Below are 115,343 nucleotides of genomic sequence, written 5' to 3' on the forward strand. Positions count from 1 at the left end.
GTGTGTCGTCTCGTCTGGTGGTCGCGGGCGGAGCATCGCCTGAACCGGTGCGGCGTGGATCAGTGCAACGGGGTCGTCTCGCCCCTGCCATCCTCACGGAACCCTACCCCCGAGGGGTATGCATGGCAACCGCGCGAACGGCGAGGCGGCGCGGCCCTGGCCTGCGAACGTGCAGCATAGGCCCAGGGGGTATCCCGCACTATCGGGTGACGCTTGATCGCGACGCTCGTACTACGAGATGTACTACCAGGTCGTCATGGCTGAAATTCCCGTTCGCACGTTGAATCAGGACACCGCAGGCGTGCTGGCGCGGGTCAAGCGCGGCGAGGCCTTGGACGTCACCGAGCGCGGAACGGTGATCGCGCGCATAGTTCCTGCCCTCGCGTCACGGTATGAGGATCTTCTCGCGCTGGGGAGGCTGCGTGCTCCTCGTCTCGCCGGCCCTATCCCGCTGCCGCCCGGGCCGGTACAAGGTGATTTCGAAGCAGGTGAACTCATCGGCTCACTCCGTGACGAAGAGCGCTACTGATGATCTACCTGGATACCGCGGCTCTGGTCAAGCTCATTCATCGCGAGCAGGAGAGCGCGGATCTCACGGCGTGGCTTTCCGAGAGGCAGGGCGATGTCTTGGTCTCGTCGGCTCTCGCCGAGATCGAAATCCCACGAGCACTGCTGCGACGTGCGCCGCAACTGCTGAGTTCGGTTCCAGCGGTCCTCGGAAGGATCGCCGTGTATGAGATCGACGAAGTCGTTCGGGCAACGGCCGCCGCGTATTCGGACCCGGGACTCCGATCTCTGGCTGCGATCCATCTGGCGACGGCGCAGGCCGTCTTCGGCGACCGACTCACGGCCTTCGTCACCTACGATCGACGGCTGCTCGGCTCGGCGACATTGGCAGGCCTCCCCATCGCGCACCCCGGCATGGCCGCGCCGCGCTGAACAGGCCGGCATTCTCGGCTTCTCCAGCGGCCCCCGGCTCCCCGCGCAGCATCCGACCTCGGCTGCCGCCGGGTCCGTGGACGCCGTGCATCACCGGGCAGGATGGACCCATGAGGATGACCGAGAGAGCGTCTGCGGAGCGGGCCGAGTCGTGACCGTGGACAAGGTGGCCTGGGTTCGGCTGACGGACCGGCGGATTCTCAGCGCCAGGACCAGGGGCCGGGACGTCTTTTACTTCCCCGGCGGCAAACGCGAGCCCGGCGAGTCCGACGTCGAGACCCTCATTCGCGAGGTCCGGGAGGAGCTGGCCGTCGAGATCGTGCCGGACACCGCCCGACGCCTCGGCACCTTCGAGGCGCAGGCACACGGCAAGCCTGCCGGAGTGCTGGTGCGGCTCACCTGCTACACGGCCGAGGCGGTCGGCACGCCGACGGCGTCCATGGAGATCGAGGAGATCGCGCTGCTGTCCTACGCCGACCGCGAGCGGGTCTCGGCCGTGGACAAGATCGTCTTCGACCACCTGTACGAGCAGGGCCTGCTGGCCTGAGGCAGGCCGGGCCGTGGACCGTCGGCGGTTGATCGTCGCGTCGAGCCGAGATCGCCGAGGAGGAGAGGTCCGGTGGACGAGACGGCGGAGGTGACGGAGGTGTCGCGAGCATCTCCGATTCGGCCGGGCCGGTCTGTGGAGACCGGGGCCGATCCTCGGAAGAGACTGCCCGGAGTGGACCGAGCACCCTGCGGGCGTCGACGCCTCGGGCGGTCCTGCATCGAGGCACCCAGAGAAGTAAAGGGGGGCGGGGCCCGGCGTCCTGGTTCGCCGGGCCCCGCCGTCGTGGTCAGCGGTACTCAGGCACAGGCGTCCCCGTTGAGCGTGAACGCTCCGGGGGTGCCGTTGGTGCCGCTGAACGAGCCGTTGAAGCCGAAGGTCACCGATCGGCCGGGGGCGATCGTGGCGTTCCAGCCGATGTCGGCGGCCGAGACCGCCGCGCCGCGCTGGACGAGCTGGGTGTTCCAGGAGTGCGTCACCCGCTGGTCGCCGTCGAAGGTCCAGTCCAGTGCCCAGCCCTGCACCGGCTCGTCGCCGGTGTTGGTGATGGAGACCTGGGTGGTGAATCCGTTGTTCCACTGGCTCTGCACCAGGTAGGACACGTCGCAGGTCCCGGCGGGCGGCTCGGTGGGCGGGCCGTCGGCGCCCGCCACGTCGGCGGTGAACGCCGCCACCCAGGCGAGCGGGGCGTTCCAGTTGATGGTCACCTCGTTGGTCGACCACGACTCGATGTCGTCGATGTAGCAGAACGCGGGCGCGCAGCCCGCCAGCGCCTCGGCGGCCACCGGGTCGTCCAGGCTCACGTTCGGACCACCCGCCACCGAGCCCGCGGGCGGGTTGGGCAGCGACGGGTCGAGCTGGTTCGCCCAGAACCGGTGGTGCTGATTGCGGGCGTCGTACTCGCCGTAACCGGTCACGTAAGAGACGTTCAGCGGGTTGCCGCCGAGCAGGTAGTCCCAGCCCGTCAGGACCGCGTCGCGGAACTCGGCGTCGCCGGTGAGGTCGTAGGCGACCCCGAGCACCACCATGTTGTTGAGCACCTGGCTGTTGGAGCCCCACACGTAGGCGTGATCCTCCGGGGCGTACGGCAGGCCGTAGACCTCGTTCGCCGCCGTCTCGGCGTAGCGGCTCGCGCCGTCGACGACGGCCGCACGCACGAGGGCGAGCTGGTCGGCGGGCAGATCACTCGGCACGGTGGCCAGGTTGAGCAGTCCCAGCGGGCCGGTCACCGCCCAGCCGAAGCCCCAGTCGGTGAAGGCCTGCGCGCCGTGGTGCTCCGAGGAGGTGACCGCGTCGAGGTAGTCCGCCGCGCCGGTGGTCAGGTACAGCTCGGCCGCCGCCCAGTAGAACTCGTCGGTGACGTCGCTGTCGCTGTAGGCGCCGCCGCCGATCCCGTCGAGCGGGTCGGCGTAGTGGATCGGGTGGGCGTTGGCCGCGTCCCAGGCCGTCTCGGCCGAGGCGAGGCAGCGATCCGCGAAGGCCTGATCGAACTCGGCGAACAGTCGGGCGCACTGGGCGCCCGCCGCCGCCAGATTGAGGGTGGCGGCGGTGGAGACGGGATGCAGCTCGCGGGTCTGCGGGTCGCGGTGCGGCAGCAGCGGCAGTCCGGTCCAGGCCGCGTCGTGGATCTTGTGGTGGACCAGGCCCGCCTGTTCCTCACCCGCCGGGACCTGCATGCTCAGCAGGAACTCCAGCTGCCAGCGCGCCTCGTCCAGTACGTCGGGCACGCCGTTGGCCTGCTCGGGGATCGACAGGGTGCCGTCGGCGACGGCCTCGGTGTCGCCCTCGACCAGCGCCCGCTCGTAGACGCCCATCACCTGCGCCGCCGAGATGCCGCCGTTGACCACGTACTTGCCGTGGTCGCCCGCGTCGTACCAGCCGCCGCTGACGTCCAGTGTGTAGTCGCAGACTCCCGGCTGGCACGGCACCTCGATGTCGCCGAGGTTCGGGGCGACGCCCAGATGTCCCGCCGGGCGGGCGTAGTCCTCGCCGACGTGCTCCGCCTCGATCTCGATGCCGCTGCGCTGGTGATAGAAGAACGCCAGTGCGTCGGTCCGCAACGTGTCGTACAGGCCCGCGTCGATGTCGAAGGGATGGCTGGTCTCGCCGTCGGCGCTCAGCGTCAGGCCGGTGGCCTCCGCCGTGACCTCGCTGAAGTCGATTCCGTGGGTGGCCTCATCGGAGCTGGGATCGACGCCCTGCGGGACGGTCTGCCCCTCGGCGACCACCGCTCCGGCCGCGTCGGTCAGCTCCCACGGCAGTGCCTCGGCGGCATCGGTCACGACCGTGGCCTGCTTGGGTCCCGACGGCAGGTAGCCGACCTGATTCACCCGGACCCTCGGCCCGGTGTCCGGCTCATACGGCGGCGGAGCCTCACCGCCGCGCAGCGACACGTCGTCCAGGCAGAAGGTCCACGGCTCGGCGGCCCCGCCCAGCTGGAAGGCGACCTGCGCGTTCTCGGTGTCGGCGCCGGAGGTGAAGGCGTAGGAGAACTCGACGGGTTCGGCGCCCAGCGTGGTCCGTTCGCTCAGCTCCTGGGTGTAGGGCTCGACGGAGAGCTGGACGTTGGTGTTGATGATGACGGGAGCCGATGCGGAGGCGGTGAAGGACAGGGCGTAGGACTCGCCCGGCTGGAGGTGGATTCCGCTGTGGCCGACGATGGCGTCCCACGGATTGATCGTGTCGCCCTCGACCTCCGCACACAGCGCGCCGTCGACGACGGCGGCGGGCGCGGTGGGAGTCCACCACCAGGGGGCTGTTCCCTCGGCGAAGTCGCCGTTGCTGATCTGCTCTGTCTCTTCCTGAGCTGCTGCCTGCGGCACGGCCGTCCCGAGTAACGGGATCGTCACGGCGGCGACGAGAAGCGGGACACCACGGCGTCTGACTGGTCGGCGCACTAGCTCGTTCCTTCCTCGCGGGGAGGTACTCCGGCGACGCGCTCGGCCCTCGTCATCGAATCGATCGGCGCTGACCGAATTCCGGGAGCGCTCCCATTTTCGAGCGCTCGCGGCTAGGGAGATGGTTGCGCCCACGTTGCCCCGGTGTCAATATCGAGTTGTGACTCCCATCTCACCGTTCGGCGTCGATGCTGGTGACAGCGTTTCGACGTCGAATCGAGACGAGCGTAGATCATTGTCTGACGGGGGCGACGACGTCGGTGGCGTCGGACGACGGGAGGGTGCGGTGTTGATGTGGGAGCGCTCCCGGCTGATCGTGCAGGTCATCACCCCTGGTGAGGCCAGTGGGCGCCGGTCGGTGTCGGGCGGGCGTGGCGTGCCGGGGTCCGCGCGGCCGTGGTCCGTCCAGCGGTGTCGCCGTCCTGAGCTGGTCGAACGGCCGGGGCTCGCCGCGTCGACGACGACGATCGTCGCGGTTGACAGTGCGGCGCGTCTTCTCCTACCTTCGGCAAGCGCTTTCCGAGGGATCGGGCACCGCCCGCTCCGTCCAGGTGAGGTCGATGATGTCCATGCAGGCAACGCCCGCCGAGGCGAGCACCGAGATCGAGCTGTGGCTCGGCGCCGATCCGGTCGTCCGCTCCGTGGTGTCCGACCCGAGCCTGCGCACGACCCAGGGGCCTCGGCCGTATCTGCACCCCGTGCGCACCGCCGCAGGCGTCGTGGTGACCGACTCGGCGCCCGAGGATCACCCGTGGCACCTGGGGGTCTCGGTGGCCCTGCAGGACGTCGCGAAGACGAACTTCTGGGGCGGCCGGACCTTCCTCCGCGAGGGCGGTCCGACCTGGCAGGCCGATCACGGCCGCATCGACCGCAGTCGACTGCTGGCCGCCAGGCCCGATCTCCGACGCCCCGAGGAGATCGAGGAAGAGCTGCACTGGCGGAGCCCGACCGGCGGACTCCAGCTCGTCGAGCGGCGGCGGATCGCCGTCCGGCCTGCGGACACGTCGAACGCCTGGGTGCTCGACTTCGCCTTCACACTGACCAACGCCACCGAGGCCGAGATCGAACTCGGCAGTCCCGCGACCAACGGCAAGGCAGGCGGCGGCTACGGCGGCTTCTTCTGGCGGCTGCCCGCCTCGACCATCGCTCCCACGGTGTTCACCGCCGAGGCGTCGGGGGAGAACGGCGTGCACGAGTCGACGGCCGACTGGCTGGCGGTGCACGGACACGGACTCCACGGTGCGGGCTACACGCTGGTCTTCCTGGCGGGCGACGCCCGCACCGCCGCCGATCCCTGGTTCGTCCGGATCGCCGACTACCCGGGGATCGGCTCCTCACTGGCCGTCGACGAACCGATTCGACTGGCCCCCGCCGACACGCTCGCGCGCCGACTGCTGATCGTCGTCTCCGACGGGCATCTCGACACCGACGGTGCGGCGCAGGCGGCGGCTGCCGCAGTGTCCTGCCTGGGCTGACTCCTGCTGCTCCATCGCTGATTCACATCTTGACGGTCGGGTTCCGATCTGCGAACTTCGGAATCCCGATCATTCTATAAGCAGAACGATGATGAGCCGATGCTGACTTGAGGGTGTAATCGAAGCGCTTCGACATCGGAATTCGATGAATTCTCGCGAATTGTTCGACGCCATATTCGATGGGCGATCGACCGATCGTCGAACGGGTCTCGGATAGTCGCCCCGGCGTCTGTCGGCGAATGAGGAGGTCCGTCCGTGAGCCCGGATCAGCCCGACGACTCGACCGAAGGCAGGCCAGCCGCTCCACCTCACCTCGACCCCGCGCTGCCCCCCGATCGCCGCATCGCCGCACTGCTGTCGCTGCTGGATCTCGACACGAGACTGCTCATGCTCCACCAGTTCCAGCCCGCCGTGCCCTCGGCGGGACTGGCGTCCTTCCACACGGGGATGGAGGCCCTGCACGGCCTGGCCTGGGTCGGCCCGGCGACGGTCTTCCCGCAGGCCGTCGGGCTGGGTGCCACCTGGAATCCCGAGTTGCTGCGTCGGGTCGGTTCCGCGACCGGCGACGAGGTCCGGGGCTTCCATCACCGGGACCCGGTCAACGGCGGCCTCAACGTGTGGGCGCCGGTGGTCAACCTGCTGCGCGATCCGCGCTGGGGACGCAACGAGGAGGGCTACGCAGAAGACCCGCTGCTCACCGGCGTCCTCTCGGTGGCCTACGCGAGCGGACTGCGCGGCGATCATCCGCGTTATCTGAAGACCGCCCCGACGCTGAAGCACTTCCTCGGCTACAACAACGAGACCGATCGGGACACCACCTCCTCCGACCTGCGCGCCCGGGTACTGCACGAATACGAGCTGCCCGCGTTCCGGGCCGCGATCGCCTCGGGAGCCGCCGTCGGCGTGATGCCGTCCTACAACCTGGTCAACGGCAGGCCCGCGCACACCGACGGCGAGTTGCTCGGGATGCTGCGCAGCTGGGCCGACGACGAGATCGTGGTGTGCAGTGACGCGCACGCGCCGTCGAACATCGCCGGTGTCCAGGGCTATCACCCCGATCAGCCCACCGGCCACGCGGCGGCGCTGCTCGCCGGGGTGGACAGCTTCACCGACCATGACACCGACTCCGAGTTCACCGCCGGGCAGCTGCGCGAGGCGCTGCGGCGCGGGCTCATCACCGAGGCCGACGTGGACCGGGCCTTGCGCCGCCTGCTGCTGCTGCGGCTGCGGCTCGGCGAGTTCGATCCGGCACCGGCGGCGGTGACGACGGGATCGGACTCTTCCGCCGGGGGAGGTGCCGGGGCGGCCGACGCGATCAACCCCTATGCCCTGATCACCGATGCGGTGATCGACTCGCCCGCGCATCGGGAGCTGGCGAGGGAGGCGGCCAGGGAGGCCGTCGTCCTGCTGCGCAACGAGAACGAGCTGCTTCCGCTGCGCCGGGCCGACATCCGCCGGATCGCGGTGATCGGCACGCACGCCGACGTGCTCTACGAGGACTGGTACAGCGGAACCCTGCCCTATCAGGTCACGCCCGCAGGCGGGCTGGCCGCCGCCTCGGATGCCGACGTGGTCGCCGACGAGGGCGTCGACCGCATCAGCCTGGTCTCGGCCGACGGCAGGCTGGTCGGCGCGGGCCCGGCCGCCGAGGGCGGTGCGCTGCGGCTTCTCGACGCGGTCGAGGCGACCGGCGTCGACGGCGACCGTTGTCGCTTCGATCTGATCGACTGGGGCGAGGGGGTGCAGACCCTCCGGTCGGCGGCCAACGCGCGGTACGTCTCGGCCCGCGCGGACGGCAGCCTGGTCAACGACCGCGTGATGCCCGGCGAATGGGTGGTGCACGAGACCTTCGAGATCCAGCAGGCCGGCTCGGGACGGGTCCGGCTGTTCAACCGAGCGCTCGCCCGCTGGGTGCGGGTCGACGCCGACGGGGTGCTGCGGGCCGACGTCGCCGAGGGTCACTCGGACACCGAGGACCGGAAGAGCGCAGGCGACCAGCAGACCACCGGGACGGCGTTCACGATCCACGTCGACCGGCGCGGCGTCGAGACGGCCGTGGAGACGGCCTCGGGAGCCGACGTCGCGGTGATCGTCATCGGCAACGATCCGCACATCAACGGTCGGGAGACCGAGGATCGGGTTCGGCTGGAGCTGCCCGCCGCGCAGGAGGAGCTGGTGCGCCGGGTCGGCGCCGCGAATCCCCGCACCGTGCTGGTGATCGTCAGCAGCTATCCGGTGGCGATTCCCTGGGCGGATCGGAATCTGGCCGCCGTGCTCTGGACCGCCCACGGCGGCCAGGAGGCGGGCACGGCGCTGGCGGAGGTGCTCTTCGGGGACTACTCGCCCGCCGGTCGGCTGCCCCAGACCTGGTATCGGGCCACGACCGACCTGCCCGACCTACTCGACTACGACATCATCAGCTCGGGCAGCACGTATCTCTACTACCGGGGCAGGCCGCTCTATCCCTTCGGGCACGGGCTGAGCTACACCGAGTTCCACTACGGACCGCTGGAACTCGACGCGGCACAGGCCTGCCCGGACGACACGGTCACCGCCAGGGTCACGGTGACCAATGTGGGCCGTCGGTCGGGGGACGAGGTCGTCCAGCTCTACTCCCGACAGGAGGAGTCCCGCGCCGTGCAGCCCGTGCTGGCGCTGCGGGCGTTCCAGCGGCTCCACCTGGCGACGGGCGAGAGCGAGACGGTCGAGTTCCCCGTGTCCGTCCGCGACCTGGCACTCTTCGACGTCACCAGCTCCCGGATGGTGGTGGAGACCTCCCGACATCGACTCTCCGTCGGCGCCTCCTCCGCCGACCTGCGCTCGCACGCCGAACTGGACGTGCTCGGCGAGGTCGTCGGGCCGCTGATCCTCGCGGGCCGTCGGGTGCGGGCCGTCGACTTCGACGCCGTGCACGGCATCCGCCTCGTCGACGAGACCAGGACCGAGGGCACGGCCGTGCACGCCGCCGAGTCCGGTGCCTGGGCCGCGTTCCACCGGGTGGTGCTGCCGGTGGGGCCGCTGCGCTGCACGGTGTCCGCCGCCAGGGACGACACGAAGTCCTCGGTGATCCAACTGCGGATCGGCGATCCGGTGGGCGGCGCGGTGCTCGCCGAGCTCGTCGTGACGGGCGAGGGAGACCGTCGGGTCTTCCGCGACGTCGTCGCCGACGCGGAATGGCCGGTGCGCGGCCCGCAGCCCGTCGCCGCCGGGGCGACCGGCCTCGGGGCCGCCGCCGTGATCGCCGAGCTGCCGTCCCGGCGGCTCGCGGGTCAGGGCCGACACCCCGGCAGAGAACCCGACTCCGCACCGCCGGAGCCCGTCGATCTGTACCTGGTCCTCGTCGACGAGGGCACGACGGTGACCGGTCTGCGCATCGAACCGCTGGAGCGACCCATCGACTAATCGGGCGAGCGGGCCACACCGACCGGGCGGGGAGACCGCCCGGTCGGTGCGCTGTGTCGTGCCTGGTCAACGGCGGTTTAGCGGATGATTGTCTGCGGCTGAACGGCGTATTGCCCGGTGTCGAATCGCGGGCGTAACGTCCTGGCAATCGAACCGTTTCGCGTGACGTAACTCACGACAAGAGTCAGGGGTCCACCGTGGTCACCATCGCTGACGTCGCCCGCCACGCCGGAGTGGCTCCCAGCACGGTGTCCTACGTCCTCACCGGACGGCGGGCCATCTCGGCGGGCACCCGGTCGCGGGTTCAGGACAGCATCCGGGCGCTCGGTTATCACCCGCACGCCGGGGCCAGAGCACTGGCGAGCAACCGGACCAACGTGATCGCGCTCGTCCTGCCGCTGCGCACCGGGGTGAACGTCCCCGTCGTCATGCAGTTCGTGCTGTCGGTGGTGACCTCGGCGCGCGAACACGATCAGGACGTCCTGTTGGTGACGGCGGATCAGGGCGCCAAGGGCATCAGTCGCGTCGCGGGCAGCGCCATGGCCGACGCGTTGATCGTGATGGACGTCGAGATGCACGACGAGCGGGTGCCGCTGCTGCGCGAGCTGAACCAGCCCTCGGTGCTCATCGGCTTCCCCGCCGACTCCACCGGACTGACCTGTGTGGACCTGGACTTCGTCGCGGCGGGGGCGCTCTGCGTCGATCACCTCGCCGACCTGGGCCATACCGAGGTCGCGCTGCTGGGCGCGCCGAAGGTCGTCTACGAGAGAGACACCGGCTACGCGCACCGCACCATGGCCGGGTTCACCAGCGCCGCCCTGCGTCGGGGCGTCGCCAGCACGACGCGGTCCTGCGAGCTCGACCGTGACTCCGTCGCCGCCACCGTCGGCGAGCTGTTCGCCGAGCAGCCGGGACTGACCGGCCTCGTGGTGCACAACGAATCGGCCTTAGGACCGCTGCTCGACGTGCTGCGCAGGCTCGACCGCCGGGTTCCCGAGGACGTGTCGGTGGTGGCGATCTGCCCCGACGAGGCCGCCGAACTGCCGTTCCCGCCGCTGACCTCGGTGCAGATCCCCTCGGCAGACGTCGGACGGCACGCCGTGGAACTGCTGATGACCAAGACCGCGGGCGACCGGGCGCCTGCCGTCACCCTGCTGCCGCCTCGACTCACCGGGCGGCGCAGCACCGGTCGGCCGCGCGTCGACTGACACCCCGGACCTCACCGAGCACCGATGGACGGTGCGACCCCGCCGTATGCGAAGGACCCGCATGCGCCGTCGGTCGAATCGCTTCGACAACCGATCGCGACACGATGGAGGAGAGCCGCGTGAGCGAGTTTCGCGAGATCCCGGACGGCCTGGAGTGGCGTGGTGACCACCAGGTGGTGCGGATCGAGCCGTGGGGTGCGGACAGCGTCCGCGTGCGGGTCGGCCACACGGTGCTGCACTCCGATCTGCCCGGCGCGCTCGGTGAACGGCCGACCGCCGAGACGGAGTGCAAGATCGACGCCGAGGGCGCGAGCCTGATCAACGGCGGCATCCGGGTCGACGTCGACGTCAAGGGCAGGCTTCGATTCCTGCGCACCGACACCGAGGAGGAGCTGCTCGCCGAGGAGCCGATCCACTTCTGGTGGCCGGGGCCTCGGCTCTTCGCAGGCGTCGGCAACGGCTACCACCGCATCGAGCAGAACTTCCGTGCCTACCAGGGCGAACGGCTCTTCGGCCTCGGCCAGCACCAGCACGGCCTGCTGGATCAGAAGGGCGCCGTCGTCGAGCTGATCCAGCGCAACTCCGAGGTCACCATCCCGTTCCTGCTGTCCGATCGGGGTTACGGGCTGCTGTGGAACAACCCGGCCGTCGGACGGGTCGAGCTCGGCGTCACCGGCACGCGCTGGGTGGCGGACTCCGCGCGGCAGATCGACTACTGGATCACCACCGGGCCCGGCCCCGCCGACGTGCTCCGCAACTACGCGGCGGCCACCGGCAGGTCACCCATGCTGCCGGACTGGGCCGCCGGATTCTGGCAGAGCAAGCTGCGTTATCGCAGCCAGGAGGAGCTGCTCACGATCGCGAGGGAGTACCACACGCGGGGCCTGCCGCTCTCGGTGATCGTCTGCGACTTCTTCCACTGGACCCACCTCGGCGAGTGGCGCTTCGATCCGGTGGAGTGGCCGGACCCCGCCGCCGCCGTCCGCGAGCTGTCCGAACTCGGCGTCAAGCTGATGGTGTCCATCTGGCCGTCGGTGAGTCCGCTGGCCGAGAACTACCCGGAGATGCTCGACAAGGGCCTGTTCATCGCCACCGACCAGGGGCCGCCGGTGCATGCGGACTGGCCGGACAAGGGCGTGGAGTCCCCCGTCGGCATCGGGGTGTCGTTCTACGACTCCACCAACCCCGAGGCCAGGGAGTACGTGTGGAACCGGGTGCGGGAGAACTACTACGAGCACGGCATCCGGGTCTGGTGGCTGGACGCCTGTGAACCGGAGATCAAGCCCGGCACGCCCGGTAACCTGCGCCTGCACGCCGGGCCGGGCCTCGAGGTGCTCAACAGCTATCCGACCGAGAACGCCAGGGCCTTCTACGAGGGCATGCGGGCCGAGGGCGAGACCGAGATCGTCTCGCTGTGTCGGTCGGCCTGGGCAGGCAGCCAGCGGTACGGCGCCGCACTCTGGTCCGGCGACATCGCGGCGACCTTCGAGTCCCTCGGTGAGCAGATCCGGGCGGGGTTGAACGTCGCGGTCAGCGGCATCCCGTGGTGGACCACCGACATCGGCGGCTTCCACGGCGGCGACCCCGAGTCGGAGTACTTCCGGGAGCTGGTGGTCCGCTGGTTCCAGTACGGCGTCTTCTGCCCGCTGTTCCGCCTGCACGGCGACCGCGCGCCGAGGATGGGCCTCGGTCCGACCATGAGCGGCGGTCCCAACGAGGTGTGGAGCTTCGGCGACGAGGCCTACGAACTCATCAAGACGTCGTTGGACCTGCGGGAGCGCCTGCGGCCCTACGTGCTCGACCAGATGCGCGTCGCCCACGAGACCGGGCTGCCCCCGATGCGCCCGGTGTTCGTCGACTTCCCCGACGACCCGGCCGCCTGGTCGGTGGACGACCAGTTCCTCTTCGGCCCCGACGTCCTGGTGGCCCCGGTCTACGCGCTCGGCGAGCGGGCCAGGCCGGTCTACCTCCCGGCGGGCGATACCTGGACCGACGCCTGGACGGGCGAGGTTCATGAGGGCGGGCAGACCCTGACTGCCGACGCCCCGCTGCACCGCATCCCGGTGTATCTGCGCGCGGGCGCGCAGGTGCCGATTCACGGGTGATCTCGGCGTCATCCGGCGCAGGCGGCCCGCGAGCTGCCTGCGCCTCCGCCCCGCCGCCACACGAGAGAGAGATTCCGTGAACGCCTTCAGCGAAGCCAGGATCAGTCGGAGAACCTTGTTGTCCGCCCTCGGCGCGGGCGCCGCCGTCACCGCGGCGGGTCCGTTGTTGAGCGCCTGCTCCTCGGGCGGCGGCGGGTCGACCTCCGGCGGCTCGGTCACCAGCGAGGACCGGCTGACCGCACTGCTGCCCTCGTACTCGCCGATCGAGTACGCCGCGCCCGACCTGCCCGGCGTGCAGGGCTCGGTCCCCGGTTACACCAGCTATCCGGGCGAGTTGATCCGGGCGGTCACCGAGACGCCGGGCACGGGCGGCGAGGTGACGGCGATGACCCCGGCCTACTGGCCGCTGGCGCCGTCGGACAACGCCTACTACCGGGCGGTCAACGAGCGACTCGGCGCCGAGGTGAACTTCAGCGTCGTCAACGGCAGCGACTACGCGGCCCGGCTCAACGCGCAGCTGGCGGGCGGCGAGATGCCCGAGCTGACCGTGATCCCGGACTGGGACGTGCCCGCGCGGTTCGGTGAGGCGGTCGGCGGTTCCTTCACCGACCTCACCGAGTACCTCCAGGGCGATGCGGTCGCCGCGTACCCGCGGCTGGCCAATCTGCCGACCCGTTCCTGGGCGTACTGCGTCTGGAACGAGGGACTGCGCGCGGTCCCGACTCCGGCGGGTCTGTTCCCGCTGGCCCTCTATCACCGCCACGACCTCTTCCAGCAGGCCGGACTGGCGCCGCCGCAGAGCGCCGACGACCTCTACCGGCTGTGCACCGAGATCACCGATCCCGACGCGGGGCGGTGGGCCTGCGGCAACATCTTCTTAGAGGTCAAGCGCATGTTCAGCGTCCCGGCCGAGTGGAGCCGGGACTCGGCGGGCAACCTCGTCAACGAGGCCGAGACCGAGGCCTTCGCCGAGGCGGTCGCCTTCATGGCCCGGCTCTTCGAGGAGGGCCACGTGCACCCCACCGTCGCGGGGAGCACCACCGGACAGGAGAAGGAGCTGTTCGAGAGCGGTGCGCTGTGGCTGTTCAGCGACGGCATGGGCGCCTGGCAGGAGGCGCTGGCCCGGCAGCTTCCCGCCAATCCGAACTTCGACATGCGGCCGTTCCCGGCGTTCTCCCACGACGGCAGCGAACCCGTCTACTACACCCAGGAGGCGGCCAACCTGATGACCTTCATCCGGTCCGACCTTCCTCGGGAGCGGGTGGAGGAGCTGCTGCGCATCCTCGACTTCTGTGCCGCGCCGATCGGCTCGGAGGAGAACTACCTGGTCAACTACGGCATCGAGGGCGAACACAGCGAACGCGGCGCCGACGGTGCACCCGCGCTCACCGACCTCGGCTCCCGCGAGATCACCATCACCTACGGCTTCCTGGCCAAGCCGCCCTACATCGTCGACCAGTCGCAGTACCCCGGCTACGTCGAGGCGATGCACGCCTGGGAGGCCGAAGTCGCTCCGTTCCAGGTGGACAAGCTCACCGACGGGCTGCGCATCGAAGAGCCGCCGCGCCTGACCGGACTGGTCCAGCAGCTCGACGACCAGCTCCAGGACCTGCTGCGCGGGCGCAGGCCGGTGAGCGAACTCCCCTCGGTCATCGAGGGCTGGCGGCGCGACGGCGGCGACGAGATGCGCGAGTTCTACGCCCAGGCGCTCGACGACGCCGGACGCTGAGAACGGCGCCTCGATGACCCTCCACGCCGCAGAACCCGCTGCGGGGGCCTCCACGCAGGCAGGCCCCCGCGAGCCCGTCCCACCGTCTCGTGCCGCGCTGCGCCGGGCGGACCGGCGTCGTCGATTCCGCCGCGACTGGCCGTTGCTGCTGATGGTCGCACCGACGATCCTGGTGCTGGGCGCGTTCCACTACCTTCCGCTGCTCGGCAACGTGATCGCCTTCCAGGACTACTCGCCGTTCGTGGGCATCCTGGAGAGTCCGTTCGTCGGCTTCGCCAATTTCGAGCGGCTGTTCGGCGACCCGGATTTCTGGCGGGCGACGGCGAACACGCTGGGCATCACCGCGTTCCAGCTCGTCTTCTTCTTCCCGGTGCCGATCGTGCTGGCGCTGCTGATCAACAGCCTGCTCAGCGCCCGGCTGAAGCTGTTCATCCAGAGCGTGGTGTACCTGCCGCACTTCTTCTCCTGGGTACTGGTCATCACGCTGTTCCAGCAGATGCTCGGCGGCGCCGGGGTGGTGAACAACTTCCTGCGGCGCAACGACCTCGGCGTCATCGACCTGATGACCAATCCGGACACCTTCATCCTGCTGGTCACCGCCGAGGGGATCTGGAAGGACGCGGGCTGGGGAATGATCATCTTCCTGGCCGCGCTGAGCACGGTGAACGCCGATCTGTACGAGGCGGCGGCCGTGGACGGGGCGAACCGCTGGCGCAGGCTGTGGCACGTCACGCTGCCCGCGCTGGTACCGGTGATCGTGCTGCTGTTGATCATGCGCCTCGGCGATGCGCTGTCGGTCGGCTTCGAACAGTTCCTGCTGCAACGCGGCGCCGTCGGGGTCAATGCCTCGGAGGTGCTCGACACCTACGTCTACTACGAGGGCGTGGTCAACGTCGACTTCGCCTACGCGGGCGCGGCGGGCCTGTTCAAGGGAGTCGTCGGCCTGCTGCTGGTCCTCGGGGCGAACAAGGCCGCGCATCTGCTCGGTCAGCAGGGGGTGTATTCGCGCTCATGACCACGATGGCCGAGAGACCAGAGACGACCACGCCGCGTCGTCGCCGCCATCCGCTGCGGCCTGCCTGGGAGGAGGAGCCCACGCCGCTGGGGCGGACGGCGAAGGCCGTGGTGATCACCCTCGTGGTGCTCGCCGTGGCGTTCCCGCTGTACGTCGTCGTGCTGACCAGCCTCTCGCCGCAGGAGGCGATCACGCGGGCGGGCGGGCTGGTGGCGGTGCCCGACGGCTTCACCTTCGCCGCGTACGAGGAGATCCTCTCCGGGGGAGTGGTGACCAGATCGGTGCTGGTCAGCACCGGACTGACCCTCTTCGGCACGCTGTTCAGCACCACGCTGACGGTGCTGGCGGCCTATGGGCTGTCGCGGCGCGGCTCCTTCGCCCATCGACCGCTGCTGTTCGCCGTGCTGCTGACCTTCCTGTTCGGCCCCGGACTCATCCCGACCTATCTGACGGTGCAGACCTTCGGACTGCTCGACACCTACGCCTCTCTGGTGCTGCCCACCGCCGTCGCCGCGTTCAACCTGGTGGTGATGCGCTCGTTCTTCATGAGCATCCCGCAGGAGCTGACCGACAGCGCCCGCATCGACGGGGCTGGCGAGTTCCGCATTCTGGTCTCGCTGGTGCTGCCGCTGTCCAAGGCGGTCACGGCGGTGATCGCCCTGTTCTACGGCGTCGGCTACTGGAACGCGTTCTTCAACGCCTTCCTGTATCTCAGCGACAACGACAAGTGGCCCTTGCAGCTGGTGCTGCGGACCTATGTCCTGGAGGGAATTCCTATTCCGGGCGCCGGGCCGATCGATTCGGTGGCAGGCGGGCCGCTGCCGACGCTGGCGGTGAAGATGGCCGTCGTCGTGCTGGCTGTGCTGCCGGTGTTGTTCGTCTATCCCTTCGTGCAGCGGCACTTCACCAAGGGCGTCATCATCGGCGCGGTCAAGGGGTGAGACGGGGCCGGTATGTCGAGGTGCCCGCGACTGGGTGGGAGAAGCGCGTCTGCTCGGGATCTCGGTGTGGTGCATGGGGTTCGCGTGCGGCGGCGACGCGGAGCGGGTCCGCCGCAGAGCGGTGCCGACCGGCCTGGAACGCGGGGTCGACGTGGGATTGAGGGACGCCGCCCCGTCGGTTGCCCGATCGACGGCGAGCCGCCGGTCGACGGCGCGGCGACGTGACAGGCGTCCGAAAGGGACGCCCGTGGCGGCTTACTCCGATCGAGGAAATCCGTTGCTGAGACTGAGGTTTTCATCGTGGTGAATCCTTTCCTGATCGTCCTGAACGGGCTAACGACATCACCCGGTATCGCCTTGACGGCGAAGTCCGGCTGCCCATTGACTGGACAGGTGAGGTCCGCGTCGTACGCGGGCCTCTCTTCCTGTTCGTCGTGAACCATGTCAGCCGAGGAGTACCTCTTGTCTCTGCCCACCGAGCCGATCGGCAGCATCCCGCGTCCCGACTATCTGTTGCGTGGAAGAGGTGATCTGGCCGCCGGGACGATCGACCAGGCTGAATTCGACGCGCTGGCCGATCGCGCGGTCCGGGAGACCGTCGAGCGCCTCGCCGCCATCGGCTCGCCCGTGGTGACCGACGGAGAGCAGACCAAGTCCAGCTTCATGACGTACCCGCTGGACGGCGTCGACGGACTCGCGCCCGACGGCGTGGTGATCCCCTTCGCCGACGGTCACGTGCGGATGCTGCCTCGGCTGACCACGGGCCCGTTCCGCTACGGCGTCCACGCCGTGCGGTACCTCCAGGCGGCGCGGAAGGTCGCCTCGGTGCCGGTCAAGCAGTCGTTGATCGCGCCGTCCGCGCTGAGCCTGCTCTACCCGGCCGACGGCATCGACGGCTACCCGCGCGAGCAGTTCCTCGCCGACCTCGCGGACGAGGCCGAGCGCGACATCCGTCAGTGCCTCGACGCGGGCGCGGACTCCGTGCAGCTGGACTTCACCGAGGGCAGGCTCTCGCTCAAACTCGATCCGTCCGGCGGGGTGCTGCGCGACTTCGTGGCGCTGAACAACACGGTGCTCGACCGGTTCACTCCCGAGGAACGGGCCAGGATCGGCGTGCACACCTCTCCCGGCGGCGACCAGGACTCCACGCACAGCCTCGACGTCGACTACGCCGAGCTGCTGCCGCAGTTGTTCTCGCTGCGTGCGGGCCGCTTCTACCTCCAGCTGGCGAGCGAGCCGGACCCGGATCGGGTGCTCGCCGCGGTCGCCGAGGCATCGTCACCGGATCAGCGCGTGTTCGTCGGTGTCGTCGACCCGATCGACCCTCGGGTGGAGACGGCGGAGGAGGTGCGTGATCGAGTGTTGCGCGCCGCGCAGTACATCTCACCCGACCGGCTCGGCACGTGCGACGACTGCGGGTTCGCGCCGTACGCCGACGATGTCTCGACCTCGCGAGACACGGCGTTCGCCAAGATCGAGGCGCGGGTGTCGGGCACTCAGAAGGCGGCCGCCGAACTCGGCTGCTGAACCCGCTGCCTGCCGCACCGATCGCAGCAGACCGGGGCGCCGCGAACGGGCCGACGACCAGGCGGCGGACGGACAGCAGCGGGCACGGGTCGAATCCAGCCTCTCGACCACGAGGTCCGAGACGCCGGGCCGGTCGCGCTTCGGGCGGTGACGCCGCCGGGGCGCGGCCGGTGGCCGGGCTCCACCCGGCTGCGGGCGCCGACCATGCGGCTCCCGGCCGAGACCGACGGTGCGACGAGAGGGAGTGCGTGGCATGAGCGACATCGCGGACGTGACCCGGGGACGCCTGGTCTTCGGGGGCGACTACAACCCGGAGCAGTGGCCGCGCGAGGTGTGGCGCGAGGACGTCGAGCTGATGCGCCGGGCCGGCGTGAATCTGGTGACGGTGGGCGTCTTCTCCTGGGCCAGGCTGGAACCGACGCCGGGCGCGCGGGACTTCGGCTGGCTCGACGAGGTGTTGGACCTGCTGCACGCGGGCGGGATCGCGGTGGACCTGGCCACGCCGACCGCGAGCCCGCCGCCCTGGCTCGGCCATCGACATCCGGAGACGCTGCCGGTCGACGCCGACGGCCGACGGCTGCTGTACGGCTCCCGCAACCAGTTCTGCCCGTCCTCGCCGATCTACCGCAGGCATGCCCTGTCACTGGCGACCGACCTCGCCGAGCGGTACGGTGGCCATCCGGCGCTGGCGATGTGGCATGTGGACAACGAGCTGTGCGAGGTCTGCCACTGCGACGTCAGCGCAGCACATTTCCGGCACTGGCTGCGCAGTCGCTACGGCGATGACCTGGCCGCGCTCAACGAGGCCTGGCACACGGTGTTCTGGAGCCAGCGCTATTCGGACTGGGCGGAGATCATGCCGCCGCGACGGGCGCCGTACCTGATCAATCCGGCCCAGCAGCTGGACTTCCGCCGTTTCTCCTCCGCCGCGCTGCTGGAGTGCTTCGAGGTGCAGCGCGACGTGCTGCGCGCCGCGACGCCGGACATCCCGATCACCACGAACTTCCTCGGCCTGGACGCCCCGCTGGACTACCGGGCGCTGGCCGAGCGGGAGGACGTCGTCTCTCACGACTGGTACCCGGACCCGACCAATCCGGCCGCGCACGAGATGTCGGGACTGGGCTTCGACCTGATGCGCTCCCTGGCGGGCGGCCCGTGGTTCCTGATGGAGGGTGCGACCAGCGCGGTCAACTGGCGGCGCCGCAACGCCGCCAAGGCGCCGGGACAGCTGCGGGCCGAGTCGCTGCACGCGGTGGCCAGGGGCGCCGACGCCGTCTGCTTCTTCCAGTGGCGGGCCTCCCGCGCCGGGGCGGAGAAGTACCACTCGGGGATGGTTCCCCATGCGGGCCCCGACAGTCGGATCTTCCGCGAGGTCTGCGAGCTGGGGGCCGAGCTGGCGGAGCTGCACGAGGTGGTGGACGCCGAGGTCGAGTGCGAGGCGGCCCTGGTGCTGGACTGGGACAGCTGGTGGGCGGTGCGGCTCGACGCCCACCCGACGGCCGACATCGACGTGCTCGGCCGACTCCGAGGCTTCCACGCGGCGCTGACCCGGCTCGGCGTCGCGGTGGACGTGGTGGCCCCCGACGCCGACCTGTCCGCTTATCGGCTGGTGATCGCGCCGAGCCTCTACCTGGTCACCGACGACGCGGCGGCGAACCTGACGTCCTTCGTGGCGCGCGGCGGCACCCTGGTCCTCGGGTACTTCTCCGGCATCGTCGACGAACACGACCACATCCGCCTCGGCGGTTATCCCGCGCCGTTCCGGGAGGCGCTGGGGCTGCGGATCGAGGAGTTTGATCCGCTTCCCGAGGGCGAGACGGTGCGGTGCTCCTCGACGCTGCTCGGCGGATTCGAGGCCCGCGACTGGCTGGAGGAGCTACGACCGGAGGGCGCCGAGGTGGTGGCCGAGGTCGCGGAGGGACGCCGGGCGGGCAGGCCGGTGGTGCTGCGCCACGAGTTCGGCACGGGCACGGCCTGGTATGTGGCGACGGAGCCCGATCCCACCGCCTTGGCCGCGTTGACCCGGCAGGTGTGCACCGATGCGGGGGTGACCGGAGTCCTGGACGGGTTGCCCGCCGGGGTGACGGCGACCCGCCGCGGCCGGGTGCTGTTCGTGATCAACCACGGTCCGGACCCCGTATCGGTGGAGTTGCCTGCCTGCGTCGATCTGTTGCGCGGCGGGCGGTGTGCGGGTCGGACGGAGCTGGCGGGGTTCGGGGTGCTGGCGTTGGTGGGGGAGTAGGGGGCAGGTAGGCAGTCGGCGGGCGAATCCGGTCGAGCGAGGAGCATCCGTTGATGCGGGTGCACGGCGAAGACTTCTGCGCAGATTTGGTGCTTTGCCTGCGGCGATACACTCGACGACAGCGCCACCATCGGTGCGTCCACCCCGCCGATGTCTCGACTTCAAGGGAATTGAAGGAGCCTGACGTGGACGTTCAGGACGCGCTGATCGGTCATCGCATTCGTGAGGTGCGGCGTTGGCGACGGCTCAACCTCACCGTGACCGCCGAACTGGCAGGGATGTCCGCCGGGTATCTCTCTCGCCTGGAGCGGGGCGAGCGGACGGTGAATCGCCGGTCGATCCTGGAGGCGTTGGCTCAAGCCTTGCGTGTATCGCCCACCGATCTCACGGGACAGCCGTACGAGCCGACGGACCCCGTCAGCTCAGAGGCGCATGCAGCGCTCGCCAGGATGGAGATCGTGCTCGGAGAACTGGATCTGGGTACCGATCCGGGAGTTCGAGCCCGTCCATGGGCTCAGATCGAGAAGTCTGTCGATCATCTGAACACGGTGTTGCGGCGCGACGCCGACTATGCAGGCCAGGGGCAACTCGTTCCCGGGCTGCTGACGGAGTTGCACGCTGCCTACGTGCAACAACCAGAGCATCGTGGTGACATTCTCGTCGGACTGCTGCACGCTTACCACTCGGCTGCGGTGCTGACGAAGAATCTCGGTGTGCGGGGCCTGCCGATACTGGCCGCGAGGCTGGCCGAGGGCTGTGCCCGCGAGCTGGGAAGACCGGAGTGGACCGCTTTCGCGAGCTGGCTGCGAAGCCATGCGGCGGGCTCGCTGGGGAGGGCTCGCCAGTACGAGATGAGCGTGCGGGCGGTCGACGCGGTGGTGGTCAGAGATGCGAACGCCGTGCAGATCTCGGGAATGCTGCACCTCAACGCCGCCTTGGCGGCCGCCGCGCAGCAGAAGGCCGATGTCGTCTCGACGCATCTCGATGAGGCTGCCGCGTTGGCAGGTCGACTCCCTGAGGGAGCGGAGAACTTCGGTTTCCTGTACTTCGGGTCCGACAACGTCGGGATCTGGCGGGTGTCGCTGATGACCGAGCTCGGGGCAGGCGGGAAGGTCGCCGAACTGGCTCGGGGGGTGCATCCGGCGGCGCTGCCCGCCAGAGCACGTCAGTGCATGTACTGGACCGACCTGGGACGAGCGCTGATCACGGAACGGGCCACCCGCGACGAGGGGATCCGCGCGCTGCGACGGGCCGAGGAGATCGCGCCGCAGCGGGTGCGCAACAACCCGTTCGTCCGCGAGGCGGTAAGCGGCCTGCTCCGATCTTCCCGGAGCGAAGCAGGCCGCCGGGAACTACGTGGTCTGGCGTGGCGGATGGGAGTCGCGCCCACTCAGTGATTCTCATTCGGGTGAACGGGATATGTTTTGCCTTCTTGGCAAAATCGCGCGTGTCGTCACCCGTAACGTCGCCTCCAATGACAGAGGTGCTGCGTCGAGGCGATGGCATCAAGTGGGCATCGCCCATCCCATTGACGATCGCGTGACAGCGACATGGCCATACGGATGCCTTCCTTGTCGCACCCGAGTGGAGGAGAAGGAAGAATGTCGATCACAACCGACTCGGATTTGCTGATGCCTGATCTGTTGCCCGCTTCTCGGCTCCGTCCTCCGGTATCGCAGGACACGCCGTCGGAAGGCGCCCTGCGGCCGTTCGGCCTGGCGTGCTCCACTGTCGTGCTGGACGAGGAGATCACCGTCGTGGAGAACCACCGCTACGACCAGGACCGCCAGATGGCCGTGCTCTCCGACGGCAGCCTGCTCGTGGACTCCCCGTTGACCGCAACGACGAACAACACCACGATCACCAAGGTAGACAATCAGGAATTCACTGACGTCGAGCCCGTCGATTGATTGAAAGTGGCAATACCGTGCCGGTTATGGTGATCAGTCGCGAGTTCGACGTGACCGTGGATCTCGTGCTTCGTGAGTTGGACCGGCGTCGCGAGCTCGCTTTTCGATTCGATCTCGCAGACTTCCCGGAGTCGCTGTCCCTCGATGCGCGTCTCGTCGACGGCCGGTGGGACGGACGGTTACGAACGGGCGGAGGGGTCTGTGACCTTGATGCGGTGCGTGGTGTCTGGTACCGCAAGCCGAGTCGCTTCGCACCGCACAAGGGGATGACCGATACCGAGCAGCAGTGGGCGGTCGTCGAGTCCCGCATGGGGTTCGGCGGCCTGCTCGCAGCGCTGCCGTGCCGCTGGATCAATCACCCGCATCGCAACGCAGTCGCCGGGGTGAAGCCCGGTCAGCTCGTCGTGGCGGCGGCGCTCGGGCTGACCGTGCCGGAATCGCTGGTGACCAATGATCCGAACGAGGCTCGTGAGTTCGTCGCGGCCCAGCCTGACGGGGCCGTCTACAAATCGTTTCACGGAGGCACCGGGACCGAGTCAGGCCGCATGACCGCCCTTTACACGACGCCTGTCAACGCCGCGGAGATCACCGACGGCGTCCAGCGGGCCGCTCATCTGTTCCAGGCCCGGGTGCCCAAGGCGTTCGAGGTACGGGTGACCGTGGTCGGCGATCGGCTGTTCGCGGTGCGGATCGACGTGGACTCCGAGATCGGTCGGCAGGACTGGCGGGCCGATCACGCCGGACATACCTACACGGTGATCACCCCGCCAGGGGACGTCACTACGCGGATACATGAGCTGATGCAGCACTTCGACCTGATCTTCGGCGCACTGGATTTCGTGGTCACCCCTGCCGATGAGTGGGTGTTCCTCGAAATCAATCCGAACGGCCAGTGGGGCTGGTTGCATACCGCCCTCGGCCTTCCTATCCCGTCGGCCCTGGCCGATGCACTCACCATGGGAGACCCACCGTGACGACCGCCCCGCCCGCCGATGCCACGACGCTGCGCAGGCAGCTCACCGCCGAGCTGGTCAGTCGAGAGAGGCTGTCCTCTCCGCGATGGGTTGCCGCTTTCGAAGCCGTTCCCCGCCATGAATTCGTTCAGCGGTTCACCTTGCCCGGTTCCGCGACCGTCCACTATGTGCTCGACGCCGATCCCGAGGGAGCCGCTTTGCGGCTCGCCTACTCCGATGCCTCACTGCTCACCCAGCACGACGACGGCGGGACCCCGACCTCGTCCAGCAGCGTGCCCTCGTTGATGGCGTTGATGCTCGAAGCTCTCGACGCCCATCCCGGCCACCGAGTACTCGAGATCGGCACCGGCACCGGCTACAACGCCGCCCTGCTCAGCCATGCACTGGGCGAGGACGCCGTGACCACGATCGACATCGACCCCGGACTCATCGCGGGCGCCCGGCAAGCACTGGACACGGCAGGATTTCGCCCCACGGTGCTCTGTGGGGACGGTGCAGCAGGCGCACCCGACCACGCGCCCTTCGATCGGCTGATCACGACCTGCGGGCTGCACCGCATCCCACCGCCCTGGCTCGATCAGGTCCGCGCAGGCGGCCTCATACTCGCGAACCTCGGTCTCGGCCTGATCCTGCTCCGCCTCGACGAGCAGCACACCGCCACTGGTCGGGTTCTCGACTACGCAGCCTTCATGCACATCCGCCCTGCTGCGGACCACACCGCACCGACAGCCCGCGACCTCGTCGCCTCGGCGACGCCCGACCGTCCCGGTCATCCTGGTCGCTTCACCCGCGACCTCGACGAACGCCCCGTCGACCTTCTTGTATCGGTTGTCCTGCCCGGCGTGCAGAAGGTCGTTCAGCACCGCCGGGACGGCGACCGCCTCCTTCTTGGCCACACCGCATCCGGCTCGTGGGCCCGTGTCTCGCCCAGCCCTGACAGGCAGACCGCCGACGTCGTCGAGCACGGCCCCCGCTCCCTGTGGACCGAACACCTCGACGTCGTCGACTGGTGGAACCGCCACGGCCGACCCGAGATCACCCGACTCGGCTTCACCGTCACGCCCACGGCACACACGCTGTGGCTCGACGATCCCGACGGCTCGGCCCTCCTTCGCCTGTCTGACTGATCAGGCGTGTCGATCGGCCGGGCGCCCCGGGAGGTGTGGTGCGGGCTGACGGGCGGATGCGAGCTGCCGTGGCGATTCCGCGATCACGCCGCACCCGTCCGCATCGCTCACCGCCCCCGCGCCGCCGTCTCGCGGGGGAGCTGGCTGGCGTAGATGGTCGCCTGGACCGGCGTCGCCACGCCCTGTTCCCTGCCGTGTCGGACCACCGCGCCGTTCTGGTCGGCCAGTTCCGAGGGCAGGCCCGATGCGAGATCGCGCTGCATGGAGGCCGTGGTCTCCGGGGAGAACACGTGCAGGTAGGTGTGCAGGATGTCGGCGAGATCGGTGTCCGTCAGCGCCACGCCGAGACTCTGCGCCACGGCGAACGCCTCGCGCATCGCCGTCGTCACCAGTTCGCGGGACTCCGGCACGGCCCGGGTCTCGCCTGCGGTGGCGCCGCTGATCGCGCCGACGCCGCCGTAGGAGGAGATCAGCGCCAGCTTCTTCCACAGTGCCCGTCGGATGTCCTCGGTCCAGCCCGCCGTGATCCCCGCCTGGGTGAGCGCGGCGATCGTCTGCCGCGCGGGCTGGTCGGCCTCGCCGCCTGCGAGGTAGCCGAGGGTCATGGTCGCGTCCGAGCCGACGTACTCGACGGTGGAGGCGTCCAGCCGTTGCGCGATCACCACGCAGGTGCCCGCGATGACGTTGTCCTCGCCGACGTGGGCTCCGGCGTGCGCGGGCGAGTCGACGCCGTTCTGCGTCGTGATCACCCGGCCGCCCGAGGCCAGCACGGGCGCGATCTCGTGGGCTGCCTCGTCGACCTGCCAGGCCTTGACCGCCAGGATCACCGCGTCGAAGCTCTCCTCGGATTCGAGGCGGTCGACGACCCGCACGGCGGGCGCCACGGCGACACCTGATCCGTGGCGGATCGTGATCGGCGTCCGCCGCACGGCGGCGACGGTGGCGGTGCGGCCCTTGAGCGTGACCGGGATGCCCGCGAGGGACAGCCGAGCCGCGAAGTACAGACCGATTCCGCCCGCCCCGTACACCAGTACCCGCACCGCGACACCTCAGATCTTCCTGGACAGGCGCCTCGCCTGTCTGCGAACAACGGACCCTCGCCGACGCCGACGCTGCGCCGTCGCACCGACCGATGGACTCGTCGGCCGGTGCACCACGTCGTGCACCTCGGCGCCCCCGAACTCCCGGTGCGTCGAACAGCGCGCCAGGGCGCCCGGACTCGACGACGCCGAGCGCACCCTCCAGGAGCGCTCGGCGGGGACCGCCATGCCTGGGCATCGCGCCCGCACCGGCGAACCCGGAGACGACGCCGATGATCTACCGTCGCACGGTCAACTCGACTGGTAAAGACCCGCGATCTCCTCCATCGCGCCCCATGCCGCGTCGGTGGGTTCGCCTGCCATGATCAGTTCCAGCGCGTCGAGCATGACGTGCCAGCCCACGGCGAAGTCCGCGGCGGGTTCACGGAGCACCTCGCTGTGGACGAGGGTCAGCACGCTTCCCTCGCCTGCGTCGCCTGCCGCCACCGTCCAGCGCACCGTCGAGTCCGGAACACCCTCCCACACCCAGGTGTGGGTGAGGCCGCCCTCGGCTCCTGGCGGGGTGACCTCCAGGACCGTGCCGGTCGCGGCGCCCTCCTCGCCGAAGTCGAAGTGCACCTCGCCGCCCACCACCGGGTCGATCCGACAGCCGGGCAGCCAGCGGGCGAGCCGATCCGGGTCGACGATCCACTCCCAGACCAGGGCGGGGGCGTACGGGAGCCGCCGTTCGAGGTGGATGCGGAAGGTGCCGTCCTCGCTGATGCCGAGGGTGCCGCGTCGGGCGGTGTGTCGAGTGGTCATGTCTCGGTCCCTCCTGGGGTTCGGTGTTCGGCGTCCATGGCCTCTTCCATGGCCTCCTCCAGCGAGTCGAGGGCCCGTTCCCAGCGTTCTCGCTGGTCGTCGAGCCAGTTCTCGACTTCGTCGAGGGAGGTCGGGTCGAGCGAGTAGACCCGCTGTCTCCCTTGAGCGGTCACGGTGAGGACGCCGGTCTCGGCCAGCACCCGGAGGTGTTGGGAGACGGCGGGCCTGCTGATCGAGAAGTGCGCGGCGATCTCGCCCGCGCTGCGGGCCTGCGCGGCGACGAGTTCGACGATGCGGCGTCGGTTGGGCTCGCCGAGTGCCTCGAATCGATCCACGGGGAGATATGTAAGCAGAGACTTACGCGTTGAGCAAGTCGGAGAGGCTCGCTGCTCGGCCCATGCCCGCGTGTTGCCCGGCCCCGTTCCGTGCAGCCCCCGAAGCCCCACCGGGTCCCGGTGCCTGCCTGCCGATGTCAGGTGCGCTGAGCCGACGTGTCACCGCAGGGCGACGGCTGACACAAGAGGACGTCGTCGGCGATGCGCGGTCGATTACGAGGCGAGCAGGCAGCGGGTGCAGGGGGCGCCCGCCCCCGGTGCGAGCTGTTCGAGTGCGTCGCCGAGGTGGAAGACGGCGCCGCACAGGGCGGTCATGGTGACGGCGGTCAGGCCTGCGGCGTCGACGAGGTGGACGTCCACGGTGCCGACTCGGCGGATGCACAGCCGTTGCCGGACGTCCACCGGGCGCGCGTCGGGCTTGTTCCAGATGATCGCCTGGCAGTCCGCGCAGTCCACGACCTCGGCAGGCACGCCCGGCAGCATCTCCTGCGGCGCGGGGCCGAGAGTGAGCGGAACCCCGCAGAGCGCGAGGGCTCGTGCGCCCTCGGCCGGGACCGGTTCGCCCGCGTTGACGAACACGGCGTGCCGCTGGCAGATCAGGCCCACGGTCGGCAGCGTGATCTGCTCGATGAGCATCGGCTCGGTGGCGCGGGCGGGGCAGGCCTCGTGGTGCTGCGTCGGAGGCCGGGAGGGTGTGGGGCCTGCTGCGTCTGCCGAGTTCGGCGAGGTCGCGGGGTGCTCGGGGCTGTCGGGCTGTTCTGGGGCGTCGGGCGGCTCTGGGGTCTCGGTCAAGCTCGGTCTCCGAACGGACGAGTCGGGGCGGAACCCCCGGTGACGGCGAGGACATACGGCCGCACCCGCGCCGCGCGCCGGGCGGGCCACGAGGTGATGAGGCGGAGCCGGCTTCGACTGCGCCGCAGGCTCGCGGCGGTCATGGCGCGGCCGCCGACCGCAGCCCGCGCACGTCGATCAGGGCCAGGCAGCGACGACATTCCTGGTCGTCGTAGTAGCACTGGCGGATCGGGATCGAGTTGAGCGCCGCGAAGCTCCGCTCGCCGCAGGCGGGCCGCACCAGGATCGAGCCGACTCGGTATTCGACCTGCCCGTGATGGGTGTCGCCTTGACAGACCGAGCGGACGAACCACTCCACCGGCCCGGTAGAGAGGGGGACGAGGCGGTTCGCCGGTCGGCCGGGTCGGCGGGGGCGCAGCTGCGTCACCGAGGCGAGCGGGCCGCCGGTCATGAGGCCACCGCCTCGGTCAGCGCGGCGCGCACCAGCTCGGCGAGGTCGGCGACGCGGGCCGCGTCCACCAGCCAACGGCCGAGCAGATCGTGGAAGTCCAGGATGGACAGCTCGACGATCTCGGCGGCGTGCAGCACGCGGACCTGCCGAGACTCGCCGTAGTGCATCGCCGACAGCGAGACGTCGTGACCGCCGTCCAACGCCGCGAGCAGACTGCGCGCGTCGGCGCGGCTGAGCTCCGCCGTGACTGAGGGCCGGTCGCCTCGATCGCCCGTCAGCAGGAGGAAACGGCCCGCCGGGGACACCGTCAGGAACGTCGACTGGCGGACGCAGTGGACGATCCACTGCGCGGCCACCGACCGTGAGCCGATCACCGCCCGACTCCCAGAGCGGGAGAGGCCCACCCCGGACGAAACCCCGAGGCCAGCTGCGCCGAGGCCGCCTCCGCCGCGCACCGCGCGAGGATGCTGGCGGCCGAGACCCCGCCGGTCCGGGTGCGTTCAGCGGAATGGGCCGGTCGCGGGCTGGTGCGAGCGGGGCGATGTCCGAACCACGTCAGCGCGGCACCCGCCGCCACCAACACCGATCCGAGGACGAGCAGCGCGATCACGACGCACCGCCGAGATTCCGCTGCGATGCCGAGGCGCGGCGAACCGTCTCCGCGCCGCACGCCGCCACGCGTACGGGGACTGCGGATCGCGACGGCCCGCCACGGCGTGCCGCGCGCAGCACCTGCCGTGTTCCGAGCGGCGGAGCCGGATCACGACGGGACTCGGCCACGGCCCAGCGGAACGCGACGAGGACGGCACCGATCAGGAGTGGGCCGATGATCATGAAGAGATGGGGCATGGGTACGCCTTTCATCTAACCGAAGTTGCGCTGATTCAGCATGGTTGCGCAGAACCAAGTGAGTCAATGGCTCGATCGGGTGTACCCGTGCGGCGGCACTCGTGATCTAGCCTGTGCTGCATGAACCGCAGCAGGCAGGCCGCGAAGTCTCCTCGGGCTCGCGCGCTCGGATCGGCACTTGCCGAAGCGCGGAAAGCTGCTGACCTCACACAACGGGCCACGGCAATCCGCCTTGGCGTTCACCACACGCGAATCGCACGAGCCGAGACCGGCGCACAGCCGCCGAGCGTCGAGGACACTGCGGGGATCCTGGGTGTCCTCCAAGTGACGGGTGAACGACGCAGCGAGATCCTCGCGATGGCACGCGACGTGCATCGTGGTACGTGGACGGTTACTGGAGCAGGGGTTCCGAAGCAGCTCACAACGTTGGTCGATTACGAGGCCGATGCGTGCTCGATGACCGTGGTGACGCCGCTCCTGATTCCCGGCCTGCTTCAGACGCGCCCCTACGCACACGCAATCATGAGCGCCGCAGGCGGGCTCCTCGACGACACTGTTATCGGTGCGCGGGTCATGTACCGCATGGGACGCCAGGACATACTTCGATCAGCCGAGCCGCCGACGTTCACATCCGTCCTCACAGAATGGGCGCTGCAGAGTCCTGTCGGGGGTCATGCCACGATGGCCGAGCAGTTGGCTCGCCTGACCGAGTGGATGAGGCATGATCACATTGACGTGCGCGTCGTGCCCGCTGCGATCGGGGCATCGCTCAGCTCTGCTGGGAATTTCTCGATCTACGAGTTCTCTAAGGCCACGCCCGTGGTGCACCTCGAACACATCTCAGCCAGCGTCTTCGTCGATGATGTGCGCGAAGTCGCTGACTTCGTCGCCGCGCGCGAAACGATCTTGAGTGAAACGCGGAGTTCGGCTGAATCTGCGGCTCTCATCGAGCACTACCTGTCCTATCACCGGAAGGCGACCAGATGACGGCACAACTCAACGGCTGGCGGAAGTCCAGCCGTAGCGCTGTTCAGACCGACTGCGTCGAGATCGGCTACGCCCCCGGGTTAGTCGGCATCCGGGACACGAAGAACCGTGGGGGCGGGACGCTGGTGGTAGACCGTGCTGCCTTCGACGCCTTCCTGGCCAGGGCGAAGGGCAACCGGACGAGCTGAACCGCCGCAGATGGCGGGTTCAGCGTGTTCCTTGGCGGACTGCCTTCGGCGTTCCGCTCAGCCAGAGCCGTGGATCGTCGATCGACCCCCTGCTTTCCCCGTGTCTCGCCTCTGCGGCACCATAGGGACAGTCACGAAGAGTAGGGGGTCGATTCGTGTCCGTCACCGACGTGGTCGCACAGCTCCGGCAAGCCCATGCCTTACTCACTGCGGCCCGCCTTGCCACCGCCCAGGCCGATGCCGCGATCGTCGACGGCGCCATGATCTTCGCCGCCGCCACCGCCAGCTCGACCCAATCCGAGGTCGCAGGCATCGCCGACCTCGCCCGACTGTCCAGCGAGGACGTCCGCACGGCCGACGCCCTCTTCGCCCAGACCCAGGCCCTCATCGATACGTACTGCCACGACATCGCCGGGGTCGGGGCAGAGCCTGTCGTTGGCGGAGGAGACCTCGCGACAGCAGGTGAGTCATTGCGTCCGGGAGCGTCGATGGGCCCTGCGTTGTCGGTGGCCAAGCCTGAGTCTGAATCGGGAGAAAGCCCCGGACCGGAGGTTCGCTACGCGGGCTGGATCGCGGAACTCCGTCGAGCCAAGGCAAAAGTCAGCCCAGATAAGATACTCAGAATGACTCGGCATCGGAACGGTCATCTCGTCTGGCTGGAAGCCGGCTCCGAACGCGCTGGTCTTCGTCATATTCTCCGGCCGAAGCGTGAAGGAAACTTTGAGGACAAAGGTATTTCTGCGGATTGCATCGTCGACCTGATATTTGCAGGAATCGATCGTGGAACCCTGGTAGGCTACATTGGTGAAGATCGAGAAGTATACGACGTGGAATTCGATGGGCGTGTTCAGCGCGTGGCGGTAGCCATTGCTGACAATGGCTTCATCATCACGGCTCATCCAATGCATGACTATCAGAAGGTTCGACCGACGATCGCCAGGGAGTTCTGAGGAAATGACCGTTGACGTTGCGCTTCTCGCGGGCTTCTACGAAGGGCCGTTCTATTACCATGTGAGGAAAGGTGCGGGAACGAACTGGTCTGTTGAGGAAGCGGCTGAACATCTACGGCTGGGTCCCGGTCTTGTCGCAGACCTCATCGCATGGGACAACGAGTATCAGGCCATCCTCGACAGGTCCTACCCGCCCGATTCAAAGTTTCCGACTCCTGAAGCCGAGCGGGCTTGGATCGAGCGGGGCAAGGAGTTGGCCGCGCGGATCAAGCGGGAGTCGCCGCTGGTGGCCAGTGTGGATTACCAGGCTGACGGCTGCTACAAGGACGGCACGTGTGTGTTCTAGGGCGTCGATCCCCCTCGGTGCGAGACGATGACGAGAAACGATGTCAGTCGCACCAAGGCGCCCAATCCGCGCCTAGCCCGACTCCTGGTAGCGGAATCGAAATTCGGAGACGCCGCCCGCCTCCCCGTCCTCGGCGACACGATGTCGGATTCCGCATCGCCGCCGACCTGCGCCAGCCGAATGCCGCCCTAGGCATTCCGGCGCAGGTCCCGCACGTCGGGGAGCGGACGAAAGCCTGCCGAGCGGTAGGTGGCGACGCCGCCGACGTTGGCAGTCGCCGTGCACACGGTCGCGCTCGACGAGCCCAGCTCCCGCAGCGCGGCCGCCGAGGCCACGGTGATCGCCCTGCCGTAGCCGTGCCCCCGATGGTCACGGTGCACGCCCATCGGCTCGAGCAGACCCGGCCTTCCCGCACCGGCCGACCACACCGTTGCGGTGGCCACCGCGACGCCGTGATCGTCGTACGCGATGAGGCAGCGGGCGTCGGCGTACGGCGGTCCGGTGGTCATCGCGTGCCATCGCTCTGAGGTGAACGTCGATCTGCTGAACGCCGCGCGCTGCACGGCGGCCCGCACCGAGGCCTGCTCCGGGCCGGTCGTCTCGATGCGCACGCCGCAGTCCGCCACCGGCTCCGCGAGGTCACGCACGAGCGGTGTCCACGGCTTGCTGAGTTCCCACCCGCCGTCGAGCAGCAGCTCGTGGAACACGCCTCGCCAGCGCGCCTCGACGGAGGCGGTTCCCTGCGGCAGGACACCGCGCTCGGGCTGCGACACGTCGGCGGCCAGCCTGCGGGCCAGGTCCTCGTCGCCTGCTGCGCCCGGTGCGATCCCCAACCGCGCCAGACCGGAACCGTCCAGCAGCCCGAGGGCGCGAATCCGCCCGTCGCGACGCCAGATTCGGACCGCCTTGGCCGTCGCCTCCGCTCCGAATCGCCAGTACCAGCCCAGGTCGCCGGGATGCAACGGCACCGACGCCCCGTCGTGCTGCCACTCGCGCAGCACACGAACGGCCTCGGCCAGCTCGTCGGATTCCGGAGTGCTCAGAACGATCGACACAGCGTGATTCAAACACTGCCGTGCCGGCCGGCCCAACGGTTTCTCGGCCGGCCCGCATGCTCAGTCGCAGATCGCGATCATTCAGCGCTCCGGCCTGCTCGGTCTGTCACCCTCCCCCTGCGGCGCCGCAGGCTCACCCGGACGAGGGTGGCTACCGATTACACTCTGTCCGTGAATCACCGCCGGCGTGCCCTGGAATCCTGGCGCAGCCTCGACGTCTCGGTTCGGGATCTCCCGCTGGGACTACTGTTCCTCGCCACGTCGTTCGTGCCCTCCTTCCACAACCACGGCACCCAGCTCGGCGGAATGCCCGACCGACCCTTCGACGCGCTGGCCGTCGTGGCGATCGCCCTTCAGTGCCTTCCGCTCGCGATTCGTCGGAAGCGGCCCGCAGTCTGCCTGCTGTTGGTGTCGGCGGGCTTCGCCGTCGATCAGCTCGGCGGCTACCACACGCTTGCGGGCACCGCGTTCGCCATCGCGGTGCTGAGCACGGGCGTCCACCTGGAACGACGACGCCGCGCCACCGCGCTCCTCTTCTCGGTGGCGGGGTATCTGCCGCTGGCGATCGTGCTCTCCCAGCTCGGAACCGGGGAGTCGGTGGCCGGGTTCGTGACGTTCTACCTGGCGCTGGTCTTCGTCTGGTGTATCGGGGCGTGGCTGCGCTCCACCCGCGCCATGGAGGCCGAGCGGCGGCGCCGTGTCGCCGAGGACACCCGCACCGCCGAACGCACCCGCATCGCTCGCGAACTCCACGACGTCGTGACCCATCACGTGACGGCGATGGTCGTGCAGGCCGAGGCGGCGCGGTATCTGACCGCCGCGCCGGATCGCCTCGACGAGTCCCTGACCGCTGTCACCGACACCGGCCGCCGCGCCATCACGGATCTGCGGCACCTGCTCGACCTGCTCAATCCCGACCACGGCCCCGAGACCAGGGCGCCTGCCGTCGGCCGAGTCCTCACTCTCGTGGAGCAGACGCGCCGGGCCGGGCAGCCGGTGGAGTTCTTCGAGCAGGGCACGCCGCCCGTCTCGACCGGCAGTGCCGACCTCGTCGCCTATCGGGTCGTGCAGGAGGCCCTCACCAACGCCCTCAAGTACGCCCACGGCAGCCGGACCTCCGTCCAGCTGCACCACGGAGAAGGCGAGATCACCGTGGAGGTCGGCACGGACGGTTCCGGCTCGCAGGCCGGGTCCCCCGGCGGGAGCGGGCGGGGTCTGGCGGGTCTCCGCGACCGGGTCGACGTCCTCGGCGGCGACTTCCATGCGGAGCCGCAGACCGGGGGCGGCTTCCTCGTGCGGGCCCGCATCCCCGCCGGGAGCCCGTCGTGACCGCCCCGATCCGGGTCCTGGTCTGCGACGACCAGGTGTTGATCCGCACCGGGCTGGTGACGATCATCGACGCGCAGCCGGATCTGGAGATCGTGGGCGAGTGCGGGGACGGGCAGGCCGCGGTCGAACTGGCGAACCGGCTTCACCCGGACGTCGTCGTGATGGACGTGCGGATGCCGGTGCTCGACGGCATTGCGGCGACCCGCCTACTGGCCGGTGCCGGTGTGGAGCGACCGGCCAAGGTGCTCGTGGTGACGACCTTCAACCTCGACGAGTACGTCTACGAGGCGCTGCGCAGCGGGGCGAGCGGGTTCCTGCTCAAGGACGCGCCGCCTGCGCAACTGCTGCACGGCATCCGCACCGTGGCGACGGGCGCGGCGCTGCTGGACCCGGAGGTGACTCGACAACTCGTCGGCCGGTACGCCGCGCGCATCCGCCCCGTCGACGACACCTCGTCCGACATCCCGTTGACGCCCCGCGAACAGGAGGTCCTGCGCCTCATCGCCGACGGACTCTCCAACGGCGAGGTCGCCGCGACGCTGGTGATCAGCCAGGAGACCGTCAAGACCTTCGTCTCCCGCATCCTCGCTAAACTCGGACTTCGAGACCGGGTCCAGGCGGTCGTCTACGCCTACCGCCACGGCATGGTCGCCTGACGCGGCAGCACTGTCCGGCCGACGAAGCCTGCGTGTCGGGCGGATTCCTGCCTGCGGCCGTCTCCGCACCACCGCTGCCGCCTGCAAGCCCCGTCTCTCGGCTGCCTTCCCGTCGAGGCTGTCGGTCTGCGGGCGTCGCTCGGCTTCGCGGAACCCGGCCTGCTCCAGACGCCTGTCCGCTGCGTGGGCGAGGACCGCATCCGATCGACCGCGCTCGACACCCGCCACGGATGTCCGTCGCGGACACCCTGCCACGACGAAAGGGACGGCGGCGCCGGATCGAACCCGGCGCCGCCGTCCGCATCCCCCGTCCGGTGCGGACCCCCTCTTCGTGCTGATCGTCCGTGCGTGGCTCAGCGCTGCCCGGCGGCCTCGACCACCCGCCGGATCGCCTCGACGGCGACCTCGGGCTCGTCGAGATAGATCTCGTGCCCGCTGTTCTCGGCCGTGCTCAGGGTGCTGTTGCTGGAGACGGCGAGCCACTTCTCCTGGCCCTCGGCCCAGGCCTGCTCCATGGCCGCCCCGTACTCGGGCACCTCCTCCAGATACGGCACGCCGTGCTGGACGACCTCCACCGGGATGTCCCCTGCGGACCGGACGTCTGCGTCGGGGAACGCGAGCATCTCCGGGTTCTCGCCGTCGATGACGGCCAAGGTCTGGTCGCGAAGGTCGGCGGCCGGTCCGCCGGCGGATTCGGGGACGTCCCTGGCGAGGTCGGCTGCCTGGGTCGGCGAGGTGGCGTCCATCAGGACGAGGCCGGCGACCCGGTCCTGGTGATCGGGCGCGTACCTGGCGGAAAGCAGCCCGCCCAGTGAATGTCCGGCCAGCACGACGGGCGCGTCGCCTGCGACCTCGTCGAGCACGCCGGTCAGGACCACGCCGCTGCTCTCGATGGTCTGTGGCTCGCTCGGTGCATCGCTCGCACCCGCGCCGAGCCGGTCGTAGGAGCAGGCTCGGTCGGTCTCGCCGAGGGTGTCCTGGAGATCGGCCAGCATGTCCAGCGAGTGACCGCCCCCGTGCAGCAGGACGATGACCGGCCTGCCGTCGGTCGGGGTGCCGGAACAGGACACGTTCACCGAACTGCCGTCGACGTCGATCTGCTGGACGCCGGTGAACGGGGCCGCGTCGTCGGCCTGCTCCGTGGTGTCCGAACTGGACGAGTTCGTGGCGGGCGCGGCTTCCTCGGGAGCGGAGTCTCCGCAGCCGGCCAGTCCTACCCCGGCCACGGCGAACAGCGCGATCAGAGCGGAGGCCCTGCCATTGCGGATCATCAAGCCACTCCTGAGAAGAGAGAACGGAGAATCAGGCGGTATCCCGGTGAATTCCGGTACCGCACTGCTAGTGATGAAAACGGTACGGATTCCGGGGCCCGGAATCGTCACCATCCGGAGGACACCTGCGCGTAGCTCTCTCGGGGGACAGGCCCTCGCCCGGCGACTCGGTGTCAGGCGGGACGCAGCGGCGCCAGCCGTCTGCTGAGCAGGCGGACGTCCTTGATCAGTCGCTGGTCGGTGCTCCTGCGCGCGGGCGGGACGGGGCGAGATCGAGACCCGATCAGCAGGCCGGTCCGGCCGGCCAGGGACGCGTCGGTGGCGGCGAAGACGGACGATCTCGACGCCTCGGATGCAGGCCCGGAGGTGGAGCGCTCGAAGACCCGCCGGACCAGCGGCCACATCAGACGCAGTCCCGGAGAGACGATCTCGGGGGAGAGCAGGGTGCCGTCGGTCATCTCGGTGGCGGCGCCGCCGGGGTCGGCCGCGAACACCGAGACTCCGGTGCCGCGCAGGCGTTCGGCCAGTTCCCAGGTGTAGGCGAGATTGGCGAGCTTCGCCCGGCCGTACCAGTGGAAGGCGTAGTAGGCGCCGGGCGGCTCGACGGCGTCGAAGACGGGCTTGGCGGCCTGGATGGCGCCGGAGCTGACGTTCACGATCCGGCTCGGTCCGCCGGCGTGCAGTGGCTCCAGCAGGAGTTCGGTCAACAGGTATGGGGAGAGGTGGTTGACGGCGAACGAGGCCTCGATGCCGTCGACGGTCTGCCGATGGTCGGTGAACATCCCGCCGACATTGTTGACCAGCAGCGTTAAGGGACCTGCTGCCGCGAGCCGGGCGGCCAGCGCTCGGACGTCGTCGAGCGAGGCGAGGTCGGTCGTTTCGAAGCGAGGCTTCGCCGAGGTGGCGACCGAGCCGATCCGCTCCAGCGCGAGAGCACCGCGTCTGGCGTCTCGGCCGACCACGGTGACGGCGTGCCCGGCTGCCGCCAGGCCCATCGCGGTCTCGAGACCGATTCCTCCGGTGCCTGCCGTCACTACTGCCCGTCCTCGGTCCATGGTGTCGCCTTCCGTCGCACGCCTGTCCGGATAGTTATCCGGTTACGGTCGCCGACGGTAGCACAATCGGATATCTATCCGCTTATGGTCGAGTGTCCGGGTCTCGGAACGAGGCCGCCGCGTCAGCGCGGGGGACGCAGGCCCTCGAGCAGGACGTCGAGGTAGAGCTCGGCGTGCCGGGGATCGCCGCCGCCGGAACGCACGGCATGGTCGACGCCGCACACCAGTCGTCGCACGTCGTCCGCCTCGATGTCGTGCCGCACGGCGCCGACGCGGCGGGCGCGATCGAGCAGTTCCGTGACCGCGCGGTCCAGCTCGGCCTTCATCGCCGAGGTCTGCGGATCGACGTCGTCGGCGGATTCGAGCACGGCCGCGAAGCCGGGGTTCGTGGGGAGACGGCCGAGCGTGAACCGCAGCAGGCGGTGCAGGCCCGCGACGGCATCCGCCTCGGCCGCCGCAGCCTGCGCCTCGGCCACCAGCTCGTGGAATCGCTCCGCCGACAGCGCCTCCACCAGGGCGTGCCGGTCGGAGAAGTGCCGATAGACGGTTCCGACGCCGACTCCGGCGAGCCGGGCGATGGTGTTCAGCTGGAGGGAGTCGTCGCCTGCGGCCAACTGCTCCCTGGCGACCTGCAACACCCGAGCGCGATTGCGCGCGGCATCGGCCCGCAGTGCGTGTGCTCGGTCGGCTGGTGATGTCACGAAGTCAGCATAATGACGAGCGCCCGCGATCACGGCGCGCGGTTCTCGCGGGCAGAGTCGCTGGTGGGGCGGTGCCTCACGGCCGGTCGCCGACCGCGTCTCGGCTCGCGATCGAGTCGACGAGCCGAGACGGCGGAGGAGACGACACTGCCGCGCCACAGGCGGCCCGGGCTCAACCGCTCACGTACGCCGCGAGGTGCTCGCCGGTGAGGGTGGAGCGGTCGGCGACGAGGTCGGCGGGCGTGCCCTCGAAGACGATCCGCCCGCCGTCGTGGCCCGCGCCGGGGCCGAGGTCGATGATCCAGTCGGCGTGCGCCATGACCGCCTGGTGATGCTCGATGACGATGACCGACTTGCCCGCGTCGACCAGCCGATCCAGCAGGGCGAGCAGCTGCTCGACGTCGGCCAGGTGCAGGCCGGTGGTCGGCTCGTCCAGGACGTAGACGCCGCCCTTCTCGGTCAGTCGGGTGGCCAGCTTGAGCCGCTGCCGTTCGCCACCGGACAGCGTGGTCAGCGGCTGGCCGAGCCGGAGGTAGCCCAGCCCGACATCGACCAGCCGCGTCAGGATGCGGTGCGCGGCAGGAATGCTCGCCTCCCCGGAGCCGAAGAACTCCTCGGCCTCGGTGACCGGCATCGCCAGGACCTCGCTGATGTCCCGCCCGCCGAAGTGGTACTCCAGCACCGACGCCTGGAACCGCTTCCCGCCGCACTCCTCGCAGGTGGTGGCGACGCCCGCCATCATCCCCAGATCCAGGTAGATCACGCCCGCGCCGTTGCAGTTCGGGCAGGCGCCCTCGGAGTTGGCGCTGAACAGTGCGGGCTTGACGTCGTTGGCCTTCGCGAAGGCCTTGCGAATCGGGTCGAGCAGTCCGGTGTAGGTCGCCGGATTGCTGCGCCGAGAGCCCCGGATCGGGCTCTGGTCGATCGACACCACCTCCGCGCCGTCCGGGCCTGCCGTCCTCGGCAGCGACCCGTGCACCAGCGAACTCTTGCCGGAACCCGCGACGCCGGTGATGACCACCAGGACGCCGAGCGGGATGTCCACGTCGACGTCACGCAGGTTGTTCGCCGTCGCGCCTCGAATCTCCAGGGCGCCGGTGGGGGTGCGGACGGTCTCCTTGAGCGCGGCCCGGTCGTCGAGATGGCGGCCGGTGACGGTGTCGGACGCCCGCAGGTCCTCGACGGTGCCCTCGAAACAGATGGTGCCGCCCGCCGTGCCCGCGCCGGGGCCGAGATCGACGACGTGATCGGCGATCGCGATCGTCTCCGGCTTGTGCTCCACGACGAGCACCGTGTTGCCCTTGTCGCGCAGCCGCAGCAGCAGGTCGTTCATCCGCTGGATGTCATGCGGGTGCAGGCCGATGGTGGGCTCGTCGAAGACGTAGGTCACGTCGGTCAGTGCGGAGCCGAGGTGTCGGATCATCTTCACGCGCTGCGACTCGCCGCCCGAGAGCGTGCCCGCCGGTCGATCGAGCGAGAGATAGCCCAGTCCGATCTCCACGAACGAATCGAGCGTCTCGCCCAGCGTCACGAGCAGCGGCGCCACCGACGGCTCGTCGAGGTCCCGGACCCAGTCGGCCAGGTCGCTGATCTGCATCGCGCACAGCTCGGCGATGTCGACGCCCTTGATCTTCGACGATCGGGCGATCGCGGTGAGCCGGGTGCCGTCGCACTCGGGGCAGGTGGTGAAGGTGACGGCCCGCTCCACGAACGCCCTGATGTGCGGCTGCATCGCCTCCTTGTCCTTGGACAGGAAGGACTTCTGGATCTTGGGGATCAGGCCCTCGAAGGTGAGGTTCGTGCCCTCGACCTTCACCTTGGTCGGCTCCCGGTAGAGGAAGTCGGCCAGCTCCTTCTTCGTGTACTCCCGGATCGGCTTGTCCGGATCGAGCAGCCCCGACTCGGCATAGGTCCGCACGGTCCACCAGCTGTCCGACTTCCAGCCGGGGATGGTGAACGCGCCCTCGGAGATCGACTTCGAGTCGTCGTACAGCTCGGTGAGGTCGATGTCGGACACCGTGCCCCGGCCCTCGCAGCGCGGACACATGCCGCCCAGGACGCTGAACTCCCGCCGTTCCTTGACGGTCCTGCCGCCGCGCTCGAAGGAGACCGCTCCCGCGCCGCTGACCGAGGCGACGTTGAAGGAGAACGCTTGCGGCGAGCCGATGTGCGGCTGACCGAGCCTGCTGAAGAGGATGCGCAGCATCGCACCCGTGTCGGTGGCGGTGCCGACCGTGGAGCGGGGGTCGGCGCCCATCCGCTGCTGATCCACGATGATCGCGGTGGTCAGACCCTCGAGGACGTCGACGTCGGGCCGGGCCAGCGTCGGCATGAAGCCCTGGACGAAGCTGCTGTAGGTCTCGTTGATCATCCGCTGCGACTCCGCGGCGATCGTGTTGAACACCAGCGAGCTCTTGCCGGAGCCGGACACGCCGGTGAACACCGTCAGCCTGCGCTTCGGGATCTCGACGCTGATGTCGGCGAGGTTGTTCTCCCGCGCGCCGTGCACCCGGATCTCCTCGTGGGTGTCGGCGACGTGCAGCGCAGACTGCGCCGTCGCCCGCTTGGCCGTGCTCATCGTGTCTCCTTCTCTGCGCCTGCCGCCGCCGGGACGGTGCAGGTCGTGGCCGCGATCCTCGGCAGGCTCACCGCCGCTGCTGGATGCGGATCAGGTTTCCCGCCGGGTCGCGGACGGCGCAGTCACGCACGCCGTAGGGCTGTTCGGTCGGCTCCTGGACGACGTCGGCGTCGTTCTCCTGCAACCGGGTGAAGGTCGCGTCGAGGTCGGCGGTGGCCAACAGGATGCCCGCGTAGGTGCCCTTGGCCATCATCTCGGTGATGGTGCGGCGCTCCTCCTCGGTGATGCCGGGGTCGACCGCGGGCGGCGTCAGCACGATGGACGTGTCGGGCTGGTCGGCGGGGCCGACGGTGAGCCAGCGCATCCCGGCGTAGCCGACGTCGTTGCGCACCTCGAAGCCGAGGAGGTCGCGGTAGAAGCCCAGCGCGGCCTCCGCGTCGTCGTGCGGGAGGAAGCTTGCGTGAATGGTGACGTTCATGGTGGTCAGGCTAGGTGCGGCTCGGTGACGGCGCTTCTCGATTCCTGACCGGCCTGGTCACCTGCCGCACCACGCACGACGGCATTCCCGCCGTCGCGCGCGCCGCGTGGAGGCGGTAGGCGCTGGGCGGCATGCCGACCAGTTCGGTGAATCGACTGCTGAACGTGCCCAGCGAGGAGCAGCCGACCTCGAAACAGACCTCGGTGACGCTGCGGTCGCCCCGCCGCAGCAGCGCCATGGCGCGTTCGATGCGCCGCGTCATGAGGTAGCCGTACGGCGACTCCCCGTAGGCGAGCCGGAACCGGCGGCTCAGGTGCCCCGCCGACATGTGCACGCCTCGGGCGAGCGCCTCGACGTCCAGCGGCTGCGCGTACTCCCGGTCGATCCGGTCGCGGACACGGCGGAGGCGGGCGAGTTCGCGCAGGTGCCGCGCGGTGGCGGGTGTGCTGCTCACACTCGGGATGGTGCCACAGCGCACCGTCGGTTCCGGGGCGAACGCCCGTCGGGCCGCCTCGTCGTGACGCGGCAGGCGGCGCGCGCTCAACGGAACTCGTGGACCACCTGAACGTCACCCACGAAGTGGGCGTTGAACTCGTCGAGCTCCTCGGCGGGAACCCACAGTTCGAGGATCGTCTCCCCGCCGACCTGCTGAACGGGGTAGCGGGTCAGACACGGTGCCCTGGTACGTCCCGACCGGGCCCGCGCCGCCCGCCGTGTAGCACCTCGTTGGTGGGATTGATGCTCCAGTCCGGAAGTCCGGATTCGGCACCGTGTGCAGCCACAGATCATCGGCGACGTGGGCCGTTCCGGCTCGCCGAGTAATTCCAGCCGCCGGTCACCGACCGAATCTCCGCGAGCCGAATCGGCAGCCCACGCCCGATCGGCCCCGTGCTGCGGCCCCGCCCCGGCCTGCGGCCCGCTTCAGCCCGGCCGGGACGTCGCCCGCTCACTCCGGCGTCAGCCACACCACCCCGGAGGCCGGCAGGTGCAGCACCGCCGAGGCTGGTCTGCCCTGCCAGGGAATCGGCTCGGCCGTCACCGCGCCCCGGTTGCCCGTGCCCGCGCCGCCGAACTCGCGGGCGTCGGTGTTCAGCCGCTCCCGCCAGATCCCGGCGGCGGGCAGGCCCACCCGATGCTCGCGATGCGCCACGCCCGCCAGGTTCGCCACACACGCCAGCGTCGAGCCGTCGGCGCCGTGGCGGAGGAAGGCGAGCACGTTGCTCACCGCGTCGGTCGCGTCCAGCCAGCTGAAGCCTGCCCCCGCGTCCTCCCCGGTGTAGAGGGCGGGCAGCGCCCGGTACAGCCGGTTGCACTCGGCGACCAGCCGCCGCAGCCCCTCGTGCCTCGGGTCGTCGAGCAGCTCCCAGTCCAGACCCGCCGCCTCCGACCACTCGCGGACCTGGCCGAACTCGCCGCCCATGAAGAGCAGCTTGCGGCCGGGGTGCGCCCACATCAGGCCGAACAGCGCCCGCACGCCCGCCGCCTTCGCCGCGTCGTCGCCGGGCATCCTCGACCACAGCGAGCCCTTGCCGTGCACCACCTCGTCATGCGAGAGCGGCAACAGGAAGTTCTCGGTGTCGGCATAGCTCAACGAGAAGGCCAGCCTGCCGTGCTGCGCGGCCCGTTCCACCGGATCGAGGCCGAGATAGTCCAGGGTGTCGTGCATCCAGCCGAGATTCCACTTCAGCCCGAACCCCAGCCCGCCCTCGTCGGTGCGGCGGGTGACACCCGGCCAGGTGGTGGAGTCCTCGGCGGCGAGCAGCACGTCGGGATGGGCCCGGCCCATCCGCTCGGTCAGCTCCCGCAGCAGTGCCACCGCCTCCAGATTCTCCCGCCCACCGTGCACGTTGGGCTCCCATTCGCCGTCCTCGCGGGAGAAGTCCAGGTGCAGCAGGGAGGCCACCGCGTCGACGCGGAGCCCGTCGACGTGGAACTCCTCCACCCAGTACAGGGCGTTGGCGACGAGGAAGTTCCGCACCTGCGGCCGCCCGTGGTCGAAGATGAGCGTTCCCCAGTCCGGATGCTCGCCGCGCCGGGGATCGGCGTGCTCGTACAGCGGTGTGCCGTCGAAACCGGCCAGCGCCCACTCGTCGCGGGGGAAGTGGGCGGGCACCCAGTCCAGCAGCACGCCGATGCCTCGGGAGTGCAGGTGGTCGACGAACCAGCGGAAGTCGTCCGGGCCGCCGAAGCGGGCAGTGGGGGCGTAGTAGGAGGTGACCTGATAGCCCCACGAGCCGCCGTACGGGTGTTCGGCGATCGGCAGCAGTTCGACGTGGGTGAAGCCCAGCTCGGTGACATGGTCGGCGAGCCGGGCGGCCAGCTCGCGATAGCCCAGCCCCGGCCGCCACGAGCCCAGATGCACCTCGTAGACGCTCAGCGGCTGCTGCCACCACGGCCTGCTCGCCCGCCGGGCCAGCCACTCGTCGTCCGACCAGGTGAAGCGCGACCGATGCACCACCGAGGTCGTCCCCGGCGGGGGCGCGGCCGAGAAGGCCAGCGGGTCGGCCTTGGCCCGCCAGACCCCGTCGGCGCCCAGCACCTCGAAGTCGTAGCCCGCGCCCTCGGCCACACCGGGCACGAACAGCTCCCAGACGCCCGAGCCGTCCAGCGCCCGCATTGGCGTCGCCCGGCCTGCGCAGCGGTCGACGTCGCCGCGCACCCGGATGCCTCGGGCGCCGGGCGCCCACACCGCAAACGACGTGCCCGGCACGGATCGATCGCCGACGACGCGGGCCTGCGGGTGCGCGCCGAGCACCCGCCACAGGCCCTCGTGACTGCCCTCGCTGATCAGGTGCAGATCGAACGCGCCGATGCCGGTGTCGAACAGGTACGGCTCCTCGCGCAGCTCCGTGCGACCGGCCCGGCGGACCTCGATCCGATAGTCCGGCGGCCCGCTGCCGAAGCCGCCCCGTCGCAGGCCGGGGAAGAACCCGGCCGGGACGACCCCGGAGAACAGGCCCGCCGGATGCGCCATCGCCAGGACGGTCCGCCTGCCGTCGGCGCCGACCACCGTCACCTCCTCGGCACCCGGCTGCCAGCTGCGCACCAGCGTGCCGTCCGGCCGAGGATGCGCGCCCAGCAGCAGCCGGGGATCACGCAGCGTCCCGGCGAGCAGCTCATCGAGCCGATCCGCATTCGGGACGCCCGCGTCGAGCAGCGCGTCTCGGGGGGTCGGGCAGTCGGTCATCGAGCCCTCGATCACCGCGGCGCCTCGATCAGCCCGGTCAGCTCGCGGACCGCCCGCAACGGGATGTCCAGCCAGTCCGGCCTGCTCCGCGTCTCGTACACCGCCTCGTAGACGGCCTTCTCCAACTCGTAGGCGGTGAGCAGCACATGCTGATCGATCGGATCGAAGCCCGCGACGTCCGCGTAGCCCCGACAGAACGCCGCGCGATTGTGCGCGGCCCACTCGGCGGCCCGATCGCGCAACGCCTCGATCGACGTGCCCGGCTGTGGGGTCGCCGACCGCAGGTGATGCTGGGCGGCGTAGTCGAAGGACCGCATCATGCCCGCGACGTCCCGCAGCGGAGAGTGCGTCTCCGTCCGCTGCGCGATGGACGCCGACGGCTCGCCCTCGAAGTCGATGAGCAGCCAGCGCGTCGGTGCCCGCAGCACCTGCCCGAGATGCAGATCGCCGTGCACCCGCTGCACCTGCACGCCCCCGGGCAGGTCGGCGACCTCGGCGAACCGGCGGCGCAGCAGGGCCGCATAGGGCGCCAGCGCGGGCACCTGCGGCAACGCCGCCGCCAGCCGTGTCGACATGCCCTCGCTCAGCGCACGCAGCTCGGCGCCGCGCAGGGTGGTGGTGCCGAACGCCGTCGCCAGATCGGCGTGCACCTCGGCCACAGCGGCGCCCAGTCGGAACGCCTCCGGGGTGAAGTCGCCGCCCGCGGCGGGCGGGGCGCACGGCTGCACGGCGAGCAGGTCCCGCACGCTGGCCGTGGCCATCGACCAGCCCTCCGCCGAGTTCGCCGCGAAGGTCTGCAACATCGCATAGGTCACCGGCCTGCCCCCGATCGAGCCCTCGATCGAGCCGAGCAGTGTCGCGAGGTGTGAGGACCGGACCTGCCGCAGCGCCCGATGCAGCTCCAGATCGGGATTGACGCCTTCGGCGAGCCTGCGGAACACCTTGAGGATGTAGCGATCGGCGAAGACCACCGAGGTGTTGGACTGTTCCGAGGTCATCCGCCGGGCGGTCAGGCCGCTGCGGTTCGCGGCGCTGAACCCGGCGATCGGCTCGGCGACGAAGCGCACCCCCGCCACCTCGGCGCCCCGACCGATCAGCGTCAGCAGCACCCGGCACAGACTCGCGTCGTCCAGCGCGTCATAGACGACGACGTCGTCGAGCGCGGCGATCACCGAGGACTCCAGCTCGGCGGGCAGACTCCGCCGGATGCCCAGCGGCACCTGATACAGCTCCGGCGCCTCGGCGTCGACGAAGTGGACGGCCGCGACCAGCAGCAGACCGCGCGGACCGCCCTCGTCGAGATCGTCGACCAGCTCCACACAGCTCGCCACCGAGATCCGCTCGATCGGCGTGCCCTTGCTCGCGAACCACCGCTGCCAGGGCAGCCAGCCCGCCAACGCCTGCTCCAGGTGCTGCGGCCACGGCGTACTCGTGGTCTCGCTCATCGCGACGCCTCCGTCCGGTGCAGGGCGAACCAGTAGAAACCGTGGCCCGGCAGCGTGAGCATGTAGGGCAGCTCACCCACCGTCGGGAACGTCACCCCGCCGGTCAACTCGATCGGCTGCGCCCCCGCGTACTCCGACAGATCGAGTTCCACCGGCTGCGGGAAGCGGGAGAGGTTGTTGACGCACACCAACAGATCCTCGGTGCCGTCGGCGGCCACCGCACGACGCCGATACGCCAACACGGTGGGATTCGAGCAGCTCAACTCGGTGAAGTCACCCACGCCGAACGCCGGATGCGCCTTGCGCACCGCGATGACGTGTCGCGTCCAGTGCAGCAGCGAGGAGGGCGTCTTCTGCTGCGCCTCGACGTTGACGGCCTGGTAGCCGTACACCGGGTCGGCGATCGTGGGCAGATACAGCCGGGCCGGATCGGAGGTGGAGAAGGCCGCATTGCGGTCCGGCGCCCACTGCATCGGCGTGCGCACCGCGTCCCGGTCGCCGAGCCAGATGTTGTCGCCCATGCCGATCTCGTCGCCGTAGTAGAGGACGGGGGAGCCGGGCAGGGAGAGGAGCATGGCGGTGAAGAGCTCGAGCTGGTTGCGGTCGTTGTCGAGCAGCGGGGCCAGCCTGCGGCGGATGCCGATGTTGGCCTTCATCCGAGGATCGGTGGCGTACTCGGCGTACATGTAGTCGCGTTCCTCGTCGCTGACCATCTCCAGGGTCAGCTCGTCATGATTGCGCAGGAAGATCCCCCATTGCGCTCCCTCGGGAATCGGGGGCGTCTGCGCCAGGATCTCGGAGATGGGGAAGCGGCTCTCGCGGCGGACGGCCATGAAGATGCGGGGCATGAGGGGGAAGTGGAAGGCCATGTGGCATTCGTCCCCGCCCACGTCGGGGTCGCCGAAGTACTCGACGACGTCGCTGGGCCACTGGTTCGCCTCGGCCAGTAACACCCGGCCCGGGTATTCGTCGTCGACGACCTTGCGGCAGCGGCGGAGGAAGTCGTGCGTCTCCGGCAGGTTCTCGCCGTTGGTCCCGTCCCGCTCGAACAGATACGGCACCGCGTCGAGTCGGAATCCGTCGATGCCCAGATCCAACCAGAACCGCAGCACGTCGAGCATCGCCTCGGCGACGGCGGGGTTGTCGTAGTTGAGGTCGGGCTGGTGGTGGAAGAAGCGGTGCCAGTAGTACTGGCCTCGGACCGGGTCGTAGGTCCAGTTCGAGGCCTCGGTGTCGACGAAGATGACCCGCGCGTCCGGGTATCGCTGATCGTCGTCATTCCACACGTAGAAGTCCCCGTACGGCCCGTCGGGATCGCGGCGGGACTCCTGGAACCACGGATGCTGGTCGGAGGTGTGGTTCATGACCAGGTCGGTGATCACCCGGATCCCTCGGCGGTGGGCCTCGTCCAGGAGATGGACGAAGTCCTCCACGGTCCCGAATTCGGGGAGCACCGCGCGGAAGTCGCTGATGTCGTAGCCGCCGTCGCGCAGCGGTGAGGCGTAGAACGGGGGGAGCCAGAGGCAGTCCACCCCGAGCCATTCCAGGTAGTCGAGCCGGTCGGCCAGACCGCGCAGGTCGCCGGTGCCGTCACCGTCGGAGTCCGAGAACGCCCGGACCAGGACCTCGTAGAACACGGCCCGCTTGTGCCAGTCCGGCTCGACCGTCAGCACTCGCGCCGAGGCGAAGTCGTCCGCGCTCGGCTCGGTGATGATGCGTGGTGCCACTCGGGTGCTCATCGGTCCCCCACAGACAGGATGTGCGCGACGCCGCGAGGCGGGTCGAGCGTGACGAAGTTGGTCGTGCCCCAGTCGAAGACCTCGCCGCTCACCTCGTCGTGACAGGTGAACCGGGTCTCCTCGGCGGCGCCCGCAGCCAGACCCAGCGCCGCGAGGTCGAGCCGGACCGTGCCCTTCTGGGCTGCGGTCGGATCGAGGTTGACCACGACGATGACCGTGTCCCCACTGGCCGGGTCACGCTTGGAGAAGGCGATCAGGTCGTCGTTGTCGACCTCGTGGAAATGCAGGGTGCGCAGGCTGCCCAGTGCCGGATGCGCCCGTCGGATCTCGTTGAGCCTTGTCAGCCACGGCTCTAGCGAGCGGCCCCGCTCGACGGCCGCCGCATGGTCGCGTGGCCGGAGCTCGAACTTCTCGGAGTCCAGGTACTCCTCGGCGCCTGGCCGCAGCGGCTCGTGCTCGTACAGCTCGTAGCCTGCGTAGAGGCCCCAGCTGGGGCCGAGCGTCGCCGCCAGCGCGGCCCGCAGCGCGAACATCGCGGGCTCACCACTCTGCAGGGCCGCAGGCAGGATGTCGGGGGTGTTGACGAAGAGGTTGGGGCGCGCCTCGTCGGCGTGGGCGGTCATGGTGGTGCCGAATTCGGTGAGTTCGTGTTTGGTGGTGCGCCAGGTGAAGTAGGTGTAGTGCTGGGTGAAGCCGAGTCGGGAGAGTCCGTACATGCGGGCGGGTCTGGTGAAGGCTTCGGAGAGGAACAGGACGTCCGGGTGTCTGGTCTTGAGGTCGGTGATGAGGCGGTGCCAGAACTCGGGCGGCTTGGTGTGGGGGTTGTCCACCCGGAAGATGCGGATGCCGTGGTCGATCCAGTGGATGACGACGCGACGGATCTCCTGGTATAGCCCGGTGGGGTCGTTGTCGAAGTTGAGGGGGTAGATGTCCTGGTATTTCTTGGGTGGGTTCTCGGCGTAGGCGATGGTGCCGTCGGGTCGGGTGGTGAACCATTCGGGGTGGTCGCGGACCCAGGGGTGGTCGGGGGCGCATTGGAGGGCGAGGTCGAGGGCGACCTCGAGGTTCAATTCGGTGGCGCGGGCCACGAACTGATCGAAGTCCGCGAGGGTCCCCAGGTCCGGGTGGACGGCGTCGTGTCCGCCGTCGGGTGATCCGATGGCCCACGGCGATCCGACGTCGTCGGGTCCCGGGGTGAGGGTGTTGTTGCGTCCTTTGCGGTGTACGTGGCCGATGGGGTGGATCGGCGGCAGATAGACGACGTCGAAGCCCATGGCCGCGATGCGGTCGAGTTCGGTGGTCGCGGTCTGCCAGGTCCCGTGGACGGGCCTGCCCTCGGCATCGTGCCCGCCGGTCGACCGAGGGAAGAACTCGTACCAGGAACCCACTGCCGCGCGCGGTCGGTCCACCCAGATGTGGTGCACGCGGCCCGAGGTCACCAGGTCCCGCACGGGCTGTTCCGTCATCACCCGCACCACCGCATCCGACAGCGCGAGCGCGATCCGCTCCTCGGGCGAGGCCCCGCTCTGTCGCAGCCGGATCGCCGCGGCCCGCAGGACCACGCGATCCGCCGCGCTGTCCGGCCGCCGAGCCGCTCGATCCACCAGCCGCGCGCCGATCTCCAGGTCATTGGCCAGTTCCTCGGCGGACTGCCCGGCGGCCAGCTTCGCCTCGATCCCCGCGCGCCAGGTCGACCACGGATCAGACCAGCCCTCCACCCGGAAGCTCCACCGGCCCGGCTCGTCGGGGACGACGGTCCCGCTCCAGCGGTCCTCGCCCGCGTTGGCCAGCCGCATGCGCGTGCGGCGGGACAGCCGATCGCCCTGGCGGCCCCAGACGATGGTCGCGGCGGCGGCGTCGTGCCCTTCGCGCCACACCGTCGCGTGCACCGGAATGTGTTCGCCGACCACTCCCTTACTCGGATGACGGCCTTCGTCGATCGCCGGTGACACGTCTTCTACGACAATTCTTCCGCTCACGACCATCCTTTCCTTGCGGCCGATGTACTGTTCTTCAATGGTGACCTGATACGGTCTGAACAGGCCAATAGTCGGTTTCCATTAAGCCGACTTGACGAAGCGGTCGGCGGCTTGTCGGCGGTTTCTCCGCACCGTCGATCTGGTAGGTCGCCCAGCTCGGATCGGGCGACGCCGAGCGCCGAGGCGACTCGGGATCGAGCGAGACGGCGACGGTGTGATTCGCCCGCGCGGGCGGCTCGGCGATGCCTCGCGCGCATGGCAACAGGTCTTGGACCGCAGCGGATCGCCGATGCAAGCCTGGGCCGATCACCTGCCGCGATCGACGGGCCCGTCGTGGCGCGCGCAGTCGAGGACGACCGAGCAGCCGGAGGCCGCGATGACCGGACGACCGATGTGGACCCTGCCCCTGACCCTGCTGCTCGCGGCGGGAACGCTCGCGGGCTGCACGGGCGCCACCGACGCCGCGCCCGACCGAGGCGGCTCAGCGGAGTCGGGGCCGGGTGACGCTAGTGAATCCCCCGATGACGGCGCCGCGGCCGACGTGGCCGCGCCCGCCGCCGCGTATGTCACGGCGGTGGCCGAGGGCGACCTGGACGGGCTCGTCGACGCCTTCGACCCGGACGGCGAGGTGATCGACGTGACTCGGCGCATCGCCGGTCACGACGCCATCCGGGCCTGGGCGGACCGGGAGGTGATCGGCGGCAGCCTCGCGGTTCTGGAGGTCACGCCCACCTCCGACGGCCAGGAGCTCCTGGTGCACTGGGCGCCCGCTGGCTCCGACGGCTGGCAGGCGCGGTACCGCTTCACCTTCGAGAGCGACCGGATCGCGGTGGCCGACCTCCAGTACGCCTGACACCGCTGTACCGGGCCGAGGGCGGCGCGGCCGGGGCCTGCCGCCGCCCTGGACGACGGCCCAGACCGCCTGCCCGACGGGCGCGACCTCAGTGACAGCGCGACCTCAGCGGGCGACGACCATGTCTCTGGTCAGCGCGTTGTCCGGTCCGAGCAGCTCCAGGGCCAGATCCTGCGGCGTACGTCCGAGGTGGTCGGTCTGGCCCGGCCGGGCGCCCTGGCGGAGCAGAGCCTGGCCCGCGTCGGGGTTGCCGTGTCGGACGGCGATGTGCAGCGGCGTCTGCCCGGTGGTGGCCACGACCGCGTCGAGCACCGCCCCGGACCGCAGCAGCTCGCGGACCACGTCGGCGTCGCCGTGCTCGGCGGCGCGATGCAGCGCCGTCTGGCCGACCGGGTCGGTGGCCAGCACGTCGGCACCGCCCGCCAGCAGCGCGCGGACGACCGTCAGATCGCCCTGACCCGCCGCGATCATCAAGGGCGACAGGCCTCGGTCGTCTCGGATGCCGGTGTCGCCCCCGAACCGCAACAGCTCGCCGACGAGGGCCACATCGCGGTCCCGCACGGCCTGGACGAGCCGGGCCTCCCGGTCGGCGTTGAATGCCGCGACCTCGCCGTTGGCATCGAAGTAGACCTTCCAACTGCTGATCAGCCCGGCGTCGTTGACCACGAGCCGGTGCATGTCCTCGATCTCGAACAGCACCTTGGTCCTGGTGTGGCGGGCCTTGGTGTACACCACGGCGCAGGCGGTGTCGCCGTCGACGAACAGACCGCGCAGGCCGTAGTCGAGCACCTCCGTGGTCTCGGCCCGAATGCGGAAGGCCTCGGCGACCTCCTGCCGTCCGACGTGGACGCCCAGATAGGGCACCACCGCGTTCCACTGATCCAGCGGCAGTTCCAGAACGATCGACGGCGACAGTCCCGCCATGATTCGATCGGTGTCGCCCGCCCCGATGGCCGAATACCAGTCGGTGACGATCTCGCGTACTCGACGAGTGTCCATTCACGGTCCTCTCAACTGATCTCGACGATGCGCTCGAATGCGCAGATATCGCGATTCCTCCTCATCAAGAATGGCAGCCGGAGAAGCGTGAGACCACTGATTCGAGGCGACTGCGTGTACTGCGAGAATCAGCTCAGAAAAGAGAATGCGCACCTGCCGACTCGGCGACTCGCGGGTGTCGTCGGCTCGACGCGACGGGAGACGTCGCCGCGGCGGAGCGTGTCCCGGCCGGTGCTCGGGCGATCATTCGATCGGAACCCGGGGGGCGAGCAGACGGACGCGGGGCGAGGGAAGCCCTCGCCCCGCGTCCGCCGATTCCTCAGTGCGCTGCGGACTCGAAGTCCAGCAGGGAGGGGCCCGATGCGAGCCCCTTCGGCGCCAGCCCGTCCAGCTCGGCCAGCTCGGCCGCACTCAGGCTGACGTGCGCGGCGCCCAGGTTGTCGTCGATGTGGTGGGGCTTGGTCGTGCCGGGGATCGGGACGACGTCCTCGCCCTGGGCGAGCAGCCAGGCCAGCGCGAGCTGCGCCCGGCTGATCCCCTTGCGCTCGGCGAAGGCCGCCAACGGCGCGAACCGGTCGCGGTTCGCCGTGAGGTTGTCCTGGGCGAACCTCGGCGCGTTGTTGCGGAAGTCGCCCGCGCCGATGGTGTCCGCGCTGCCCGCGAGGAAGCCGGTGCCCAGCGGGCCCCACGGCACGATGCCGACGCCCAGTTCCCGTGCCACCGGGATCAGATCGGCCTCGACGTCGCGGGTCCACAGCGACCACTCGACCTGCACGGCGGCGATCGGGTGCACGGCGTGGGCGGCCCTGAGCTGCTCGCCGGTCACGTTGCACAGCCCCAGATGCGCGGCCTTGCCCGCCGTGACCTGCTCCGCCATCGCGGCCACGGTCTCCACCACCGGCACGCCGGGGTCCGGGAAGTGCAGGTACCAGAGATCGACGGCGTCGATGCCGAGCCTGCGCAGGCTGGCGTCGATCGCCGCGCCCGCCCGCTCGGGCCGGGCGTCCACCGTGATGGAGTTGGCGTAAGTGGCCGTGACCTTGTTCGCGGTGGCGGAGGGCTCGTAGACGATCCCCCACTTGGTGCCGACGACGGCCCGGTCCCGCCTGCCCGCCAGGGCCAGCCCGAGGACCTGTTCGTTCTCGCCGTTCGCCCCGTAGGCGTCGGCGGTGTCGAGGAGCACCGGCCCGTCCTGGTCCAGCACGTGCGCGAGCACCTTCGCGGAGTTCGCGTCGTCGTTGGTCCCGTACATGCCGTCCAGCAGGACCATGGCCCCGTATCCGATGGGGGACACGGCGGGCCCGTCGGTGCCCAGTCTGCGCTGCTGTGTCACTGAACTCTCCTGTCGTCGATCAGAGATGTCGATCAGAGGTAACGGCCGACGACGTCCTGGATCAGGCCGTCGCGGACGAGATAGGCGTAGGTGAAGGACTCCCGGCCGCCTCGGCCGGTCTCGAAGTCGTAGTGGACGACGTGCCGATCGCCCTCCCAGCGGGTCTCGACGACCTCGTAGCTGCCGCCGACGTCGAGCACCTCGGGGACCAGGAACCTGTCCATGATGTCGGCACGCGAGGGGTAGATCCGCCCCACGCTGTCGAATCGGGCGTCCTCGGCGAAGACCTCGGCCACGGCCTCCTCGTCACCGGCGTTCGCGGCGTCGAGGAATCGCACGGCCACCTCCTCGGCTTCGGCGCGTTCCTCCGCCGTGGGCGGCGGGCCGTCGGCCCCGGCGGAGGCGCCGGCCGAGTCCGCTCGGTCGGGGGGCGTCTCGGCGGTCTGATCCGTGGCGGAGCAGGCCGACAGGGTGAGCAGGATTGTCGCGACGAGCGCGATCCGGTGTCTCGTTCGCATGATGTCTCCTGTGGCGGGTCGGCGGGGCTGTCGCGGAGTCGGGGCGTCCTGCGGGCTGGTCGGTTCGGTCGGTTGCGTCGGCCCGTTCGTCGTCGCCGGGAACACGCCCTGGGGCCCGGAGACCCTGGGGGCGGTCTCCGGGCGACGGGGCCGGCGGCGGCGCCTGGGGTACGCCGGGCCGAGCAGGCGGGGAAGCCGGGGGCGCGGGAGTGGTCCCGGCCTCCCCACCGGGGGGTGAGTAGTCAGTTCGTGGTGGTCTCCTCTCCCGATCGGGTGGCGCGGGAGCCGGAGCGCTCACCGCGAAGCAGGACGGCGACCAGCACGGCGCCGAACACCAGCAGGCCCATGGCGACCAGATAGCCGACGTGGTAGCCGCCGAGCACGGATTCGGGATCGGTGCCGGGACTCAGCACGGAGGCGGCGGTGACCAGCAACGCGACGCCGATGCTGCCGCCGAGTTGCTGGGCGGTGACGTTGAAGCCGCCCGCGACGCCGTGCTGGTGCTGGGGCACGCCGGTCAGCGAACCCGCCGTCAGGGCGGCGAAGGCGGTGCCCTGGCCGATGCTCATCACGGCGACCGCCGGGAACACGTCGAGCCAGTAGCCGCCGTCCAGCGGCGTGCGTGCCCACAGGACCATGCCGACGGCCAACAGCAGCAGGCCGGTGATCATCAGGTTCCGTTGGCCGACCCGGACCATCAACCGGCCGGAGATGTTGGTGGAGATGATCACCAGGATGCCCATCGGCAGGATCGCCAGACCGGACTGCATCGGCGTGTAGCCGAGCAGGCCCTGGAGATAGAGCGGGGCGAAGAACAGCACGCCGAGGACGGCGGTGAAGAACACGACGGCGGTCACCGTCGCGGCCCGCACCGCGGGCACGCGCAGCAGGTCCATCGGCAGCAGCGGCTGGGCGATCCGCCGTTCCCAGATCACGAAGCCGACCAGCATCACCGCAGCGGCCGCGAGTGCGCCGAGGGTGAGCCCGTCCCAACCCTCCTCGCTCGCCCTGGTCAGACCGAAGACGGCGAACAGCAGGCCGAGCGTCACGGCCGCCGCACCGGGCACGTCGAGGGAGAGCCGCCGCCGGGTGCCCTTCGGCAGCACCGACCGCACCGCGGCGAGGACCGCGACGCCGATCAGCAGGTTGAAGACGAACACCGAGCGCCAGTTGAAGACGTCGGTCAGCACGCCGCCGATGACGACGCCCGCGCTGAAGCTCGACGCGCCGACGGAGGTGTAGACGGCGAGCGCCTTGTAGCGCTCCGGCCCGGCGGGGAAGAGCTGGGTGACCAGCGCCAACGAGGCGGGTCCTGACAGCGCGGCTCCGATGCCCTGGAGGCCTCGGGCCACCATGAGCAGTTCCGCGTTCGGGGCGAGCGCCGCTCCGACGGCGGCGATGCAGAAGATCGCGACGCCGAGTGCGAACACGTACCGCCTGCCGAGCACGTCGGCCGCTCGGCCGCCGAACAGCAGGAAGCCCGCGAAGGTCAGCGCATACGACGTCATCATCCACTGGAGAGTCGTGTCGGTGATGGACAGATCCGCGCCGATGGCGGGCAGCGCCGCGTTGACCACGGCGACGCCGCCCGAGTCCAGGGCGAGGGCGGCGGCGAGCACGACGACGGCGAGCCACCGACGGCGGTCGGAGATCGGCGTGGCGTCGGCACCGGGTTCCGGCTCTGGCCCGGCGCGACGATCGGGATCGATGGAGACGGTCATGATGACTCCTGAAGACTCGGGCGATCCGGCGCGCGGTGCGCTGCTGCTCGGATCGGTGTGGAAGGGGTGCTCACGCGGCGTCTATCGCGGTCGTCCTGGCCAGCGGGCCCCACTCGTCGAGTTCGGCGAGGAGCCGACGATGGCGCGGCGCGAGGAGGTCGACGGCATCGCCGCCGAGGGCCAGCCGCAGCGGCGGGCGCTCGGCGTCGAGCGCGGTGCGGATCACGGCGGCCGCCTTCACCGGATCACCCGGTTGGGCGCCGTGGAAGTTCTTGAGCAGGGTGCGCGCCGGACCGGTGATGTCGGTGTAGGCGGGCAGCGGGCGGCTCTCGCGCAGGGCGGCGCCCGCGAAGGCGGTGCGGAAGGCACCCGGCTCGACGATGAGCACTCGGATGCCGAAGGGCGCGACCTCGGCCGCGAGCGCCTCGGAGTAGCCCTCCAGGGCGAACTTCGCGGCACAGTAGGCCGAGAATCCGGAGTAGCCGAGCTGTCCGACGAAGCTCGACATCTGCACGATCGCGCCACCGCCTGCGATGCGCATCGAGGGCAGGACGGCGCGCACGAGCGCGGCCGGGCCGTGCAGGTGCACGTCCAACAGGTCGCGCAGCTCCGCGTCGGTGGTCTCCTCGGCGGCGCCGACGTGGCCGAAACCCGCGTTGTTCACCAGGACGTCGATCCGGCCGAACCGGGCGAGCGCGGCACTGACGGCGTCGTCCACCTGCTCGGGATCGGTGACGTCCAGCGGCAGCGCCGTGACCCGCTCGGCGGCCCCGGCGACGAGACCCGCGAGGGACTCGGGGCGACGGGCGGTCGCCACGACGAAGTCACCGGCGGCCACGGCGGCCTCGGCCAGCGCCAGGCCGAAGCCGGACGCCGCGCCGGTGATGAACCACACCCGAGACGGGCGAGGCTCGCCCGGTCGAGATATGGCGTTGGCGGTCATTGGTCCTCCAGGACTAGACCCGTTGCTCTGCGTGATCCAGGAGACCGCGCCGCCCCCGGCGGCGTCCAAGACTCGTGGCCATAACCTTTGGACATAGATCACCGAGGGGAAGGTGGACATGGACGTCGACACTCGCGTCCTGCGGTATTTCGTGGCGGTGGCCGAGCACCTCAACTTCACCAGGGCCGCCGAACAGCTCTTCATCTCGCAACCGGCGCTGAGCAGGCAGATCAGGCAGCTGGAGACGGAACTGCGCACGCCGTTGCTCGAACGCACGAGCCGCGAGGTGCGCCTCACGCCGGCGGGGGAGGAACTGCTGCCCGCCGCCCGCCGACTCATCACCGACTGGCAGACCGCGCAGCGGGCCGCCAGGACGGTGGCCGCGGCCGCCTCCCAGGTGCTGCGGATCGGCTTCGTCGCCACCGGTGCCGGGCCGCTGACCACCAGGGCCAGGACCCTGTTCGCAGGCAGGCATCCCGAGGTCACCGTCGAGCCCAAACGGTTCGACTGGGGCGGCGAGGTGGCCGCGTTGCGAGACGGGCTGGTCGACGTCGCCTTCCTGTGGCTGCCCGCCGACACGACGGGGCTGCGCGTCGAGGTCATCGCGGAGGAGCGGCGGATGGTCGCCCTGGCCCGAGACCATCGACTGGCCGCGCAGCCCGACGTCTCGATCCTCGACCTGAACCCCGAACCGCTCGGCTGGACCAGACGCGCGCCTCGGCCTTGGGTGGACTGGTGGGCCGTCAATCCGCGTCCGGACGGCACCGAACCGCTGTGGGGGCCGGAGAACGACAACGTCGAGGAGATGCTGGAGCACGTCGCCGCCGAGGCCGCCATCTCCATCGGCTCGGAGTCGATGGCCGCCTACTACGCCCGACCCGACCTGGTGTGGCGGCCGATCCGAGACGTGCCGCCGCTGCGGATCGGCCTCGGCACCACGCCGGGGCCGATGAGTCCGCTGGTGGCGGGCTTCGTCGAGGTGGTCCGGCTGCTGGTCGGTTCGGCGACGGACGACGGGCCCGTCGGCGGCGCGGAGTCGGCGTGACGGCGGCCGCCTGGTGAGCGCACGTCTGCCTGCTGCGAGCCTTCGACCGGTCCGAGGGCGACGCGGCCTGCGGCGCCCGGGCGTCGGTCGCCGCCCCGGCCTGCCGGGCTGACCGACCGCGCCCTCGCCCTCGCCCCGCCGACGACCGATCGAGCCGCACCCGGCGACTCCCGGCCCGCCCGGCCACGACTTCCTTCGCGGTCTCCGACGTCGTCGACTTCAAGCAGTAGTCGTCGCGCGCCGCGAAATGCTTGTCCTGTCCCGTCGATCGCTGTTGAATCCTAATCGAGCGCCGTTGCCGGTGGATCGGGCAGTTCAAGCCAGTTAGCTGGCGCTTTCGATTCGACAGTTTACTCGTACTGACGTCGTGAGACGGCCCGCTCGCTCGTCGTCCCTCGGCGACGGCGGGCCGACGTGTCTTGTGCAGGACGGAATTCGAACAGCGAGGGAGAATTCGACGTGCCGAACAACACCGCCGACGGTGCGACGACCGCCGAGGTCGCGCTCCGTTGGTTCAATGCGCTGAGCAGCGGTGACATCGACGCGGCCCTGGAGCTGGCCGCCGACGACATCGAGTTCGTCAACTACACGCCGGTGCCGGGATACAACACCGACATGCCCTGGATCGGCACTCATCTCGGCCGGGACGCCGTACGCCGATCCTTTGAGGAATTCGGCCGGGTGGTGGCCGTCGATTATGCGGAGCTCATCCGCATCGCCGTCGACCGCAATTCTGCGGCCGGGGTGATTCGCGAGATATCGACGGTTCGGGAGACCGGCCTGAAGTTCGAGATCGAATTCGTCCAGTGGCTCACCGTGCAGGACGGCAAGATCGTCTACTGGAAGTCCTACACCGACCCGTCGGAGATCCTGCGCGCGCTGCGTGGGCCGGTCCTGGAACGCGAGGTCTCGGCATGACTCCCACCCTGGACACCCTGCTGCTCAACGCCGTCCGCAGGCGCGGCACCGAAGAGGTTCGCGACCTGCTCCGCGACGGCGCGAACCCCGGCACTCGGGACGCCTCGGGGCTGACCGCGCTGATGATCGCGGCGGGCAACGGCGACGCCGAGACCGTCGGGGTGCTGATCGGAGCGGGCGCCGACGTCTACACCACCGACACCGGGGCGGGCGGCACCGCGCTGCACAAGGCGGTGCAACGCGGCGACCTGGCGACGGTCCGAATGCTGGTGGAGGCGGGCGCCTTCATCGACGCCGTCTGCATCACCACCGGACACACGCCGCTGCTGGACGCGTTCTGGTACAAGTGGCCGGACATCGTCGGCTACCTGCTGGATCGTGGTGCCGGGACCGACATCGCCACGCATTACGGCTTCTCGATGCGCGACCACTTCCAGTACGCGATGAACGTCAACCCGGTGGGCCGGGAGAAGCTGGTCGCCGCCGACGCCCTGCTGCGCAGGCGGCTCGACGCCGACCAGCGGGCCGTCGCCGACCAACCGCTGATGGCCGCGGTCGTCGCGGGCGACGTCGACGAGGTCCGCAGGCTGCTGGCCGCAGGCGCCGAGGTCGACGCCCGGCATCCCGTGCTCAACGGCTTCAACGACGTGCACACCCCGCTGCTGGTCGCCGCCCGCGACGGACACACCGAGATCGTCCGCCTCCTGTTGGCGGCGGGTGCCGACGTGAACGCCGTCGAGCCGACCTTCGGCGCGGTCCCCGTGCACAAGGCCGTCTACAACGGACATGCCGAGATCACCCGCATCCTGGTCGAGACCCCCGGCGTCGACATCGACTTCCAGGGCTCCACCAACGGCTACACCCCGCTGCACGACGCGCTGTGGCACGGCTTCGAGGACTGTGCCCGCATCGTGCTCGACGCCGGTGCCCGGCTCGACCTGCTCGGCCATGACGGCAAGACCCCGTACGAGCTGGCCGCAGAGGTCTTCGGCCCGGACCACGACCTCGCCAGGACGATCCGCGCGGCCGCCCGGCCGTCAACGGCGACCTCTCGGGGCTGAGGGCTCGCCGAGCCCGCGACGGACGGCCTGCTCCTCGGGGCGCCTCCTGTCGACATCGCGCTGACCGAGACCAGCGGGCCTGCCGCTCGCAACGCCGTCGACCGGCCCGAATCCGAGAACACATGCACCAACCAGGAAGGAGCCACCCATGCTGTTCTTCTGCCAGATGCGCTGGAATCACGAGGGGCGGATCAGCCTCGACGAACTGTGGGAGATCGAAGAGGAGGAGACCCGGCACGCCCAGGAGACCGTGGACTCCGGCTACTGCGTCGGAATCTGGAAGGTCGCGGGCCAGAAGCGCGTCCTGGCGGTCGTCGACGCCGAGTCGGCCGACGATCTGGACCGCTCGGTGTTCCAGCTACCGATGCGCGAGTACCTGGAGTTCGAGGCCATCTGGCCGTTGCGCGACTACGTGAGCTTCGCCGGAGACGTCGAGAACCGCTACCGCCCCGTCGGACAGGAGAAGACCCCGTGATCCACCAGCTGATCTTCGCCTACCCCCGTCCCGGCATGACCGAGGAGGAGTTCCACCGCTACTGGGTCGAGGAGCACGCGGTCCGCTACGCGAGCAAGATCCCGCAGGTCAAGCAGTACAGCGTCGACACGAGGGTCACGGTGCCCGGCGAGCAGTCCGATCCGCTGTGGAGCGGCGTCGCCGAGATCTGGCTGGAGAACGAGGAGGAGCAGCTCGCCTCCCTCCAGACCCCGGAGTTCCTCAACGGCGCGCGGCTCGACGAGCCTCGCTGGGCCGCCTTCTGGCGGAGCCTGGTGCTCGACACCGACGCCCACGTGGTGATCCCCGGCGACGAGCAGCGGGCCGATCGGCCGGGGACCAAGCAGTTCATCCTGGTCAAGCGGAAGGAGGGAATGCCGCTGGAGGAGTTCCGCCAGTACAGCCGGGACGCGCACGCGTCGTTGGTCGCCAAGATCCCCGGACTGCGACGTTACTACCAGAACTTCACCCGCGACGGCGCCTACGGCGTCGGCGAGGCGGTGCTGGACTGCGCCTATCAGCTCTGGTTCGACGACGCGGAGGAGCTGCGCCGGGCCACGGCGACCGAGGAGTACCGCCGCGCGATGGCCGACCTGCACACCTTCACCGAGCCCCGTTACGTGCACACCCTCGCCGTGCGGGAGAACTGGATCATCGGGCCGCAGGCCGGGTGACGCTGTCGCGAGCTCGGTCCGGGTCACCCGGTGGCGGGCTCGGCTGTGTGAATTCTGCGGGCTCGGCCCGCGGGTGCATCAGCCTGCGGGTTCGCCCGCACGCATCTCTCGGCGACGGTCGGCGTGGGCCGTCCCCGAGTTCATCCGCCCACCTGTTGCTCTGCGGCTGACAGGAGCGGGTCCGGCTGCGGCCGACGCCTCGTCGACTCGACAACCGGTCTCGTCCGGCGACCACGCCACCCCCCAGACCGGCTGTCGATCCGCTGCCTCCCGGCGGATCGACAGCCGGTCTTCGTCGTGCCGTCAGGCGCCCCACGACTTGCTCGGCCGGGGAGGTCCGGGCTCGGGCCGTCGCCTGCGGAACCGGCAGCCTGCACCAGAAGTCGGTTCCACCTCGGTCACCGAGGGCGGGATGCCGTCGAGACCATCTGGTCAAGTCCGTTCTATCGTCGCCGCGAAATGCGATTCCCTTGCCGGTGGTTACGTCACCGCGTTTAATTCTGGTTGTCCCCGACGACGCAGCCGGGTCGACCTCCCGAGAAATCACGGAATTACTCATGGGAGCAGCGGCCGCCGGGCACCGACTCAGGTCGGGACATTCCTTGTTTCACACCGTGACGAAAGGACAACCATGACCAAGCGCATGTTGGTCGTGCTCTCCGAGTACGGATACTGGGGAGAGGAGTTGGTCGGACCGGTCGAGGCATTCGACGCGGCGGGTTATCGCACCACCTTCCTCACGCCGACGGGTCAGCGTCCCCACGCCCTCCCGCCGAGCGTCGACCCCGACTACATCGATCCGCCGCTCGGCCGGTCGGTCACCACGTCCGACATGGCGCGTCGAGTCCGCGAGCTCGACGAGTCGCCCCGGTTGGACAACCCGCTCAGCCTCGCCGACCTGCTCCCCGAGCGGCCGTACTACAGCGCCATCAACCACCTGCGGGACCTGGAGGAGTACAACCGCAGGAACGCCTCGGCCGTGGCCGACCTGGTCACCAGCTTCGACGCCCTGGTCATCGTCGGCGGCAGCGGTCCTATCGTCGACCTCGCGAACAACGAGCGCCTGCACGAGCTGGTCCTGGGCTTCGTCGGCGTGGACAAGCCGATCCTCGCCGAGTGCTACGGCGTCGCGGTGCTGGCCTTCGCCAGGGATCTCGAGACGCGGCAGAGCATCATCGCGGGCAGGCACGTGACCGGTCACCCCAAGGAGTACGACTACAAGGACGGCACCGGCTTCTTCGGGGTCGACTTCAACATGGGCCCGCCCCCGTACCCGCTGGAGTACATCCTGCGGGATGCGACCGGCCCCGGCGGTCGATTCCACGGAAACGTCGGCCAGGAGACCTCGGTCGTCGTCGACTACCCGTTCGTCACCGCCCGGTCGACCCCCGACTCGGTGCCCTCGGGTGATCTGCTCGTGCAGGTTCTGGAAAACGGCCTGCGCCGCCACGGCTGGTAATCGACAAGGAGGAAATGATGGAAAGCAGACCAGGAAAGGTCGCTGTCTTCGAGCAGTTCGCGGCCGACGGAATGAAATACATGTTCGGCAATCCGGGCACCGTGGAACAGGGGCTGTTGGACGCCGGTCGAGAATTCGATCTCGACTACATCCTCGCCCTGCAGGAGAGCGTCGCGGTCGGCATGGCCGACGGCTATGCGCGGGCCACGCAGCGACCGGCCCTGGTCCAGCTCCACACCGGGGTCGGGCTCGGGAACGGGATCGGGATGCTCTACCAGGCGCTGCGCGGCGGATCTCCGCTCGTCGTGATCGCCGGGGACGCGGGCATCCGTTACGACGCGATGGACGCCCAGATGGCGGTCGACCTGGTGGCGATGGCGGAGCCGGTGACGAAGTTCGCCACCCGCGTCGTCGACCCGGGGTCGGTGCTGCGGGTGCTCCGTCGGGCGGTGAAGATCGCCATGACGCCGCCGAGGGGCCCGGTGTTCGTCGGGCTGCCCGCCGACGTCCTCGACGAGCTGACCGCCGAACCGGTGGTGCCGAGCTCGATCCCGTCCACTCGAGTGCTTCCCGAGCCCTCCCTGGTGGCCGCCGCGGCCACGCGGCTGCTCGCAGGCCCGCGCCGACTGATCCTGATGGGCGACGGGGTCGCCCTCAGCGGTGCGCAGCGGGAGCTGACCTCGGTGGCCGAGGCGCTGGGCGCCGAGGTCTGGGGCGTCAACTCCTCCGAGGTCAACTTCGACACCACGCATCCGCTCTACGGCGGCGGACTCGGGCACATGTTCGGCGCGGCGAGCGCGCGGGTGGTCCAGGAGGCGGACTCGGTGCTGATCGTGGGCACCTACGTCTTCCCCGAGGTCTTCCCGAGCCTGGCGAGCCCGTTCAAGCCGGGTGCGCAGCTCGTCCACATCGACCTCGACTCCTACGAGATCGCGAAGAACTTCCCCGTCGACCTGGGCATCGTCGCCGACCCCAAGCTCACCCTCGGCGCCATCGCCAAGGAACTCCAGCGGCGGCTCCCCGCGGTGCCCGCCCCGGCGGGCACGGTGACCGCCGTCCCTGCCGTCGCCGAGCCCCCGAGCTCCGACATCGACGACTCGGTGCTGGAGCGCTTCGTCCGGCGGCTGGGGGAGCGCGCCCCGGAGGATCTGGTCCTGTTCGACGAGGCGCTGACCGCCTCGCCGCCGCTGGCCCGGCATCTGCCGCCGAGGCATCCCGGCCGGTTCTTCCAGACCAGGGGCGGCTCCCTCGGCGTCGGCATCCCCGGCGCGCTGGGCATCAAGCTGGCCAGGCCGGAGCTGCCGGTCGTCGCCTTCACCGGTGACGGCGGAAGCATGTACACCATCCAGGCGTTGTGGACCGCCGCCCGCTACGGGATCGGCGCCAAGTTCGTCATCTGCAACAACCGGCGCTACCGACTCCTGGATCAGAACATCGATCAGTACTGGTCCGAGCTGGACATTCCCCGGCACCAGTACCCGGATGCCTTCGACCTGTCCTCGCCGGACATCGGCTTCACCGAGCTGGCAGGCGCCCTCGGCGTCCCCGGCAGACGGGTCACGCGACTGTACGAAGTGGACGGTGCGATCGAGGCCATGCTCGCGCACGACGGCCCGTTCCTGGTGGATCTGGTCATCGAATGACGTCGAGCACGCCTGAGTTCGCATCGCTGACGAGAACGGAGGTCGACCGACCATGACGGTGGCAAGCGTCGACACGGTGCTCACCGACACTGCGGTCCGACGACTGGTGCACGACTGGTTCGAGGCGCGCGATCGCCACGACCACGTCGACAACCTGCTGAGACTGCTGACGGGCGCGGGCCTGGTGCTGCACTTCCCGCAGCACACCCTCCGCAGCCACGACGACGTCCGAAGCTGGTACGAGGACGAGATCCTGAGCACCTACTTCGACGAGGTGCACGAGATCGCCGACATCGGCGTCCAGCTCACCTCGCCCCTGCACGCCGAGGTGTCGATCCGGGTCAACTGGCAGTCCAGGGTCTGGCGGTCGCCGAAGGCGTCGAGCACCTGGCTCGGCTTCGACTCCCTGGAGCACTGGTCGGTGGTGCTCCAGGACGGAATGCCACGAATCCGCACCTACACCGTGCGCGACTTCACCCCCATGCCGGGATCGGCCTCGCTGCGGGCAGACGACTGACGTCGCACCGCGCAGGCCCTCCCGGCCGAAGGGCCCGACGTCAGGCACGTCGGGCCCCCCACCGGGCCGGCCCGGTGGGCGGACGGGCGGCAGGCATCGCGGGGACCGATGCCTGCCGCCCGCCACATCCGAACCCCGGCCGCCGCCTGCCCCGAGTCACTGTCTGCCCGGCATCGAGGCAGGCCCGAATCGCCGCAGGCCCAGCAGGGCGACACCCACACCACCAGACGCGGCGCCGCCCGACGGCGCGTCGCGAGAACGGATCGAGGCACCATGGACGTACAGACGCCGTTCGTACCCGGCAGGCTCGCAGGCAGGCGCATCGGACTCCTGATGGAGAGCGACTACGTCGAGAACGAGATCGCCTACTACCGGATGCGCTTCGCCGAGGAGGGCGCCGAGGTCAGCCTGCTGACCAGGCTGTGGGGCAACAGCTCCCTGACCTTCACCGGCCACGAGCAGCGCGCGCCGATCGAGGTCGACGGCGACCTGGAACAGCTCGACTACGACGCCCTGTCGTCGTTGTCCGCGCTGATCGTGCCCTCGGGCATGGTCGCCGACCGGCTGCGCTACACCGAGAACGTCGACCAGGCCGCGCCCGCCGTCGAGGTCATGCGCCGGGCCTTCCGACTGCCCAACCTGATCAAGGGCTTCTCCTGCCACGGCCTGCTGCTGCTCTCGACCGCACCCGACCTGGTGCGCGGTCGCTCGGTCACCTGCCACAACAACCTCGTCGGCGACGTCAGGAACATGGGCGCCGTCTACTCGGGTCAGGACGTGGTCGTCGATCGAGACCTGGTCACCTCGCGGACCGTCGACCAATGCCACCTGCTGGCCAGGACGATCATCGAGATGCTCGCAGGCCAGCAGCGCTGAGGCTCGACGGGACGACCGTCCCCTCTCGGCGCGCGTGGGCGACCAGTCTCCTCGCCGACGCCGCCGAGCCGATATCTGATGAGACTGGAGGCATCAGGTGGCCGCTGAACGGGCCTACACCTTCTCTGACACCACTGCCGGCTACCTGGAGGACTACCAGGACGGTCGCATCCGGTTACGCACCCTCGACGGCAGGCGCATCGCTTTGCAGCTGACCGAGAGCAGTTCCGGGCAGCTGCTGCGCAATCTCGGCGGGCCGCCGGTGGACGTCACCGGCAGCCTCGCCGATCACCTGCGGCCGGGCAGGCTGCTCTTCGCCTACGGCCCGGTGTACCCCGAGGCCGACGGCCTTCGCTACCAGGTGAGCAGCCTGCTGTTCGTCGAGTCCGGGACCGCCGGCGACGACTTCGTCTTCGAGACCCCCGAGTGGTGGACCGACCAGCTGCGCGCACTGGCCGGGTTCTACCGCCGGGCCCAGTTCGGCGCCGGGGAGGTCGACTTCGCCGACTACCGCACCGAGCTGCGGCTGGGCGGCGACAAGAACGGCCGACACGTCCAGGAGACCGACACGATCTCGCGGTTGGTCTACGGGATGTCCTCGGCCTATCTGCTCACCGGCGAGGAGGACTTCCTCACCGTGGCCGACCGGGGCTCGGCGTATCTGCGGGAGCACATGCGCTTCGTCGACACCGAGCAGGACGTCACCTACTGGTACCACGGCATCGACGTCGACGGGATGCACGAGCGCAAGCTCTTCACCTCGGAGTTCGACGACGACTACCACGCGATCCCGGCGTACGAGCAGATCTATGCCCTCGTCGGCCTGGTGCAGACCTACCGGGTCACCGGCGATCCCGCCATCCGACGCGACATCGAGGGCACGATCCGGCTCTTCCGTCGCTTCTTCGCCGACCCCAGACGGGGCGGATACTTCTCGCACATCGACCCCGTGCGCCTGAGCCCGCACGAGGAGTCGCTCGGCCGCAACCGGTCCAGGAAGAACTGGAACTCGGTCGGTGATCACGCCCCCGCCTACCTGTTCAACCTGTACCTGGCGACCGGCGATCCGGCCTACCGGGACATGCTCGAGCACACCTTCGACATGATCGTCTCGCACTTCCCGGACCGAGGTCCCGGCGGCAGCCCCTTCGTGCAGGAGCGATTCCACGAGGACTGGTCGCCCGACCGGGAGTGGGGCTGGCAGCAGGATCGCGCGGTGGTCGGACACAACCTCAAGATCGCCTGGAACCTGACCAGGATGAACGCCGCGGTCCCCAAGTTCGAGTATCAGCAGCTCGCCAGGCGCCTCGCCGAGACGATGCCCGCCATCGGCCGGGACCCGCAGCGCGGCGGCTGGTACGACGTCCTGGAACGGCAGCCGCGCGATGGCCGCCACGACTTCGTCTGGCACGACCGGAAGGCCTGGTGGCAGCAGGAACAGGCGATCCTGGCCTACCTGGTCCTCGCAGGCCACACCGGCGACGCCGATCACCTGCGGCACGCTCGCGAGGCCGAGGCGTTCTACAACGCCTTCTTCCTCGACCACGACGAGGGCGGCGTCTACTTCACGGTGCTCGCCGAGGGCCTGCCCTACCTGCTCGGCACCGAGCGGCTGAAGGGCAGCCACTCGATGAGCATGTACCACGCGGCCGAGCTGTGTTACCTGGCCACCGTCTACAGCAGACTCCTGGTGCGTCGCGAGCCGCTGGACCTGTGGTTCCGGCCGGGCCCCGACGCGGACTTCCCCGACGGACTGCTGCGGGTGGCACCGGACGTGCTGCCGCCCGGCCGGACCGTGCTGGACCGGGTGCTGGTGGACGGCGAGCCGTTCACCGACTTCGACCCCGACGCGATGGCCGTCCGGCTGCCGCGCAGCGCGAGTCCGCTCACCGTCCAGGCCCGGCTGCGCCCAGTGGAGGAACGGTGACCAGGACGACGACCTCCGCCGTCGGCGCGGGCTCGGGAGCTGCCGCCTCCCGGACACAGCAGGCGGGCAGGGGCGGCGCCCTGGTCGTCGGCTCCGACGTGCCCGCCGTCGCCTCGGGCGGGCGGCCTGCCGCTGGAGCGGATGAGCGGCTCGCCGCTGGAGCCGACGGGCGGCCCGAGATCTCCGCCGTCCGCTGGGTCGACGGCTTCCGCATCGTCCGAGGCAGACCGCTGCCCCTCGGCGCGACGGCGACGGCGACGGGCATCAACTTCGCGGTCGCCTCGGCGACCGCGACCAGGATGATCCTGGTGCTGCTCGACCCGGAACGCGGCTCCGTACTGGGCGAGATCCCGTTTCCCGACGACTATCGGGTGGGCGACGTCTTCGCCATGACGGTGCTCGGTCTCGACCCGGACCTGGTGCACTACGCACTGCGGGTCGACGGTCCGGCCCATGCGCCGGGCGCCCGATTCGATCCCGACGCACTGCTGCTCGATCCCCATGCCCGGCTGCTGGCAGGCGGCGAGCGATGGGGCGAGCGGCCCCGGTACCGAGGCAAGGTCCTCGGCGCCGCCGGATCGGACTTCGACTGGGGCGAGGACCGCAGGCCCCGGTTGCCCGCCGCCGACCTGGTGATCTACGAACTGCACGTCCGAGGCTTCACCCGAGACGACTCCGCCGGAGTCGAGGCACCGGGAACCTATGCCGGACTGCGGGAGAAGATCCCCTATCTGCGGGAACTCGGCGTGAACTGCGTCGAGCTGCTGCCGGTGTTCGAGTTCGACGAGACCGAGAACACCCACCGTGACCCGACCACCGGCGCGCCCCTGCTCAACAGCTGGGGCTACAGCCCGATCGGCTTCTTCTCGCCGAAGACCGGCTATGCCGCCGACCCGGCCGAGGACGGCGCGGCCAGGGAGCTGAAGGAACTGGTCAAGGCGCTGCATGCGGCCGGGCTCGAGGTGATCCTCGACGTCGTGTTCAACCACACCGGCGAGGGCGATCATCGGGGTCCGACGCTGTCCTTCCGAGGCATCGACAACGCCACCTACTATCTGCTGACCCCGGAGGGCTACTACCAGAACTACAGCGGCACCGGGAACACCCTGAACTGCAACCATCCGGTCGTGCGGAGCTTCATCGCCGACTGCCTGCGGTACTGGGCGGTGGAGTACCACATCGACGGCTTCCGCTTCGACCTCGCCTCGATCCTGTCGCGGGGCACCGACGGGTCGCCGATGGAGAATCCGCCGTTGCTGGAGGAGCTGGCCCATGATCCGGTGCTGGCCGACTGCAGGCTCATCGCCGAGGCCTGGGACGCGGCAGGCCTCTATCAGGTCGGCAGCTTCCCCGCCTACGGGCGTTGGATGGAGTGGAACGGCCGCTATCGGGACACGCTGCGGCGCTTCCTGGTGGGCAGACCGGACAGCGCGGGCGAACTGGCCGCCCGGCTGGTCGGCTCGCCCGATCTCTACGCGGGGCGGGGCACTGGGGCCTCGGTCAACTTCGTCACCTGCCACGACGGCTTCACCCTCGCGGACTGGGTCTCCTACGACCACAAGCACAACGAGGCCAACGGCGAGGACGGCCGCGACGGCGGCGAGGACGACGCGAGCTGGAACCACGGACACGAGGGCCCGACCGACGATCCGGAGATCCGCGCGCTCCGGGGCAGGCAGACCCGCAATGCGCTGCTTCTGCTGCTGATGAGCAACGGCGTGCCCATGCTGCTCGCAGGCGACGAGTTCGGCCGGACTCAGCAGGGCAACAACAACGCCTATGGCCAGGACAACGAGATCACCTGGGTGGACTGGGCCGCGGCGGCCGGTCACACCGACCTGATCCGCTTCGTCCGGCGCTGCATCGACTTCCGGCTGGCGCACCCGGTGCTGCGGCGTGCCGCGCATCCGCAGGGGCAGACCCCGCCGGGATGGCAGTACCCGGAGGTGAGCTGGCACGGCGCCAGGCCGTGGGAGCCGGACTGGTCACCGGGATCGAGTCTGGTGGCGATGATGCTGCACGAGAAGGCAGACGACGGGCGCACCGACACCGTGTTCGTGGCGGCCAACGCCCATGCGGAGCAGCGGATCGTCACGCCCCCGGCCGCGCCTGCGGGAACCGGCTGGCATCTCTTCGCCGACACCGGCCGAGCTCAGGCCGCCGCCGAGGCGGGGGAGGAACCCGCCTGGGCAGGGCCGGAGCTGACGTTGACGGCGAGATCGGCGGTCGTGCTGGTGGCACGACCCGACGGAAGTGAGGACACATGAGCTTCGAGGCGTATCTCGGATTCACCGAGGGGACGGCCACGATCCACCTCGCGGGCGAGCTGGGCGAGAGTTCGACACCGGTCTTCCGGTCGCTGGTGGACCAGGCGGGCACTCGACCATTAGAGCGCCTGGTGCTGCAGATGAGCGCGTTGCGGTCGATCTCCTCGGCAGGCGTCCGTGCCCTGGTATGGGCGCACCAGATGATGGGACCGCGCGTGGAGATCATTCTCGTCGGTGCCCGTGCGGAGGTGCGGGAGACGATCCGATTGGCTGGATTCGATCACTCCATCACGATCGCGACGGCAGGTAGCAGCGCCTGAACCTGCCCGCGCGAGTTGATTTCCTCCGGGGGAGCATGGCCCATTCGGCCGACGGCCGAATGGGCGCCGTCGGAGGCTGTCGACCTATGTCGAGGCATTCGTGAGCACCAGCCCTGTCGGGGCCGATGTCGGGGCGCCCGGACCGCCGGCCCGCCGGCCGCAGACTGTTGACCATCGATCACTGTCCGTCCATACGCGGCGGGGCTGAATCAATTCGGCCCCGCCGCGTCGCTCGTGGTGCGGGCCGGGTTCGATGAACTATTTCTCATTGGCTGTTCTTCTTTCTTGGCCGGCGATTTGTCGGCTGATCGCCGGGTCGCATTCACCGGTTCGCCTGTCGTGGTGGTCCTTGGCCGTTTGGCCCGCTTACCCGTCGGTAGCAATCGGGAGCCGGCTGAGATGTGGCCCACAGCGGGTGCTTCCCTGTGGCGGGCACCCGAGACAGTTGGTTGCACAGGCAACAATTGCCGTGTGCGGAGAGTATGCGAACCACTACGACGATCGGGGGCCGCACTCCTCCTCGTGCGGGCTTGATCGGGCGGTGAACGGCGCCCTGACGTGTGCGGATCGTGATCGTCTGGGGCTTATGAAACCATGTTGATGTCGACGGCAAATCGCTCTGCCCATGCATGATTGCGACACCAGGGTGACGACTCAACAGGCTATATTACGGAGAGTGATAATAGATTCCGCCGCTCGGCGGAGTCTTTCAACTTCCGGGCTAGGAAGCGGCCCGGACAGATCAAGGCGACTTCGTGAGGTGTAGCTTGCCGTAGTGCTTACTCTTACGGAGTATTAAACCGAGCTGCTCGTGCTTGTAAGACTGGGGTGAGGATGACCGGATACAGTTTGAAGTCTTCTCTTTCGCTGGCCAGAAGTGACGACGTCTCGCGATTCGCTGCGCAGGCCTTCAGTTCGCTCCCGCGGGCTGACCAGCGACGTTGGGCTGAAGTGTACCTGCGTGGGCTGCTGCTGGGAAAGGGTAGGAAGTCCGTCAAGCGGATGGCTGAGGAAGTGCTCGCGATGCCTGCTGCGCAGTCGCTTCAGCAGTTCATCAACCAGAGTCCGTGGGACTGGACGGCAGTCCGTCGATGGCTGGCCAAGGAGGCCGCCGCGCAACTCTCGCCACGTGCCTGGGTGATCGAGAACACGGTGATACCCAAGCGTGGCACGCATTCTGTCGGCGTGGAACGCAGATTCGTTCCCAGTGAGGGAAAGGCGGTCAATTGTCAGGTCGGGATGGGCTTGTTCCTGGCCTCCGAGTATGCCAGCGTCCCGGTTGACTGGCGTATCGTGCTGTCGCCGAGATGGACCGAGGACGCTACCAGAAGGAATCGAGCTTATATTCCCGAATCGGTACACTCGAAGGACGAGTGGGAGTATGTGCTCGACATGATCGACGAGGTCGGGTTGGACTGGGAGTCCGCTGCGGCACCGGTACTGGCCGATCTCCGGGGAATGGGAGATCCGGGCCGACTCATCGCGGGCCTCGGGGAACGTGGTGTCAATTTCGTGGTGCGAGTCAGCGCCACCCAAGAAGTGATCGGCGGGCCCCATCTGGCCGCCGTGCGGCCCACTGACGTGCCGCGCCAGGAACGACGTGTGACAGCGCAGGAGTACCTGCGGACCATGGACTCCCGCCATCGCCAGGTGATCGACTGGTGGGGCGGAGAGCCGGGCCGACCGCGTCGAGCGCGACTCACCTCCGTGCCGGTACGACTGCCCTCGCTGGGGGCGGGGCGGTCGCCGAGCGTCGTCGAGAGATCGGCCCTGCGTCTGGTGGGTGTCCGGCCGACGGACGGCATGAGTCAGGGCAGCGTTTGGCTGACCAATCTGACCGAACAGCGGACGTCCGAGGTGATGTCGCTGACCAGGCTTCAGCATCGGGCCCGGGCGGACCTGCACACCCTGCAGGACGAGTTCGGGCTGCGTGACTTCGAGGGCCGCTCGTATCGGGGCTGGCACCATCACGTCACGCTCGTCTCCGCCGCGTTCGCGCACTCCCGTTTCGCCAAGGGCGCGGACCTGCACGTTCGGCAGTCCTCCTGACGTCTTCTGCTGACGTCTCGCACCACCGCTGACCACTGGTCGGTCACCGAATGTCGACGGCGACGCTCGGTGGGCGACCGCCTTGCCTGCCGTGGCGAGGTCGTCGGACGGGCGTTGCCCGATCGACGACTTCGCCACCGGCGTCCCGGCGGACGCCCCCTTTCTGATCGCGGCGCCCTGCGGGTCCCGGTCGCCTCCGTCTCGCCATTCGGCGCGGCTCCGCCGTCGTCCCTGGTCAACGGCATGTCTGCGCGTCGCAGCGACTGCTTTTGCTCAACTGTGCTAACTTCTGCTCATGCAAGCAAAGTCTGATTCGGGCGAGCTGACCGTGACCGAACGCGCCCGGCGGACCCAGATCATCGCCGCCGCGATCGAGACCGTCGCAGAGCTGGGGTACTCGCGCGCCACCTATCGGCAGATCGCGGCGCGGGCGGGGCTGAGCAGTACCGGCCTGATCTCCTACCACTTCGCCAACCGCGCGGAGCTGGTCACGGAGGTCGTTCGCGACGTGCTCGCCCGGTTCGGTGCCTTCGTGGTGGAGCGGCTCGACGAGCACGAGACCGCGCCCGAGCAGCTGCGGGCGTTCCTCACCGCGCAGATCGACTTCTCCCGTGGCAACCGCGCCTCGATGCTGGCGCTGCGGCGTATCCAGGCCGACACCGAGATCACCGACTCGCAGACTCGGACGTTCGCCGAGCTGGTCGAGTCCGACCACGCCGCCCTCGCCGAGCTGCTGCGCCAGGGCATCCGGCGCGGGGAGTTCCGCGACTTCGACCCTGATGCGATGGCGCTCTTCGTCTTCGCGCTGCGCGACGGGGTGCTGTCGCGGCTGCACGACGCGGCGCCCGCCGAACTCGACGTCATCAGACAGGAGCTCGCGACCATGATCGATCTCGCCACCAGGAGGTGACCATGACGCACCCGCGACCGATCCGCTGGGCAGCGGCGGCAGCAGGTGCCCTGCTGCTCACCGGATGCGCGAACCACACCGCCGTCGACGCGAGTCAGGAGACACCGATGAGCGATGACCTGGTCACCGTCGACACCGGCCCGATCCGAGGCGTGGTGGCCGATGACCACCGACGCTTCCAGGGCATCCCGTATGCCGCCGCGTCCACGGGCGAGAATCGATGGGCGCCGCCGCGGCCCGCGCCGTCCTGGTCGGAGGTGCGTGACGCCACCGAACCGGGCTCGCCGTGCCCGCAGATCGGCGCCTCCTACGCCGACACCGGGAGCACCGACGAGGACTGTCTGGTCCTCAACGTGACCACGCCGATGGGCGACGCCGAGCCCCGGCCGGTCATGGTGTGGCTGCACGGTGACGGCGCGGTCGGCTCCGGAGACCTGTTTGACGGCACTCGGCTCGCCGTGGACGGCGACGTCGTGGTCGTGACGGTGAACTACCGGCTCGGCCTCTTCGGCGGCTTCGGGCTGCCCGGCCTGGCGGACTCCGGCACCTTCGGTCTCCAGGACCAGCGCGCGGCCCTGGAATGGGTGCAGCGCAACGCGGCGGCCTTCGGCGGCGACCCCGACAACGTCACCCTCTTCGGGGTCTCCTACGGCGCCACCGCCACCAGCGCTCACCTGGTTTCCCCGGACTCGCAGGGCCTGTTCCATCGTGCGATCCTGCAGAGCGGCTTCCCGCTGATGGACGCGCCTGCCGGCTCGGTCTTCCCCGGCGTGCCCGCCTTGCCCTGGTTCGGCTGGACCAGCTCCGAACAGGCCGAGGCGCTCGGCTCGATGCTGGCTGGGGAACTGGGCTGTGCCGACCCGGCGGCTGCGCTGGAGTGTCTGCGGGCGTTGCCGGTCGAGACACTGCTCGACTATCCCCAGGTGATGAACATGTTCCAGCAGATGGCCTATGACAACGACGTCCTGCCCGGCGTACCGGGCGATCTGCTGGCCGCAGGCGACTTCGCGGCGGTGCCGGTGCTCTCCGGCGCGACCCGCGACGAACACCGCACCTTCGTCGGCACCTTCCGTGACCTGATCGGGCAGCCGGTGACGGCGGAGCAGTACCCGGACCTGCTGGTGGAGGCCTTCGGTACCGACGCGGCACTCGTGGCGGCCGAGTACCCGCTGTCCGACTACGCATCGCCGAGTCTGGCGTTCGCGACGGTGCTGACCGACCGGATGTGGGCCCTCTCGACCTTCCGGCACAACGGCATGTTCGCGGCGAAGGTGCCGACCTATGCCTACGAGTTCGCCGACTCCGACGTTCCCAGCGAGATCCCCTTCCCGGCGGACCTGCCATCGGGGGCGTTCCACAGCGCCGAGACGAGCTACCTGTTTCGCTCCGCGGATTTCGTGGAGCTGCTCACCCCGGCGCAGCTCGTGCTCTCCGACCAGATGATCTCCTACTGGACGAACTTCGCCCGGTCCGGTGACCCCAATGGCGTAGGCCTGCCCGACTGGGCGCCGTTCGACGAGGCGGACAACGTCTTGTCGCTGGCCCCCGGCGACGCCGGGATCGCGCCGGTCGACTACGTCGCCGAACATCGGCTCGACTTCTGGCGCGACATCGCCTGAGGCTGAGCCGGGCGCGACGATGCGGGCGGCGTGACGGTGCGTCGCCCGCGTCGTCGGCGGTCCCGGCCGTACGCCTACGGTCTGCGGACATGGACGAGTTCAGTGCGCTGCGTGCGCGGCAGAGGGCCTTCGTCGAGGCGCGAGGGTGGCAGGAGTTCCACACCCCGAAGAACCTCGCGCTGGCGTTGACCGGCGAGGTCGGGGAGCTGGTATCGGAGGTCCAGTGGCTTGCGGCGGAGGAGATCCCGGCGGCCCTGGCCGAGGGGCCGCTACGGGGCAGGATCGCGGACGAGGCTGCCGACGTCCTGCTCTATCTGCTGCGCTTCGCCGACTCCTGCGGCATCGATCTCCTCGCCGCCGCGAACGCCAAGATCGACCGCAACGAACAGCGCTTTCCCGTCGAACTGCAACGCGGTTCGATCGTCCGGGTCGACCCCCGAAGTGATCCGGTGTCGACCACGCAGCCGGACGGGGCCGAGTCGAGGTGAGAGCGGCCTGCCCCCGGGATGCGCACCGGAGGGTCGCGTCGTGCCCGGGGGAGCGGAGCGGCGATCGCCTAGCGGCCGAGCCTGCGCCGCACGGCGATCGTCGCGACGGCACCGACGCCGAGCACCGCCGCGCCGACGAGCAGCGATCGTGCCGAGCGCGGCTGTCGCCGGTGCTCGGCAGCAGACCAGTCGGTCGTCGAGGCGTCCTCCCGACGGTCGCTCGACTCGTCCCGGCCTGCCGCAGCCTGCTCGGTGACAGCCGCGCCGCCGTCGGCTCCGGCGTCCTCGGGTGTCGTGGCGGTCGCCTGCTCGGTGCTGACGGCGGGGTCGGCGTCGTTGGTGGGGGTCACGGGGGCGTGCCCGGAGACGGCCGAGTCGCTCGCGGTCGCCGAGTCCGCTGGGCGGCTCGTCTCCGCCCACCCCGGATCAGCCTGCGCCCCCGCAGCACCGGAACGCTCGACGTCCCGAGAACCCGCTGCCTGCGCCTCGTCCGCCTGGCTCGACCGGTCGGCTTCGGTGAACCACGCCGACACGGTGGGCGCGACCGGTGCCTCGGCGTGGTCCTGCCCTGCGGTCGCCCGGTCGAGACCGGCGGGCTCGGTCGGGTCCGCCGCCGGGGTCTCCGCGCCGTGGCCGATGCCGTCCGGCGCGGTGGAGTCCGGCGCTGCGGAGTCCGCGTCCGGGGCGTCCGCCGCAGCAGCGCCTGCCGGGGCGACGGTCGCCGCGACGGCAGCAGGCTCGCTCGACCCGGCTGAGCCGCCCGCGACCGCTGCGGCCTCGGCGTCTCCCGCGCCCTCCGAGACCTCGGTGACGTCCGCGACGATCACCGTGACGTTGTCCGGCCCGCCACCGGCCAGCGCCGCCTCGATGAGTCGGTCGGCACAGACCTCGTGGTCGCCGATGCGCAGTTCGACGCTCAGCGCCGCGTGGTTCAGGACGTCGGTGAGTCCGTCGGAGCACAGCAGATAACGGTCACCGGCGCGCACCTCGCGCAGCTCGGTGGTGGTCTCCACGACCTCTTCGCCGGTCAATGCACGCAGCACCAGCGAGCGCTTCGGGTGCACCTCGGCCTCGGCGATGGTGATGCGGCCCGCGTCGACGAGCGATTGAACGAACGTGTCGTCGTGGGTGATCTGGACGAGTTCGTCGTCCCGCATCAGATACGCGCGCGAGTCGCCGACGTTGAGCAGCCCCACCCGGTCGTCCGCGAAGAGCAGCGCGGTGAGCGTGGTCCCCATCCCGGCGAGCTCGGGCTCCTCCTCGACGGTGGCGGCGATGGCGCTGTTGCCGTCGACCGCCGCGTCGCGCAGCGCGCCGAGCAGGTCCTCGGCCGGGTCTGCGTCGTCGAGCGGCGTCACCGAGGCGATGACGACCCGGCTCGCGATCTCGCCGCCCACATGGCCGCCCATGCCGTCGGCCACCGCGAGCAGCCGAGGGCCCGCGTACACGGAGTCCTCGTTGTTCGAGCGGACCAGCCCCCGGTCACTGCGGGCCGTGTAACGCAGAGCGAGGGTCATGGGGCAGCTCCTTCACCCGTCCTACCTCTGTGGAGGAGACGTCCGATCAGTTTGCGGAGAGGGTCGTCACCACCCCCGACCACAGCAGGTTAACGCAGAGCCAAGACTGTTCCCTCGCTCAGTGCCACGGTGCGGCCCCGGTGCCGACACCGGGGCGACGCCTGCTGCACCGAGCGAGGGAACCCGCCTCCCCTATGTCGCCCCCTGGTCGACATGGGAGCGGCACCCGTCGCCTGACCCCTCGCGCAGGCGGCGGGTGCCGAGTTCAGTCGGCGCCTTCTCGGCGCCTGCCGCCGATATGAGCGGCTTTGTCTGCTTTCGCATACCTGTTGTTCGCAGGCAGCAGCCAGAACACGATCGCGATTGCCGCAGCGACCACCGCGAGAATACTCAGAATTCCGACCATGGGCGGCGGATGGCCGCCGAAGAACAGCAGATACGGAAATGCGGAGAGCACTGCGAAAATAGTGATTAAGACGCGGGCCGAGGTGGTCCCCCGGCGTGCCGAGAGTCCGCGGAACAGCAGCATCGCGGCACCGAACACGGCGATCAAGGCGTGCGAAATCAAGGTCTCCCGTCGTGCCCCGATCAGCCGGTCCCCCTCGGCGGGACCGACCCGTTCCGGTATTTCGGTCACCGACATTCCGGCTGCTTCCGGCAGGATCTCCGGCGACTCGTCGATGACCGGCACGATGTCGTCTGCGGCCAGGGTCTCGCCGCCGGAACAGCCGAGCACGGCGCCGGTCACCGCGTCACCACGGCGATCAGGATCGTCACCAGCAGGCCGGTCAGGGTCCCCGGCTTGCGAGCAGGCGTCGTCGGTACCGCCGGCTGCGGACCAGGGGCAGTCTGGGGTCGGTTCATCGGAACGGGTCTCCCTGCCATTCGAGCTGTCGGGCTCGACCACGACGACGTGGTCGCCTGCCTGCGGTGCTCGGGTGTCGCGGACGCGTGAGGTGTGACGCGTATCGGAGCGTGTCGACCACGTCGGCGGAAAGGATCGTGCTATCGGCTCCCGTCGGTCGCCGAAAGGTTCGCCGACGGTTCTACCCGCGTTCGCGTGGGCGGTCAGATCGGGGCTCGGTATATCCTCTCTGGCGGGAATGACACCGGATTCAGGGTGCGATTCCGGCTCGATTTCGGTCTGACTACTCGGGGGCCGGCGTCGTGGCGAACCGGCCTGCGGAGCGGATCAGATGTTACACACGAGGCTGCGTGGAATTCACCGGATGGTCGACCTGATCTGGAGAAAATTTAGTCCGTAGTCGAGATCAGTTCCCTGCACTACGATTCGTTGATCGTCGGCAGGACGGCCTGGAGGACGGGAAGGAAGCATGTCCACGCACAGCCCACTCAGAATCTCCTCGGCGAGCGGCAGAAGTCGACTGTTGCAGTCGCCCCTTCCGCTGCTCGACACCACGATGGACCAGCTCCGCACGTTGCTCGCCGTCCGCGAGGCAGGCACGGCGCTCGGCGCCGCCAGGACGCTCGGTCGGGAGCAGTCCAGCGTGCAGAAGCAGCTCGACACCCTGAACCGCAACTTCAGCAACCTGTGCGGTGAGCCGCTGGTGCTCAAGCAGGGGCGTGGCAAGGACGTGTTGTTCACCGACACCGGCGAGACCCTCGTGGAGATGGCCCGGCGCACCCTCGGCGGCTGGCTCGACGAGATCCACGAGTGCAGGCGCAGACTCGGCGGGACTCTGACGGTGGCCACCACGCGGTTCACCCTCCGGTATCTCGCCGACGCCGGGCAGTACGTCTCGGAGGAGTTCGATCGACGCGGCGTCGAGCTGAAGGTCGTGCACGTCCGCTCCGGGGACCTCTTCGGCAGGCTGCGGGCCAAACAGGTCGACCTGGTGTGCGGCAGCGTGGTGACCAGGACCGACGACGTCGACGAGCTGGCCGACTATGACGTCATGGAGTGGCGCCGCAGCGGATTGTCGCTGGTGACGAACCTGCCGCCCGCGTTGTTGCCGGGCCCGACGATGCGGACCAGTGAGCTGCCCACGCTCCCGCTGGTGACGCCGGTCGGCGGGCTGATCACGGACTTCCTGCGCGGCTGGTTCGGCGCGGACTATCGAGCGACGCTCGACATCTCGGCCGAGATCGACACGGTGCACTACGGATTCGAGCTGCTGCGTTCCGAGCTGAGTCGAGGCGCACTGCTGGTCACCAAGGGGATCGGGGAGGCCGCCGAGCAGGGGCGACTGCCGGAGGGCCAGGGGCTGCGGACCATCGAGCTGATCGACGACATCGCCCCGGGCTTACAGGTCCTCGCCGGGTTGTTCGCCCGTCGGGGCGAGCGCGCCGCACACCCGGTGGATCATCCGCTCAACCTGCTGTGGGAGGCGTTCGCGCAGCAGGACGCACGGTGGAAGCAGTCGCGCACCGTCGGCGTCGACGAGCAGGACGGCTGACCGGCGCTCGCGCACCCGCGCCCTCCTCGACGCGCGGGCGGACGAATGGAGCGGGACGTCGCGAGTCACCCCCGGACGGTCAGCGAGATCATGCCCGTGGCGTTCAGCCACCAGAGCGCCCCGAGCGTCAGGGCGAGCACGGACAGGATCGTCCACGCCGCCGGATGACCGAGGTTGAGCGTCCAGTAGACGCCGACCCGCCGATGCACCAGGAGCGCGGGATCGTGTCGGTTGACGTAGACCATGCCGCCGAGGAACCAGTTCCGATCGTCGTCGCGTTGTACAAGGCCGGCGTCCTCCGGCGCGTCGGTCTCCTCGGGCAGCCTGCTGCCGGATCTCTGTGGCAGCCTGCTGCCGAGTTCCCCCACTCGGACCATGAACACCACCCACGCCCCGACGGCGAGGACGACCACGGCGGCGATCAGGAGGATCGCGGGCAGGCCGGCAGGTAGCAGTTCCCACACGATGCTCGCGGCGACGAGCAGCGCTGTGTTCAGGCACGTCGTGGTGAACAGCAGAAGCCTGCCCACACCGGCGAGGTACACCCGGAAGCGCCGGGCGGAGTCGGCGGGCCGCTCCGCGTCGAGTTCCGGCCGCGCCCGCAGGATCAAAATCGTCAGGATGGTCGCCAACAGCGTGACGCCGGTCTGGAGAAGCACTGGCAGAAAGGCGGTAGACACCGACGCGGGCGTCCTGACAGCCGGGTCGGTGCCGAGGGAGCTCAGGTCGGGCAGGGTGGAGGGCAGCTCTGGGTAGCGCCAGAAGCCCAGCGCCGCAGTGCCCGCGACGAGCAGTAGAGCGGGGATGAGCCAGCCGACGGGAAACGAGACGGGCTCGGTGCGCAGCGTGGTGTCCGTGGTGACGCCCTGGTGCAGCTCGGCGTACCAGGCCCCGCGTCCTTTGGCCCGCCGGACTTCTCCCGAGGCGAGCAGATACAGCCCCAGATCGACGAGGCCGAGGACGGCGAGGATCTCGCCTGGCAGCGTCACGCCCCACAGAGTGGGCAGCAGCAGACCGAGCACGGCCAGCCCGCCCGCCAGCAGTACTCCGCGCTGGTAGCGGCGGCGCGTGCCGCGAATCGCGGGATCGGCGGCCCGCGCCGACGGCACTCGGATGCCGAAGGGCAGCGTCGGTCTGGCCAGGACAGGGATCGACCAGAAGACGCCGGTGACCAGCAGGACGTGCAGCGTGATCAGCAGTGTGTAGAGGGTCATGTCGTCGGGTCCTCCCGTCGGTTGTCGAAGTCGGCGAGCACCTCGGTGGACCGTTCGAGCACGTCCGCTGAGGTCAGGCCGTGGACCACTCCCTCGGCGAGGAGGGTCCGCAGGCGTCGCTGCCACTCCTCGGCGACCGAGGCCTCCGGCGGGCCGGAGCGGCCGTCGCGGCGGACGACGGCGCCGCTCTTGCGATTGACCCGGATGACCCCCTCCTGTCGGAGCAGGTCGTAGGCCTTGTTGACCGTGTGGAAATTGATCAGCAGATCGGCGGCCAGCTGCCTGGTGGAGGGCAGCGAGGCGCCTTCCACCAGGTTGCCCACGGCAACGGCCTCCACGACTCGATCCCGGATCTGCTGATAGATCGGCACCTCGCTGTCGAGGTCGATGGTGAGCTGCACCCCGTCATGCTATCTGTTATACATAATCTATAACAGATAGCGCGGTGTCGTCCAGCTGGGCGGTGTCCGGCGGTGATCGACGGCGCCCGTGTCCTTTCAGAGCAGGAGATCCCATGGCACGTTGTCCGGCAGGCGTCTCGCCTGTCCCACTTGGCAGGCACTCGACGAGCGGAGAAGGATCGATCGAGGTCACGGCCCTGACCAAGCGCTTCGGCTCGGTCACCGCCGTGTCCGACCTCAGCTTCCGCGTGGGCCCCGGCATGGTGACCGGCTTCCTCGGCCCCAATGGCGCGGGGAAGAGCACGACCATGCGCATGCTGCTCGGCCTGGTGCGTCCCGACGCAGGCCGGGCACTCATCGGCGGGCGGCGATACGCGGACCTGCCTCGACCGACCGCAGCGGTCGGCGCCGTCCTGGACTCGGCGGGCCTGCATCCGACGAGGACGGGCCGTGACCACCTGCTCCTCTACTGCACGATGGGCGGGCACCCCCGTGCGCGCGTGTCCGAGGTCCTCGATCTGCTGGGTATCGCCGAGGTGGCGGACCGGCCGACTCGCGGCTACTCCACCGGAATGCGACAACGGCTGAACCTGGCCGTCGCACTGCTCGGCGACCCGCACTTCCTGCTGCTCGACGAGCCGGGCAACGGATTGGACCCGGCCGGGGCCTCCTGGTTACGCGGACTCCTCCGCGAGCTGGCCGACGACGGCCGCACGATCCTCGTCTCGAGTCATGTCCTCGCCGAGGTGGCGCAGCTCGCCGATCGGGTCGTGGTCATCAAGTCGGGCAGGCTGGTGGCCGACGCGCCGACGGCCGAGCTCACCGCAGGCGCCACGCAGGCGATCCTCGTCCGATCCCCTGACGCCGAGGATCTCGCCCGCGCCGTCCTTGCCCGCCCGACCGGCGGTCCCGGTCTGCCCGCCGTGGCGCTGATGGGTCCGGACCAGCTGCGCGTCGAGGGGATGACCACCGCCGACCTCGCTGATCTCGTCGCCGAGCGCGGCCTGCGCGTCCACGAACTGACCAGGCAGACCGAGGACCTCGAACGAGTCTTCCTGCGACTGACCGCCGACGAGGAGCCGAACCGATGACCACGCTGATTCGCGCGGAGTTCCGCAGGTTGGGCTCTACGAGGCTGTGGATCTGGGGTCTGCTCGCCGCCGTGGCCTGCGGCGGCCTGACCGGCCTGATCGCCGTCGTCGGGCCGGAGAACTCGAGCCCGCCCCTGCCGGGGCTCGACACCCCCGACGGCGTCCTGCTCCTGCTCGGCCTCGCCGGGCTCACCACGTTCGTCCCCGCTCTGTTCGGCACCACGGCCATGGGTGCGGAGCACCGGCACCAGACGATCACGGCGACGTTCCTCTTCGCACCTCGCCGGTGGACGGTGCTGGTCGCGAAGCTCCTCGTCTACGCCACGGCGGGCCTGGCCTACGGGCTGGTCGTCGTCGCGACGGCCGTGCTCGGGCTCTACGCCGGGGCGGCGGTGCACGGCGTGAAACTGGGCCTCCCCGTCGGTGCCCTGACGGTGACGGGGCTGCGGATCGTCCTGGCGATGGCGCTCTTCACCGTGTTAGGCGTCGCCGTCGGCGCGCTGGTCGGCAACCAGCTGCTGGCGTTCGTGGTGGTGGGTGCCTGGTTCTACGCGGTGGAGAACCTGCTGCTGTTCGTTCCCGGTCTGAGCGCGGCCTATCCCTACCTGCCCGGCGGCGCGACGTCATCGCTGCTGGGATTCACCCTGCTCGCCGACCAAGCCGACGAACTCGCCGGGACCGGCGTGCGAATGCTCCCCGCCCAGCTCGCCGGACTGCTGTTACTCGGCTATCTCCTCATCGCCACGGTGACGGCGATTGCCCTGCCGCTGCGCCGCGACGTCGCCTGAACGCGGGAACAGGATCGCGCCGACCCGGTCCAGTGGTGGTGATCACGAGAAGACGATCACCACCCGGGCAGGGCCGGACTACCGTCGAGGCATGACTGAGAACGGGGCCGCCCCGCGCCGGATCGTGGTCGTCGGCTCGTCCGTGGCGGGGCTGACCGTCGTCGACACGGTGCGCAGGCACGGGTTCGACGGCGCGGTGACGCTGATCGGCGACGAGGTCCACCTGCCCTACGACCGCCCGCCGCTGTCCAAGCAGATCCTGGCGGGCGACTGGGCGCCCGAGCGTGTCCGGCTGCGGCAGCGGGAGGACCTGGACGGGCTCGACCTCGATCTCCGGCTCGGCGTCACCGCGACCGGGCTCGACCCGGAGCGGCGTCGCGTCGCCCTGTCCGACGGCGGTGCGGCCGCCTACGACCGACTGGTCATCGCCACGGGCGTCCAGCCCAGGCGGCTGCCCGAGACGGACGGGGTCCGGGGTGTGCACACCCTGCGCACCCTCGACGACGCCGTCGCCCTCCGGGCGGCTCTGCAACCGGACACCCGCCTGGTCGTCGTCGGAGCAGGCTTCCTCGGCACCGAGATCGCGGCCGCCGCACGCAGGCTGGGGGCCCGCGTGTGGCTGTTGGAGCCCGCCCCGACGCCGTTGGCCGCCGTCGTCGGCACCGAGATCGGCGGCTTCGTCGCGGAACTGCACCGTGAGCAGGGCGTCGACCTGCGCACCGGTCCCGCCGCCGCCGTACGTTCCCTGCGCGTCGAGGACGGGGCCGTGACCGGTGTCCGCACGGCCGACGGGGAGGTGCTACCCGCCGACGTCGTCGCCGTGGCGATCGGCTCGCGGCCCGCCGTCGACTGGCTCTCCGCCAGCGGCCTGCGCTGTGCGGACGGCGTGCACTGCGACGCGACCTGCTCGGCGGCTCCCGGCGTCTTCGCGGCGGGTGACGTGGCCCGCTGGTTCAACCCGCGCTACGGCACCGAGATGCGGGTCGAGCACCGCACCAACGCCTCCGAACAGGCGCGCTACGTCGCGGGCGCCGTGGTCGGGACCGAGACGCAGCCGTTCTCCCCGGTGCCCTACTTCTGGTCCGACCAGTACGACGTCAAGATCCAGTCGCACGGTCTGCTGCACGGACACGACGAGGTGCGGATCGTCGCGGGCTCGCTCCCCGACCGCCGGTTCATCGCGCTCTACCGCCGAGGCAGCCGCCTCTCGGGGGTGCTGGGCGTCGGGGACTTCCGCGCCCTGCGCCGTTGGCGGTCCACCCTGGACGCCGACATCGACTGGCACGACGCGCTCTCCGCAGGCTGAGGCGCGGCGCGGCTGATGCGCCGAGGTGGTGACGGCCGGCGGCGGGTGCACGGCAGGCCCAATGCGCAGCGGGACGATCGGGGGCGGGACCGGCGGCCGAGGCGGGGTGCGGGCTGAGCGAGCGTCGCCGCATCGTCTCTTCAGTTCGTCGCCGAAGTTCGTCGCCGAGCAGCGGCGTTCGACGGCGCGTCTGCCCGCCGTCGCCGCCGTCCGTCGCCGCGTCGTCCGCTGCCGTTCCGCCGCAGTCCGTCCATCGGCGGCGTCGAGCGGGTCGCTCCGGGGGCGAGTCGACTCTCGGGCGGTCGGGCCTGCGATCGCGGCTCGACGCCGGGCTGGCGCAGACCGCCAGGGCCGATACCGCCGTCGAGGCCCCGCGTGCGGCAGGTAGACTCCCCCGCATGGTCTCCGCTCACGCATTCTGCCGGCTTCGCGCCGCCTGAGAGGTCGGTCCGGATGGTCGCCGCCGTTCGCGCGGCTGACCCGGTGAACCGATCTCCTGTTGGTCGTCGACACGACGACACCTGACACCGCCGAACCCGCTCGTGCCGAGCGGTTCTGCCGTGCTCCGACGGGCCGTCGTCCGTGCGGTGCCCGCCTTCGCGGCGGCCTGCCGGATCGCGACCGCGTCGTCCACTGGTGCTCGCTCATCTCGAACGACCCCTGCGTACGGACGTGCCGACTCTCGTCCGTCGCAGCACCCTCTCCCATCGCCTTCCCGACGAATGCGCGTCGGTTATCCGGGATGTTCGACGCATCCCGAGAGAGACAGGACTGACCATGGCTCCGAACTCCAAGCCCCCGACGGCCGAGTCTGCGGCGACGCCGCAGGATCCGACGTCGGTGCCTCCCACTCCGCAGGCAGGCGGTGCTCCGACCTTCGTGCTGGTGCACGGGTCCGGGTCGAACTCCTTCATGTGGGCTCCGATCCAACGTGAACTGGCGCTGCTCGGACACCGCAGCCACGCGGTCGACCTGCCGGGCCACGGCTTCGACGCGCACTACTCAGCCGCCTATCAGGCCCCGCAGGATCTCGACGCCTGGGCGGCCGAGCCGTCGAACCTGGCGGGAGTGACCCTCGCCGACAACGTGGCGGAGGTTCTCGACGTCGCCAGGACGGTCGGCAGGCACGGCCCGGTGGTGCTCGTCGGCGCCAGCCTCGGCGGCCTGACGATCAGCGGCGTGGCGGACCGCGCGCCCGAGCTGATCAGCAGGCTGGTCTACATCTCCGCCTGGAGTTGTGTGCAGCGGGCCAACCCCATCGAGTACATGCAGGAACCGGAGTTCGCCGAGAACCTGCTGGCGCCGCTGGCCGCGCTCAACGTCGGCGACCCCGGTGTGCTCGGGGTGGGGCGGGCGAACTACCGCAGCGGCGATCCCGAGCTGCTGGCCGCGCTCAAGGCGGCCGTGCTGGCCGATGTGGACGACGCGAGCTTCCTCGCGTTCCTCAACATCCTCCAGCCCGACGAGTCCCTGGCGGTGATGACGGCGGACGCGACCGTCAAGGCCGAGACCTGGGGCACCGTTGCGCGCAGCTACCTGCGACTGACCGGTGACCGGTCGCTGCCGATCGCGATGCAGGATCGGCTGATCGCCGAGGCCGATGCCCTCACCCCGGACAACCCCTACGACGTGCACACGTTGGACACCTCGCACGTCGGATTCCTGTATCGGGCTCGGGAGGTGGCGGCACTGCTCGCCGGGCTCGCGCTCTAGCCCCGATTCGTCGCCCGCCTGCCGTCGACCGATGGTCGCGGTCCGGCGGGCGGCGGTTCGGCGCTTCGGTGAACTCCGTCGGTGAACTCTGTCGGAAATGCCGGAATCCCGACATTATGCTCCTGATCCGTCGGCGGCGATGTCCGGCGACCCGCACGAAGGCGTGAACCAGTGATTTCACCCGTTCGTAGCGCGTCGTGGTGCTACCCTGGGCCTCGCGTTGCCGATCTTGATCACTGGTAATCAATGGCGGTCAGGCACCGGGAAAGTGATCTGCCGTTAATACTGCCGGAACGTCGAGATGATGAATATTCATAGATTGTAAGCAGTCGTCCTGTCGGACGTCCGGCGCCCTGGGGGAGATGGGGTTGCGGATATCGGCAGCGGCGACCTGGTGTCTGCTGTCGGCCGGGTCCAGCGTGGAACGGGAATTCGTGATCGGGGGATCATGTATTTTCAACTGTTAGGCGAGACGCAGTTCTGGCGGGGTGGACAGGAGGTCAGAATCGGACCGCAGCAGCGTCGGCTGCTGCTCGCCGTGCTGCTGCTCAACGCCAATGAGTCGGTGCATCGTGAGCGGATCTTCCAGCTCCTGTGGGGTGATCCGCTCCCGCGTTCGGCCACCGGATCCCTGCAGGCGCACGTGTCGCGACTGCGGGCGGCGCTCGGGCTGGACCGGGGGCACGCCGCCTCCTGCGGGGTCGCCCTGCGGACCGTGGGCGCCGGTTACCTGATCACCGTGCCTGGCGAGCACGTCGACGCCCACCGCTTCGAGGCGATGGTCAGCCGTGCGCAGTCCTCCGATGCCGCCGAGGCGTTGGCGTTGTACGGGCAGGCGCTCGACCTCTGGCGCGGCCCGCCGTTGTCGGACATCACCAACGAGCGGGCGCGGATGGAACTCTGCCTGCCGTTGGAGGAACGCAGGCTCGACGTGCTCACCGACCAGATCGACCTCAGGATCGAACTGGGTGCCTGGTCGGGCCTGATCGCGGAGCTGACGGCGTTGTCGTCGAGATTTCCCGGCAGGCCGCGGTTCGCCGCTCAGCTCATGATCCTGCTGTATCGCGGCGGGCGTACCGCAGATGCGTTGGAGGTATTCCGGCGGGTCCGTGAATTAATGGACCGGGAGTTCGGACTTGATCCGCCGGGTCGGCTCTCCTGGCTGGAGACTGCGATTCTGCGAAACGATCCAGTGCTGCAGGAAGACAGGTTTGTGATCGGCGGTCGATATTGGGGTACGGCAGTAGATCAGGACGGCTGTCGGCCGATGCAAGGTGCAGACAAGAACTTCGCAAGCCGTCGCACTTAGATTGACCGCAGCCCGGAAGCGACGTGGTGCAGCCGAATGTCTTCTGGGTTGAAGGGTTACCGATCCGGTCTGAAGGAGGAGAACCTCATGAACCGTGAACCGATGGTGACGGAGTCGCTCGGATCGTACGAGCCGCCTGCGTTGGAGGAGGTCGGCATCTTCGACGAGGTGACGCTGGGCCGTCCGTCGTGGGGATTCGAGGCCGACTGGTCTTGCGTCATGGTCTGCTGATCAATCCGGTACGAGGCGAACACGGTCGAGTGCGGCCGTGCCGACGGGCGCAGGCGCGTCGGCGCGGCCCGTGCTGTGCCCGGGTCGAGACCGGCGGACCGGTTCGAGGCGACGCAGGCCGAGATCGGCAGGACGCTTCACGATGCGGCGGCCGTCGAGTCCGGCAGTCCGGACATCCGGCAGGACGGCCCCGGCGGGCTACCGGAATCACATTGCCTGCACCCGCGAAACCTCTCACCTCGGCCGACGTCGGACGGCCGAGGTAGCAGACGCAGTCCCAGCAGCGGCGGTCCGACGACGACCGGAACGGGGAGAACGGCATGGAGTTCCTGATCTTTCCGGACTGCCCGCAAGGGGCTGCCGTCGCCGAGACGGTCGCGGTGGGACCGGGCCGCAGGCTGATTCCGCATTCGTCCGGCCGGCCCTGGATCGTCGGCGCGTGGGCGGACGATGAGGTCTGCTGGGCCTCGGCCGGGTCTCGCCGCGTCGCGATCCTCGGTGTCTCCTCGGCGACCACACCGGACCTCGCCGCGAGGCTGGACCGGCCCGGCGGCGTCGATCTCGACCGGCTCCGCCGCGCGTCGGCAGGCAGCTTCCACCTGGTCGCATCGATCGACGGACGGGTGCAGGCACAGGGCACACTGTCCTCGGCCCGGCAGATCTTCCACACCAGGGTCCGGGGGGTCGTCGTGGCGGCCGACCGACCGCAGAGACTGGCCGCGTTGACGGGCGCCGACGTCGTCGACGAGCTGCTAGCCCTCCAGCTCGTCTCGCCCTTCGCACCATGGCCGTTGAACGACCGCTGTCTCTGGCGCGATGTCGAGGCACTGGCCGTGGGCTGCCGACTTGAACTGGACAATCGTGGTGTCGGGCGGACCGTGCGCTGGTGGACATCGCCACCACCGGACGTCTCGCTTGCCGAGGCCGCAGAACGGGTGGGCGCGGCACTCCACGACGCGGTGGCTGCACGCACCGGGACGAAGCGGTCGCTCAGCACCGATCTCTCCGGCGGGATGGACTCGACCAGTGTCTCCTTCCTCGCCGCCCGGCGGGTCGACCACTTCGTGACGACCCGGTGGGAGGCGGCGAACCCGGACGACGAGGACCAGTCCTGGGCGGCCCGGGCCGCCGCCTCGATTCCCCAGGCGAACCACGTCCTGCTCGGCAGGGCCGAGACCCCGATGAACTTTGCCGGGCTCGCAAGGTTCGATGCCGACGTCGAGGCGCCGTTCGCCTGGATCCGCACCAGGAGCAGGCTGGAACACCAGGCTCGACGGCTGGCCGCGCTCGGCTCGACCATGCATCTGACCGGACACGGCGGCGACGAACTGTTCTTCCCCACCCCGCCGCACCTGCACGCGCTCCTGCGCAGCGAGCCGTTGACCTCGATGCGATACCTGCGGGGCTATCGGTCGATGTACCGCTGGCCCGTGCGGTCCATGGTGACCGGCATCGCCCGCAACCCCAGCTTCGCCCGATGGCTGGCGGCCGCCGGTGCCACCCTCACCAAGCCCATCCAACAGATGCAGCGTGACCCGGACTTCGGTTGGGCCAGCCGGTTCCTGACCCCGCCGTGGATTTCGCCCGCGGGCGTGGACGCCGTGCGCGGGCTGCTTCGGACGACCGCGGCAGAAGACCCGGAGCCGATCTGTCCGCTGCGCCCCCAGCACGCGACGATGCAGGACGTCCGGAAGTGCGGCGAGTCCATCCGCCGGGTCGACCGCCTCACCTCCCGGTCCGGGGTGAGCTGGCAGGCGCCGTTCGTCGACGATCACGTCGTCGAGGCCTCGCTCGCGGTTCGGCTCGCCGAGTCGGCCACCCCCTACCGCTACAAGCCGGTGCTCGCCGCCGCGATGCGGGGTGTGGTCCCCGCCGAACTGCTGGGCCGGGGCACGAAGTCCGAGTACAGCGCCGACGCCTACACCGGTCTCCGGGCGTGCCGGAACGACCTGATCGACCTCTGCGACGACATGATCCTCGCCCGGCGCGGGCTGGTCGACGTCGACGCTTTCCGCTCGGCCCTGCTCGGTATGCACACCCTGTCGGCCGGGCTCAGCCTCGTCGTCGCGACGCTGGCCTGCGAGACGTGGCTGCGATCGTTGTCCGCCGGCGCGCAGGCCACGACGCTGACCGGAGGAACCCGATGACCTTCACCCTCACCCCGGACGTCTCCATGACCGACGTCGGCAACGGCATGGTGCTGCTGGACGAACGGGGCGGCCGATACTTCCAGCTCAACGAGACCGGCGCGGTCGTGTTGCGCAGAATCCTGGCGGGCGTCGCCGTGGACGAGGTGGTCGCCGAACTGTGCGCGCAGCACCCCGGCGCTGCGGGCCGAGTCGCCGCCGACGTCAGCGGGATCATCGACTCGCTGTGTGCCGCGAAGGTGGTCGTCCGATGACCATGCCCGTGATGCTCGAGCCCTCGGTGCGCGTCTCCTGGCGCCGCCGACTGGTCGCCAGGTTCGCCGTCGCGGCGGCGTGGCCCTTGATCCGGCTGTCCCCGCGTCGCCTCCGATCGGTGCTCCGCGTGCTCCGACGCGGTGCCCGCCCGTCCACCGCCGAGCAGGTCCTGGCGGCGCGAGACGCCGTTGTCTCGGTCAGCGTGCGCTGCGCGGGGCAGGGCTGTCTGCAACGGTCCGTCGCGGTGGTGCTGCTGGCCCGCCTGGGCGGCCGGTGGGCCGACTGGTGCACGGGAGTGTGCATCGAGCCGTTCCGCGCCCATGCGTGGGTGGAGGTGGACGGCACGCCGATCGGCGAACGCAACGACATCAAGGCCTATCGCACGGTGATGTCCGTTCCACTGCGGTGACCCGGCGGCGGGCCGCTCGCCGAGTGGACCCGAACGAAGGAGAGGACGCGCTCCATGACGAACTATCTGCTGATCGCGGACCGGTGTCTGATCGCCGTTGTCTTCGGCGTCGCGTTTTTCAGCAAGGTGCGCGGTGTGGCGGCGTTCCAGCAGTTCGCGGGCACGATCCGGACGCTCACGAAGTTCCGGCAGCCCGTCACGACGAGCATCGCCGTGCTGGTCGTGGCGGGGGAGGCCACGGCGATGATCCTGGTGGCGCTGCCCGGCACCGTCCGGCTCGGCTTCGCCATGGCCGCCGGTCTGCTCGCCGTGTTCATCGCGGTGGTGTTCCGGGCGATCCAGGTCGGCGTCCTCGCGGAGTGCCGCTGCTTCGGGCGCGGCTCGGTGATGAGCGGCGCGATGATCCTCCGGAACGTGCTGCTCATGGCTGCGGCCGTCACCGGCATCGCGCTGGCTCCCGGCGGGCAGGCCGCCGATCTCGGACTCCTCGTCATCGCCGTCGCGGCGGGAGTGGCGGTCGCGGTGTTCTTCATTCGCTATTACGACGCGCTGGTACGAGTGGTGCTCGGGCGGATGGCGCCGCAGGTCGAGGCGTGACCGTGCCCGAGACGATGATCGAGGCCGTCGACCTCGGAAAGCGGTTCGGCGCCGTGACCGCCCTGGCCGAGGTGAACCTCGCCGTGCCGCGCGGATCGGTGCTCGGCCTGCTGGGGCACAACGGCGCGGGGAAGACGACGCTGGTCAACATCTTCGGCACCCTGGCCCATCCCAGCTCCGGGTCCGCGCGGATCGCCGGGCTCGACGTGGTCGATCAGGCCGCCAAGGTCCGCAGCCTGATCGGACTGACCGGCCAGTTCGCCGCGCTGGACGAGAAGATCTCCGGGCTGGACAACCTCGTCATGATCGGACGCCTGCTGGGCGCAGGCCGCCGAGAGGCCCGACGCCGAGCCGACGAGCTGGTGGAGTTGTTCGACCTCACGGCGGTCGGGACGAGGCTGGCCCGGACCTACTCGGGCGGGATGCGTCGTCGCCTCGACCTGGCACTCGGGCTGGTGGGACGTCCTGAGGTCATCGTGCTCGACGAGCCGACCAGCGGCATGGACCCGACGAGCAGGCTCGGTCTCTGGCAGACCGTGCAGGAGATGGCCCGCAACGGCAGCACGGTGCTGTTGACCACCCAGCATCTGGACGAGGCCGACCGGCTCGCCGACGTGATCACCGTCCTCTCCGGCGGTCGGGTCGTGGCCACCGGCACGCCTGCGGAGCTGAAGGCTCGGGTGGGCAGGCGCGCCGTCACCGTACGGCTGCCCGCACCCGAGATGACCAGGGCCGTGGCCGCGCTGCGGGCCGCCGGCCTGCACCCGGTCCGAGGGGAGGAGCCCGGCACCGGACTCACGGTCGCGGTCGAGGCCGCCCGTGAGATCACTGCCGTGGTGCGTGCCCTCGACGCGGCGGGCATCGAGGCGGAGGAGCTGGGGCTGACCGAGCCGGGGCTGGACGAGGTCTACCTCTTCGTCATGAACAACGGCGTCGCGCATTCCAGTTGACTCGATCAGGGGAGGTCCGGCGATGCCGGTCGACTCGACAGGCGAGGTGGACTCGCCGAGTGCAGGAAACCCGACCGGTCCGCCGCGCACGGTGAGCGTGCGCCCCTCGGACACCATCGGTCGGACGGGCGGCGCGGCGGGCCCTGCGCTGCGGGGGACGTCGATCCGTGGTCAGGTCCTCATCCTGGCAGGCCGGTCGCTGCGTGCGGTGCTGCGCGATCCACGACTGATCCTGGCCAATCTGCTGGCACCGCTGCTGATGCTGGTGGTGTTCAGCCAGATCTTCGGCAGTGTGGCGCAGACGCCGAGCTTCCCGGCCGACACGAACTACGTCGACTTCCTGGTGCCCGCGATCCTGATCAACGCGACGCTGCAGACGGCGATCAGCAGCGCCTTCGGCCTGGCCGACGACATGACCTCCGGCATCGTCTCGCGATTCCGTTCGCTGCCGGTCTGGCCGGGTTCCATCCTGCTGGCGAGGAGTCTCGCCGATCTGGTCCGCAGCGCGGTGCAGCTGTTGCTGATCCTGATCCTGGCCGCCGCACTGCTGGGATTTCGGCCGCCCGGCGGGATACCGGGCACGATCGCGGCCTGGGGACTCGCGCTGGCGGTGGGCACCGGACTCGGCTGGATCTTCATCGCCGTCGCCTGCCGGGTGCGCGACGTCGAACTCATGCAGGGCACGGCCACCCTGCTCACCTTCCCCCTGATGTTCTGCTCGAACGCCTTCATCCCGTCCGAGGGTCTGCCGGGCTGGCTGCGCACCGCCGCCGAGATCAATCCGATGTCCTACGGCATCGACGCGGCCCGTGCCCTGGTCCTCGACCGTCCGGTCGGCAGCGGTGCGATCACGGCGATCGTCATCAGCGTCGTGGTCGGCGTCCTGGCGGGCGTGATCGCCGTTCGGGGCTTCCGGCGTCCCCTGTGAACAGGGCCCCGATCGGCCCCCCGTGATCAGACGCCCGTGATCGGGATGGACTCCGGCAGTGCCTTCGCTGCATCGAGCGGTCGGCGCGTGTGTCGCCGTTGGACGGGGTCGCGAGCGTCGACCGGGCGTGCTGCCCGCCTGCGGTCGGCGCCCCGTCGCGTGGCGCCCTGTCCTCTGCGCAGGCCGACGGCACGGAACCTGAGAATCTCCACGCCGGGCAGGCACCATCGCGCGGAGGTTCGTCCTCCGTGGACGGACTCTGGCGATCAGGGCGGCGAGGGGCCGAGACGACGACTCGGTGCCGATCCGGCGCGTCGAGCCGCCATCCCGTCGGCGAGGCCCGACGCCGACCGAGCCTCAGAGCCTGTCTTCAATCCCCAGTTTCCTGTTGCGCGAGGCAGGCGGCGGCGATCTGCGGCGTTGTCGTCAGTCAACATAACTCCGTTATGTCTCTTTCCTCCGCCTTGCAGCTCATCCACGCTGATCCCCGCTCACGACTCCAGGGGGATCACAGACAGGCTCTCAGACCGTGACGGCGGCCCGGTCGAGCGCAAAGGCCTCGGCCAGCAGGCCGTAGGACCGGAGGCGATCTTCGTGCCCCGCGACCTGGGTGGTGACCATCAGTTCGTCGGCGCCCGACGTGGCGATCAGCTGGTCGAGCCCGGCCCGAACCGTCTCCGGCGAGCCGACGAAGCGGGCCGCGCTCTGCTGCGCGACCAGGGCCAGGTCATCTGCCGTGTAAGGGTAGTCGGCGGCCTCCTGCGGGGAGGGCAGCGGCCGGTCGCGGTCGCCGTTGCGCAGGCGCACGTAGAGCAGCGAGGCAGGCGCGGCAAGGCGGCGGGCCGCCTCGTCCGTCTCGGCACACACCGCTCCCACCGAGATCACGGTGCGCGGCGCCGGGAGCAGGCCGGTCGACCGGAACGCCGACCGGTAGACCTCCAACGACGGTCGGGCGTGCTGCGGATTGATGTGGTGGGCGTAGGCGAACGGGAGCCCGAGCATGCCCGCCAGCGCAGCGCTGCGCCTGCTGACGCCAAGCAGCCACGGTTGCGGCCTGCTGTCGCGGGCGGGGACGGCCGAGACCACCCGCTCGCCGTCGCCGCCTCGTCGATCGCCGAAGTTCCGGAGCAGCTCGCCGAGCTGTGCGGGGAAGTCCTCGACCTCGGGTCGGCGCAGCGCCGCCCCCGTTGCAGGGTCTGCGGCGGGGGCTCGACCGATGCCAAGGTCGATCCGACCGGGATGCAGCGCCTCCAGCGTTCCGAACTGCTCCGCGACCACCAACGGCGGGTGATTGGGCAGCATCACGCCGCCGGAGCCGACTCGGAGCGTGGTCGTGACTCCCGCCACGGCGGCGATCAGCACCGCAGGCGAGCAGCTGGCGACGCTCGCGACGTTGTGGTGCTCGGCGAACCAATACCGGTGATAGCCGAGTGCCTCGACCTCGCGGGCCAGCCGGACGCTGTCGCGCAGCGCCTCGGCGGGGGAGGAATCCGCGCCGACCGGGGCGAGATCGAGTACGGAGAGGGGGACTGGCGCCGATGTCATGACTTCCCTTTCACCCGGATGATCGAACGCGGAGACCGGAGAGTTCCCGGGACGCTATGACATCTCGCCTGCCTGCTTCTTGCTCCCGGCTTGCCTCCCCCGCGTGCCGTCGTGTTCCGTTCGGTCCCGATCCGCCGTCGTCCGGGGAGAACCTCCTGCCGCACCGGCAGCCGCCGTGAGGACACGACGCCGCCGATCCTCAGACGCGCGATGGCGGCAGAGCCTCGTCGACAGGCAAGCCCGAGACAAGGGCCGCGCAACCCGCACCGCTTATCGTCGAGTGACGTATATCGAAGTCTGCCGACCGGACACCTGACCAGGAAGGCGCCCGTCATGATCGCGGAGTTCCCGAAGACGGCGGCGAAGACGACAGTCGAGCGGCCGACCGGATTCCGGCAGGCGGTCCTGCGGGAGCGACTCCGCAGCCGAAACCGGTCTCGACCGATCGGATGCCCGCTGATCGCGCGGAAGGCGAGCGACCCTCGGCGACTCGTGACCTCCGGAGCACGTCGGGAGTGGTGGTCTCCGCGCCTCGCCCGCCCTGACGATCTCGCGCGCTCGCCCGGCCCGCTGTCTTCGATGTCGCCCGCCGATGGGTGAGCGCCGAGGCGGGATGCGATTCCGTGTTCTCGGCCCGTTCACCGTGTCCACCGCCGACGGCAGGGCGGTGGTCCTCGGCGGCGAGAAGCCGCGCACCATGCTGGCGGCGCTGCTCCTGGCCGACGGCCGGATCATGACCGACGACCTGCTGATCGAGGTGCTGTGGGGCGGGCGTCCGCCTGCGACGGTGCGGGCCCAGCTGCACACCTACGCCTCCCGCCTCCGCGCGGCCTTGGCACCCGAGGCGAGGCTGGTCCGATGCGGCGCAGGCTACCTGCTGGACATCGGCGACCGGCGCTCCGACGCCGAGGACTTCGCTCGGCTGAGTCGCCTCGGGCATCGCGAACTGGCCGAGGGGCGACCCTCCTCGGCGGTGGGCTGGCTGCATGCGGCATTGGGCCTCTGGAGAGGTCCGGCGTTGGCCGACGTCACCGAGGCGCTGCGGGATCTCGAGACGCCCAGGCTGGAGGAGATGCGGCTGGCCGCGCTGGAGGATCGGATCGAGGCACGCCTGGCCCTCGGTGAGCACTCGCATGTCGTGCCGGAGCTGGTCGAGCTGGTCGCCCGCTGTCCGCTGCGGGAGCGCCTGCGTGCCCAGCTCATGACCGCCTTGCAGCGCAGCAACCGTCGCGCAGACGCGCTGGGCGTGTACGGACAGGGGCGGCTGATCCTGGATCGGGAACTCGGCATCGGTCCCGGCACGGTACTGCGCGACGCCTACCGTCGGGTGGTCCGAGTCGACGGTGCCTCGGCCGCCGACCACTAGCGGCCTCGGCGACGCACCGGCCGGGCCCGCCGTGTCGCGGTCCCTGGCGGTGCGCATCAGGATCAGGCCCGCACGGAGTCGTGTTCCGCCGGGTAAGGCCACGCCCGGAAGGCCTCGTCGGTCTGCCTGCTGGTGCGGGGCAGCCAGATCCGACGCAGCCTGCCCACCGTCTCCCGAGGCAGCGGCGGATTGATCTCCCTCGCCTCGGGCTCGGCGATCGACTGGAGCGCCCAGGCGAGGCCGATCAGCGGGTCGATTCGGGCCCATCGTGCGCGATCGATGTCCAGGACCATCATCGCGCGCAGGAACCCGTGCCACAGGTGATAGCTCAGCGTCGGATCACCCTCCATCATGTGCACCTCCAACTCGAACTCGGCGCGACGAGGGTCGAAGAGCAGCCCCTGACCGAAGAACGAGAAGGCGTCGATGAGCCGAGGGGACTGCGGGTGGTAGAAGGCGTCGAACACGCCGAGCTGAACTCGGGAGAGGGCCTGCAGCGGTGCCCGAATCGGGGCGACGAACTCGGCGAACTCGGCCGAGTATCCCGGTGACGCACTCAGCTCGAGCCAGGTGTCATAGATCAGCTTGACGAAGCCGTCGCCGAACACCGCATGCATCTCGACGAAGGCCTGCTCGACCTCCGGAATCCGGTGATACAGCGTGATGTCGTCGAACTGATACCACATCTCGTTGGCCCGTCGGTCGCCACTCATGCCCGGCACCGGTGGCAGATCCTGGTCGAATTCGTCGGCGGCCGAGGCCGCCCCCGGCCGGATCGTCATCCCGGTGAGGATTCCCGCTCCCACCGAGGCGAGGGACATCGTCAGCAGACGTCGCCGATCGAGGTGCTGAGCCATCGTCGACTCTCCGTTCTCTCCTGCGGCCTGAATGCTGGGCAGCACGATAAGAGCGGTCGCTATATTCGAACTATCACCGCGCGCCCGCCCGCTGTTCGGCGGTGGTCGCCCGGCTCGCGCTCCTCGGCCTTCAGCCTGCTCCGCCGTGCCGGTCGTCGCCGCGCCTGCCTGCGCCTCGTTTCGCGAGCCGGGGGAGCGGGGTACACGGGCAAGTGGAAGCCGAATCACGATCCTATGAAGGAGGCAGCCTTGACCACTATCACCGAGTCGATCGACGTCGACGTGGACGTGTCCGCCGCCTACGACCAGTGGACGCAGTTCGAGTCCTTTCCGCGCTTCATGGAGGGGGTCGAGGAGATTCGTCAGATCGACGACACGCACACCCATTGGCGGGTCGGATTCGGCGGCGCCCATCGTGAATTCGACGCGACGATCACCGAGCAGCACCCGGACGAACGGGTCGCCTGGAAATCCGACCACGGACCGACCCACGCAGGCGTGGTGACCTTCCATCGCCTGGCCGATGCCAAGACGAGGGTCACCGCGCAGTTCGACATCGATCCGCAGGGATTCGTCGAGAAGGCAGGCGACAAGCTGGGTATCGTCGACAACCGGGTGAAGGGCGACCTGGCACGGTTCAAGCAGTTCATCGAGAACCGGGATGGTCGGCCGACTGGGAGCTGGCGAGGGGACGTGAGTCCGCCAGGGCGATGACCTCAGGCGCTCGATCGGCAGGCGCGTCGTGCAGGGAGCGCAGCAGATCGGCGAGACCATGTCGGGCCCGGCCGGTGAGTCGAGGGCTGGTGGTCACGCGGGCACCGGAGTCGAAACGCAGCAGATAGCCCGCCTGCTCCAGCCTTCGCCACAGATCATGATCCTCACCGGTCGGGACCGGCCCGAAGCCGCCGACCGACGCGTAGGCGTCGGCGCGGACCGCCAGGTTGGCGCAGTAGACGTTCCCGTGCCCCTCTCGGCGCCGGACGCCGTCGATGACCCGCTGGTAGCGGGCACGGGCGTGCGGCGACAGCGACAGCAGGTCGAGGTCGGCCATCCCCGCGATCGCGTGGCTGCCCTCGGCCGCGCGGGCCACGTGCTCTCGCGCCCATCCTGAATCGACCGTCGAATCGGCGTCGGTGTTCAGCAGGAGGGTGCGCGACGGGGAATGCCCGCGCAGCAGCGGGCGCAGGGCACGAACGCCGTGATCCCGGACGAGTCCGATGGGGAGTTCTCGGCCGTTCGACTCCACCAGCCCGGCCCGCCAGCCACCGAACGCGGCCCTGGCGACGGCTGCCGTGTCGTCGGTACAGCGGTCGGCGACGACGCAGACGGCCCGTCCGAGGCGTGGAGGAAGCTCCAGGAGCGCGCGGCGCAGCGCCTGGAGACACGCCCCGAGCAGGCAGCCCTCGTCACGAGCCGGGATCACGACACCGACGGCCGTGATCATCGGCGCTCCAGCACGTGAAGGAGGAACTCGTCCTCCACGTGCTCGATCAGTGGAGTCAGCGCCGGATGCGCGAGCAGCCTGCGGTGGACATCCTCGCCGTCGCGCGGCGCCTCGGGCGGCCAGGACCGCCAGTGCACGGCAAGCAGGTGGCCGCCGGGGCGTAGGCAGGCGACGGACGCCTCGATCGTCGCGGTCAGGTCTCGGTCGTCGAGGTAGTACAGGATCTCGCTGTACACCAGGAGATCCTGCGGACCCGGCGGCAGATCGGCGGGCAGCGATCCCACTCTGACGTCGACGGACGACCGACCGCTGCACGCGAAGCGCGTCCGCTCCACCGCCGAGGCGATCGGGTCGAAGGCCAGCAGCCGGTCGCAGCGCTGCGCAAGCACCAGGGTGAGTGCGCCGATGCCGCAGGCAGGCTCGACGGCGCAGCCGTACCGCCGAGCAGGCAGGGCGGCCGACACGATCGCCCGTCGGCGAATCTCGTACCAGTCTGTCGAGACCCGCCAGGGGTCGGCGTCGCGTGCATAGAGTTCGGCGAATCGGTGTTCCGGTGCCGACGTGCGCGGCGGCTCGCGGAAGACGATCTCGGTGTCCCGCTCGAAATGGGCGAGCACTGCCGGCGGCAGGATCGGCTCCTCCCCGCGCGGGCCCGGTGTGAGCTGCGAGGCGAAGGCGGCGATGCCCGCGCTCTTGCGCTGTCGGTCGGTCTCGGAGAGTCGGAGCCGGCAGGCGCGATCCCAGGGGATCGATGCATCGTCGGGATGGAGCCGGTGCCACAGCCAGATCGGATAGGACCAGCAGTGGGCGCCGACCGGGGCGGCCGCCAGCATCGCGAGGCCTGCCGCCTGATGGTCGGGGTGCGGATCATCCGGCCACGGGGCAAGACAGAGATCACGGCCCTTCGCGAGTTCGCCGAGTCTCTCGGTCAGCTCTCGGCGGTGGCGGGACAGGCCGGAGTCCGGGAGACCCAACCAGACCGGCCGCACCGCGTCGAGGCCCTGTGCATCGAGCGACTCGTTCAGTTCGCGGCGGCGGGTCTCGGCCAGTTGCGACTTCTCGGCCGGTGTCGAGTCGGGGAACGCGCCCTCCCCGTCGGTGGCCAGGACCAACGTCACCTCGATGCCGTCGTCGTGTAGGCGGTGCAGCAGACCGCCGACGCCCAGCGTCTCGTCGTCGGGATGCGCGGCGACCACCAGCGCACGGGAGAAGTCCTGGAGGCGGAAGGCGCGGAGGTCTCGGGCGGCTAGGGCTGCCTGCCACTCGTCCTCGACGACCGGGCTGCTCATCGGTCGTGCTCCCCGGCCAGCACCCGGCGCCCGAGCGTTGCGAGATCACGTTCCGCGTGATGCTGACGAACGTAGACGAGCAGGTCGGCCAGCCGTTGCGCGAACCGTCGATCTCGACACATCGGCGTCGGGCCGGCGACCTTCGGAGCCCGGTCCAGCACCTCGCAGGCGGTGCGCTCGGCGGCGGCACGACAGGTCTGGATGAGTGTCTCCAGCTGGTCGGGCCGGTCGAGGTGGTCCCGACCGGCGGAGCCTGCGGAGTCTCGGGTCGGTTGATCGATCAGTTCGGCTGCTCGTGCCAGGAGTGCCTCGGTCGCCCGCACGGTGGTGTGCAGTGCGCCGAGATGAGCGCACTGGTGTTCGTCGACGTGCTCGCGCTCGACCAGCCAGGTCCGCACGGAGTCGACGATCCCGGCCGCGCCGCCGAGCCAGACCGCCGCGACGCCGCCGCCGCCGAAGGCGAAACCCGGCCGGGTGACATACCAGCCGGGTGGTCCGACGAGGGCGTCCGCCTGTACCTGGACTTGGTCGAACTCGACGTCGGCGCTGTCGGAGGCGTCCATGCCGACGGCCTGCCAGCTGTCCGGCCGGGCGCGGACGCCCTCGGCAGACAGGTCGACCTCGACGAGCCGGTCGCCCGCCACCACCAGAGCTCGGTCCAGGACGGTGGCGCCGGAGCAGAAGCGCACCGTGCCCGAGAGGCCGCCGTCGGTCAGCTGGGCACCGGTGCCCGAGGAGCGGGCGGCCCAGACGCCGTACAGCGCATCCGGGACCGGTGTTCGGCCCGCTTCGGCAAGGATCGCCAGCGCGTCGGTGTGTCCCTCCGCCAGCCTCGCCAGCACCAGGTCTCTCCTGCCCAGGGCGGCCAGCGCCGCCCACCGCCCGACGGTGTCACCGGCACCGGGCCGAGGCAGTTCCAGTTCGCCCGCCGCAGCGATGGCACGCAGTTCGGCGGCCACCGACGAGGTCGTCCTCGAACCGGGCAGCGGCTTCGGTGGTGCTGACTCGAGCAGCGGGGGCATCGGGGCGGCCTTCGGAGTCGGCATGCCCTCTCAACTACCCCGCAGCGTGTTGATTAAGCGGTGCGCGGCTTTGTGCCTGGGGAGACACGCGATGCCCGTGTGGGTGAGCGGGCGGGCGATGCCGTTGCCGTGCTGCCGATGTCTGGGCGGCGCGATGATCCGTTTCACCGGCCTGCGACACGGGTATTCGGTCGTCGAGTGTCGCGACGCAGGCGCTGCCCTGCGGTCGTCCCGGGGTATCGCCACGGTTTCGACGAGCCTCCCGGGCAGGCGGCGAGCCGTCTCGCCGTCGCCTGCGGCCGAAGCGGAGCCGGGAGCCGGTCCGGCGGCTGACCAGATCCCGGGCCTTGCCGACCGCCCGCACGACGGAATGCCCGCACGACGGACCCGAATCAGGAGGAGTCATGCCGGAATCGAACGCCAAGCAGCCGCGTCAGCAGCAGAAGCCCCCGGGTGTCACGGCGGACATGGAGCCCCGGCCGCGTGACGCCATGGCCGACTACGAGGGTCGAGGACTGCTCTCGGGCAGACGGGCGTTGATCACCGGTGGCGACTCGGGGATCGGCCGTGCCGTCGCGGCCGCCTTCGCCAAGGAGGGCGCCGACGTGGCCGTCGCCTACCTGACGGAGCACGACGACGCGGAACGGACCGCCGCACTGGTGCGCGCCGAGGGCCGTCGCTGTGTGCTGCTCCCCGGCGACCTCGCGGATGTCGCACAGTGTCGTGAGGTCGTCGATCAGACCGTGCGGCAACTCGGCGGGCTGGACATCCTGGTCAACAATCTCGCGACGCAGCGGCCGGTCGACTCGCCGGAGGAGATCACCGACGAGCAGTGGCTGCACACCTTCGACGTGAACATCCACAGCTACTTCCGGGTGACGTCGGCGGCGCTGCCGCACCTGGGTGACGGGAGCGTCATCATCAACACCGGCTCGGTGAACGGCCTGCGCGGCAACAAGTCCCTCATCGACTACTCGGCCACCAAGGGCGCGATCCACGCCTGGACCTACGCGATGGCGCAGGCCCTGGCCGATCGGCGAATCCGGGTGAACTGTGTGGCGCCGGGGCCGGTGTGGACGCCGCTCATCCCGGCCACCTTCCCGGCGGAGAAGGTGAAGGAGTTCGGGAGCCAGGTTCCGTTCGACGAGGCGGCGCACCCCGACGACCTCGCGCCGTCCTACGTGTTCCTCGCCTCGAATCGGCTCTCCGGCTATTACAGCGGCGAGGTGATCGCCGCGCTCGGCGGGGAGACCACGCCGGGCTGATGTCGGCGCGGTGACCGGGGTCGCCCGGCGGCCGACGTCGAGCCTGTGCAACGGGATGCCTCGTCCGGCAGGCGCGGAGATTCGCGCCCTATTCGGCGGGATACCGCTGCGCGCGCAGGAGCCGGGCGAGATGGGCCGCATTGCGGGCCGCGGTCTTGTTCGTGGCGGCGACTGCCGAGGGCGTCTCGTCGAGATCCTGGTAGTCGACCGGCTTCATGGCCTCCCCGTTCCAGTAGGTCGAACCCTGCGCGGGAATGCTGAATCCCACGTCGTTCAGGCCCTGGAACAGGTCTGCGATGATCTTGTGCGCGCCGTCCTCATTACCGACGACGGCGGCGATCGCGACCTTGCCGAACATCGCGGGGCGGCCTTCGTCATCGGTGTCGGAGAGTGCGGCGTCGAGTCGTTCCAGCACCCGTTGCGCGATGCTGGACGGGTGACCGAGCCACGTCGGCGTCGAGATCAACAGGATGTCGGCGTCCGCGATCCTGCGGCGGATCTCCGGCCAGGCATCGCCGCCGCCCATGTCCGTCTCCACACCTGCCCGGACGTCGTGATCGGCGACCCGGATCAGCTCGCCGGTCACGTCGTGCTCGGCGAGCTGATCCAACACCTGCTGGGCGAGCAGACTGCTGCTGGATCGGGCGGGAGAGGGTTTGAGACTGCAGACGAGTGCCAGTGCGCGAAGGGCGGTCATGATCTGCTCCTGTCGCCGTCCTCGTGGAATCGGGTCAGGCAGTGCACGAACAGCTCTGGTTCGGCGAGCGTCATGGTCAGCGCCGGATGGCGGACCGTCCCGAACGGCTCGATGCCGGTGACGGGCTCGTGGAATCGGACGCAGGCCCCTCGGCCTGCACCGGTGCCGAAGGTCAGTCCGCGATCCGCCAACGAGAGCCGGGGACCCACCGACCTGGCCGCGCGATAGGGCCCGGTCACCTCGGCAGGCAGCAGGTTCGCGAGCGGTGTGCGTACCCGCCACGGACCGAAGCGGACGTCGAGTCCGTCGGCGCCCACGACCACGCCGCTGGTGGTGGGCCGCACACCGATCGCGGCGAGCAGCAGTCGAAACCGAGGGTCGAAGGCGAACCGCAGCAGGCACGGAGCCGCCGTCGACCCGAACGCGTCGGGATTCATGCCGCTCGACTACCCCGTGCCGTGCCGCCGGACACCTCGGCTCCTGGGTTGCTGACCCGGCCCCGCGCGATGCGAGCAGGGCAGGACGTCGGTGGTGTGATCGCCCACCGACGGGGCAGCAGGGACTCGTGTGGCGCCCGACCGCTCGAAGTCGCGGTAGTGACCGATGGTGTCCGGGGTTCCAGTCGATTCGCCTCGCGTGGCGGCTGACGGACGTCCGACGGTGGACGCGTCCGCAACCGGCGTGGCCGGACCCAGGGAGGCGGTGGGGCGGCCGCGCTCCCGGGGTCCGGACGCGGCCCTACACCGCGACGGTGCGGTGCCTCGGCTTCAGCCCGGTCAGCTCGCGCAGGACCTCCGAGGCCGTCACGGGATGCAGTTCTTCGAAGCTCCGCCCGCCCACGATCCGGATGTCGCCGAGCTGTTGATCGCCCCACATGTCCGGCATGCCGACCGTGATGCCCGGCGAGATGGTCACCACGATGTCGCCGCCGCCGGGCAGCGGTCTGGTGATCTCGTGCTCGATTCCGGCGTCCATCGGCGCTCCTCGCTGCCAGCCGCGTCTGGTCAGGCTCAGCAGGCCGCCGAGCTCCACCTCGGCGTTCGTGAACCGCTCCAGCCTCGAACCTGCCTGTTCGCTCTCGTCGAGCCGGTACACCGGTCGGCCCAACTGTGGGAACGGTTGGAGGAGCTCGTAATCGGCGAACACCCCCGACCACGTCGCCACGTCGTCGGCCAGCGACAGCGGGTGCGCCACCAGCACCTGGGCATCCGCAGGCAACTCGAACACGTCGTCGTGCACGTCGGCCAGAGTGCCGTCCTCGGCGACCCGGAACGACGGCCCGTCCTCGGCGATCCACACGAGGCGCCGCACGAGGTGCTGCAGCAGCGGGTGCCCGACGAGCAGCCGGTGGAACTCGGCGGCGGACCACTGGCGCATCACCACCATCGCGTCTTCCAGCCTGCGAATCTGATCGGAGGCGATCGCCCGCACCTCCTTCTTCAGCTGCCCGAACCGCTTGTGCTCGGCTGGGGCGAGTTCCGGATCGTCTTTGGCGCCCGGCTTGGGCAGGGCCTTGCGCCGCGCACCTTTCCCGTCCAGCACGTACGGCGTGAGCTGCTCGTCGAAACCGATGGTGAAGCTCCGCGGCCCGTAATCGATCACCAATCTGCCTGCGGCGTCCAGGCCGAAGTCCGGCACCAGCCGGTCGGACAGCTGCTCGCCGGTCAAGCCGAGCTCGGCCGCCACCTCTCGGATCTTGTTCTCGGCGCGTTGCCTGAGCCCGCCGAACTTCGCCCGCCGCGCGATGGTGTTCAGGGCGATCAGGGCCGCGTCGGTGCCGATCGCCGTCAACACGTCGAGCCCCGACACCGCCCTGGCGTGCTGTCCCTCGCCGGGCCACGTTCGAATCAGCGGAGTCAGCCTCGCCACCACGTCGTCGTCACCCAGCAGGCCGAGCGCCGTCATCACCCAGCGGTCTTTCGATGGCATCCCGTTCGCCTGCCACAGCAGGAACACCTCCCACGAAAAACGAGCCAGCGACGTGGGCTCGCACGCCTCGCGGACGATCTCCACACCGGCGTACACGTCGTCGGGGGTGCTCAACGCCAGGATGGTGAGCAGCAGGCCGGTGGCCTCGAGCGGCAGCGCCTGGTCCGTTCCGCGCAGGAGCACCCTCGGGAACATCTGCGGTGCCGCCCACTCACCGGGGACCGGAATCCTGGCAGGCAGCAGAGACAACGGGTCGACGCCGAGGAAGGCGTCGATCGCCTTCTCCGCCTCGGGGCCGTGCTCCCGCGCCGCCTCCCGCGCCTGCTGCGGAATCAGTCGCACCATCGCCTCCGCTGCCCTGCGCCGGGCACCTGCGGGACCGAGAGCGACGGGCACCAGGAACCGACCCGCGTGAACGGCGTGGCGACGCAGCCACGTCATGACCAGCTCACGCGACGACTTGTACCGCACCAGCCGGTCCGCGAGGAGCTCTGCCACCTCGACGCAGACCATGGGCAGGACCAGCTTGTCCGGCTTCTCGCCCGCGATGAGGTGCAGAACGGTCGGAAACGCATCGACCCCGAACCGAGCCAGCAGCACCTTGGACAGCCTGACGTGGTGGAACGGTCCCGTCGGACGCCACTCGGACACCAGCGGACGGAGTTCCTCGACCGGTCCCGTCTCGAACATCACGACCTGCCGGTGGTGGTCGAGCCTCCCGGCCCGGAAGTCCTCGATCGCTGCTCGCCAGTCCGTCTCCCGGTGATGGTAGGAGAAGGCGGCCGCCGCCCATTCGGCCTCCTCGCCCGGCGCCCACGCCACGGCCCGGTACGCCGGCACCACGAGGTCCTTGACCACCACCGGTGTGACAGCCTTCCGCCGCACGGTCCACGGGGGCGTGACCAGGACGGCGGGCAGCGCCTCGACCGGCGCCTCCTGGACGCTCGCGGCCGCCGTGCGCAGCTGCCCGACGATCGCGCGTGTCTCCTCGGTCTCCTCGATTCGATCGGCAAGCTCGGGGTAACGCCGCAGCTGATCCGCCAACAGCGAACGAACCGCAGGCTCCCGAGCCGAGGCGAACCGCCGGAGCGCCAGCAGCGGGTACCTGCGGGCCATGTCGAGCACGGTGGGCAGCACCTGCTTCTTGTCCAACCGGACCAGCAGCAGATCGAAGGCCTCCGCAGTCGGGAACGCGGCGAGCGTATCCAAGATCAGCTCACGCTCGTCCCCGTAGAGGTTCTTGTCGAGGCGCGGCGCGATCATCGGGGCGAGGTCGGGGCCGATGCCGTCGGCCAGGGTGTGCAGGAATTCCTGGCGCTCCAACTCCCACAGGATCTTCCGGTTCGAACTCAGCCGGATCAGCTGGGCGATCGAGGTGAAGGAGCACAACACCATCGACGTGTCCGAGAGCGTGTCGGTCCGCTCCATCTCGTCGCAGAGCTCGTCGACCCAGTCCTGTCTCGTCGGCACGAGGTATGCGGCGACGCACCTGGCGAGCAGGTCGACGCGGTGGGGCGCCAGCGCGGACACCGCCGCCTCGTACGCGGCCTCCGACGTCGCGGCGAGAAGCGAGCGCACTCGCCGCGCAATCGCCTTGTTGATCCCGCTGTTGTGCGGTCGCCCCTGCACTTTCCGGAGTACTTCGGCCCGGCCCCGGTTGATGCGTTCCCGATGTACCTCGATCCGGTAGAGCTCGATGGCCGCACGGGCGGCGAAGGCCAGGCCGTGCTCCAGCACCCACGCGTCGGGCAGCAGCCGAAGCTCGGGCTTCAGTCTCGCATCGTCGGCCACCAGCGCGGCCACCGCTGCGGCGCCCGTCGGCGTCACGTCCCCGGCGAGATGGGCACGGACCACGTCGACCAACTGTCCGTCGCTCTCCGGATGGTCGAACACGACCTCCAGATCCGACTTCGCGCCTGCCACGGTGGCCCGTACCTTCTCCACCGCGTCGGGCTCGGGAACGGCGTCCCACCGCACCCGTCCGCCGCGCCGCTCGTGGACGTGCGGCCACCACCTGGCGGGCACGGTGAACACGGGATTCTCCAGCGACTGGTCGACGGGCTGAGCGGGCTGCCCCGGCGAGCCTGCTGCCTCGGCTGCGGGGCTGACCGGGTCCGACGACTGTGTCGGTGCCGGAGCAGCCTGCCAGATCACTGCTCGGTAGCCCTTCTTCTCCTTCTCCGCGATCAGCCTCATGACCTGAGCGGACGCGGCGGCCTCGGAGCCGAAGGAGGTCGTCTTCGTCTGCCCGGCGGCGCCGCTCCATCCGAATCGGACGGTCACCTCGGCTCCGTCGGTGGCGACCTCCCAGAACCTGTCCGAACCGTCACCGACGAGTTCCCACCTGCGCACGCCATGCTCCCTGTCCTCTGAGGTGGTTGGGAACCCTAATGATCGACGCCGACTCTTCGGCGTGGCGCGAGTCCGGCGTCGGGTCGTCTCACGCCGACGCGGCCTGCCACAGGTGCATCGCGGCATAGGCGCGCCACGGTGCCCATCTGGTGGCGTGGTCGGCCAGGGCACGGTGCGCCGCCTGCTTCGACAGGTCCGGGTCGAGCAGACCGAGAGCAGTGGCCCCCGCGACCAGCGCGACGTCCCCCGGCAACCAGGCATCGGGTTCCCCGAGCACGCGCATCGCGAGGTAGGACGCGGTCCACGGGCCGATCCCCGGTCGACTCACGAGCTGCTCGCGAAGCGATTCGGTATCGGCGCCGACGTCGACGCACAGTTCGCCGTCGGCCAGGGCGCGCGCCGTGGTGGTGACGGTGCGCACCGACCGGCCGGGAAGCCGCAAGGGGCGGTCGGGGTCCCCCGGCTCGCCCACCGCAGGCGCGGCCACCCCGGCCGCGATGTCGGCAGGCGTGGGGAAGAGTCGGTTCAGCCCGGTGATGGAGGAGGTATAGGGCGTGCCCAGCGTCGCAGTGAGACGGGTCAGGTGAGTACGGGCTGCGGCCACGGATATCTGTTGTCCGACGATCGCGCGGATGACGAGTTCGTGCGGGTCCACCGCGCCGGGCAGCCGGATTCCCGGCGTGGCCGCGACGAGCGGCGCCAGCACCCGGTCCGAGGACAGCGCGGTGTCGACGGCGACCGGGTCCGAGTCCAGATCCAGCATTCGTCGCACGCGCGCCACGGCGGTGGCGACGTCGGCAAGGGAAGACAGCTCCAGCGTCGCCTGGACTCGCCATCCTGCGCCTGCGTCGGTCGCCACGATCTCCACCGCGCCCGGTCCGTGCGGCAGGACGAGCGTGCGGGCGTACCGCAGCCTGTCCTCGTCGGCGACCTCGGCGACCTCGACGCCACCGACCGCGCGCGCCGCCAGGAACCGGAACAGCCCCGGCGCGTCGAACGGCTGCCGCATTGGCAGCGCCAGGCTGAGCCGCACCGGGGCTCCGCCCTCCGGCGCGCTCTCGTCGGCGACGGACTCGACGGCGCCACGCCTGCCTCTGGCCCGCAGCTCGCCGGGCCGAGCGGCGAACACCTCCAGGATGGTGTCGTTGAACTGCCGCACCGAGCCGAAGCCGGCGGCGAACGCGACATCGGCCAGTCGGAGGTCCGTTCCGACGAGCAGACTGCGCGCCGTCTGCGCCCGCCGTGCCCTGGCCAGCGAGAGTGGTCCGGCACCGAGTTCCGCCGACAGCAGGCGGTGCACATGCCGCCCGCTGTAGCCCAGGCGTGCGGCCAGGCTCTCCACGCCTTCGCGGTCCACGACGCCGTCGACGATCAGCCGCATGGCACGGCCGGCCAGATCACGACGCAGGTCCCATTCCGGGGTGCCGGGCGCCGCCTCGGGCAGGCAGCGTCGGCACGCGCGATAGCCGGCCTCGTGGGCGGCTGCCGAGGTCAGGAAGAACGTGACGTTCTGCATCTTCGGGGTGCGTGCCGGGCATGACGGCCTGCAGTAGATGCCGGTCGAGGAGACGGCCGTGAAGAACTGGCCGTCGAAGCGGGTGTCGCGGGCATCGATCGCCCGATAACGCTCGGCGAACGCCGGATCGCCCATCGCGCAGCGCCCTCCGCCGTCCGGCACACTCGATCGCCGCGCACCCTGGTCGGTGAGCATGGCCGCCTTCCCGGTTCGCTCGGGCATCAGCGGCCGTCGCCCGTCGGCAGGACGCCGGCAGGCCGGTCCGGTGACCAGTCGACCCCGGCACTCGCGGTCTGGACGGCCGGGGCGCCTGCGGTTCCCCTGCGCGGGGTGTCCGTCCCGGCCCGGGGGTGGGCGGTGGCGAGTGGCCGCGAGGACTCGTGCAGGCCGTCCCGGCGACGGTCCTCGGCGGCGAGTGTGGTGTTCACGGCGTCCATTCCACCGCTCCGACGCGGCCTGGTCTAGCGGATTTCGGACATTGGCCTGAGGCCGGTAGGCAGGGCTGCTGCGGGGGGATCGAGCGGCGGCCGGGAGTTCCTTCCCCGCCATGCCGAAGTGGATCTGGTGGGTGACGGCACCCGTCATCGCGGTGCTGTTGACAGTCTTGGCCTGTGCGGGACGCGGCGCCTGCCTACCCGGCCAGGTTCGGCTCGGGAACGGACGGCGTCTTCACGGTCACCAGGGTGGTGAGCGGCCCCGCGCTGCGATGTCGGCGCATTCGCGGCGTGACCCCGTCCACAGGTCGTCGCCCGCAGTTCACCGCTCACCGAGGTGCGCCGGAGCCGTGCACACCGCTTTCTCCGCCTGATCGGGGGCGACCAGAGTGGTGAACACCCGCATTCTCTGCGGAGCCCGATGACGGACTATGGTTTTTCCCTGCGATGCGATCGTCAATCTCGACCGGCACAGCGCGCGTCTCGCCGATGATTTTCGGGAAACGCACTCGGATACGTTCCTCGCGCGGCGGGAATCCCGGCGGATCCTCCCCTACCCCGTGTCCGGCGGCGGCCGACGCGATCAGCCCGCGATCACCATGCCGGGCAGCCGTTCGACGGGAGCGCCGGAATCCGACGGCGTGGCCGGAATGCCCACCTCGACGACGAGGCCGCCACCGTGCCGTGGTCGCGCGGTGACCCCGCCGCCGCAGGACCGGGCGATGGCGCGCACGATGGACAGGCCGAGCCCGGCCCCGTCGGCCCGACCGGTCCGCACCGCGCCCCGGTAGAACGGCTCGAACAGGCGATCCGCCTCGTCGTGACTGATCTCCGCGCCGGTGTTGCCGATCGTCAAACTCCCTCTCGTGTCGAGTTCCACGAGCACCTCGCCGCCGGGAACGTTGTAGCGCAGGGCGTTGCCGAGGAGGTTGTGCACCAGCTGCGCGAGCAGGACGGGATCGCCGAGCACCATGCACCGCATGGGCGCGTCGATCCGCAGGCGCGGCCGGTCGGCGGGCCCGGTGGCAGTCAGTTCACCGGCGACGTCGTGCACCACGTCGACCAGGTCCACGGGCTCCAGCCGGTGCGGGTCCTGCTCCCCCCTGGCCAGGGTGAGCAGGCCGTTGATCAGTGCCGTGCAGCGGTCGTTGTTGCGCAGCAACTCCTCGCGCACGCGACGGACCCGGGCCGGGTCCGTGGTGGCGAGCCCGACCTGGAGCGTCGTGCGCGCCACGGCGAGCGGCGTGCGCAGCTCGTGCGAGGCGTTGGCGATGAACCGCGCCTGTGCGTTGAACGCGTTCTCCAGCCGGGCCAGCACGGCGTCGAAGGTGTCGGAGAGCTCCTTGATCTCGTCATCGCGCCCCTGAAGCGCCAGTCGTTCGTGCAGGTTCTCGGTGGAGATGCGGCGGGCCTGAGACGTCATCTGGTGTACCCGCTTCAGCACCCGTCCGGTGACCCACCACGCCAGCAGCCCGGCGAGCACGGTCATGGCGGTCAACGCCACGATCCACTGGGCGAGCAGGCTCGCCAACGCCTCGTTCTGCTGGATGGCGATCCCGTCCGCCACCTCCATGGACGGGTCGGCCGAGCCCCGTGCCGTCTCTCCCGACACCGGCTGGTCCGAGGTCGACGGCATCAGGTCCACGGGTGTGGCGTCGGCGCTGATCCTCATGATGACGACGCGGTTCTGGAGGTAGACCATCGCGACCACCACGGCGGTGACGATCAGGAACATGGCGGTGTGCAGCAGGGTGAGGCGCCACCGCAGCGTGAGACGGCTCAGCACCTCGGACCGCCCAGCCGGTAGCCGACACCGGGCAGCGTCTCGATGACGCCGGGTGAACCGAGCTTGGCTCGCAGCCTGCACATGGTCACCCGCACGGCGTTGGTGAAGGGATCAGCGTGCTCGTCCCACACGACGCGCAACAACTCCTCGGCGCTGACGATCGTGCCGTCCGCCGCCATGAGCACGGCCAGCACGCCGAACTCCTTGTTGGACAACGCGACGGGCCGGTCGTCACGGGAGACCGAACGCCGGGCCGAGTCGAGGGCGATGCCATGCCTGCGGAGCACCGGGGGCACGGCAGGTCGAGACCGGCGACCGAGAGCGTGGAGCCTGGCGACGAGTTCGTCGAAGTCGAACGGCTTGCCGAGGTAGTCGTCGGCGCCCAGTCGCAGCCCCGCGATCCGGTCGGGGACGTCGGCCAATGCGGTGAGCATCAGCACCCGGGTGAGACCGCCGTACTCGACGAGCTGCCTGCAGACCTCGTCGCCGTGGGTGCCGGGAAGGTCCCGGTCCAGCACCACGACGTCATAACAGTCGGCGGACAGTTTCTCGAGCGCGGTGGTGCCGTCATAGGCGAGATCGACCGACATCGACTCGTCCCGCAGTCCTTCTGCGATGTACCCGGCGAGGGCCTTCTCGTCCTCCGCGACCAGTACGCGCATCGTCATCTCCGCTCACGGGGGTGATTACCGATCCGGACGGTAACGCCGTGCTTGTTTGAGCGACATAACGACTTTTCGGATCGGCAGGCGGCGAAATGCCCGTGAAACACCGCTGTCCATACCGTCTTTCGTACTCGTCGTCGGCATGGAGGAAGGCGAATAGTGAGCAGAGCAGGGAGAGGACGACGCAGCGCCCTCGCGAGCGTCGTACTCGCAGTGGGAGTCACGGTCGGACTCGGGACCGTGGTGACCCCGAGCAGCGCCACGCCGGACGGCCTCGAAGACTTCTACGGACAGCAGCTCGACTGGCAGCAGTGTGCGGACCCGCCACCGCCGGATCCCTCGGAACAACCCGATGACGGCATCATCGTCGACCCCTGGCAGGGTCAGTGGAAGTTCATGGAGTGCGCCATGGTGACCGTCCCGGTGAACTATGGCGAGCCCGCTGACGGCACCCTCGACATCGAGGTCAGCAGGATCACGGCGGGCGACGCGGACCGCAGGCAGGGCGTGCTGTTGTTCAATCCGGGCGGCCCCGGCGGCGGCGGACTGGCCATGCCGTTGGGAGTTCGTGACACGGAGATCGCCGCACACTTCGACCTGATCGGCTTCGAGCCCAGGGGAGTGGGCCGGGCCTCCCGGCTCTACTGCGACCGGGTCCCCCACCGGCCGCGACACACCCGCCCGACCGATGAACAGTTCGCCGAGTTCACCGAACACGCCCAGGCGAAGGAGGCGGCCTGCGAGCGGGCGGGCGGCGACATCCGGCCGTACATCAACACGGCGAACACCGCGCGGGACATGGACGTCATCCGAGCCGCCCTCGGCGAGGAGAAGATCAACTACCTCGGGTTCTCCTACGGTACGTACCTGGGCGCGGTCTACGGCAGTCTCTTTCCCGCACAGCTGAACCGCAGCGTGCTCGACTCCTCGATCCACCCGGACTGGATCTGGCACGAGCAGACCAGACAGCAGTCGGTGGGTGTCCGGTTCAACGTCGAGCAGTGGGCAGGCTGGGTCGCCGAACGCGATGACACCTACCACCTGGGTACGACCCAGGAGGAGGTGCTTGCCGCCACCGAGGAACTCACCGCCCGCCTCGCGGCCGAGCCGGTCACGCTGGATCGTGAACGGCCTGCGGACTGGCCCACCTACTGGTCCACGGAGTTCGACGGGGACACCTTGGACCGGTTCCTGGCCACGGCCGTCCAACCCCGGCCGGTCTGGGACGTCGTCGCCGAGGTGGTCGTGGAGCTGCGGCAGTCTGCCTCGGAGGGCACGGCACTGTCTGCGGACGCCGGTGCCGCCGTCGGCCTCCTGACCGGGGACGACACCCCCAAGGTCGATCCAGGGGTGTACGAGGCGGTCACCTGCGAGGCGGACTGGCCCACCGATCTCGAGACCTACTACGACGACATGCGCCGCTACCGCGACGAGTACCCGTACGCCGACGGCAACGGCAGCGGGATCATCGGTGCGGCGCCGACCAACTGCACCTTCCGGTCGTTCACCCCGCCCGAGGACCTTGTCGAGCTTGAGCGGGACGGCTATCCCACCGGCCTCGTGATCCAGGCCGACGGCGATCCCGCCACCCAGTACGAAGGCGGCCCCGCGATGGCCGAGACGCTCGGCCACCGACTGATCTCCCTTCGCGACAGCGGCGGACACGGGCACTACGGGCTCAACGCCTGCGTGACCCAGAAAGTCGACGACTACCTGATCAACGGCGCCCTCCCGCCCGCGAACTCCGAATGCACGGGCGATCCTCGGCCGCCCGTTCCGGCGGACGGCACCGACACACCCGATCCGTTCGCCGCGGACACCAAGGAGGCACGCGTCCTCGACGCCGTCGAAGGCCGGTCCGTCTGGCGATGACCGGTGTCACAGCAGGGCAGGCAGGCTCACCTGGTTCCGGGGTGGGCCTGCCTGCCGATGCAGCGGTGCGCACGGCGGCGGACGACCCGGATGGTTCGCCGTGGCCGCTGCGAGTGGCAGGCGGACCCGCGCGGCAGACGTCAGTGCGTGTGGGGTCATCGGGCAGCACGACGGCGGTGTCCTCGATGGCGTCCGACACCATGATCGGGTCGCCCCGGATGCCGCGCTCGGCCGGGCCGCCCAGCCCCGAACCTCGGCCAGCGCCCCGCCGTCGGCGACAGCCGGGGCGACCTGAGTGGTCTGCATCGAGCCGTCCAGAAGTCCGGGGACCCCGTCGGGCGCCAGCCCGCGAGTCCGATCGGCGATCTCGTCGCCGCGGTCGACGACGTGGTCGGCGCCGAGGCCGAGAACCAGCTCGGCGTCGGCCGGGGCGGCGTCTGCGATCACGGTCAGCCCGTCGGCCTTGGCCAGCTCGACCGCGTACCCCCCGCCGGCCCCGGCCGCACCGGTCACGGCGACGGTCCCGCCGCGCGGCACGGCCAGCGCGTCCAGCGCCAGCCGAGCGGTCAGGGCGTTCCCCAACAGGGTGGACGCCGGCTGCAGCCGTGGGGACGTCACGGTCGCGCTGTGGCTCGGCCCGAACGGGCCGGCATGGCTTCATGTCATCCGATCGGATGGCATGACCTGCCACGCCATGAACTACATCGCCGTATCGACCACTGTCGACGATGACACTGTGGTGGCACCGCTCGCGCGGTGACCGAGACGGCCATCGGGGGCGGTGCCGCTCCACTTTCGCCTCCGGTACGCACACACCGGCGACTCATGACTGCCCGCAGGCACCGCGGCGTCCACGTGGTGAGCGCTCGAGAGAGCGCCTGATCGGGAGGAGCGCCGGGTGGGCGGGCTCGAACTCACGGTGGTGCTCGGCATCACCGTCCTCGCAGGCGCCGTGCTGGCCCCTCGGTTGCGCGTCGCGGTGCCGCTGCTGCTGCTGCTGGTCTTCGGTGTCGTGCTCGGTTTCGTACCCGCGCTGCGCGAGGTCGAGTTGCCGCCGGAGACGGTGCTGCTGTTGTTCCTGCCGGTCATGCTGTTCTGGGAGAGCCTGACGACGTCGTTGCGGTCGATCAGACGGGACTTCCGCGGCATCGTGCTCATGAGCACGGTCCTCGTCGTCGCGACCGCGTTCGCCGTAGCCGGGGTCGCGCACCTGCTGGGGATGCCGTGGCAGGCGGCACTCATCCTCGGCGCGGCCGTCGCCCCACCCGACGCCACCGCGGTCGCCGCGCTGGGCCGCACGCTGCCGCATCGCAACTTCATGCTGCTGAAGGCCGAGAGCCTCACCAACGACGGCACGGCGCTCGTGCTCTACGCGATCGCCGTCGGGGTCGCGGCAGGTGGCCACTACACGCCACTGGCCGTCACCGGGATGGTGCTGCTGTCTTACCTCGGCGGCGTGATGGCAGGCGCGGTGGTGGCGGGCGCGGCGTACCTGGTGATGCGGCGGCTCCGCGACAGCACGGTGATCAACATTGCTCTGCTGCTGGTGCCGTTCACCGCATTCCTGTCGGCCGAGCTGATCGAAGCCTCCGGTGTCCTCGCGGTCGTCGTCGCCGGTCTTCTCGTCGCCTTCGTCGCCCCTCGGATCAGCACGGCCGCCTCCCGCAGACAGACTGAATCGGCGTGGCCCCTCGGGGCCTACCTCCTCAATGGGGCGCTGTTCGTGCTCATCGGCCTCGAGGTGAACGTCGTGTCCCGGCAGATGGACGTCGCGCGCATCGGCTGGGCGCTGACGGTCATCGTGGCGGTGTGGCTGACGCTGTTCGTGGTCCGCTTCCTATTCCAGGTGGTCAGCGTCTCCCTCATCCGCCTGCTTGACCGGCGGCCGTCCCAGCGGACCCGCCGGATGAGCCACCGGGCTCGTGTGGTGAGCGCGGTCGCCGGGTTCCGTGGCGCCGTCTCACTCGCCATCGCCCTGTCCGTGCCGGTGACGCTGGACGACGGCGAGGCCTTCCCCGGACGCGATGAGATCGTGTTCGCCACCGCAGGCGTCATCGTTCTGACCCTGCTCGTGCAGGGACCACTCCTGCCGGTCGTCGTCCGGTGGGCGCGGCCCCGGCTTCCCGACGACAGCGCCGCCGAAGACGAGCTGAGGATCGCCGAACACGCGATCACCACCGCAGCCGTCGCCGCCCTGCCCGACCTCGCGGTCGAACACGGCATCAGCGCTGAGGTCCACGACCGGCTCGCCCGCGACTATCACGAGCACCTTGATCTCATCGACGCCCGGGCGAACAGGTCGAGTGACACGACGGTCGGACCAGGACCCGAGCCCGCCGAGATCGTTCCCGACGGTGGAGAGGCGGTGTCCGCCGCACCGCAGCCTGTGCAGGCGGACTCGCCGTTGACCCGCAACGAGGAATACACCCGACTCCGGCTGGCGACCCTCGACCGCAAACGTGCGGTCCTCATTCGTCTGCGCCGTGAGGGCGTCATCGACGACGCGGTCGCCCGTCAGATCCAGACCCGCCTCGACATCGAGGAGCTGCGGCTCACCGGCACCGAACCCCTGGGCTGACGGCGAACCCCAGCGCTGTCCTGCGTGCTGCGCAGCGACGTTTCCTGGACGGCGGTCAGGCTTCGGGGATGTCTCGCCCGGCGCTCGCCAGGGTGATCGAGGCAGGTTCGGGGCCACGCCGCACCCCGCGATCGAGTCCGTCGATCGCGGCGAGTTCGACGTCGGTGAGCTCGAGGTCGAACACGTCGAAGTTCTCGGCGATCCGTTCTGGACGGGTCGACTTCGGAATCGCCGACCGGCCCTGCTGCAAGTGCCAGCGCAGCATCACCTGAGCCGGGGTCTTGCCGTGTGCCTCGCCGATGCCGATGATGGTCCGGTCCTCGAGGGTGCTGCCCCCCGCGCCCTCGCGGTAGAAGGTGATGCCGCCGATCGGCGACCACGCCTGCGACAGGATTCGGTGCGCGGCGTCTGCGGCGAGCACGTCCGGCTGCGCGAAGTACGGGTGCACCTCGATCTGGTTGACCGCGGGCACGACCGTCGTGTTCTTGAGCAGGTCGTCGAGGTGCTCGGGCATGAAGTTGCTGACGCCGATCGCCCGTACCCGCCCGTCGGCGAGCAGCTTCTCCAGCGCCCGGTAGGCATCCAGGGTCAGGTCGAACCGGGTGGGCAGCGGCTGGTGCAGGAGCAGTAGGTCGATCCGATCGACGCCGAGCTTGCCTGCGCTCTTGTCGAAGGCGTGCAGGGCCTGATCGTAGCCGTAGTCGCTGATCCAGAGCTTGGTCTCGATGAAGATCTCGGACCGGTCCACGTCTGAGCTCTGGATGGCCTCGCCGACCTCGCGCTCGTTGCCATACGCGGCCGCGGTGTCGATGTGCCGGTAGCCCGTGTGCAGTGCGGTCTCGACCGCTGTGACGGTCTCCTCGGGAGCGGTCTGGAAGACACCGAAACCGAGGGCGGGCATCTCGACACCGTTGTTCAACGTGAGCTTCATGGGCGTACCTTCACGCGAGAAGCGGCCAGCCGCACGTGGGAGGGCCGGTCAGTACCCCGTCGTCGCCCGACGTTGCAAAGACTCGGAAACGACCTGGTCGAGCGATTTGCGCCGCAAGTGTTCGACCTCGCTCACCTGGCTGATGCCCACGGTCGAAGTGCCGAGCTCCCGCAGCGTCGATCTCCGCAGCGGTCCGCGCAGCGCCCGCGTCTGCGCTGCCTTGTCCGTGCCCTGATCGTCGCTCTCCGGCAGGTGAGTCTACCGGTGCTCAAGCCATCACCCGCGTATGCGACGACGCGGAGGAACTCCCCCGGCCCCGATCGCTGGGGACGTCCTTCGGCGTGCACGTCAGCCTTGGCTGGGACGCTACGCGCACCCCGACTCGCAGCCGAAGATCGACGCTATGCTGCTCTTCGGCTGTCTCGTAGAGAGCGCTCGCCGCGCGGACGCTGAACACTGGCGACGTTGCCGGCTTCCGATCTCCGCGGAGACGCTCCGGAAGCAGCTTCGGGTTGGCGCGACAACATCGCGGGCTCTAGTGGCGGAGGTTCGGCCGAAGAACGCTGCACCAAGTTCGACGAACATTGAGGTAGTAAGTGATCGCTTCATGGTCTGACTGGAATTGACAGTCCCAACTAGTCGTCCGACCACTTTTGGCGGCCTTCTCGTGGCGATACTGAGCGGTGGAGCGGCTGACCCCCATCACCGCGCCAAGCTGCGCCCGCCAGCACGAGCCGCAGGGATGGCGGTGAGTCGCCGCCCAAGTGGCTCGCCGCCTCCACGAGATGCAGCAGTTGGTCGTTGGTTAGCCAATGAACCCACGGACCGGCCATGGCCGTACGCAAGGGCTTCGAACGCTTCCGGCTGAAACCTCGGTATGTCCTGGTGCGAAGCCGATCGCTATCCAGGGAATCGCGATGCTTGTTGCTCGGCGAGGATCGGTAACTGCCTGCCAGAGATAGCTGTCGGACGCCGGGTGCGCTCGAGTCGGCGTCCGGGACGCTGCGCGGGAGTGTGCTCAGGTGCGCCGCCAGGGTTGCCCGGTCGAGTGGGGGCGGTACTGGGCTGAGTTGGCAGTTGTGGTGTCCGTCGAGGACGTTGATGACAAACGGGGCGACGGTGCAGGGTGGTGGTGCGATGTGGCCGCAGAGGCGGCGGATCACGGGTGAGTGGTCGTTGCCGCGTGGTCCGATCGCGATGGACCAGCCGAGTCGTTCGTCCCAGACGAGCATCAGGTCGCGCTGCGGGGCTCGGTGGTACTAGGGGGCGAGGCCGAGGTAGGCGGTGGCGGTGACTTCGTGTGTCACCGCGTCGACGGGGCGCCAATCTGCTCGGCTACCCGGCGGACGTAGCCCGCCAGCGCGGAATCCAAGCTCGGCGCCATGTCGGCAGTGGGCTCAATGTCCCAAACGGACAAGAGGAGGCTTTCGTCATGCGGGTCGCGCGCCATGCGGGCGACCGTGCGTGCCGCGCGGGCGCGGTGATGCTGGTGCTCGCGCAGGTGGCGAGCACGGGAGGAGACGAACTGCGCCGCCGGCCCTTCGCTTGGCGAGGTGGGGTCGAGGTCAGGATCGACACCGCGAAACCTGGAACGCCGAACGTTATGGAGATGCGGGTGGGCGGGCGTGGTGGTGGTCAG

Annotated in this window: 101 protein-coding genes (1 of these 101 running past the window's edge); 57 read left to right on the top strand and 44 right to left on the bottom strand. The window is 69.8% G+C overall.

The window, feature by feature from the left end; all coding sequences use genetic code 11:
* Nucleotides 1–238 precede the first annotated feature (238 nt).
* The 3 genes from UA75_RS07370 to UA75_RS07380 all read left to right on the top strand — a co-directional run bounded on the left by UA75_RS07370 (nucleotide 239) and on the right by UA75_RS07380 (nucleotide 1,486).
* The gene (locus UA75_RS07370) at nucleotides 239–529 is read left to right on the top strand and encodes a type II toxin-antitoxin system Phd/YefM family antitoxin (RefSeq protein ID WP_232251172.1); all 291 of its coding nucleotides are present in this window, start codon (nucleotides 239–241) and stop codon (nucleotides 527–529) included.
* Complete coding sequence (locus UA75_RS07375; protein ID WP_075739614.1) at nucleotides 529–939, top strand: type II toxin-antitoxin system VapC family toxin; 411 nt, start codon at nucleotides 529–531, stop codon at nucleotides 937–939. Before UA75_RS07370 ends, UA75_RS07375 begins: the two co-directional genes overlap by 1 nt.
* Before the next feature lie 151 nt (nucleotides 940–1,090).
* Nucleotides 1,091–1,486 (top strand): NUDIX hydrolase, encoded by a 396-nt coding sequence (locus UA75_RS07380; protein WP_157434046.1) that lies wholly within the window; start codon nucleotides 1,091–1,093, stop codon nucleotides 1,484–1,486.
* Nucleotides 1,487–1,785: 299 nt separating this feature from the next.
* On the opposite strand, the gene UA75_RS07385 is transcribed toward UA75_RS07380, so the two are convergent.
* Nucleotides 1,786–4,335 (bottom strand): glycoside hydrolase family 9 protein, encoded by a 2,550-nt coding sequence (locus tag UA75_RS07385; protein ID WP_198044234.1) that lies wholly within the window; start codon nucleotides 4,333–4,335, stop codon nucleotides 1,786–1,788.
* 608 nt (nucleotides 4,336–4,943) lie between these two features.
* On the opposite strand from UA75_RS07385, the gene UA75_RS07390 reads away from it, so the two are divergent.
* The 13 genes from UA75_RS07390 to UA75_RS07450 all read left to right on the top strand — a co-directional run bounded on the left by UA75_RS07390 (nucleotide 4,944) and on the right by UA75_RS07450 (nucleotide 24,038).
* On the top strand, nucleotides 4,944–5,858 hold the full coding sequence (locus UA75_RS07390) for a PmoA family protein (RefSeq protein WP_198044235.1): 915 nt from the start codon (nucleotides 4,944–4,946) through the stop codon (nucleotides 5,856–5,858).
* Between the two features lie 255 nt (nucleotides 5,859–6,113).
* Nucleotides 6,114–9,260, top strand: coding sequence for a glycoside hydrolase family 3 C-terminal domain-containing protein (locus UA75_RS07395; RefSeq protein WP_075739616.1), 3,147 nt, complete (start codon nucleotides 6,114–6,116; stop codon nucleotides 9,258–9,260).
* Between the two features lie 197 nt (nucleotides 9,261–9,457).
* Nucleotides 9,458–10,468, top strand: coding sequence for a LacI family DNA-binding transcriptional regulator (locus UA75_RS07400; protein ID WP_075739617.1), 1,011 nt, complete (start codon nucleotides 9,458–9,460; stop codon nucleotides 10,466–10,468).
* A 119-nt stretch (nucleotides 10,469–10,587) separates the two neighbouring features.
* Nucleotides 10,588–12,573, top strand: coding sequence for a TIM-barrel domain-containing protein (locus UA75_RS07405; protein WP_232237666.1), 1,986 nt, complete (start codon nucleotides 10,588–10,590; stop codon nucleotides 12,571–12,573).
* A gap of 76 nt (nucleotides 12,574–12,649) precedes the next feature.
* Nucleotides 12,650–14,302 (top strand): extracellular solute-binding protein, encoded by a 1,653-nt coding sequence (locus UA75_RS07410; protein WP_075739619.1) that lies wholly within the window; start codon nucleotides 12,650–12,652, stop codon nucleotides 14,300–14,302.
* A gap of 13 nt (nucleotides 14,303–14,315) precedes the next feature.
* Nucleotides 14,316–15,317 carry an ABC transporter permease gene (locus UA75_RS07415; RefSeq protein WP_075739620.1) on the top strand — a complete coding sequence of 334 codons (1,002 nt, stop codon included), beginning with the start codon at nucleotides 14,316–14,318 and terminating at the stop codon, nucleotides 15,315–15,317.
* Between the two features lie 5 nt (nucleotides 15,318–15,322).
* Nucleotides 15,323–16,258: a carbohydrate ABC transporter permease gene (locus tag UA75_RS07420; protein ID WP_198042957.1), complete on the top strand. Its 936-nt coding sequence runs from the start codon at nucleotides 15,323–15,325 to the stop codon at nucleotides 16,256–16,258.
* 462 nt (nucleotides 16,259–16,720) lie between these two features.
* Nucleotides 16,721–17,785, top strand: a complete 1,065-nt coding sequence (locus UA75_RS07425) for a cobalamin-independent methionine synthase II family protein (protein WP_075743520.1) — start codon at nucleotides 16,721–16,723, stop codon at nucleotides 17,783–17,785.
* Nucleotides 17,786–18,038: 253 nt separating this feature from the next.
* Complete coding sequence (locus UA75_RS07430; protein WP_075739622.1) at nucleotides 18,039–20,027, top strand: beta-galactosidase; 1,989 nt, start codon at nucleotides 18,039–18,041, stop codon at nucleotides 20,025–20,027.
* A gap of 185 nt (nucleotides 20,028–20,212) precedes the next feature.
* On the top strand, nucleotides 20,213–21,424 hold the full coding sequence (locus UA75_RS07435; protein WP_075739623.1) for a helix-turn-helix domain-containing protein: 1,212 nt from the start codon (nucleotides 20,213–20,215) through the stop codon (nucleotides 21,422–21,424).
* A gap of 234 nt (nucleotides 21,425–21,658) precedes the next feature.
* Complete coding sequence (gene tgmA / locus UA75_RS07440) at nucleotides 21,659–21,937, top strand: putative ATP-grasp-modified RiPP (RefSeq protein ID WP_075764095.1); 279 nt, start codon at nucleotides 21,659–21,661, stop codon at nucleotides 21,935–21,937.
* A 26-nt stretch (nucleotides 21,938–21,963) separates the two neighbouring features.
* Nucleotides 21,964–22,911, top strand: coding sequence for an ATP-grasp ribosomal peptide maturase (gene tgmB / locus UA75_RS07445; protein ID WP_083690647.1), 948 nt, complete (start codon nucleotides 21,964–21,966; stop codon nucleotides 22,909–22,911).
* Nucleotides 22,908–24,038 carry a methyltransferase domain-containing protein gene (locus UA75_RS07450; RefSeq protein WP_075739626.1) on the top strand — a complete coding sequence of 377 codons (1,131 nt, stop codon included), beginning with the start codon at nucleotides 22,908–22,910 and terminating at the stop codon, nucleotides 24,036–24,038. Before tgmB ends, UA75_RS07450 begins: the two co-directional genes overlap by 4 nt.
* 107 nt (nucleotides 24,039–24,145) lie before the next feature.
* Here the strand turns inward: UA75_RS07450 and UA75_RS07455 are convergent, their stop codons facing one another.
* From UA75_RS07455 to UA75_RS07490, 7 genes are all read right to left on the bottom strand, one after another.
* A complete protein-coding gene (locus tag UA75_RS07455; protein WP_075739627.1) occupies nucleotides 24,146–25,078 on the bottom strand; it encodes a ketopantoate reductase family protein in 933 nt (310 codons plus the stop codon).
* 291 nt (nucleotides 25,079–25,369) lie between these two features.
* The gene (locus UA75_RS07460; protein WP_075739628.1) at nucleotides 25,370–25,879 is read right to left on the bottom strand and encodes an SRPBCC domain-containing protein; all 510 of its coding nucleotides are present in this window, start codon (nucleotides 25,877–25,879) and stop codon (nucleotides 25,370–25,372) included.
* Entirely contained in the window at nucleotides 25,876–26,214 is a 339-nt protein-coding gene (locus UA75_RS07465) for an ArsR/SmtB family transcription factor (RefSeq protein WP_075739629.1), read from the bottom strand. Before UA75_RS07465 ends, UA75_RS07460 begins: the two co-directional genes overlap by 4 nt.
* Nucleotides 26,215–26,427: 213 nt before the next feature.
* Nucleotides 26,428–27,006, bottom strand: a complete 579-nt coding sequence (locus UA75_RS07470; protein ID WP_157434048.1) for a hypothetical protein — start codon at nucleotides 27,004–27,006, stop codon at nucleotides 26,428–26,430.
* 139 nt (nucleotides 27,007–27,145) lie between these two features.
* Nucleotides 27,146–27,457 carry a hypothetical protein gene (locus UA75_RS07475; RefSeq protein ID WP_075739631.1) on the bottom strand — a complete coding sequence of 104 codons (312 nt, stop codon included), beginning with the start codon at nucleotides 27,455–27,457 and terminating at the stop codon, nucleotides 27,146–27,148.
* The gene (locus UA75_RS07480; protein WP_075739632.1) at nucleotides 27,454–27,831 is read right to left on the bottom strand and encodes a hypothetical protein; all 378 of its coding nucleotides are present in this window, start codon (nucleotides 27,829–27,831) and stop codon (nucleotides 27,454–27,456) included. Before UA75_RS07480 ends, UA75_RS07475 begins: the two co-directional genes overlap by 4 nt.
* Before the next feature lie 232 nt (nucleotides 27,832–28,063).
* Nucleotides 28,064–28,306 (bottom strand): hypothetical protein, encoded by a 243-nt coding sequence (locus UA75_RS07490; RefSeq protein ID WP_075739634.1) that lies wholly within the window; start codon nucleotides 28,304–28,306, stop codon nucleotides 28,064–28,066.
* Between the two features lie 120 nt (nucleotides 28,307–28,426).
* Here UA75_RS07490 and UA75_RS07495 point away from each other — a divergent pair, with 120 nt between their 5' ends.
* The 4 genes from UA75_RS07495 to UA75_RS07510 all read left to right on the top strand — a co-directional run bounded on the left by UA75_RS07495 (nucleotide 28,427) and on the right by UA75_RS07510 (nucleotide 30,777).
* The gene (locus UA75_RS07495) at nucleotides 28,427–29,293 is read left to right on the top strand and encodes a helix-turn-helix domain-containing protein (RefSeq protein ID WP_075739635.1); all 867 of its coding nucleotides are present in this window, start codon (nucleotides 28,427–28,429) and stop codon (nucleotides 29,291–29,293) included.
* Entirely contained in the window at nucleotides 29,290–29,481 is a 192-nt protein-coding gene (locus UA75_RS07500; RefSeq protein ID WP_075739636.1) for a DUF397 domain-containing protein, read from the top strand. The genes UA75_RS07495 and UA75_RS07500 overlap by 4 nt, the downstream gene beginning before the upstream one ends.
* 155 nt (nucleotides 29,482–29,636) lie before the next feature.
* Entirely contained in the window at nucleotides 29,637–30,431 is a 795-nt protein-coding gene (locus tag UA75_RS32635) for a hypothetical protein (protein WP_157434049.1), read from the top strand.
* Between the two features lie 4 nt (nucleotides 30,432–30,435).
* On the top strand, nucleotides 30,436–30,777 hold the full coding sequence (locus UA75_RS07510) for a hypothetical protein (protein WP_075739637.1): 342 nt from the start codon (nucleotides 30,436–30,438) through the stop codon (nucleotides 30,775–30,777).
* Nucleotides 30,778–30,965: 188 nt separating this feature from the next.
* Here the strand turns inward: UA75_RS07510 and UA75_RS07515 are convergent, their stop codons facing one another.
* The gene (locus UA75_RS07515) at nucleotides 30,966–31,832 is read right to left on the bottom strand and encodes a GNAT family N-acetyltransferase (RefSeq protein ID WP_075739638.1); all 867 of its coding nucleotides are present in this window, start codon (nucleotides 31,830–31,832) and stop codon (nucleotides 30,966–30,968) included.
* A gap of 171 nt (nucleotides 31,833–32,003) precedes the next feature.
* Between UA75_RS07515 and UA75_RS07520 the strand changes: the two genes are divergently transcribed.
* Complete coding sequence (locus UA75_RS07520) at nucleotides 32,004–33,161, top strand: sensor histidine kinase (protein WP_075739639.1); 1,158 nt, start codon at nucleotides 32,004–32,006, stop codon at nucleotides 33,159–33,161.
* Nucleotides 33,158–33,817: a response regulator gene (locus tag UA75_RS07525; protein WP_075739640.1), complete on the top strand. Its 660-nt coding sequence runs from the start codon at nucleotides 33,158–33,160 to the stop codon at nucleotides 33,815–33,817. Before UA75_RS07520 ends, UA75_RS07525 begins: the two co-directional genes overlap by 4 nt.
* A 353-nt stretch (nucleotides 33,818–34,170) precedes the next feature.
* On the opposite strand, the gene UA75_RS07530 is transcribed toward UA75_RS07525, so the two are convergent.
* The 10 genes from UA75_RS07530 to UA75_RS07580 all read right to left on the bottom strand — a co-directional run bounded on the left by UA75_RS07530 (nucleotide 34,171) and on the right by UA75_RS07580 (nucleotide 48,250).
* On the bottom strand, nucleotides 34,171–35,088 hold the full coding sequence (locus UA75_RS07530) for an alpha/beta fold hydrolase (RefSeq protein WP_075739641.1): 918 nt from the start codon (nucleotides 35,086–35,088) through the stop codon (nucleotides 34,171–34,173).
* Nucleotides 35,089–35,261: 173 nt separating this feature from the next.
* Entirely contained in the window at nucleotides 35,262–36,143 is an 882-nt protein-coding gene (locus UA75_RS07535; RefSeq protein WP_075739642.1) for an SDR family NAD(P)-dependent oxidoreductase, read from the bottom strand.
* A 122-nt stretch (nucleotides 36,144–36,265) separates the two neighbouring features.
* Nucleotides 36,266–36,844, bottom strand: coding sequence for a TetR/AcrR family transcriptional regulator (locus UA75_RS07540; RefSeq protein WP_075743522.1), 579 nt, complete (start codon nucleotides 36,842–36,844; stop codon nucleotides 36,266–36,268).
* A 172-nt stretch (nucleotides 36,845–37,016) separates the two neighbouring features.
* Nucleotides 37,017–39,422: an ATP-binding cassette domain-containing protein gene (locus tag UA75_RS07545; protein WP_075739643.1), complete on the bottom strand. Its 2,406-nt coding sequence runs from the start codon at nucleotides 39,420–39,422 to the stop codon at nucleotides 37,017–37,019.
* A gap of 67 nt (nucleotides 39,423–39,489) precedes the next feature.
* Complete coding sequence (locus tag UA75_RS07550) at nucleotides 39,490–39,900, bottom strand: VOC family protein (protein WP_075739644.1); 411 nt, start codon at nucleotides 39,898–39,900, stop codon at nucleotides 39,490–39,492.
* Between the two features lie 10 nt (nucleotides 39,901–39,910).
* Complete coding sequence (locus UA75_RS07555; RefSeq protein ID WP_075743523.1) at nucleotides 39,911–40,354, bottom strand: helix-turn-helix transcriptional regulator; 444 nt, start codon at nucleotides 40,352–40,354, stop codon at nucleotides 39,911–39,913.
* 492 nt (nucleotides 40,355–40,846) lie between these two features.
* Nucleotides 40,847–43,087 carry a 1,4-alpha-glucan branching protein GlgB gene (gene glgB / locus UA75_RS07565; RefSeq protein ID WP_075743524.1) on the bottom strand — a complete coding sequence of 747 codons (2,241 nt, stop codon included), beginning with the start codon at nucleotides 43,085–43,087 and terminating at the stop codon, nucleotides 40,847–40,849.
* Nucleotides 43,088–43,098: 11 nt separating this feature from the next.
* Complete coding sequence (locus tag UA75_RS07570) at nucleotides 43,099–44,532, bottom strand: maltokinase N-terminal cap-like domain-containing protein (protein WP_075739646.1); 1,434 nt, start codon at nucleotides 44,530–44,532, stop codon at nucleotides 43,099–43,101.
* Nucleotides 44,529–46,271: a maltose alpha-D-glucosyltransferase gene (gene treS / locus UA75_RS07575; RefSeq protein ID WP_075739647.1), complete on the bottom strand. Its 1,743-nt coding sequence runs from the start codon at nucleotides 46,269–46,271 to the stop codon at nucleotides 44,529–44,531. Before treS ends, UA75_RS07570 begins: the two co-directional genes overlap by 4 nt.
* A complete protein-coding gene (locus UA75_RS07580; protein WP_075743525.1) occupies nucleotides 46,268–48,250 on the bottom strand; it encodes a maltotransferase domain-containing protein in 1,983 nt (660 codons plus the stop codon). The genes treS and UA75_RS07580 overlap by 4 nt, the downstream gene beginning before the upstream one ends.
* A 376-nt stretch (nucleotides 48,251–48,626) precedes the next feature.
* Here UA75_RS07580 and UA75_RS07585 point away from each other — a divergent pair, with 376 nt between their 5' ends.
* The gene (locus tag UA75_RS07585; RefSeq protein ID WP_198044237.1) at nucleotides 48,627–49,103 is read left to right on the top strand and encodes a nuclear transport factor 2 family protein; all 477 of its coding nucleotides are present in this window, start codon (nucleotides 48,627–48,629) and stop codon (nucleotides 49,101–49,103) included.
* Nucleotides 49,104–49,208: 105 nt separating this feature from the next.
* Here UA75_RS07585 and UA75_RS07590 read toward each other — a convergent pair whose 3' ends face one another.
* From UA75_RS07590 to UA75_RS07610, 5 genes are all read right to left on the bottom strand, one after another.
* Nucleotides 49,209–50,102, bottom strand: coding sequence for an ankyrin repeat domain-containing protein (locus tag UA75_RS07590; RefSeq protein ID WP_075739649.1), 894 nt, complete (start codon nucleotides 50,100–50,102; stop codon nucleotides 49,209–49,211).
* A gap of 319 nt (nucleotides 50,103–50,421) precedes the next feature.
* A complete protein-coding gene (locus tag UA75_RS07595) occupies nucleotides 50,422–51,435 on the bottom strand; it encodes an aldo/keto reductase (RefSeq protein ID WP_075739650.1) in 1,014 nt (337 codons plus the stop codon).
* A 32-nt stretch (nucleotides 51,436–51,467) separates the two neighbouring features.
* Complete coding sequence (locus tag UA75_RS07600) at nucleotides 51,468–51,953, bottom strand: nuclear transport factor 2 family protein (protein ID WP_075739651.1); 486 nt, start codon at nucleotides 51,951–51,953, stop codon at nucleotides 51,468–51,470.
* Between the two features lie 242 nt (nucleotides 51,954–52,195).
* On the bottom strand, nucleotides 52,196–53,674 hold the full coding sequence (locus UA75_RS07605; RefSeq protein WP_083683007.1) for an MFS transporter: 1,479 nt from the start codon (nucleotides 53,672–53,674) through the stop codon (nucleotides 52,196–52,198).
* Nucleotides 53,675–53,744: 70 nt separating this feature from the next.
* Nucleotides 53,745–54,617, bottom strand: coding sequence for an SDR family NAD(P)-dependent oxidoreductase (locus UA75_RS07610; protein ID WP_075739652.1), 873 nt, complete (start codon nucleotides 54,615–54,617; stop codon nucleotides 53,745–53,747).
* 118 nt (nucleotides 54,618–54,735) lie between these two features.
* Between UA75_RS07610 and UA75_RS07615 the strand changes: the two genes are divergently transcribed.
* The 16 genes from UA75_RS07615 to UA75_RS07685 all read left to right on the top strand — a co-directional run bounded on the left by UA75_RS07615 (nucleotide 54,736) and on the right by UA75_RS07685 (nucleotide 72,883).
* Entirely contained in the window at nucleotides 54,736–55,662 is a 927-nt protein-coding gene (locus UA75_RS07615) for a LysR family transcriptional regulator (protein ID WP_075739653.1), read from the top strand.
* A 459-nt stretch (nucleotides 55,663–56,121) separates the two neighbouring features.
* Nucleotides 56,122–56,580, top strand: coding sequence for a nuclear transport factor 2 family protein (locus UA75_RS32640; protein ID WP_157434051.1), 459 nt, complete (start codon nucleotides 56,122–56,124; stop codon nucleotides 56,578–56,580).
* Nucleotides 56,577–57,641, top strand: coding sequence for an ankyrin repeat domain-containing protein (locus UA75_RS07620; protein WP_157434052.1), 1,065 nt, complete (start codon nucleotides 56,577–56,579; stop codon nucleotides 57,639–57,641). Before UA75_RS32640 ends, UA75_RS07620 begins: the two co-directional genes overlap by 4 nt.
* Nucleotides 57,642–57,789: 148 nt before the next feature.
* Nucleotides 57,790–58,116, top strand: a complete 327-nt coding sequence (locus UA75_RS07625; RefSeq protein WP_075739654.1) for a muconolactone Delta-isomerase family protein — start codon at nucleotides 57,790–57,792, stop codon at nucleotides 58,114–58,116.
* Nucleotides 58,113–58,808 (top strand): EthD family reductase, encoded by a 696-nt coding sequence (locus UA75_RS07630; RefSeq protein ID WP_075739655.1) that lies wholly within the window; start codon nucleotides 58,113–58,115, stop codon nucleotides 58,806–58,808. The genes UA75_RS07625 and UA75_RS07630 overlap by 4 nt, the downstream gene beginning before the upstream one ends.
* Before the next feature lie 631 nt (nucleotides 58,809–59,439).
* Complete coding sequence (locus UA75_RS07635) at nucleotides 59,440–60,267, top strand: type 1 glutamine amidotransferase domain-containing protein (RefSeq protein ID WP_075739656.1); 828 nt, start codon at nucleotides 59,440–59,442, stop codon at nucleotides 60,265–60,267.
* Nucleotides 60,268–60,281: 14 nt separating this feature from the next.
* On the top strand, nucleotides 60,282–61,910 hold the full coding sequence (locus UA75_RS07640; RefSeq protein WP_232251174.1) for a thiamine pyrophosphate-binding protein: 1,629 nt from the start codon (nucleotides 60,282–60,284) through the stop codon (nucleotides 61,908–61,910).
* Nucleotides 61,911–61,962: 52 nt separating this feature from the next.
* Nucleotides 61,963–62,427 carry a hypothetical protein gene (locus tag UA75_RS07645; protein ID WP_075739657.1) on the top strand — a complete coding sequence of 155 codons (465 nt, stop codon included), beginning with the start codon at nucleotides 61,963–61,965 and terminating at the stop codon, nucleotides 62,425–62,427.
* A 273-nt stretch (nucleotides 62,428–62,700) separates the two neighbouring features.
* Nucleotides 62,701–63,303 carry a DJ-1/PfpI family protein gene (locus UA75_RS07650; protein ID WP_075743528.1) on the top strand — a complete coding sequence of 201 codons (603 nt, stop codon included), beginning with the start codon at nucleotides 62,701–62,703 and terminating at the stop codon, nucleotides 63,301–63,303.
* Nucleotides 63,304–63,400: 97 nt separating this feature from the next.
* Nucleotides 63,401–65,230 carry an AGE family epimerase/isomerase gene (locus tag UA75_RS07655; protein ID WP_075739658.1) on the top strand — a complete coding sequence of 610 codons (1,830 nt, stop codon included), beginning with the start codon at nucleotides 63,401–63,403 and terminating at the stop codon, nucleotides 65,228–65,230.
* Nucleotides 65,227–67,497, top strand: a complete 2,271-nt coding sequence (locus UA75_RS07660; protein ID WP_198044238.1) for a glycogen debranching protein — start codon at nucleotides 65,227–65,229, stop codon at nucleotides 67,495–67,497. Before UA75_RS07655 ends, UA75_RS07660 begins: the two co-directional genes overlap by 4 nt.
* On the top strand, nucleotides 67,494–67,817 hold the full coding sequence (locus tag UA75_RS07665; RefSeq protein WP_075739659.1) for an STAS domain-containing protein: 324 nt from the start codon (nucleotides 67,494–67,496) through the stop codon (nucleotides 67,815–67,817). The genes UA75_RS07660 and UA75_RS07665 overlap by 4 nt, the downstream gene beginning before the upstream one ends.
* Before the next feature lie 834 nt (nucleotides 67,818–68,651).
* Entirely contained in the window at nucleotides 68,652–69,866 is a 1,215-nt protein-coding gene (locus tag UA75_RS07670; protein ID WP_075739660.1) for an IS701 family transposase, read from the top strand.
* 295 nt (nucleotides 69,867–70,161) lie between these two features.
* On the top strand, nucleotides 70,162–70,776 hold the full coding sequence (locus UA75_RS07675) for a TetR/AcrR family transcriptional regulator (RefSeq protein ID WP_075739661.1): 615 nt from the start codon (nucleotides 70,162–70,164) through the stop codon (nucleotides 70,774–70,776).
* A gap of 2 nt (nucleotides 70,777–70,778) precedes the next feature.
* Complete coding sequence (locus UA75_RS07680; protein WP_318533346.1) at nucleotides 70,779–72,395, top strand: carboxylesterase/lipase family protein; 1,617 nt, start codon at nucleotides 70,779–70,781, stop codon at nucleotides 72,393–72,395.
* Between the two features lie 89 nt (nucleotides 72,396–72,484).
* Nucleotides 72,485–72,883, top strand: a complete 399-nt coding sequence (locus UA75_RS07685; RefSeq protein WP_083690649.1) for a nucleotide pyrophosphohydrolase — start codon at nucleotides 72,485–72,487, stop codon at nucleotides 72,881–72,883.
* A 68-nt stretch (nucleotides 72,884–72,951) separates the two neighbouring features.
* On the opposite strand, the gene UA75_RS35030 is transcribed toward UA75_RS07685, so the two are convergent.
* Nucleotides 72,952–74,400 carry a protein phosphatase 2C domain-containing protein gene (locus UA75_RS35030; protein WP_075739663.1) on the bottom strand — a complete coding sequence of 483 codons (1,449 nt, stop codon included), beginning with the start codon at nucleotides 74,398–74,400 and terminating at the stop codon, nucleotides 72,952–72,954.
* A 265-nt stretch (nucleotides 74,401–74,665) separates the two neighbouring features.
* A complete protein-coding gene (locus UA75_RS07695) occupies nucleotides 74,666–75,148 on the bottom strand; it encodes a hypothetical protein (protein ID WP_075739664.1) in 483 nt (160 codons plus the stop codon).
* Between the two features lie 586 nt (nucleotides 75,149–75,734).
* On the opposite strand from UA75_RS07695, the gene UA75_RS07700 reads away from it, so the two are divergent.
* Nucleotides 75,735–76,817: a LysR family transcriptional regulator gene (locus tag UA75_RS07700; RefSeq protein ID WP_075739665.1), complete on the top strand. Its 1,083-nt coding sequence runs from the start codon at nucleotides 75,735–75,737 to the stop codon at nucleotides 76,815–76,817.
* A gap of 65 nt (nucleotides 76,818–76,882) precedes the next feature.
* On the opposite strand, the gene UA75_RS07705 is transcribed toward UA75_RS07700, so the two are convergent.
* On the bottom strand, nucleotides 76,883–78,031 hold the full coding sequence (locus tag UA75_RS07705) for a DUF1648 domain-containing protein (protein ID WP_075739666.1): 1,149 nt from the start codon (nucleotides 78,029–78,031) through the stop codon (nucleotides 76,883–76,885).
* Nucleotides 78,028–78,432, bottom strand: a complete 405-nt coding sequence (locus UA75_RS07710) for a GntR family transcriptional regulator (protein WP_075739667.1) — start codon at nucleotides 78,430–78,432, stop codon at nucleotides 78,028–78,030. Before UA75_RS07710 ends, UA75_RS07705 begins: the two co-directional genes overlap by 4 nt.
* A 113-nt stretch (nucleotides 78,433–78,545) precedes the next feature.
* On the opposite strand from UA75_RS07710, the gene UA75_RS07715 reads away from it, so the two are divergent.
* From UA75_RS07715 to UA75_RS07775, 12 genes are all read left to right on the top strand, one after another.
* Complete coding sequence (locus UA75_RS07715) at nucleotides 78,546–79,523, top strand: ABC transporter ATP-binding protein (RefSeq protein WP_083683009.1); 978 nt, start codon at nucleotides 78,546–78,548, stop codon at nucleotides 79,521–79,523.
* A complete protein-coding gene (locus UA75_RS07720) occupies nucleotides 79,520–80,311 on the top strand; it encodes an ABC transporter permease (protein ID WP_075739668.1) in 792 nt (263 codons plus the stop codon). Before UA75_RS07715 ends, UA75_RS07720 begins: the two co-directional genes overlap by 4 nt.
* Before the next feature lie 91 nt (nucleotides 80,312–80,402).
* The gene (locus UA75_RS07725; RefSeq protein ID WP_075739669.1) at nucleotides 80,403–81,617 is read left to right on the top strand and encodes an NAD(P)/FAD-dependent oxidoreductase; all 1,215 of its coding nucleotides are present in this window, start codon (nucleotides 80,403–80,405) and stop codon (nucleotides 81,615–81,617) included.
* Between the two features lie 777 nt (nucleotides 81,618–82,394).
* A complete protein-coding gene (locus tag UA75_RS07735; RefSeq protein ID WP_083683010.1) occupies nucleotides 82,395–83,330 on the top strand; it encodes an alpha/beta fold hydrolase in 936 nt (311 codons plus the stop codon).
* A 448-nt stretch (nucleotides 83,331–83,778) separates the two neighbouring features.
* Nucleotides 83,779–84,639, top strand: a complete 861-nt coding sequence (locus tag UA75_RS07740) for an AfsR/SARP family transcriptional regulator (RefSeq protein WP_075739671.1) — start codon at nucleotides 83,779–83,781, stop codon at nucleotides 84,637–84,639.
* Between the two features lie 87 nt (nucleotides 84,640–84,726).
* Nucleotides 84,727–84,870 (top strand): lasso RiPP family leader peptide-containing protein, encoded by a 144-nt coding sequence (locus UA75_RS07745; RefSeq protein WP_157434053.1) that lies wholly within the window; start codon nucleotides 84,727–84,729, stop codon nucleotides 84,868–84,870.
* Nucleotides 84,871–85,190: 320 nt separating this feature from the next.
* Nucleotides 85,191–87,017: an asparagine synthase-related protein gene (locus tag UA75_RS07750; protein WP_075739673.1), complete on the top strand. Its 1,827-nt coding sequence runs from the start codon at nucleotides 85,191–85,193 to the stop codon at nucleotides 87,015–87,017.
* The gene (locus UA75_RS07755) at nucleotides 87,014–87,271 is read left to right on the top strand and encodes a lasso peptide biosynthesis PqqD family chaperone (protein WP_075739674.1); all 258 of its coding nucleotides are present in this window, start codon (nucleotides 87,014–87,016) and stop codon (nucleotides 87,269–87,271) included. The genes UA75_RS07750 and UA75_RS07755 overlap by 4 nt, the downstream gene beginning before the upstream one ends.
* On the top strand, nucleotides 87,268–87,681 hold the full coding sequence (locus UA75_RS07760; protein ID WP_075739675.1) for a lasso peptide biosynthesis B2 protein: 414 nt from the start codon (nucleotides 87,268–87,270) through the stop codon (nucleotides 87,679–87,681). The genes UA75_RS07755 and UA75_RS07760 overlap by 4 nt, the downstream gene beginning before the upstream one ends.
* Nucleotides 87,682–87,735: 54 nt before the next feature.
* Nucleotides 87,736–88,278: a MauE/DoxX family redox-associated membrane protein gene (locus UA75_RS07765; protein WP_075739676.1), complete on the top strand. Its 543-nt coding sequence runs from the start codon at nucleotides 87,736–87,738 to the stop codon at nucleotides 88,276–88,278.
* On the top strand, nucleotides 88,275–89,228 hold the full coding sequence (locus tag UA75_RS07770; protein ID WP_318533347.1) for an ATP-binding cassette domain-containing protein: 954 nt from the start codon (nucleotides 88,275–88,277) through the stop codon (nucleotides 89,226–89,228). The genes UA75_RS07765 and UA75_RS07770 overlap by 4 nt, the downstream gene beginning before the upstream one ends.
* Nucleotides 89,229–89,250: 22 nt before the next feature.
* Nucleotides 89,251–90,156: an ABC transporter permease gene (locus tag UA75_RS07775; RefSeq protein WP_083690650.1), complete on the top strand. Its 906-nt coding sequence runs from the start codon at nucleotides 89,251–89,253 to the stop codon at nucleotides 90,154–90,156.
* A 522-nt stretch (nucleotides 90,157–90,678) separates the two neighbouring features.
* Here the strand turns inward: UA75_RS07775 and UA75_RS07785 are convergent.
* Nucleotides 90,679–91,701, bottom strand: a complete 1,023-nt coding sequence (locus UA75_RS07785; protein ID WP_075739678.1) for an LLM class flavin-dependent oxidoreductase — start codon at nucleotides 91,699–91,701, stop codon at nucleotides 90,679–90,681.
* A gap of 592 nt (nucleotides 91,702–92,293) precedes the next feature.
* Here UA75_RS07785 and UA75_RS07795 point away from each other — a divergent pair.
* Complete coding sequence (locus tag UA75_RS07795) at nucleotides 92,294–93,067, top strand: AfsR/SARP family transcriptional regulator (RefSeq protein ID WP_232251176.1); 774 nt, start codon at nucleotides 92,294–92,296, stop codon at nucleotides 93,065–93,067.
* Between the two features lie 62 nt (nucleotides 93,068–93,129).
* On the opposite strand, the gene UA75_RS07800 is transcribed toward UA75_RS07795, so the two are convergent.
* Nucleotides 93,130–93,924 (bottom strand): hypothetical protein, encoded by a 795-nt coding sequence (locus UA75_RS07800; RefSeq protein ID WP_075743535.1) that lies wholly within the window; start codon nucleotides 93,922–93,924, stop codon nucleotides 93,130–93,132.
* A 249-nt stretch (nucleotides 93,925–94,173) separates the two neighbouring features.
* On the opposite strand from UA75_RS07800, the gene UA75_RS07805 reads away from it, so the two are divergent.
* Complete coding sequence (locus UA75_RS07805) at nucleotides 94,174–94,638, top strand: SRPBCC family protein (RefSeq protein ID WP_075743536.1); 465 nt, start codon at nucleotides 94,174–94,176, stop codon at nucleotides 94,636–94,638.
* Here UA75_RS07805 and UA75_RS07810 read toward each other — a convergent pair.
* The 3 genes from UA75_RS07810 to UA75_RS07820 are packed head-to-tail and all read right to left on the bottom strand — an operon-like array spanning nucleotide 94,571 to nucleotide 97,703.
* On the bottom strand, nucleotides 94,571–95,368 hold the full coding sequence (locus UA75_RS07810) for a glycosyltransferase (protein ID WP_075739681.1): 798 nt from the start codon (nucleotides 95,366–95,368) through the stop codon (nucleotides 94,571–94,573). The genes UA75_RS07805 and UA75_RS07810 overlap by 68 nt on opposite strands.
* Entirely contained in the window at nucleotides 95,365–96,657 is a 1,293-nt protein-coding gene (locus UA75_RS07815; protein ID WP_075739682.1) for a bifunctional PIG-L family deacetylase/class I SAM-dependent methyltransferase, read from the bottom strand. The genes UA75_RS07810 and UA75_RS07815 overlap by 4 nt, the downstream gene beginning before the upstream one ends.
* A complete protein-coding gene (locus tag UA75_RS07820; RefSeq protein WP_232237669.1) occupies nucleotides 96,654–97,703 on the bottom strand; it encodes an acyl-CoA dehydrogenase family protein in 1,050 nt (349 codons plus the stop codon). Before UA75_RS07820 ends, UA75_RS07815 begins: the two co-directional genes overlap by 4 nt.
* Before the next feature lie 380 nt (nucleotides 97,704–98,083).
* On the opposite strand from UA75_RS07820, the gene UA75_RS07825 reads away from it, so the two are divergent.
* On the top strand, nucleotides 98,084–98,944 hold the full coding sequence (locus tag UA75_RS07825; protein WP_075739683.1) for an SDR family oxidoreductase: 861 nt from the start codon (nucleotides 98,084–98,086) through the stop codon (nucleotides 98,942–98,944).
* A gap of 88 nt (nucleotides 98,945–99,032) precedes the next feature.
* Here UA75_RS07825 and UA75_RS07830 read toward each other — a convergent pair whose 3' ends face one another.
* From UA75_RS07830 to UA75_RS07860, 7 genes are all read right to left on the bottom strand, one after another.
* Nucleotides 99,033–99,641, bottom strand: coding sequence for a flavodoxin family protein (locus UA75_RS07830; protein WP_075739684.1), 609 nt, complete (start codon nucleotides 99,639–99,641; stop codon nucleotides 99,033–99,035).
* Nucleotides 99,638–100,078: a hypothetical protein gene (locus UA75_RS07835; protein WP_075739685.1), complete on the bottom strand. Its 441-nt coding sequence runs from the start codon at nucleotides 100,076–100,078 to the stop codon at nucleotides 99,638–99,640. Before UA75_RS07835 ends, UA75_RS07830 begins: the two co-directional genes overlap by 4 nt.
* A gap of 301 nt (nucleotides 100,079–100,379) precedes the next feature.
* Nucleotides 100,380–103,922 (bottom strand): DUF4132 domain-containing protein, encoded by a 3,543-nt coding sequence (locus tag UA75_RS07840; protein ID WP_075739686.1) that lies wholly within the window; start codon nucleotides 103,920–103,922, stop codon nucleotides 100,380–100,382.
* A gap of 88 nt (nucleotides 103,923–104,010) precedes the next feature.
* Nucleotides 104,011–105,660, bottom strand: coding sequence for a DNA-3-methyladenine glycosylase 2 family protein (locus UA75_RS07845; protein WP_318533294.1), 1,650 nt, complete (start codon nucleotides 105,658–105,660; stop codon nucleotides 104,011–104,013).
* The gene (locus UA75_RS07850; RefSeq protein WP_157434054.1) at nucleotides 105,660–105,866 is read right to left on the bottom strand and encodes a hypothetical protein; all 207 of its coding nucleotides are present in this window, start codon (nucleotides 105,864–105,866) and stop codon (nucleotides 105,660–105,662) included. Before UA75_RS07850 ends, UA75_RS07845 begins: the two co-directional genes overlap by 1 nt.
* Before the next feature lie 589 nt (nucleotides 105,867–106,455).
* Complete coding sequence (locus UA75_RS07855; RefSeq protein WP_075739688.1) at nucleotides 106,456–107,658, bottom strand: sensor histidine kinase; 1,203 nt, start codon at nucleotides 107,656–107,658, stop codon at nucleotides 106,456–106,458.
* Entirely contained in the window at nucleotides 107,652–108,320 is a 669-nt protein-coding gene (locus tag UA75_RS07860) for a response regulator transcription factor (protein ID WP_075739689.1), read from the bottom strand. Before UA75_RS07860 ends, UA75_RS07855 begins: the two co-directional genes overlap by 7 nt.
* 162 nt (nucleotides 108,321–108,482) lie before the next feature.
* Here UA75_RS07860 and UA75_RS07865 point away from each other — a divergent pair, with 162 nt between their 5' ends.
* On the top strand, nucleotides 108,483–110,195 hold the full coding sequence (locus tag UA75_RS07865; protein WP_157434055.1) for an alpha/beta fold hydrolase: 1,713 nt from the start codon (nucleotides 108,483–108,485) through the stop codon (nucleotides 110,193–110,195).
* A 6-nt stretch (nucleotides 110,196–110,201) separates the two neighbouring features.
* Here the strand turns inward: UA75_RS07865 and UA75_RS07870 are convergent, their stop codons facing one another.
* Nucleotides 110,202–110,813, bottom strand: a complete 612-nt coding sequence (locus UA75_RS07870) for a hypothetical protein (protein WP_198042963.1) — start codon at nucleotides 110,811–110,813, stop codon at nucleotides 110,202–110,204.
* 280 nt (nucleotides 110,814–111,093) lie between these two features.
* On the opposite strand from UA75_RS07870, the gene UA75_RS07875 reads away from it, so the two are divergent.
* A complete protein-coding gene (locus UA75_RS07875) occupies nucleotides 111,094–112,773 on the top strand; it encodes a Na+/H+ antiporter (protein WP_075739690.1) in 1,680 nt (559 codons plus the stop codon).
* 55 nt (nucleotides 112,774–112,828) lie between these two features.
* On the opposite strand, the gene UA75_RS07880 is transcribed toward UA75_RS07875, so the two are convergent.
* The 3 genes from UA75_RS07880 to UA75_RS07885 form a co-directional block, all read right to left on the bottom strand.
* On the bottom strand, nucleotides 112,829–113,704 hold the full coding sequence (locus UA75_RS07880) for an aldo/keto reductase (protein WP_075739691.1): 876 nt from the start codon (nucleotides 113,702–113,704) through the stop codon (nucleotides 112,829–112,831).
* A 635-nt stretch (nucleotides 113,705–114,339) separates the two neighbouring features.
* Nucleotides 114,340–114,936: a DUF6292 family protein gene (locus UA75_RS34385; RefSeq protein ID WP_232237670.1), complete on the bottom strand. Its 597-nt coding sequence runs from the start codon at nucleotides 114,934–114,936 to the stop codon at nucleotides 114,340–114,342.
* Nucleotides 114,937–115,339: 403 nt separating this feature from the next.
* Nucleotides 115,340–115,343 carry the end of a cold-shock protein gene (locus UA75_RS07885; protein ID WP_075739692.1) on the bottom strand. The gene runs 200 nt beyond the window's last position, so 4 of the gene's 204 nt are visible here — the last part of the coding sequence; the start codon falls outside the window, past its right edge — the gene reads right to left on this strand; it ends in the stop codon at nucleotides 115,340–115,342.

Origin of the sequence: Actinoalloteichus sp. GBA129-24 (assembly GCF_001941645.1) — a bacterium.
GTDB lineage: Bacteria > Actinomycetota > Actinomycetes > Mycobacteriales > Pseudonocardiaceae > Actinoalloteichus_A > Actinoalloteichus_A fjordicus.

Bases quoted from the DNA above. Each gene is read 5' to 3' on its own strand.
- UA75_RS07370 (WP_232251172.1), top strand. From the start codon at position 239: ATGTACTACCAGGTCGTCATGGCTGAAATTCCCGTTCGCACGTTGAAT.
- UA75_RS07375 (WP_075739614.1), top strand. From the start codon at position 529: ATGATCTACCTGGATACCGCGGCTCTGGTCAAGCTCATTCATCGCGAG.
- UA75_RS07390 (WP_198044235.1), top strand. From the start codon at position 4,944: ATGATGTCCATGCAGGCAACGCCCGCCGAGGCGAGCACCGAGATCGAG.
- UA75_RS07415 (WP_075739620.1), top strand. From the start codon at position 14,316: ATGACCCTCCACGCCGCAGAACCCGCTGCGGGGGCCTCCACGCAGGCA.
- UA75_RS07420 (WP_198042957.1), top strand. From the start codon at position 15,323: ATGGCCGAGAGACCAGAGACGACCACGCCGCGTCGTCGCCGCCATCCG.
- UA75_RS07430 (WP_075739622.1), top strand. From the start codon at position 18,039: ATGAGCGACATCGCGGACGTGACCCGGGGACGCCTGGTCTTCGGGGGC.
- tgmA (WP_075764095.1), top strand. From the start codon at position 21,659: ATGCCTGATCTGTTGCCCGCTTCTCGGCTCCGTCCTCCGGTATCGCAG.
- tgmB (WP_083690647.1), top strand. From the start codon at position 21,964: ATGGTGATCAGTCGCGAGTTCGACGTGACCGTGGATCTCGTGCTTCGT.
- UA75_RS07460 (WP_075739628.1), bottom strand. From the start codon at position 25,879: ATGACCACTCGACACACCGCCCGACGCGGCACCCTCGGCATCAGCGAG.
- UA75_RS07475 (WP_075739631.1), bottom strand. From the start codon at position 27,457: ATGACCGGCGGCCCGCTCGCCTCGGTGACGCAGCTGCGCCCCCGCCGA.
- UA75_RS07490 (WP_075739634.1), bottom strand. From the start codon at position 28,306: ATGCCCCATCTCTTCATGATCATCGGCCCACTCCTGATCGGTGCCGTC.
- UA75_RS07495 (WP_075739635.1), top strand. From the start codon at position 28,427: ATGAACCGCAGCAGGCAGGCCGCGAAGTCTCCTCGGGCTCGCGCGCTC.
- UA75_RS07500 (WP_075739636.1), top strand. From the start codon at position 29,290: ATGACGGCACAACTCAACGGCTGGCGGAAGTCCAGCCGTAGCGCTGTT.
- UA75_RS07510 (WP_075739637.1), top strand. From the start codon at position 30,436: ATGACCGTTGACGTTGCGCTTCTCGCGGGCTTCTACGAAGGGCCGTTC.
- UA75_RS07530 (WP_075739641.1), bottom strand. From the start codon at position 35,088: ATGATCCGCAATGGCAGGGCCTCCGCTCTGATCGCGCTGTTCGCCGTG.
- UA75_RS07535 (WP_075739642.1), bottom strand. From the start codon at position 36,143: ATGGACCGAGGACGGGCAGTAGTGACGGCAGGCACCGGAGGAATCGGT.
- UA75_RS07545 (WP_075739643.1), bottom strand. From the start codon at position 39,422: ATGAGCACGGCCAAGCGGGCGACGGCGCAGTCTGCGCTGCACGTCGCC.
- UA75_RS07550 (WP_075739644.1), bottom strand. From the start codon at position 39,900: ATGAACGTCACCATTCACGCAAGCTTCCTCCCGCACGACGACGCGGAG.
- glgB (WP_075743524.1), bottom strand. From the start codon at position 43,087: ATGACCGACTGCCCGACCCCCCGAGACGCGCTGCTCGACGCGGGCGTC.
- UA75_RS07570 (WP_075739646.1), bottom strand. From the start codon at position 44,532: ATGAGCGAGACCACGAGTACGCCGTGGCCGCAGCACCTGGAGCAGGCG.
- treS (WP_075739647.1), bottom strand. From the start codon at position 46,271: ATGAGCACCCGAGTGGCACCACGCATCATCACCGAGCCGAGCGCGGAC.
- UA75_RS07585 (WP_198044237.1), top strand. From the start codon at position 48,627: ATGACCGGACGACCGATGTGGACCCTGCCCCTGACCCTGCTGCTCGCG.
- UA75_RS07590 (WP_075739649.1), bottom strand. From the start codon at position 50,102: ATGGACACTCGTCGAGTACGCGAGATCGTCACCGACTGGTATTCGGCC.
- UA75_RS07600 (WP_075739651.1), bottom strand. From the start codon at position 51,953: ATGCGAACGAGACACCGGATCGCGCTCGTCGCGACAATCCTGCTCACC.
- UA75_RS07605 (WP_083683007.1), bottom strand. From the start codon at position 53,674: ATGACCGTCTCCATCGATCCCGATCGTCGCGCCGGGCCAGAGCCGGAA.
- UA75_RS07610 (WP_075739652.1), bottom strand. From the start codon at position 54,617: ATGACCGCCAACGCCATATCTCGACCGGGCGAGCCTCGCCCGTCTCGG.
- UA75_RS07615 (WP_075739653.1), top strand. From the start codon at position 54,736: ATGGACGTCGACACTCGCGTCCTGCGGTATTTCGTGGCGGTGGCCGAG.
- UA75_RS07620 (WP_157434052.1), top strand. From the start codon at position 56,577: ATGACTCCCACCCTGGACACCCTGCTGCTCAACGCCGTCCGCAGGCGC.
- UA75_RS07625 (WP_075739654.1), top strand. From the start codon at position 57,790: ATGCTGTTCTTCTGCCAGATGCGCTGGAATCACGAGGGGCGGATCAGC.
- UA75_RS07635 (WP_075739656.1), top strand. From the start codon at position 59,440: ATGACCAAGCGCATGTTGGTCGTGCTCTCCGAGTACGGATACTGGGGA.
- UA75_RS07640 (WP_232251174.1), top strand. From the start codon at position 60,282: ATGATGGAAAGCAGACCAGGAAAGGTCGCTGTCTTCGAGCAGTTCGCG.
- UA75_RS07645 (WP_075739657.1), top strand. From the start codon at position 61,963: ATGACGGTGGCAAGCGTCGACACGGTGCTCACCGACACTGCGGTCCGA.
- UA75_RS07650 (WP_075743528.1), top strand. From the start codon at position 62,701: ATGGACGTACAGACGCCGTTCGTACCCGGCAGGCTCGCAGGCAGGCGC.
- UA75_RS07665 (WP_075739659.1), top strand. From the start codon at position 67,494: ATGAGCTTCGAGGCGTATCTCGGATTCACCGAGGGGACGGCCACGATC.
- UA75_RS07670 (WP_075739660.1), top strand. From the start codon at position 68,652: ATGACCGGATACAGTTTGAAGTCTTCTCTTTCGCTGGCCAGAAGTGAC.
- UA75_RS07675 (WP_075739661.1), top strand. From the start codon at position 70,162: ATGCAAGCAAAGTCTGATTCGGGCGAGCTGACCGTGACCGAACGCGCC.
- UA75_RS07680 (WP_318533346.1), top strand. From the start codon at position 70,779: ATGACGCACCCGCGACCGATCCGCTGGGCAGCGGCGGCAGCAGGTGCC.
- UA75_RS07685 (WP_083690649.1), top strand. From the start codon at position 72,485: ATGGACGAGTTCAGTGCGCTGCGTGCGCGGCAGAGGGCCTTCGTCGAG.
- UA75_RS35030 (WP_075739663.1), bottom strand. From the start codon at position 74,400: ATGACCCTCGCTCTGCGTTACACGGCCCGCAGTGACCGGGGGCTGGTC.
- UA75_RS07700 (WP_075739665.1), top strand. From the start codon at position 75,735: ATGTCCACGCACAGCCCACTCAGAATCTCCTCGGCGAGCGGCAGAAGT.
- UA75_RS07705 (WP_075739666.1), bottom strand. From the start codon at position 78,031: ATGACCCTCTACACACTGCTGATCACGCTGCACGTCCTGCTGGTCACC.
- UA75_RS07715 (WP_083683009.1), top strand. From the start codon at position 78,546: ATGGCACGTTGTCCGGCAGGCGTCTCGCCTGTCCCACTTGGCAGGCAC.
- UA75_RS07720 (WP_075739668.1), top strand. From the start codon at position 79,520: ATGACCACGCTGATTCGCGCGGAGTTCCGCAGGTTGGGCTCTACGAGG.
- UA75_RS07725 (WP_075739669.1), top strand. From the start codon at position 80,403: ATGACTGAGAACGGGGCCGCCCCGCGCCGGATCGTGGTCGTCGGCTCG.
- UA75_RS07735 (WP_083683010.1), top strand. From the start codon at position 82,395: ATGGCTCCGAACTCCAAGCCCCCGACGGCCGAGTCTGCGGCGACGCCG.
- UA75_RS07740 (WP_075739671.1), top strand. From the start codon at position 83,779: ATGTATTTTCAACTGTTAGGCGAGACGCAGTTCTGGCGGGGTGGACAG.
- UA75_RS07745 (WP_157434053.1), top strand. From the start codon at position 84,727: ATGAACCGTGAACCGATGGTGACGGAGTCGCTCGGATCGTACGAGCCG.
- UA75_RS07750 (WP_075739673.1), top strand. From the start codon at position 85,191: ATGGAGTTCCTGATCTTTCCGGACTGCCCGCAAGGGGCTGCCGTCGCC.
- UA75_RS07755 (WP_075739674.1), top strand. From the start codon at position 87,014: ATGACCTTCACCCTCACCCCGGACGTCTCCATGACCGACGTCGGCAAC.
- UA75_RS07760 (WP_075739675.1), top strand. From the start codon at position 87,268: ATGACCATGCCCGTGATGCTCGAGCCCTCGGTGCGCGTCTCCTGGCGC.
- UA75_RS07765 (WP_075739676.1), top strand. From the start codon at position 87,736: ATGACGAACTATCTGCTGATCGCGGACCGGTGTCTGATCGCCGTTGTC.
- UA75_RS07775 (WP_083690650.1), top strand. From the start codon at position 89,251: ATGCCGGTCGACTCGACAGGCGAGGTGGACTCGCCGAGTGCAGGAAAC.
- UA75_RS07785 (WP_075739678.1), bottom strand. From the start codon at position 91,701: ATGACATCGGCGCCAGTCCCCCTCTCCGTACTCGATCTCGCCCCGGTC.
- UA75_RS07795 (WP_232251176.1), top strand. From the start codon at position 92,294: ATGGGTGAGCGCCGAGGCGGGATGCGATTCCGTGTTCTCGGCCCGTTC.
- UA75_RS07800 (WP_075743535.1), bottom strand. From the start codon at position 93,924: ATGGCTCAGCACCTCGATCGGCGACGTCTGCTGACGATGTCCCTCGCC.
- UA75_RS07810 (WP_075739681.1), bottom strand. From the start codon at position 95,368: ATGATCACGGCCGTCGGTGTCGTGATCCCGGCTCGTGACGAGGGCTGC.
- UA75_RS07815 (WP_075739682.1), bottom strand. From the start codon at position 96,657: ATGAGCAGCCCGGTCGTCGAGGACGAGTGGCAGGCAGCCCTAGCCGCC.
- UA75_RS07820 (WP_232237669.1), bottom strand. From the start codon at position 97,703: ATGCCGACTCCGAAGGCCGCCCCGATGCCCCCGCTGCTCGAGTCAGCA.
- UA75_RS07825 (WP_075739683.1), top strand. From the start codon at position 98,084: ATGCCGGAATCGAACGCCAAGCAGCCGCGTCAGCAGCAGAAGCCCCCG.
- UA75_RS07830 (WP_075739684.1), bottom strand. From the start codon at position 99,641: ATGACCGCCCTTCGCGCACTGGCACTCGTCTGCAGTCTCAAACCCTCT.
- UA75_RS07835 (WP_075739685.1), bottom strand. From the start codon at position 100,078: ATGAATCCCGACGCGTTCGGGTCGACGGCGGCTCCGTGCCTGCTGCGG.
- UA75_RS07845 (WP_318533294.1), bottom strand. From the start codon at position 105,660: ATGCCCGAGCGAACCGGGAAGGCGGCCATGCTCACCGACCAGGGTGCG.
- UA75_RS07860 (WP_075739689.1), bottom strand. From the start codon at position 108,320: ATGCGCGTACTGGTCGCGGAGGACGAGAAGGCCCTCGCCGGGTACATC.
- UA75_RS07880 (WP_075739691.1), bottom strand. From the start codon at position 113,704: ATGAAGCTCACGTTGAACAACGGTGTCGAGATGCCCGCCCTCGGTTTC.
- UA75_RS34385 (WP_232237670.1), bottom strand. From the start codon at position 114,936: ATGCTCGTCTGGGACGAACGACTCGGCTGGTCCATCGCGATCGGACCA.